The organism is Allobosea sp. NPDC055594 (assembly GCF_053618995.1).
Genome location: NZ_JBSHIO010000004.1, coordinates 280,241 through 390,987, shown reverse-complemented (window position 1 = coordinate 390,987; position 110,747 = coordinate 280,241). Strand labels below are relative to the sequence as shown.

The window sequence follows — 110,747 nt, the reverse complement described above, 5'->3', positions numbered from 1 at the left end:
GGCGGACGCTGTCGTCGGAGACGTTCATGACGTGGACATAGAGGGTCGAGCGATCCGCGCTGACATGCAGGCTGGTGGTTCCCGGGGTCAGCGTGATCATGTTGGCGAGCAGGGTGATGCCGGCATCGCCCTTCAGGCCGAGCGGAACGGCGACGATGGCCGAGCGGTTCGCGCGCTTCGGGTCGAGCACGGTCAGCGTCACCTCTCTCACCGACAAGGCGAGCTCCTTGAGGAACAGGCCGCCGAGCCGGCTCCAGGCGAGAGGCGCGTTCACGAGAAGCTTCATGGCTGCCACTCCGCGCTGCGCTGCGGGCCGGGGCCGAGCACGGCCTCGACATAGGCGCTCTTGTCGAGCAGCTGCTCGCCGGCGCGCAGCGAGAACGCGATGAACGGCTCCGCCATCACGCCGATCGTCATCGTGATCGCCGCCAGGATGATGATCGGGGTGAGCATGACGCACCGCGTGCCGGTGTCGGCAAGCCAGCGCTCGGTCGCGGCCGTGCTGGCGGCGGGGGCCGCCTTCCAGAACGCCTCGTTCCAGATCTTCAGCATCGAGTAGAGCGTCAGCACGCCGACAGCGAGCGCGGTTGCGGCCAGCAGGGCATGGCCGGCATCGAGGCTCGCCTTCACGACGACGAATTTCGACCAAAAGCCCGAGAGCGGCGGCAGGCCGGCAAGCGACAGGGCCGGCACCAGGAAGAGCACTCCGAGCCAGGGCAGCGTCTTGTAGAGGCCGCCGACCTCCTTGAGCTCGAACGAGCCGCCAGCCCGGTTGATCACGCCGGCCAGCAGGAACAGGTTCGCCTTCACGATGATGTGGTGGATCACATAGAGGATCGCCCCACCGATCGCGAGCGGCGTCGCGACGGCGATCCCGAGCAGCATGTAGCCGATCTGGCTGATGATGTGGAACGACAGGATCTTGCGGATGTCGAAATGCGCGGCGGCGCCGAGCACGCCGGTGACCATGGTCAGCGCCGCGACGATGCCGATGACCGGTGCCGTGAAGCCGAGCGAGAGATCGAAGATCAGGGTGAAGCTGCGCAGGATCGCGTAGACCCCGACCTTGGTCAGCAGCGCGGCAAAGATGGCGACGATCGGCGCCGAGGCGGTGTGGTAGGAGGCCGGCAGCCAGAAGAAGAGCGGGAACACCGCGGCCTTCGAGCCGAAGGCGACCAGGAAGAGCACGGCGATGGTCGTCACCAGCCCCTGATTTTCGACTGTCGGCAGGATCCGCGCGAGATCGGCCATGTTGAGGCTGCCGGTCAACCCGTAGAGGAAGGCCACGCAGATCAGGAAGAGCGTCGTCGCGACGAGGTTCAGCGTCACGTATTTCACGCCGGCGTCGAGCTGCTCGCGGGTGCCGCCGAGGGCCAGCAGTCCGAAGGACGAGATCAGCATGACCTCGAACCAGACATAGAGGTTGAAGATGTCGCCGGTCAGGAAGGCGCCGGTCACGCCGAGCAGCAGGCCCTGATAGAGCGGATGGTAGAAGGCCGCTTCGCGCGCCTCGGCATCGCCCGCGAGTCCGTAGATTCCGACGGCGACCGCCATCAGCCCGGTAATGACCACCATCGCCGCCGATAGCATGTCGCCGACGAAGCTGATGCCGAAGGGCGCAGCCCAGCCGCCGAACTGCGTAGCGAGCACGGTGCCGTCCCAGGTCGCGGCAAGGAGTGCGAGGGATGAAAGCAGGAGGCCGGCGCTGACGACGAGGCTCGTGATCCTCTGGGCGCGTGGCCTGCTCCACAGCATGCAGCAGAGCGCGACGCCCAGCAGCGGCCAGATGATCGGCAGCGACAAAAGCAGATGGGCGTTCATCGAACCGTCTCCGCGGCGGGAACATCGCCGGCGACCGGCGCGGCGGCGGCCGGGGCCGGCTTGCCGCCAGGCTTCGGCTCCGCGTCCCGCAGCGCCTCGGTGTCGAGGGTGCCGAAGCGGCGATGCGCGCTCTCGAACAGGATCACGGTAAAGGCGATCAGGGCGAAGGAGATCACGATCGCGGTCAGGATCAGCGCCTGGGGCAAGGGATTGGCGCCCCCGACGAGCGTCGTGGCTCCTTCGGGAACCAGTGGCGGCGTTCGCGTCCCCATCCGCCCCGCCAGGAAGATCGAAAGATTGGCCGCGTTGCCGAGCACCAGCAGCCCGAGCACGATCCGCAGGACATTGCGCGACATGATCAGATAGGTCGACGCAGCGACGAGGACGCCGAACGCCAGAGCGAAGACGGGTTCCATCGTCACTCCTCCAGATAATAGGCGAGGAAGGTCAGCACCGCGCCGACGACGGACAGATAGACTCCGATGTCGAAGATCAGAGTGGTGCTCAGCGGCAGGCCGCCCGGAAACGCCCATTGGTGCTTCAGATAGGGCTCGGCCAGCAGCAGTCCCGGCAGGCCCGACAGCAAGGCCAGCGCCAGCCCGGCGCCGATGAATGTCTTGGGCGAAACCCTGAGCAGGCGCAGCAGCGCGCTGCGCCCCCGCGGCAGGCTGTGCACCGCGATGCCGGCTGCGGCGATCAGCCCGCCGACGAAGCCCCCGCCCGGCTCATTGTGCCCGCGCAGCAGGACATAGACCGAAAACAGCATCGCGACAGGCAGGACGATCCGGCTGCTGGTCAACAGGATGAGGGAGTTCATCGGGCATCTCCAGCGGTCGCGCGCCTGAGGCCGGCGATCACCGCTGCCGCCGCGATCGCGGCCAGGCCGAGCACGGTGATCTCGCCGAGCGTGTCGAGCGCGCGGAAGTCGACGATGATGACGTTGACGAGGTTGCGCCCATGAGCCTGCGGCAGGCTTTCGGCACGGAAGAAATCCGAAAGCCGGGCGTCGAAGGGCTGGGCCAGCACGCTGAGCATCACCAGGGTCGCCATCGTACCGGCCGCGAGCGCGATCGCCCCGTCGCGCAGCCGCTCGCCGCGCCGGCGGTAGTCGCTGTCGCGGAACGGCAGCCGTCCGATAATGGCGAGCAGGATCACGATCGAGAGCGCCTCGACCGAGAATTGCGTGAAGGCGAGGTCGGGTGCGCCCTGGAACAGGAACAGCAGCGCGACCGCAAAACCGACCAGACCGGCCGCCGCGATGCCGGCGACGAAGTTGCGGGCGCGCAGCACGGCAAAGGTGGAGGCCGCGAGCAGGGCGGCGATGACGAGTTCCGGCTGTCGGCTCGCCGCGAAGTCCGGCCATGCCATGCCGCCCTGCGAGATCAGCGCCGAAAGCCCGGCCAGCGCTGCGACGGCGATGGTGTAGCCGGTATAGGTCCGCAGGCTGCCGGACTGGATCATGCGCGTCTGCCACGCGGCCAGCTGCTGCAGGCCCTGCATCAGGCGGTCATAGCCGCGATCGGGCCCCCAGCGGGGGATCGCCTCGACCATGGCGAGCCTGAGCCGGATCCCGGTCCCGTTCCGGAAGACGGCGATACCGAGTGCCAGGGTGACGACGCTGAGCAGCAGCATCGGCGTGAAGCCGTGCCAGAGCGACAAGGTGTAGTCGATCGGGCGCCCTGCGATGGCTGTGGCGGCCGGCAGGATCAGCGCGTCGCTGACCAGCCACGGCGCCAGCCCGAAGACGAGGCCGAGCGCGGCGAGAACGAGAGGCCCGGCGAGCATGGCGAGGCCGGGGTCGTGCGGCGTCTTTGGGGTCGCGACGCGCGGACCCGCGAAGCAGCGCAGCGACAGGATGCAGGCGACCACGACCATGGCGATATTGGCGAGGAGCGCGATGCCGACGAACAGCCCGGACGCCGACGCCGCCAGGCCGGTCTCATAGACCAGCTCCTTCGCGGCGAAGCCGATGAAGGGCGGCAATCCGGCCATGGAGAGGCTGCCGGCGAGCGCAGCGAGCGCCGTCAGCGGCATCGCTTGGCGCAAGCCGCCCAGCGCCGAGGAATCGCGCGTGCCGGTCTGCTGGTCGATGATGCCGGCGACGAGGAAGAGGCAGGCCTTGTAGAGCGCATGGACCACGAGGAAGGTCACGATCGCCATGGCCGAGAGCTCGCCCGGAATGCCGATCATCAGCACGAGCGTGCCGAGCGAGATGATCGTCGAATAGGCGAGGACGCGCTTGAGGTCGCTTTCGCGCAAGGCAAGCACGGCGCCGACCAGCATGGTCAGGCCGCCGAAGCCGGTCAGCAGCAGCACCCAGGTGGCGTGCCCTTCGAAGACCGGGCTCAACCGTGCCAGCAGGTACACGCCGAGCTTCACCATGGTGGCGGAATGCAGAAAGGCCGAGACGGGCGTCGGCGCGACCATGGCATTGGCGAGCCAGGGATGCAGCGGGGATTGGGCGGATTTCGCGAAGGCCCCGGCCGCGAGCAGGCAGATGATCGTCGGCGCCAGGGCATGGGCCGCGACCTCGTCCTTGCGGGCGATCAGTCCCGAGAGCGAATAGCTGCCGGTGATTTGGCCGAGCAGGATCACGCCCGCCAGCATGGCGAGGCCGCCGCCGACCGTGACCAGCAGGCCCTGCTGGGCGGCGCGGCGTGACATCGCCTGCTCCGGCGAGAAGCCGATCAGCAGGAAGGAGGTCAGGCTGGTCAGTTCCCAGAAGACGACGAGCAGCAACAGGTCATCGGCGAGCACGGCGCCGAGCATCGCCGCCATGAACAGCGTCAGCACGGCATAGAAGCGCGGCAGGCGCGGATATTTCTTCAGATAGAGCGAGGCGTACAGAAACACCGCCGTACCGATGCCGGTGATCAGCAGCGCGAAGAGGAGCGAGAGCCCGTCCGCCCGGAACGCCGCGGCGACGCCCAGCGACGGAATCCAGCTATAGGCCGTGCTGACCGCGGCGCCGGACGCCACCGGCGGCACGATTGCGAGGAAGCATAGCGCCAGCGCCAGGGGCGCGAGCGCGACCAGGGCCGATGAGCGGCCGCCGAGCCAGGCGGCGAGCGGGGCCAGCCCAAAGGCGATGACGATGAGAAATGCGAGATCCATTGCGACCCGGTCCAGTTCGGGCCGGGGAATAGAAAGAACCGTGCCAAGGTTCGCGCTGGGAAGAAAAGTCAACCACGACAGCGGGTTGGCGTCTCAGGCATGGGAATGTGAAGCGCCTGCGCGTTCAGTTTCCTGAACATTGGCGGCCGGAATGTTCCGATCATGCGACATCCAGCCCGGCCCGGCCGGGCCCCGGTGGCGCCTCGTCGGCTAGCCCGCGCGCTGGGGCTTCGCCTTGCCGCCGCGCAGCATCTCCCAGCTATTGGGCTGGCTGACCGAGCGACGCAGATAGGCGACGGTCGCCGTCGCCTCGGCCGGGCTCATATCCTGGCGGGCGAGCTGTTCGGCCTCGGCAAAGCGTCCCTGCAGGCCCAGCACCAGGACGAGGTTCTGGCGCACGCGGGCGTCGCTGCCGGGCGCGGCTACGGCCTCGCGCAGCACGCGCTCGGCCTCCGGCAGGCGCTTCGTGAGGGCGAGCGACAGGCCGAGATTGGACATGATCGTCGGCTCGTTCGGCGCCAGCCTGAGCGCGGTCTGGTAGATCTGCTGGGCGCGCTCGTGCTCGCCGAGCTGGTCGGCGACCGTGCCCTGGGCCGAGAGCACGCGCCAATCCGGCTTCTCCGGCGTGTGGGCGCGGCTGAGCACGTCGTCAGCCTCCTTCAGCCGGCCATTATCGGCGAGCGAGCGGCCATAGGCGCCGAGCAGCTCGAGATCCTTGGTGTGGACCAGCACCGCACCCTGCAGGATGGCGAGCGCCTGGGCGTTTTTGTCGAGCGCGCGCAGCGCCCTGGCGTAATAGAAGGCGGCGTTTCGGTCCTTGGCATTGGCCTCGTAACGCGCGGCCCATTGTGCCTCCTCGGCGCGCCACTGCTCCGGCCCGCGCGGCTGGCTGGCGGTGCTGCCGATCGAGCCGGTGACGTCGCCCGGTCCGCCGCGCATCTGGCAGGCGGAGAGAGCGAGGCAGGCCAAGGAAACCGCGGCGAAACGGCGAAGACGGGAACGGAACATGGGCTTGGACATCGGCCGGATCGCCTCGCCGGTTACGGAAAGCTGTTGCCAGCGGTGATAAAACGTTAACCCTAACGGACTGTTAACCCGCTGGATTCGCGCCGCCTGCAAGGGCCGCCGGGTCCCTAGCAAGAGGTTCTGCGCCCGTGCACGCTCTGCTCCTGCCCGCCGGCTCACCGGCCATTCCCGTCCATTGCGTCGCCGCCGGCGACTGGCCGGAGCTCGGGCAAGGCCTGGCGCCGCTGGCGCGTGCTTTCGCCCGGACGCAGGGGTTCGAGGCACGCCCCGGCCAGCATGTGCTCCTGCCGGCGGCCGATGGTTCGCTCGCCGCGGTCCTGCTCGGCGTCGAGCCGGCGACGATGCGCCGGCGCGATCCCTTCGCGCCGGGACGCCTCGCCGCCAGCCTGCCGGCCGGCGACTATGCGCTCACCGGGGATGTCGGCGAGCCCGGTCTCGCCGCGCTCGGCTGGCTGCTCTCGGCCTACCGTTTCGAGCGCTATCGCAAGCCGAAGCCCGTGCCGGGCCGCCTCGTTCTGCCGGTCGGCGTCGATGGCGAGGAACTGACCAATCTCGCGGAGTCGACTGCGCTCGCCCGCGACCTCGTCAACACGCCGGCGAACGATCTCGGTCCTGCCGAGATCGAAGCGGCGGTGCGGGCGCTCGGCGCGGCCTTCGGTGCCGAGGTGACCAGCATCGTCGGCGACGATCTGCTCGCCGGAAATTTCCCGATGATCCATGCGGTCGGGCGCGCTTCGCCGCGGGCGCCGCGCCTGATCGATCTGCGCTGGGGGCAGGAAGGCGATCCCCTTCTGACCCTGGTCGGTAAGGGTGTCGCCTTCGACACGGGCGGGCTCAATCTCAAGCCCGACGCCAGCATGCTCCTGATGAAGAAGGACATGGGGGGCGCCGCCGCCGCGATCGCCGCGGCGCAGATGATCATGCAGGCGAAGCTGCGGGTCAGGCTGCGCCTGCTCGTCCCGGCGGTCGAGAATGCGGTCTCCGGCTCGGCCTTCCGGCCCGGCGACGTGCTGGCGAGCCGCAAGGGGCTGCAGGTCGAGATCGGCAACACCGATGCCGAGGGACGCCTGATCCTCGCTGACGCGCTGGCGCTGGCCGATGAGGAGGCGCCCGAGCTGCTGATCGACTACGCCACGCTGACCGGCGCCGCCCGTGTCGCGCTCGGTCCGGACCTGCCACCCTTCTACACCCATGACGAGGGTCTCGCGGCCGAGATCGCCCGCCTCGGCATGGCGATGAACGACCCGGTCTGGCGCTTGCCGCTCTGGCCGGCCTATGACGCCCTGCTGGATTCCAAGGTGGCCGAGCTCAACCATATCTCCGGCGGCCCCTTCGCCGGCTCGGTCACCGCCGCGCTCTTCCTCAACCGCTTCGTCGAGAAGGCGACCTCCTACGCTCATTTCGACATTTATGGCTGGAATCCCGCGACCAAGCCCGGTCGGCCGGAGGGCGGCGAATGCCAGGGCGCCCGGCTGACCTATGCGCTCGCTCGGCAGCTCTACCCGGCGCGTTAAGCCTGTCTCGCGTCAGCTGTTGCGCCGCCCTGGCGCTGCGATAATGATACGGCCCCGTAACGATCGGGGGAACGGGCGCTCATGGCGCTGGAGATCAAACCGTCTCAGGCGCTCAAGCTCTGGCGCCAGGTCCATCTCGACCTGGTCCAGGACGCGCATTCCGATCTGTCGGTGCGCCAGACCGCGATCCTTTTGACGATCTATCTTGAGCTGCCGCCGCATACGGTACGTGGCCTCGCCAGCCGGCTCGGCGTCACCAAGCCGGTGATCACCCGTGCGCTCGATTCGATGGGCAAGCTCGGCCTGGTGTCGCGCCGCCGCGACGAGACGGACAAGCGCAATGTCGTGATCCAGCGGACGGTCGCCGGCGCGCTCGCTGTCGAGCATCTCGCTGATCTGGTGACGGCGCGGGCGCGCGAGCTCGGCCCGGCGTAAGAGGCATCTTCGCGCGTCGACCGCTCGGCGCTAGACTGGTGCCATGACAGAGATTCTCGACCGCCGCCTCACCCCTGCAAGGCCCGATCTCGCCGCTCGCCATCTCGACGGCCGGGTCGAGGCTCTGGCCTTCGCCGACCCCGTGCCGATGCGCGTGGTGGCGCCTTCCGCGCCGCTGCGGCGTGAGCCGCGCCCGGATGCCGCGCTCGATACCGAGGCCCTGGCGGGCGAGGCGGTGCGGGTCTACGAGAGCAATGAGGGCTGGGCCTGGGTTCAGCTCGCCGGCGATTCCTATGTCGGCTACCTCCCGGACGAGGCGCTCGCCGGCGATGCGGCGGTGCCGACGCATCGCGTCCGGGCGCTGCGGACCTTCGTCTATCCTGGCCCGTCGATCAAAATGCCGCCTCTGGCGGATCTCTCGCTCGGCGCCATGCTCGCCGTCACCGGCGAAAGCGGCGACTTCTTCGTCACTGAACGCGGCGGCCATGTCTTCAAGCCGCATCTCTGTACCCGCGACGTGCACGAGCCGGATTTCGTCGGCGTCGCCGAACGCTTCCTCGAAGTGCCCTATCTCTGGGGCGGCAAGACCAGCCTCGGCCTCGACTGCTCGGCGCTGGTCCAGCTCGCGCTGGCGGCCGCCGGCCGCGCCGTGCCGCGTGATTCCGACATGCAGGAGAAGGGGCTCGGTGAGCCCGTCGCCTTCGACGAGAGCCTCGCCGATCTGCAGCGCGGCGATCTCGTCTTCTGGAAGGGCCATGTCGGGATCATGACGGATCCTGAAACCCTGCTGCACGCCACCGCCTTTTCGATGAGCGTGATCCGCGAGCCGCTGCGCCCGGCGCGCGATCGCATCCTCGCTCGCAATGGCGGACCGATCACCGCGATCAAGCGGCTGGGCTGAGGCTAATCCGCTTGTCATTCCGGGGCAGGCCGAAGGCCCGGGCCCGGAACCCATGAACACGAGCTATCCCTGATCGGGGCCGAGCCAGCCTGTCCCTGGCTGGGGCGTGGCCATGGGTTCCGGGCGCTTCGCTTTGCGAAACCCCGGAAGACGACCCTTCAGTACCCCCGCGCGGGGTCGACGATGTGCTCGAGCGCTTCGCCCACCTCGAGCCGCCTGATCTGTGCCGCGATCTGGGCCGCGACCGTCTCCGGCGCCGACATCGCCGCATTATGCGGGGTCACCGTCACCGCAGGATGGGTCCAGAGCGGCGAATCCTGCGGCAACGGCTCGGTCTCGAACACGTCGAGCACCGCCGCCTTGAGCTCGCCGGCGGCGAGCGCGGCCAGGATGTCGGCCTCGACCTGGAGCCCGCCGCGCCCGGCATTGATCAGCACCGGCCCGCCGAGGCGCCCATTGCGCGCCAGTCCGGCGAACAGAGCGCGGTTCAGCATGCCGCGCGTATCGGGCGTCAGCGGCACGAGGCAGACCAGGATATCGGTGCGCGCCAGGAATTCGGCCATGCCGGCTTCGCCGGAATAGGTCGGCACGCCTTCGATCGCCTTGGGCGAGCGGCTCCAGCCGGCGACGTCGAAGCCGATGACGCGCAGCTTGGCGACCGCATCGAGCCCGAGCTCGCCCAGCCCCATCACGCCGACGCGGACGTCGCGTGCCGCCGGCTGGTTGCGGTCATCCTCCCAGATGCCGGCGCGCTGCTGGGCCATGTAGCGCGGCAGCTGGCGCAATTGCGACAGGCAGTGCAGCACGACATATTCGCTCATCCGCGTCGTCAGATCGGGGTCGACCACCCGTGCGATCGGCACCTGCGGCAGCCGGGAATCGGCGAAGAGATGGTCGACGCCGGCGCCGAGCGAGAAGATCGCCGCGAGATTGGGCAGGCCGGCGAGGCTGCCCTCCGGGTGCTTCCAGCTCGCGACATAGTGCACGGCGCGCCGGTCGAACGGCTCGCCGAGCGTCACCACCGGCAGCTCCGGCAGCAGGGCCGCGAAACGCGCGCGCCAGTCCTCGACATGCCAGACGGTCATTGCCACCAACAGGCTCATGGCTGGGATGCCTCCATAACGGGAATGATCAAGGGGCCGCGCGCGACCGGGCCGTCGCCGAGCTGGTAGGCGGCGCGCAGCCGCGCCTGCGCCGCCGAGAAGCCGGCCTCGTCGCGCGCATGGACGATGCCGAGCGGATGGTCGGGGCCGACCGTATCGCCGATGCCGGCGAGTTCGATGATGCCGACGGCATGGTCGATCGCATCCTGCGGCCGAGTCCGGCCGCCGCCGAGCGCGACCACGGCGAGCCCGACGGCGCGCGTGTCGATCTTCGTGACGATGCCGGCACGTTCCGGCAGCACCGGCCGGACCAGCGGCGCCGCGGCGAGATGCGCCTGTGGCCGCTCCAGAAGATCGGCCGGGCCGCCCAGCGCCACGACCATGCGCGCGAAGCGCTCGGCCGCCGCGCCGCTGGCGAAGGCGGCCTCGATCTTCGCCGTCGCGTCATCGAGCGAGCTTGCGAGCTTGCCGAGCAGCAGCATCTGCGCGCCGAGCGCCACCGTCACCTCATGGAAGCGTGGCTCGCGCCGGCGACCGGTGAGATGGTCGAGCGCATAGGCGACTTCGACCCCGTTGCCGGCGGCGGAGGCGAGCGGCTCGTCCATGTCGGTCAAAAGCGCCGCGGTCGGCAGGCCTGCGCCATTGGCGACGCTGACCAGTGCCGCGGCGAGCTCGCGCGCCTTCTCCAGCGGCGGCAGGAAGGCGCCGGAGCCGAACTTCACGTCCATTGCGAGCCCGTGCAGCCCGGCGGCGAGCTTCTTCGACAGGATCGAGGAGGTCAGCAACGGGATGGTCTCGACCGTGCCGGTGACGTCGCGGATGGCGTAGAGGCGGCGGTCGGCCGGGGCGAGATCGGCGGTCTGGCCGATGATGGCGCAGCCGACCTCGCGCACCACCTTGCGAAAGAGTGCGAGCCCGGGCTGGGTGACATAGCCCGGCACCGCGTCGAGCTTGTCGAGCGTGCCGCCGGTATGGCCGAGGCCGCGCCCGGAGATCATCGGCACATGGCCGCCGCAGGCCGCGACCGCCGCCGCCAGCGGCAGGCTGACCGTGTCGCCGACGCCGCCGGTCGAATGCTTGTCGAGCGCCGGGCCCGGCAGGTCGCTCCAGTCGAGCACCGTGCCGGAATCGCGCATCGCCAGCGTCATCGCGACGCGTTCCTCGGCATCCATGCCGCTGAAGAAGATCGCCATGGCGAAGGCCGCCGCCTGGCCCTCGCTGATGCCGCCATTGGTGAGACCGGCGACCATCTGGCGGATATCGGCGGCGGCGAGCTTTTGGCCGTCGCGCTTGGCGGTGATGATTTCCTGGGGCAGGCGCATCAATAGACTCCGTCGCTGCGTTCGCCCGCGACGGTGCCGGCGATGATGTCGGCGAGCACGCCATAGAGTCCGCTGGCGCCGAAGCGGAAGGTTCTCGGCGTCGCCCAGCCCGGCCCCATCACCTCGTCGGCGAGATCGAGATAGGTTCGCGCATCGGCGAGCGTCCGCAGGCCGCCGGATGGCTTCAGCCCGACCGGCCGGCCCGATACCTTGATCGCCTCCAGCATGGTCCGCGCCGCATCTGGCGTCGCCGAAATCGCTGTCTTGCCGGTCGAGGTCTTGATGAAGTCGGCGCCGGCGGCGATGGCGAGCTCGGAAGCGGCGCGCACGGCGTCCTGGTCGGGGTACTCGCCGGTTTCGAGGATCACCTTCAAGGTCTTGTCGCGGCAGCGCGCCCTGGCTTCGACGACCATGTCGCGGGCGCTGGCGAGATCGCCGGCGAGGAAGGCGCGCCAGGGCAGGACGAGGTCGATCTCGTCGGCGCCGTCGGCGAGTGCTTCGGAGAGATCGTTCTCGATCAGGCTGCAATTGCTGTCGCCGGCCGGAAAATTGATCACGGTCGCGATCCTGACCGGCTGATCGCGCAGCGCCCGGCGCGCCGTCTCGACGAATTGCGGCCACAGGCAGACCGCCGCCACCGGGCCGGGCGCCGCCACCGCGCGGGCGCAGAGCTGCAGCGCGCCGGTCTCCGTCGCCCGCTCCGAGAGATCGGTCAGGTCGAGCAGCCTGAGGGCGCGCAGCGCGAGTTCGGCGTCACCAGTCACGTCAGAGATCCGTCAGGAAGGACCGCAGCACGCGGCGCAGGCCGGTGGTCGCGGCGGCGGCGACGTCGCGGGTCTCGCCATGGCTCGGTGCGCCGCCGAGCATGCCGGCGGCCATGTTGGTGACGATCGAGATGCCGGCGACGCGTAAGCCGTGGCGCCGCGCCAGGATCACCTCCGGCACGGTCGACATGCCGACGAGATCGGCGCCGAGCAGCTTCGCCATCCTGATCTCGGCCGGCGTCTCGAAGCTCGGCCCGCTGAACCACATATAGACGCCCTCGCCCATATTGGCGCCGCTCGTCGCGGCGGCCTTCTTCAGCCGGGCGCGCAGATGCGGGTCATAGGCGTCGACCATCGGCACGAAACGGCCGTCGCCGGTATCGCCGACCAGCGGGTTCGGACCGTTGAGATTGATGTGGTCGGTGATCAACGCCAGGCTGCCCGGCCGCAGATCCGGCCGCAGCGAGCCGGCGGCATTGGTCAGCACCAAGGGCGGCGAGCCGAAGGCGGCGAGCATGCCGAGCGGTACGCGCATGATCGCCGGGTCGCCGGTCTCGTAGAAATGCGCCCGACCCTCGAAGACCAGCACCTTCTTGCCGTGGAGCAGACCATAGCTGACTTGCCTGGCATGGCCGGAGACCGCGCCCTGAGGAAAGCCGGGAATCTCCGCGAACGGAATCGAGACCGCATCGGTCAGGTCGTCGACGATGCGCCCGAGCCCGGTGCCGAGGACGATCGCGCAGTCGATGCCGCCATCGATGCCACGGTCGATCAGGACCGATGCCGCTTGGTCGAAAAGCGGATCCGCCGCCATGTTGTACGCTCCATCGGCGCGTCGCGCGCGCCGTCTCAGGCGGCTCTCGGGCGCCGCAAATCACGTCGGCAAATTGGCCGGTCCGAACGAGGCTGGCAACAGCTCGGCGAGCGAAAAGCGCGCGCGCACCCCGCCTGTCCCGGCGATCAGCACCGGCGTCTCCGGCGCCGCGAATTCGCGGATGCGCTGGCGGCAGGCGCCGCAGGGCGTCACCAGTTCCTCGCCCGGGCCGACGACCAGGATGGCCCGGATCGCGCGGGAGCCGCCTGCGACCATCGCCGAGATCGCCCCGGCCTCGGCGCAGGCGCCGACCGGATAGGCAGCGTTCTCGACATTGCAGCCGGGATAGACCGCCCCGTCATCGGCGAGGATCGCCGCGCCGACCCGAAAGCGCGAATAGGGCGCATAGGCGCGGGCCTGCGCGGCCGTCGCGGCGGCGAAGAGCGCGTCGATTTCGGTCGTGGCAGGGCCCATGGCGGCTTCAGCGTTCCTTGACATAGGGCAGGCCGGAGGCCTTGGGCGGCACCGCCTTGCCGATGAAGCCGGCAAGCAGAATCACCGTCATCACATAGGGCAAGGCCTGGATCGCCTGCACAGGTACCTGGCCGATGCCCGGCAGCGCAACGCCCTGCAGCCGGATCGCGATCGCGTCGAGCAGGCCGAAGAGCAGACAGGCGAAGAGTGCCGGCCAGGGCCGCCAATTGGCGAAGATCACCGCGGCGAGCGCGATGAAGCCCTTGCCGGCGGTCATCTGCGGCAGGAAGCCGGCCGATTGCGAGACGGCGAGATAGGTTCCGCCAAGGCCGCAGAGCGCGCCGCAGATGATCACGGCGACATAGCGCAGCCCGGCGACCGAGACGCCGGCCGTGTCGACTGCCGCCGGGTTCTCGCCGACGGCGCGCAGGCGCAGGCCGAAGCGGGTGTGCTTCAGCACCAGCGCCGTCAGCACGACGCAGAGCAGGGCGAGATAGACCGGGGCGGCATGGCCGGAGACGGCGATGTCATAGAGCGGCCCGAGGACGGGGACCGATTTCAGTGTCTCGACCAGCGGCAATTCGATCTCGCCGAAGCGGGCCGCGCCTTCGAGCGGCGGCGTTCGTCCGCCCTGGCCGAACCAGGCATTGCCGAGGATCACGGTCAACCCCGCCGCCAGCATGTTGATGGCGACGCCGGAGACGATCTGGTTGCCGCGCCAGGTGATCGCGGCGAAGCCATGGACCAGCGAGAGCGCGACCGAGGCGGCGATGCCGGCGCAAAGCCCGGCCCAGGCCGAGCCGGTCTTGTAGGCGATCACCGCCGAGGCGAAGGCGGCGATCAGCATCTTGCCTTCGAGGCCGATATCGACGACGCCCGCCCGCTCCGACCAGAGCCCAGCCATGGCGGCGCAGAGCAGCGGCACCGAGAGCCTGATCGTCGAATCGAGGATGACGGCCAGCGTCTGGACGAGCTCCATCGCCTAGCCCCTGCGCCCGAGCCGCAGCGTGCCCGCGACCAGTCGCCGGAACAGCCCTTCCAGCGCCCCGGCGAAGAGGATCACCACGCCGCCGATGACCACGACCATGTCGCGGGTGATGGTCGGCTTGTCGAAGGAGAGTTCGGCGCCGCCCTGGTAGAGCGCCCCGAAGAGCAATGCCGCGAGCCCGACGCCGACCGGGTGGCCGCGCCCCATCAGCGCCACCGCGATGCCGACGAAACCGTAGCCGGCGGTGAAATCGAGCACCAGCCGGTGCTGCACGCCCATCACCTCGTTGACCGCGAGCCCGCCGGCGAGCGCGCCCGAAAGCGCCATCGCCACCAGGGTGATTTTGGCCGGCGAGATGCCGGCATAGGCGGCGGCGCGCGGATTGGCGCCGGCGGTGCGGATCGCATAGCCGAGGCGGGAGCGGTAGATCAGCAGCCAGACCGCGACGAGGGCGGCGAGTGCCAGCAGGAAGGCGCTGTTCAAGGGCGTCTTCGGCAGCTTCAGGCCGAGCGGCGCCAGGAGCTGGTGCATCGGCGTCAGCGTCGCATGCTTGGCGAAGTCGGCGGTCTCGGGCTGCATCGAGCCCGGCTTCCCGATCACCTCGACCAGCAGGTAGACGATCAGCGTCGCGGCGATGAAGTTGAACATGATCGTGGTGATCACGACATGGCTGCCGCGCACCGCCTGAAGATAGCCTGGGATGAAGGCCCAGACCGCGCCGCCCGTGGCTGCGGCGAGGATGGCGAGCGGCACCAGCAGGATACCAGGCAAAGGCGCGAGCCAGAGGCAGGCCAGCGCCGCGAAGATGCCGGCGACCGTCGCCTGGCCCTCGCCGCCGATATTGAACAGCCCGGCATGGAAGGCGACGGCGACGGCAAGCCCGGTGAAGACGAAATTGGTGGCGTAATAGAGCGTGAAGCCGAGCCCTTCGAGGCTGCCGAGCGAGCCTTTCAGCAGGAGCGCCGTCGCCTCCAGCGGGCTCTCGCCGATGCCGAGCACGACGAGCCCGGCGACCAGCAGCGCGGCCGCGACCGAGACCAGCGGCACGAGCGCGGTGTCGGCCCAGCGCGGTAGCTCGATCGGCACCGCGCTCATGCCGCGCGCTCGCTGACGCCGGCCATCAGCAGGCCGAGATCGCGCTCGTCCGCCTCATCGGCGGCGCGCTCGCCGGTGATCCTCCCGCCACAGAGAGCGAGGATCCGGTCGGACAGCGCCATCACCTCCTCGAGCTCGACCGAGACCAGCAGGATCGCGACTCCGGCATCGCGGAGCGCGATCAGCCGGCGGTGGATGAATTCGATCGCGCCGATATCGACGCCGCGGGTCGGCTGGCCGACCAGCAGCACTTTCGGCGCCCGTTCGATCTCGCGGGCGAGCACGAGCTTCTGCTGGTTGCCGCCGGAGAATTTCGCCGTCTTCAGGGTGGGATCGGCGGGGCGGACGTCATAGGCCTGCATGCCGGCGAGCGCATGGCAGCGGATTGCCGAAGGTGCGAGCAGCGGCCCCGGGCCGAAGGCCGGATCGTCGTGATAGCCGAGGATCATGTTCTCGGCCGCGGCGAAGGCGGTGACGAGGCCGGTCTTCTGCCGATCCTCCGGGATGTGCATCAGCCCGAGCCGGCGCAGATTGGCCGGGCTGCGGTCGACGGTGGTGAGGATCCGGCCGTCGAGGCGGATCACCCCGCGCGTCGGCTGGACGAGCCCGGCGAGCACTTCGAGCAATTCGCTCTGGCCGTTGCCGGCGACGCCGGCGATGCCGACGATCTCGCCTTCGTGCAGGGTGAGGCTGGCCTCGCGCAGCGTCTCATGCCCGCGCGCATCGACCACGCTGAGCCCGGCCGCCTCCAGCACCGGCGCACCGCGCTGGCGCGGCGCCTTCTCGACCCGCAGCAGCACGCGCCGGCCGACCATCGCCTCGGCGAGCGCGGCCGGCGAGGTGCTGAGCGTCTCGACATGGGCGACCATCTCGCCGCGCCGCATCACCGAGACCCGGTCGGTCACCGCCATGATCTCGCGCAGCTTGTGGGTGATCAGGATCACCGTCTTGCCCTGCGCCTTGAGCGCCCTCAGCAGTTCGAAGAGCTGGTCGGCCTCGGCCGGGGTCAGCACCGCGGTCGGCTCGTCGAGGATCAGCACTTCGGCGCCGCGATAGAGCGCCTTCAGGATCTCGACGCGCTGCTGCAGCCCGACCGAGAGCGAGCCGACCGTCGCGTCCGGGTCGATGGCGAGACCGTATTGCGCCGAAAGCCTGGCCAGCTCGGCCCGCGCTTTGGCGATGCCGCGCTTCAGCCAGGGCCCGCCCTCGGCGCCGAGCACCACGTTCTCGACCACCGAAAGCGGCTCGACCAGCATGAAATGCTGGTGGACCATGCCGATGCCGGCGGCGATCGCCTCGGCCGGGGAGCTGATCGTGCGCTTCTCGCCGCCCACCCGGATCTCGCCGGAATCAGCCTCGTAGAAGCCGTAGAGGATCGACATCAGCGTGGATTTTCCGGCGCCGTTCTCGCCGACGATGCCGTGGATCGAGCCGGCGGCGACCTTGAGCGAGACGTTCCGGTTGGCGGTGACCGGGCCGAAGGATTTCGAGATGCTGGACAGTTCGATCGCGGCAGGCGCGGTGCCGGTCATAGGCAGAGCACCATGCCGTCATGCGCGCGCGTCTCGGGCAGGGCCTCGCCATGGGCCAGCATGTCCGGCCCCATATGGGTCAGGATGATGCGCGGCGTGTCGAGATCGTCACGATGTGCCGTGAGCGACCGGTAATCGAGATGGTTGGCCAGCACCCGGTCGTAGGTGTAGCACTCGACCAGAAGCGCGTCGGCGCCGGCGGCGAGCGGGATCAGCGCCTCTGTCCAGGCGGTGTCGCCGGAATAGGCGAAGCTCTTGCCGCCTTGCGTCAGCCGGTAGCCCTGGCAGGGGCCGGCGCGCTCGTCATGCACCATCGGGAAGGCCTCGACCGCGATGCCGGCAAGCTCCGCCGGCGCCTCCGGGGCGATCTCGACGAAGCTGATCGGAAAGCGCCAGCGATTGCTCGAGGCGCCGGGAAAATCGGCTTCGAGCGCATGCCGGGTACGGTGTTCGATGCCGATCGGGCCGGCGATGGTCAGGGGTTCGCGGCGGCGCGAGACGAACTGCGCATCGAGCAGGAAGGCGGGCAGCCCGCCGAAATGGTCGCCGTGGAAATGCGTGAACAGCAGGGTCGAGAGGCCGCTGCGCGCGACCCTGGCCTTGTTGAGTGCGACCATGCTGGACGAGCCGCAATCGAGCAGCAGCTTCTCGTCGCCGGCCTCGATCTGGAGGCAGGTGTTGAAGCGGCCGCCGGAGCCGAACGCGTCGCCCGAGCCGTGGATGGTGATCTTCATCGCGCCACTGCGGCGGTGTGAGGGGTCACATCGTGCACTTGGAGTCAGACATGTAGTCGTGGACCTTGACCGTGCCGGCGATGATGTCGGCCCTCGCCTTGTCGGCTGCTGCCTTCATCTCCGGGGTGATCAGCGCCTTGTTGTTGTCGTCTAGCGCCCAGCCGACACCGTCCTCCTTCAGCCCGAGTACCGAGACGCCCGGCTTCCAGCTGCCCTCGCGCGCCGCCTTGAAGGAGTTGTAGGCGGCGACGTCGACGCGCTTCAGCATCGAGGTCAGCACCTTGCCGGGATGCAGCATGTTCTGGTTCGAATCGACGCCGATGCCGAGCTTGCCGGCGTCCGCCGCGGCGCGCAGCACGCCGATACCGGTGCCGCCGGCGGCGTGGTAGACCACGTCGGCGCCGCGATCGATCTGCGATTTGGCGAGCTCGCCGCCCTTGACCGGGTCGTTCCAGGCGGCCGGGGTCGAGCCGGTCATGTTCTGGAAGATCTCGGCCTCCTTCTTCGCCGCCTTGACGCCCTGGACATAGCCGCAGGCGAATTTGCGGATCAGCGGGATGTCCATGCCGCCGACGAAGCCGACCTTGCCGGTCTTCGAGGCGAGGCCGGCGAGCAGGCCGACGAGATAGGAGCCCTCATGCTCCTTGAACACGACCGACTGCACGTTCGGCAATTCGACCACCATGTCGATGATGGTGAACTTCAGGTCCGGGAACTCCGACGCGACCTTCTGCAGCGCGGTCGCCTGCGAGAAGCCGACCGCGATGATCGGCGAATGGCCGTCGCGCGCGAAGCGGCGCAGCGCCTGCTCGATCTGGGCATCGTTGGTCGGCTCGAAATCGCGGAACTCGACGCCGGTGTCGGTCTTGAACTTCTCGGCGCCGATGAAGACGCCTTCATTGAAGGATTTGTCGAATTTCCCGCCCTTGTCATAGACGACGGCCGGTTTGATCGCGGTCTGGGCGTTGGCGGCGAGCGTCGAAAGGGCGGCGCCGACCAGCGCCAAAGCGAGGGATGTCAGGCGCATGCAACCGTTCCCCTGTCACGCATGGAGCAGTTCCGCTGCCCCTCTATGCGTCACGATGGCACGGCTTTTTAAAAGGGCCAAGCGGCTGCGCGAGAGGTAAGCCGCCCGGCGTTTCGCAAGCGCGTCCGGGCTCCGTCAGCCGCGCTGGATCGAGACCCCGCCATCGGCGAGGAAGGCCGTGCCGGTGACGAAACTCGATGCGTCCGAGGCCAGGAAAAGCGCGGCCCTTGCGATCTCCTCCGGCCGCGCCATGCGCTTCAGGGCGTGCAGCCCCTCGACGAAGGCCAGCACCTGCGGCCCGGCATCGGGCGCGTTGGTGAAGCTCGCCGGCGTGTCGGTGCCGCCCGGCAGCAGCGCGTTGACCCTGATGCGCTGGCTCCCGAGTTCGGCGGCGAGCGCCTTGACCAGCCCGATCTGCCCGGCCTTGCCCGCGGCATAGGCGGATGCGCCGGAGAGCCCGGCCGTGTAGCCGACGAAGCTCGAGGTGAAGATCAGTGAGCCACCGCCGCGCGCCTGCAGCGCCGGAACCTGGTATTTCGCGCCGAGGAAGGCGCTGGTCAGGTTGGTCTCGATCAGCTCGCGCCAGGCCGCCGCCGAGATCTCCGCCACCGGCGCCAGCTCGCCGACCGCCCCGGCATTGTTGAAGGCGATGTCGAGCCCGCCGAAGCGCTCGGTCGCCGCCTCGACCAGGCGCTGCGCCAGCGCTTCGTCGCGGATGTCGCCGGCAATGGCGAGCGCCTCGCCGCCCGATGCGGCGATCTCGGCTGTGAGCGTGTCGAGCTCGTCCTGGCGCCGCGCCGTCACCACCACCCTTGCGCCCTCGCTGGCGAACAGGCGGGCGGCGGCGCGCCCGATCCCGGAGCTCGCCCCGGTGACGAGCGCGACCTTGTTGCTGAGAACCGTCATGTCATTGCCTTTCGTGCCGCAGGAAACTGCGGCACGGTGGTCGCAGGCGGCGGGCGGGCGCAGACACCCGCTTCCTGCCACGGCATGGCACCCGATTCCCGGCTCCGCCGTCCAGGCACCCGATTGCTGCGCGGGCGCGATCGGCCTAATCCTGAGGGCATGATGCTGAGCGACGTCGAGATCGAGCGCTATGCCCGCCATCTGGTGCTGCCGGAGATCGGCGGCCCCGGTCAGGCCCGGCTGAAGCGTGCGCGGGTGCTGGTGATCGGCGCCGGCGGGCTCGGTGCGCCGCTGCTCGCCTATCTCGCCGCGGCCGGCGTCGGAACCATCGGCATCGTCGACGACGACCATGTCTCGCTGTCGAACCTGCAGCGACAGATCATCTTCGGGACCGAGGATATCGGCGCCCGCAAGGCGGTGGCGGCGGCTGGCTTCGTCAAGCGGCTGAACCCGCATGTCCAGATCGAGGAATATGTCACGCGGATCGATCCGCACAATGCCCGTGCGCTCGTCGCCTTTTATGATGTCGTTGCCGAAGGCTCGGATAATTTCGCCACGCGCTATGCGGTCTCCGATGCCTGCTTCCACGAGGGCAAGCCGCTGGTCATGGCGGCGCTCGGGCGCTTCGACGGCTCGCTGACCACGATCCGGGCGCATGAGAAGGCGCCGGACGGCACGCCCAACCCGACCTATCGCTGCCTCTTCCCGCAGGAGCCGCCGGCAGGCACCGTCGCGCCTTGCGCCGAGGCCGGCATTCTCGGTGCGCTGCCCGGCGTCATGGGTTCGCTGATGGCGCTCGAGGTGCTCCGGGCGGTCGCCGGCTTCGGCGAGCCGCTGGTCGGCAAGCTGCTGCTCGTCGATGCGATGGCGATGCGCTTCGAGACGATGCGCTATCGCTGGGATCCGGAGAACCCGCTGAGCGGGGCGGCTGTCGCCGCCACGGGATGAGCCGGGGCGCTCAGAGCGCCGCCCGCTTGGCCTCGATCACGTCGAAGAGCTGCGCCGCCAGATCCGGCCCGCCGAGCTTCTTGATGGCGCGCACACCGGTCGGGGCGGTGACGTTGATCTCCGTCAGCTTGCCGCCGATCACGTCGATGCCGACCAGCAGCAGGCCGCGTTCCCTGAGCGCCGGGCCGATGCGTTCGCAGATCTCGAGCTCGCGCTTGGACAGGTCGGTCGGCCGGGCGGCGCCGCCACGTACCATATTGGCGCGCAGATCGCCCTCGGCCGGCACGCGGTTGACCGCGCCGGCCGCCTTGCCGTCGATCAGGATGATGCGCTTGTCGCCCGCAGTGACCTCCTTCAGGAAGGCCTGGACCACCCAGGGCTCGCGGAAGAGATTGGCGAAGAGGTCGCAGAGCGAGCCGAAATTCGGGTCGCCCTTGCCGGTCTTGAACACGGTCGCGCCGCCATGGCCGTAGAGCGGCTTCATCACGATCTCGCCGAACTCCTCGCGGAAGGCCTCGATCTCGGCCTTGTCGCGGGTGATCAGGGTCGGCGGCATCAGCTCCGGGAAATGCGTGACGAACAGTTTTTCCGGCGCGTTGCGGACCTCGGCGGGGTCGTTGACCACCAGCGTCTTCGGATGGATGCGCTCGAGCATATGCGTCGAGGAGACATAGGCCATGTCGAAGGGCGGGTCCTGGCGCAGCAGCACCACGTCGAGCGTCGAGAGGTCGGTGCGCTCGGGCTCGCCCAGCGTGTAGTGGTCGCCCTCGACATCGCGGACCTCGACCGGGTTGATCACGGCCGTGACCTTGCCGTCGCGCAGGGTGAGTTTGTCCGGGGTGTAGGTGAAGAGCTTGTGGCCGCGCGCCTGCGCCTCCAGCATCAGCGAGAAGCCGGTGTCGCCGGCGATGCGGACCTTTTCGATCGGGTCCATCTGGATGGCGACATTCAACGGCATGGCGGCGCTCCGGTTGGGGAGCGCTTTATCGGTCCTGCCGGCGCGGCTGCGCAAGAGGGGAGCTCTGCGTCAGAGCGTGAGCTCGAAGACGGCGGGGACATGGCGCGGCAGGCGCCAGGGCGCGAGGAAGACCACATCGGCCCGCAAATGGCGCTGCATCGCCCAGGGATTGCGGGCCAGCCATTGCCGGATGCGCGCCTCGATCAGGCGCCTTTTGTCGGCGGTGATCGTGCCTGCGGCTTCGTCGAGCGTCGCGCGGCGCTTGACCTCGACGAAAGCGATGCTCCTGCCGCGCGCCATGATCAGGTCGATCTCGCCGCCCTTGCCGCCGAAGCGCCGTTCCAGCAGGCGATAGCCCTTGGCGCCGAGATAGAGCACTGCGAGCCATTCGCCGCGGCGCCCGGAAAGACCGGAGCGGCGGGCACGACGGCTGCGGGCCGCCTCGCTCACGGCGTCCGCGTCAGCTCGAGGGCACGGGCATAGACCAGGCGCCGCGGCTGGCCGCTGGCGGCGGTGACCTGCGCCACGGCTTCCTTCAGCGACAGCGTTTCGAGCGCCGCCCGTAGCGCCTCGTCGAGCGTGGCGCCGCTCGGAGCCAGGGCGGCGGCGTCCGGCGGGCCGATGATCACCACGATCTCGCCGCGTGCCTCCTCGGACTCGTCATAATGGGCGGCGAGCTCGGACAGCGCGCCGCGGCGGACATTCTCGTAATATTTGGTCAGCTCGCGCGCGACCGCGCCCGGCCTTTCGCCGAGCACCATCGCCGCGTCGCCCAGCATCTCGGCGAGCCGGCGCGGCGATTCGAAGAAGACCAGCGTGCCGGGGATGGTGGAAAGCTCGGTCAGCCGGGCTTTGCGCGCCGCGCTCTTCGGCGGCAGGAAGCCCTCGAAGAAGAAGCGGTCGGTCGGCAGGCCGGCGAGCACCAGCGCCGCCAATACGGCGGAGGGGCCGGGGATGCCGGTGACCGGCAGGCCCTCCGCCACCAGCTCGGCGACGAGCTTGTAGCCGGGGTCGGAGACCAAGGGCGTGCCGGCATCCGAGATCAGCGCGAGCTTGCCGCCCTGGCGCAGCTTCTCGAGGATTTTCGGGCGCATCTGCGCGGCATTGTGCTCATGATAGGGCAGGAGCGGCGTCGCGATGCCGTAATGCGCCAGCAGCGTCTTCGAGGTGCGGGTGTCCTCGGCCAGGACGGCGTCGGCGGCGGCGAGGGTCGAAAGCGCGCGGAACGAAATGTCCTTGAGGTTGCCGATCGGCGTCGCGACGATGTGCAGGCCGGGCGCCAGTGGCTCGGCCTCGGCCCGCAGTCCGAAGGCGGTGTAGCTCGGCGAGGCATCTTTGGCGCGGCCCGGGGGCGGCGCGGCGGGAGAAGGTGCTGACATGGCGGCGAAACTGCCACAGGCGCCGTCCGTATACCATCGCGCCGATGGCAACTCATAGTTAACAGCTTGAAAATACCATCCCTGGCTGGCAGGTATTCTCCCATTATCCGGGGGGATACGCACCGCCGGGCGCCGTCGTGACGATGCGCCCCGCCCAGCAGTGGAGACAAAACCCGTGTCGCGCCCAGTTGGAACTCCAGATCAGGCGCCCCTCGTCGGCGTCTCGCGGCGGCTGATTCTGGCCAGCGGCGCCACGCTCCTGCTCACCGCCTGCAGTGGCGGCACCTCCGGTTTGCCCGGCTTCGACGGCGCAGCCGGCGGGGCTCCTGCGGCTCCGACCGGCCCGACGCTCGGGACCGGCTCGGTCAAGGTCGGGCTGATCCTGCCGCTGACCGCGGAAGGCGCAGGCGCGACCGTCGGCAACTCCTTGAAGAACGCCGCCGAGATGGCGCTGGCCGAATTCCCCGGCGCCGACCTGACCTTGCTGCTCAAGGATGATCGCGGCACGCCCGACGGAGCCCAGGCCGCCGCCCAGGCGGCGCTGCGCGAAGGCGCCGAACTGATCATCGGCCCGCTCTTCGCCCCCTCGGTCCAGGCCGTGGCGCAGGTGGCCCGTGGCGCCGGCAAGCCGGTGATCGCCTTCTCCAGCGACAGCAATGTCGCCACGCGCGGCGTCTATCTGCTGTCCTTCCCGCCCGAGAACGACGTCAACCGGGTGATCGCCTATGCCTCCTCGCAGGGCCGCAAATCCTTCGCCGCGATGGTGCCGGACACCGCCTATGGCAAGGTCGTCGAGGCCGCCTTCCAGCAGGCGGTGGCCGATCGCGGCGCGCGCGCCGTCGTGATCGAGCGCTTCGGCGCCGACGCCAACAGCATGCGCGCCTCCGCCGGCCGGCTGGCGCCGGCCCTGCAGCAGGCCGATGCGCTGTTCGTGCCGGGCGATGCCAACGCCATGCCGCAGCTCGGCCTGATCCTGCAGCAGGCCGGCTACGATCCGGCCAAGATCAAGCCGCTCGGCACAGGCGTCTGGAACGATGCCGCCGTCGCCCGCATCCCCGCCATTCAGGGTGGCTGGTTCGCCTCGCCCGATATGGCTGGCTTCAACGCTTTCGCCGGTCGCTACCAGAAGCGCTTCAACAGCTCGCCGACCCGCACCGCGACGCTCGCCTATGACGCGGTCTCGCTCGCGGCGGCGCTCGCCCGCACGCAAGGAAGCCAGCGCTTTTCCGAATCCGTGCTGACCAATCCGTCCGGCTTCGCCGGTGCCGACGGCGTCTTCCGCTTCCGGGCCGATGGCCAGAACGAGCGCGGTCTCGCCGTGCTCGAGCTGCGCAACGGCCAGATCGTCACGGTCAACGCCGCCCCGCGCGATCTCGGTCCCAGGACGAACTGACGCTCGCCGTCTTTCCGGGGCGCGGCGAAGCCACGAGCCCGGAACCTGTATCCGCTGAAAATGCAGAAAAAGGGCGGCACGTTGGCCGCCCTTTTTTACATGGTCGTCGTGTTCATGGATTCCGGGCTCGGGCCTTCGGCCCGCCCCGGAACGACAGGCGAATTTTCTCACCCGCCGATGTTGAACGCCGCCAATGCCGCCATGTTGACGATGTCGGAATCCTTGGCGCCGAGCGGCACGATCTGCACCGGCTTGTCGAGGCCGACGATCAGCGGGCCGATTACGGTCGAGCCGCCGAGTTCCTGCAGCATCTTGGTCGAGATCGAGGCCGAGTGGAATGCCGGCATGACCAGGACGTTGGCCGGGCCGGTCAGGCGGCAGAACGGATACTGCGCCATCAGATCGCGGTTCAGCGCGACATCGGCGGCCATCTCGCCGTCATACTCGAAGTCGACGCGCTGATTGTCGAGGATCGCGACCGCCTCGCGCACCTTCGCCGAGCGCTCGCCCGGCGGGTGGCCGAAGGAGGAGAACGCGAGCATCGCGACCTTCGGCTCGTAGCCGAGGCGCCGCGCCACGCCGGCCGCCTCGATGGCGATCTCGGAGAGCTCGCGCGCCGTCGGCATTTCGTGGATCGCCGTATCGGCGACGAGCACGGTGCGCCCGCGCGCGACCACCACGGAGACGCCGATGACGCGATGGCCCGGCTTCTCGTCGATGACGCGGCGAACCTCCTCGAGCGCGATCGAATAATTGCGGGTGACGCCGGTCACCATCGCATCGGCATCGCCCAGCGCCACCATGGCGGCCGCGAAATGATTGCGGTCCTGGTTGATCAGGCGCTGGCAGTCGCGGAACAGATAGCCCTGCCGTTGCAGGCGCTCATAGAGATATTGCGCATAGGCGCTGTTGCGATGCGAAAGCCGGGCGTTCTGGACCTCGATGCCCTTGGCGGCGAGGTCGACGCCGAGGAAGGTCGCGGTCGCGGTGATCCGATCCTCGCGGCCGATCAGGATGGCGTGGCCGAGCCCCTGGTTGACGAAGGAGGCGGCGGCGCGGATCACCTGCTCCTCCTCGCCTTCGGCGAAGACGACCCGCTTCGGATAGCGGCGGACGCGCTCGGTGATGCGGTTGAGCGTGCCGGCGACCGGGTCGCGCCTCGCCGAGAGCTGCGCCTTGTAGTCGGCGGTGTCGATGATCGGCTTGCCGGCGACGCCGGATTCCATCGCCGCCTTGGCGACGGCCATCGGCACGACATGGATCAGGCGCGGGTCGAACGGGACCGGGATGATGTATTCCTTGCCATAGCGCGGGCGCGCGCCCTGATAGGCGGCGGCGACCTCGTCGGGCACGTCCTCGCGGGCCAGCATCGCCAGCGCCTCGGCGGCGGCGATCTTCATCTCCATGTTGATCGTCGTGGCGCGCACATCGAGCGCGCCACGGAAGATGAAGGGGAAGCCCAGCACGTTGTTGACCTGGTTCGGATAATCCGAGCGGCCGGTCGCCATGATCGCGTCGTCGCGCACCGCCGCGACCTCCTCCGGCGTGATCTCGGGATCCGGGTTGGCCATGGCGAAGATGATCGGGTTGTCCGCCATGGAGGCGACCATCTCGGGCGTCACCGACCCCTTCTGCGACAGGCCGAAGAAGGCGTCCGCTCCCTTCATCGCTTCCGTGAGGGTGCGCCGGTCGGTGACGGCGGCATGAGCCGATTTCCACTGGTTCATGCCCTCGGTGCGACCCTGATAGATCACGCCCTTGGTATCGCAGAGGATGACGTTCTCGGGCTTGAAGCCCATCGCCTTGAGCAGCTCGATGCAGGCGATGGCGGCGGCGCCGGCGCCGTTGATGACGAGCCTGGTCGTCTGGATGTCGCGCCCGGTCAGGTCGAGCGCATTGATCAGGCCGGCGGCGGCGATGATCGCGGTGCCGTGCTGGTCGTCATGGAAGACCGGAATGTCCATCAGCTCGCGCAGGCGCTGCTCGATGATGAAGCATTCCGGCGCCTTGATGTCCTCGAGATTGATGCCGCCGAAGGAGGGGCCGAGATAGCGCACCGAGTCGATGAACTTGTCGGCGTCCTCGGTATCGACCTCGAGATCGATTGAATCGACGTCGGCGAAGCGCTTGAACAGGACCGATTTGCCCTCCATCACCGGCTTGGAGGCGAGGGCGCCGAGATTGCCGAGGCCGAGGATCGCGGTGCCGTTGGTGATCACCGCCACCAGGTTGGAGCGTGTCGTGTAGTCATAGGCCCTGGACGGATCTTCCGCGATCGCCAGGACCGGCACGGCGACGCCCGGCGAATAGGCCAGCGACAGGTCGCGCTGGGTCGCCATCGGCTTGGTCGGAACGATTTCGAGCTTGCCCGGCCTGCCTTGCGAGTGGAACAGCAATGCTTCCTGGTCGGTGAAGGTCGGGCGGGTGCGTTTGATTGGCGGGCGATCGTTCATGCCGTCGTTCTTTATGAGCGTTTCCTCGGGGGGAAACGACCATAGGGCAGTGCGCCTGCGCTCCACAAGGCGCGATTGCGGCGCGTTACTCTTGCCGGCGTGGAGAAGATCGCACTGCGGCACGCGCTTCGCAGGTGCGGTGTCGGCGCGTCGCCTTCAGAGCCGGCCGCGGACGCGCGCGACGAAGTCGACGACATAGCGGTCGAGCTCGACCGCCTGCTCGCTGACGCGCCCGGCCGCCTCGACCACCCGCGAGGCGGTTTCGCCGGTCGAGCGCGCCTCGTCGCCGAGTGCCGCGACGTTGCCGGTCACCGTCGTCGTCGAGCCGGCGACGGCCAGAGCGTCGGCGGCGATGCCAGAGGCGATCGTCCCTTGCATGTTGACGACGCGGGCGATCGTGCCCGAGGTCGTCTCGATCGTGCCCATCGTCTCCTCGATCTGCCCGACGGCCTCGGCCGCGGTCGCGGCGGCGGCGCGGATCTCCTCCAGCGTCGCCGCGATGTCGCGGGTCGCCTTCTGGGTCTGCTCGGCGAGGTTCTTGACCTCGCCGGCAACCACCGCGAAGCCGCGCCCGGCGGCGCCGGCCCGCGCCGCCTCGATGGTCGCGTTCAGCGCCAGGAGATTGGTGCGCGCCGCGATGTCCTCGATGAAGGCGAGCACCGCGCCGACCTGATCGGTGGCCAAGGCGAGGCCGTTGACGTCCCGCCGGGTCGAGCGGACATGGCTCGCCGCCAGCTGCGCCTTCTCCGCCGCCAGCCCGGTCTGCCGGGTCAGCTCGCGGATCGAGGCGTCGATCTCCTCGGCCGCCAGCGCCACGCTGCCGACGCGGTGCGAGGCGAGCTGCGCCTGCTGGGTGACGTCGACCGCCCGCTGGGTCGTCTGGTCGGCATTCGCCGCCATCTGCTGTGCCGCCTCGTGCATGTCGCGGGCCGATTCACCGACCTGACGCAAGGCCTTGCCGACTGTGACCTCGAGATTGCCCGCGAGCTCCTCGAGCGCCGAGCGGCGCAAGCTCTCGATTTCGTCGCGCCGGGTCTCGAGCGACCTCTCGGGGGTGGTGTCGAGCAGGATGCCGTCCCAGATCACCGTGCCGTCGGCGAGACGGCGGCATGTCGCTTCGCTGCGCAGCCAGACGACGCCGCCGTCGACGCCGGCATAGCGCGCCTCGAAGCGCCAGAAATCGCCGTAGCTCCGCGGGTCGGCGCGGGCCGCCTCGAAGCGCGCCCGGTCCTCGGGCAACATCTTGCCGAGCCAGGCTTCCGGGTCGCGCTCGACCTCCTCCTTGGTGATCCCCAGCAGCCGGTCGATCGCGAAGGAGGCGAAATGATAGCTCAGCGAGCCGTCGGGATGGGCGATGCGCTGGTACAGCGTGCCCGGCGCCCGTTGCATCAGCGAGCGCAGCCGATAGGCGGTGTCGCGGCGTTCGCGGTCATTATGGACGACGAGCCCGACCAGCACCGTGCCGATCGCGTTGACCAGGATGATCGTCGGCACCGCATCGCGCAGGAAGCGTTCGGCCACCGCCCGGCTCGGCATGAACAGCACGGAGAGCAAGAGGCAGACCGCGCCGATCAGGCTGAGCACGACGAAGTCGCCCAGCCGGAAGGGTCGGCGCTGGCGCGCCAGCCAGGCGGCATAGGCGACGCCCGCCAGGGCATTGAGGACGATGCCGGCCAGGCCTGTCGCCATGCCGACCCCGCCCTGGCTGTAGCGCAGCGCCGCGAGCGGCAGCGCAGTCAGCACGGCCGCTATCGGCCCGCCGATCGGTCCGGCGAGGATGGCGAGCGTGTTGCGGGAGTCGACGACCAGGCCGGCTTCCATGACGAAGGGAAAGGTCATGCTGCACAGCGCCGCCGCTGCGAGCAGGACGCCGATGGCGACCTGGCGCAGGATCGGCCGCTGGTCGAGCCAAGGCGCGACGACGGTCACCACCAGCGCGGCGAGCAGCAGGAAGGAAAGGCTCTCGACGAGGTTGATCAGCAGCGACATGGGGGCCTTCGGCCGGAAAATGGCGTGCTGAGCCTGCTTTCAATTGTTGAAAGTCTCCCTAACGGATGGCCTTGCCGCCACGATTTGCTAGCGTGCCGGCGCGATGCACAGCACCTCTCCCCGCGACACCAAGACACCCCCTGCCGCCACTGCCGCGAGCGCCGATCCCGGCCGCGTCACGCCGATGATGGCGCAGTACATCGAGATCAAGACCGCCAATCCGGACAGCCTGCTGTTCTACCGGATGGGCGATTTCTACGAATTGTTCTTCGCGGACGCCGAGATCGCCTCGCGCACGCTCGGCATCGTGCTGACCAAGCGCGGCAAGCATCTCGGCGAGGATATCGCCATGTGCGGCGTCCCGGTCGACCGGGCCGACGACTATCTCCAGCGCCTGATCGCCGCCGGTCATCGCGTCGCGGTCTGCGAACAGACCGAGGACCCGGCCGAAGCCAAGAAACGCGGCGCCAAATCGGTGGTGAAGCGCGATGTCGTCCGCCTCGTCACGCCCGGCACCATCACCGAGGAGCGGCTGCTCGAACCTGGTCGCGCCAGCCTGCTCGTCGCCGTGGCGCGGCGTCGGCTCAGCGATGTCGGCTATGCCTATGGCATCGCCGCCGTCGACATCTCGACCGGCCGCTTCAGTGTGCTGGAGACCGATGCGCGTGGCCTGCCCGTCGAGCTGGCGCGTCTCGATCCGCGCGAGATCGTCTGCCCGGATGCGATCCATGAGGATCCCGAGCTGAAGGAGATCTGGCGCGACGTGCCGGCCGCCGTGACGCCGCTGGCGCGCGAAGGACTCGATCCGGCCTCCGGAGAAAGGCGGCTGAAGGAGTTCTTCGGCGTCGCCACGCTCGATGCCTTCGGCGCCTTCAGCCGCGCCGAGATCGCCGCCGCCGCCGCTGCGCTCGCCTATGTCGAGCGCACCCAGTTCGGCGCCCGCCCGCCGCTCTCGCCGCCGCGGCGCGAGGGCGAGAGCGCGACCATGCTGATCGACGCCGCCACCCGGGCCAATCTCGAACTGATGCGCACTCTGTCCGGCGAGCGCGCCGGCAGCTTGCTCGCCACCATCGACCGGACGCAGACGCCGGGCGGCAGCCGGCTCCTGGCCGAGCGTCTCGCCGGGCCGCTCACCGACCCCCTGGAAATCGCGGGCCGGCACGATGCCGTCGCCGCCCTCGTCGAGGCCCCCGGGCTGCGCGAGGATCTGCGCCGCGATCTCGCGCGGGTCCCCGACATCGCCCGCGCCCTGTCGCGCCTGGCGCTCGACCGCGGCGGACCGCGTGATCTCGCCGCGCTCGGCGCCGGGCTGGAAGCGGCCCGCGCCATCGCCGCCGCCTTGCTGCGCCATGGCGAGATCCCGCCGGAACTGCGCGAGGCGGCATTGGCGCTCGGCCGCACCGATCCCGATCTCGGCGCCCGTCTTTCGGCGACGCTCGCCGAGGAGCTGCCGCTGCTGAAGCGCGACGGTCGCTTCGTGCGCGAGGGCTTCGACGGGGCGCTCGACGAATTGCGGCTGCTGCAGGTCGATTCGCGCAAGGTGATCGCCCAGCTCCAGGCCCGCTACGCGGCCGAGACCGGCTGCCGGACGCTGCGCATCAAGCATAATTCCATGCTCGGCTACTTCGTCGAGGTGCCGCAGGCCGTCGGCGAGGACTTCCTGAGGGAGCCCTGGCGCGCCGTCTTCGTGCACCGCCAGACCATGTCGGACGCGATGCGCTTCTCCTCGGTCGAGCTCGGCGAGCTCGAGGCCAAGATCGCCTCGGCCGCCGACCGGGCGCTGAAGCTGGAATTGTCGATCTTCGCCGATCTGACCGCGGCGGTGCTGGCCCAGGCCGAGCCGATCAAGGCGGCGGCGCTGGCGCTGGCCGCGATCGACGTCGCCGCCGCGCTGGCGGAGCTCGCGGTCGATGGCGGCTGGACCCGGCCGCTCGTCGACGAGGGCGCGGCCTTCGCGATCAAGGCGGGCCGCCATCCCGTGGTCGAGGCGGCGCTGAAGCGCGAGGGCCAGCCCTTCGTCGCCAATGACAGCGAGCTTTCGGCGGCCGGCAAAAGCCGGGACGGCCGCATCTGCCTGATCACCGGCCCGAACATGGCCGGTAAGTCGACCTTCCTGCGTCAGAACGCACTGATCGCCGTGCTGGCGCAGATGGGCTCCTTCGTACCGGCGCAAAGCGCCCATATCGGCGTGGTCGACCGGCTGTTCTCGCGCGTCGGTGCCGCTGACGATCTCGCCCGGGGACGTTCGACCTTCATGGTCGAGATGGTCGAGACCGCCGCGATCCTGAACCAGGCCGGGCCACGGGCGCTGGTCATCCTCGACGAGATCGGCCGCGGCACCGCGACCTTCGACGGGCTCTCGATCGCCTGGGCGGCGATCGAGCATCTGCACGAGGCCAATCGCTGCCGGGCCCTGTTCGCGACGCATTATCACGAGCTGACCGCGCTGGCGGAACGGCTCGACCGGGTTGTCAACGCCACCGTGCGCGTCACCGAATGGAATGGCGAAGTGGTCTTCCTGCACGAGGTCGTACCCGGCGCCGCCGACCGTTCCTACGGCATCCAGGTCGCCAAGCTCGCCGGCCTGCCCCCGGCCGTGGTCGAGCGCGCCCGCGCCATTCTCGGCGAGCTCGAGAAGAGCGAGCGCGAGAAGCCGGTCGCGGCGCTAGTCGACGACCTCCCGCTTTTCGCCGCGCAATTGCGCAGCCCGCCGCCCGCGCCTGCGGTCGCTGCCGGTCCCGATCTGCTCAGGGAGGCGCTCGCCGGGCTCGATCTCGACGAGATGACGCCACGCGAGGCGCTGGAAGCGCTCTACCGGCTGAAGGGATTGAACTGAGAGCGACCTCATCCTGAGGAGGCCCGCAGGGCCGTCTCGAAGGATACTCCAGAAATCTCCCGAGCCTCCTGAAACATCCTTCGAGACGCGGGCTGAAGCCCGCTCCTCAGGATGAGGGCTTGTTTAGAAACCGCCCGATCCCCTCGGCCGCGGCGACGCCGGTGGCAAAGCAGGCCTGCAGCAGGTAGCCGCCGGTCGGGGCCTCCCAGTCGAGCATCTCGCCGGCGACGAAGACACCGGGCAGGCGCTTCAGCATGAAGCCTGCGTCGATCTCCTCTGCCCGGATGCCGCCAGCCGTCGAGATGGCGCGGGTGATCGGCGCCGTCCCGGTCAGCCGCAGTGATGCGGTCTTGATCAGCCTTGCGAGGTCGTTGGTCTCCGTCGGCAGCGGACCGCCTGCCGCGTCGCGCAGCACCGCGATCGCGACCGGCGACAGGCCGGCCGCCTTGCGCAGATGGTTGCTGAGCGTCTCGCCGGCGCGGCGGCGTGCGAGGCGGGCGGCGAGCGCGGCCTCGTCGAGATCGGGGCGCAGGTCGACGGCAAGATCGGCATGGCCGCTGCGTGCGATCGTCTCGCGCAAAGGCCCCGACAGCGCATAGATCGCACCGCCCTCGATGCCGTTGGCGTCGATCATCGCCTCGCCTGTAACGCGCCGCCCGGCGAAGGACAGCGCGATCCGCTTCAGTGGCACCCCGGCGAAGCGCTCGCGCATCAGCGCCGACCAGTCGACCGAGAAACCGGCATTGGCGGGCCTTAGCGGCGCGACCGCGACGCCCCTTGCCGCCAGGATCTCCTGCCAGCCGCCATCCGAGCCGAGCCTTGGCCAGCTCGCGCCGCCGAGCGCCAGCAGCGTCGCTGCCGGACGAAGCGTTTCGACCGTTCCGTCGCGATTCTCGAAGTGCAGCGCGCCGCTCTCGTCCCAGCCTGTCCAGAGCCGGCCGGAATGCAGTCTGACGCCGAGCCCGGCGAGCCGCGCCAGCCAGGCGCGCAGCAGCGGCGAGGCCTTCATCGCCTTCGGGAAGACCCTGCCGCTCGAGCCCACGAAGCTCTCGGCGCCGAGCCCGTCGGCCCAGTCGCGCAATGCCTCCGGCGGGAAGGCCCGGATCGCCGGCTCCAGCCAGTCGCGCGCTTCGCCATAGCGGTCGAGAAATCCGTCGAGCGGCTCGGAATGGGTCAGGTTGAGTCCGCCGCGCCCGGCGAGCAGGAATTTGCGCGCCGGCGAAGGCATGCGTTCGTAGAGCGCCACCCGGTGTCCGGCCTGTGCCAGCCGCTCGGCAGCGATCAGCCCAGCCGGGCCGGCGCCGATGATGGCGATATCGGCTTCGCTCAATTGCCGAACACGGTGTTGAGCTGGGCGCCGACCAGGATGAAGCTGGTACGCTTCGACATCTCCTTGAGGCGGACCGCGCCGATATAGGTCATCGCCGAGCGGACCCCGCCCATGATCTCCTGCATCGTGCCCTCGACCGGGCCGCGATAGGACACCTCGACGGTCTTGCCCTCGGAGGCCCGGTATTTGGCGACGCCGCCGGCGTATTTGTTCATCGCCGTGTCCGAGGACATGCCGTAGAACACCATCGCGACCGGCACCTTCTCGCCGTCGCGCTCCTCATAACGGATCTCGCCCTCGCATTCGTCATGGCCGGCGAGCATGCCGCCCATCATCACGAAATCGGCGCCGCCGCCATAGGCCTTGGCGACGTCGCCCGGAACGGTCAGCCCGCCATCGCCGCAGACCAGCCCTTTGAGGCCGTGTGCCGCATCGGCGCATTCGATGATCGCCGAGAGCTGCGGATAGCCGACGCCGGTCATCTTGCGGGTGGTGCAGACCGAGCCCGGACCGATGCCGACCTTGACGATGTCGGCACCGGCCAGGATCAGCGCCTCGGTCATGTCGCCGGTGACGACGTTGCCGGCCATGATCGCCGCGTTCGGGAAGGCCTCGCGCGTCGCCTTGACCGTGTCGACGAATTTCTCGGTGTAGCCATTGGCGACGTCGAGGCAGATCTTGTCGATCGGCGCCTTGGCATGGACGGCCTTGAGCTTGTCATGGTCGGAATCGGTCGTGCCCAGCGAATAGAAGGCGTTGACCGAACCCGGCTCCTTGAAGAAGGCGATCAGCTCTTCCGCGTCGTAATGCTTGTGCAGGGCGACCATGGCGCCGTGCTTCAAGAGCGCGCGCGCCATCGCCATCGTCCCGACCACGTCCATATTGGCGGCGATCAGCGGGAAGCCGCTCCATTCGCGGCCGGTATGGGCGAAATGGAAGCTGCGATTGACGTCGACCTCCGAACGGCTGGCGAGCGTCGAGCGCTTCGGCCGGATCAGCACGTCGCGGAAATCCAGCTTCGGGTCGTTCTCGATACGCATGGCAAAAGCTCCGGCGGCTGGCGCAGACGGTTGAATGGCGCACGCGGGATAAGGGAGCGTGCCGGGATTCATAGCCGCTCGGAGCCGCTGGAGGCAATGCGCCGGATGTCGCGCCGGGGTTCGGTCATAAACTTTAGTGAGTGCTAAAGTTTCTCTCGACAGGCTGCTTGGGCTGCGATACTTAAGCGCATGCTTCACCAACCAGACCAGCTCGATCTGATGTTCCAGGCCTTGGCGGACCCGAACCGCCGGCAGATGGTGCAGCGGCTCAGCGAGGGGCCGGCCAGCGTCAGCGAGCTCGCAGCTCCCTTGCAGATGACGCTGTCGGCCGTGGTCCAGCATCTCGCCGTGCTCGAAGGCGCCGGGCTGGTGCGCTCGCAGAAGATCGGGCGCGTCCGCAACTGCCAGCTCGAGACGCAGGCGCTACGCGCGGTCGAGCGCTGGATCAGCGAGCGCCGGACCTTGTGGGAGCGGCGCTTCAACCGGCTCGGCGCCTTCCTTGCCGAACAGGCTGCGGAAACCGAAGAGGAGAACGGCGCATGACGGAACGATCGGTCGTCCATGCCAGCTTCGCGATCGAGCGTCGCTATGATGCGAGCCCTGCCCGCGTCTTCGCCGCCTTCGCCGATCCCGTTGCGAAAAGGCGCTGGTCGGCCTGCCATGACGAAGGCGGCCTCGGCCAGCACAGCCTCGATTTCCGCGAGGGCGGCAGCGAGACCATGTGCGGCGCGCCGGGGCCGGGTGGCGTCTACGCGATGAACGCGACCTTCCAGGAGATCCTGACGGACGAGCGCATCGTCTACAGCTACGAACTGCTGCGCGACGATCTGCGCCTGTCGGTCTCGCTGGCGACGATCGAGTTCCGGCGCGAGAGGGCCGGTACCCGCCTCATCTTCACCGAGCAGACGGCCTTTCTCGACGGACACGACAAGCCCGACTGGCGCGAGCAGGGCTCGCGCATCGGCTTCGACCGGCTGGCCGACTATCTCGCACTGGAGCAGGCGCCCGCCTGAACAGCCGTCTTGTCGACCGAAGTCCTTCAACCCGCTCCTTCCAAGAAGCAGGAACGCGAAGCCATGTCCCTGACGCTCTATTTCCACCCGCTCTCCGGCTTCTGCCAGAAGGTGCTGGTCGCACTCTACGAAAACGAGACGCCGTTCACGCCGCATCTCGTCAATCTCGGCGATCGCACAGAGCGTGCCGCCTTTCTGAAGCTCTGGCCGCTCGGAAAATTCCCGCTGCTGCGCGACGACCGGCTCGGCAAGCTCGTGCCGGAGACCAGCCTGATCATCGAGCATCTCGTCCTGCATTATCCCGGCAAGCTGGCGTTGCTGCCGCAGGACCCGGTCGCGGCACTGGAAGCAAGGCGGCTCGACCGGCTCTTCGATCTCTATGTCGCCATTCCCATGCAGAAGGTGGTGCTCGATCGGCTGCGGCCGGAGGAGAGCCGCGACGCGCTCGGCGTCGCCGAGGCGAAGGCGACGCTCGCCTCTGCCTATGACCTGCTGGAAGCCGAGATCGGCGGGCGGCAATGGGCGCTGGGCGAGGAGTTCAGCATGGCCGACTGCGCGGCAGCCCCGGCGCTGTTCTATGGCGAGCGCGCTCTGTCCTTCCGCGACAGCCATCCGCTTCTCTGGGCCTATTTCGAGCGCCTGCGAACGCGCCCCTCCTATGCCCGCGCCCTCGCGGAGGCCGAGCCCTTCTTCCAGTTCTTCCCGCGTCGGGATGGCGATGCCGGGCTCAGCCGCTGACCCCTGACGACCAACCGCTCAGTGAAAGGAAAACGCTCATGAGCCGGACTCCCGTCACCCATGCGAGCTTCACCATCGAGCGCAGCTATGCCGCGCCGCCCGCCAAGGTCTTCGCCGCCTTTGCCGACCCCGCGATCAAGCGCCGCTGGTTCGCCGAGGGCGAGGGCTGGACGGTCGAGCAGTTCGACGTCGATTTCCGCGTCGGCGGCTTCGAGCGTAGCCGTTTCCGCTATCAGGGCGGCCCGCCGATCACCAATGAATCGGTCTATCAGGTGATCCAGCCGAACGAGCGCATCATCCTCGCCTATGCGATGGCGATCGACGGCGTGCCGCTCTCGGGCTCGTTGCTGACCATGGAATACCTTCCGGAGGGCAGCGGCACGAAGCTCGTCTTCACCGAGCAGGGCGCCTATCTCGGCGGCAATGACGACCCGGTCCATCGCGAGGAGGGCTCGCGCGAATTGCTCGAGAGCCTGGCCCGGATTTTGGGCGAGGAGGCGAAGGCGGCCTGAGCGCTCCCTCCCGGCGTCGCTGACGCTTTCATTCAGCCGCAGTTCATCCCGGGCTGACTAAGCGGCATCATGGGCGCGGTCTGAACCGGGAAAACCTGGCTGGCCGCCGCCCGCGACGTCGCGATCCGGGGGGATCAAAGGGTTGTGCTGAAGGCGCTCGACCAGCATGCCAGGGATGCCGGCCAGCCATCGGACTGGCAGGTCGCGAAGAGCTTTGCCCGGCTGACCGGCGGCTTCTGGCGCGGCGCCAGTGCCGGCAAGGCCTGGCTCTGGTCGGTCACCCTGGCGAGCGCGATCATCCTCGCCGTCTTCGCCAATGTCACCGTCAACCGCTGGAATGGCTGGTTCTTCGACGCGCTCGAAAAGAAGGACGGCGAAAGCGCCCTGATCGCGATGGCGGTCTTTCCGGTGCTGGTGCTGATCGCCGCCGGACTCGGCGTCGTCATCCTGGTTTCACGGGAAACATTCCAGGTCCATTGGCGCGCCTGGGTCACGGCGCGGCTCGCCGATGGCTGGATCGGCGAGCGCCGCTTCTACCGGCTCGGCCTTTCCGGCTACGAGCCGGCCAATCCCGAATACCGCATCGCCGACGATGTCCGCTGGGCGACCGAACCGGTGGTCGATTTCGCCATCGGCCTGCTCTCGGCGGTGATCACCGCCATCACCTTCATCGGCATCCTCTGGAGCATCGGCGGCGCGCTGACCGTCGCAGCCGGCGGCACGAGCTTTCGGATTCCCGCCTATATGGTGCTCGCGGCGATCGTCTACGCGGTGCTGGTCTCCGGCCTGATCACCTGGGTCGGCCGGCCGCTGCCGCGCCTGATCGCCGCCCGCAACGAGGGTGAGGCGCGCCTGCGCTTCTCGCTGATGCGCATCCGCGACCATGGCGAGACCATCGCGCTGTCGCGCTCCGAGACCGGCGAGCGCCGCGCCGTCGCCGCGACCTATGACAATCTCGTCGGGCGCTGGCTCGCCATGATCCGCCAGCGCGGCCGGCTGACCTGGATTACCAATGGCAGCGGTGCACTGGTCCCGGTGGTGCCGCTCCTGCTTGCCGCGCCAAAATATCTCTCCGGCGAGATGTCGCTCGGCGATGTCGTCCAGGTCGCCGCCGCCTTCGTCGCCGTCCAGAATGCCTTCAACTGGGTGCTCGACAATTTCATGCGCATTGCCGAATGGCTGGCCTCGGCACGGAGGGTCAACGAGCTCGCGGTCGCGCTCGGTACGCTCGATCATGGCCATTCCGGCGGCGAGATCGCGGTCGAGACCAGCGCCGATGGCTGCCTGCGGCTGGGGGACCTCACCCTGACCGATCGCGACGGGCGGACCCTGCTGGCCGATTTCGCCGTCGAACTGCCGCCGGGCGCGACGCTGCATGTCGCGGGCGAGCTCGGCCATGGCAAGGCGGCGCTGATCCAGGCGGTCGCCGGGCTCTGGCCCTGGGGCCGGGGCAGCGTCGCGCTGCCGGCCGAGGCGCGGCTGGCGGTGCTGCCGCAAAAACTGCATCTCTCGGAAGGCAGCCTGCGCGCCGCGCTCGATCCGGCCGGCGACCACAGCGTCGAGGCGGCGAAGGAAGCGCTGCGCAGCTATGGGCTCGCCGGGCTCGTGCCGCAGATCGACCAGCCGCGCGACTGGGACAAGGCGCTGACCACCGGCGACCGGCAGCGACTGGCCCTGGCGCGAGCCGAACTCGCCAATCCCGACATCCTCGTGCTCGACGAGGCGACTAGCGGGCTGGAGACCGAGGCGGCGCTGGAGCTGCTGGCGCATATCAGGGCGACGCGTCCGCAGGCGATCATGCTGCTGATCGGCCAGAGCCCGGGCTTCGCCGAGGTTGCCTGCCGCCATCTCACCATGCGCCGCGCCGGCGGTGTCGCCCGCATCGTCGCCGAGTCGGCGCGTCCCGTCGTTCTGGCCGAGGCCGGCGGCGGCTGAGGATCACCAACCAACCTTGCATTCAGCCGGCGTTCAGCCGCGCCCGGCGCTTCTTTCCCCTCGCTTCCACGGAGTTTTGCCATGCAGATGCACATCTGGGACGTTTATTGGGGCCTGCGGGTCGAGCAATGCCCCTGCGACGTGCATTTCGTCGAATGGCTTGAGGAAGCGGGCATCACCGGCAAGCGCATCTATCATTTCGGCACCGGCGGCCACCATTATATCGGCATCCGCTGCGCCGAGCCGGAGCTCGACTGCACCGTGCTCGGGATCACCGCCTCGCCGAAGGAATATGACGCCTTCGTCAAGCTGGCGATCGACAATCCGACCATCACCAAGAGCTATTCCGCCTATTTCGGTGACATCTACACCAGCAATGCCAAGCTGCTGCCGCGCTTCGACATCGTCACCCTGTTCCATTCCTGCGAGTTCCGCAGCGAGAAGAACGACGCCTATGGCGCGCTGACCGATCTCGAGGTGATGCAGCTCTTCACCGACCAGACCGATGCCGGCGGCCACATCCTGTTCTACACCGGCTCTTTCGCCTATGAGACGGCCAAGCCGATCATCGCGGAATGGGCGAAAACGCGCCCGGTCGAGGAAATCGGCGAGTTCAAGACGCTCCGGATCTTCCGTAAGACCGCCTGAGCCTTGTCGCTCGCGTCGAATGGCGCTAATTCCGTCACATCGACCCACACGAGACAGGAGGGCTGCGTGATCACGTTCTTTCGTCACCATCGTCAGCGCGGCCCCGTTCAGGCCCTGCAAGGCTAGCTTGCAGGGCTGACCTCAGAGGCGATCCCTTTCGGTTCTCTTTTCGGTCTGCCCTTCGTGGTGGCGCAGCATCTGGCCTCATCGCCCGGATGTCCTGCGCCCTGTTCCACTCAATCGAGCCGACGCCGACCCGGCGTTTCGCATTCGAGGCATGGGCGCCGGGGCGCGCTCTGCCAAATGACGGCTCGGGCAGTCCAGAGACCTGAACCATGACCATGATCAATCTGCGGAAGCTCGGCGTCACGCTGGGCGCGCCGCTGTTCTCCGATCTCACGCTTGCGATCACACCCGGCGACCGGCTCGGCCTCGTCGCCGCTAATGGCCGGGGCAAGTCGACCCTGCTGCGCTGCCTTGCCGGCACGGCCGAGCCCGGCAGCGGCGAGATCACCCGCTCGCGCGGCCTTCGCATCGGCCATGTCGAGCAGGATATCCCGCTACGGCTCGCGGAATTGCCGTTCCGGGAGCTGGTGCTCGGTGCGCTGCCGGCCGAGCAGGCGCAGAGCGAGCACTGGCGCGTCGAAGTCGCGCTCGATTCCCTCGACGTGCCCGAAGCGCTGCGCCAGCGGCGGCTCGGAGAGCTGAGCGGCGGCTGGCAGCGGCTCGCCATGCTCTCCCGCGTCTCCGTCACCGAGCCGGATCTCCTGCTGCTCGACGAGCCGACCAACCATCTCGATCTCGGACGCATCGGCCAGCTCGAAAACTGGCTCGCCGCGCTGCCGCGCGACATGGCCGTGGTCGTCGCCAGCCATGACCGCGCCTTCCTCGACGCCGTCACCGACCGGACGCTGTTCCTACGCCAGGAGCGGTCGCAAGTATTCCCGCTGCCCTATTCGCGGGCGCGGATCGCCCTCGACGAGATCGACGCCGCCGATGCGCGCCGCTACGAGCGCGACATCAAGACCGTCCAGCAATTGCGGCGCCAGGCGGCCAAGCTCAACAATATCGGCATCAATTCCGGCAGCGACCTCCTGCTCAGCAAGACGAGGCAGCTCCGGCAGCGGGCCGAGACGCTGGAGGAGGCGGCGCGGCCGGCGCATCGCGAGCGCTCGGCCGGCGCGATCAGGCTCGCCCATGCCGGCACGCATGCGCGCGCCCTGCTGACGCTCGAGGACCTTCCGGTCGCGACGCCGGACGGAACCCTGCTGTTCAGGACCGGCAAGCGCTGGATCAACCCGGGCGACCGCATCGTGCTGCTCGGCGGCAACGGCGCCGGCAAAACCTGCCTGATCGGCCTGATCCAGGCGGCGATCGCCGGGCGGGAGATTGCCGGTGTGAGGGCGACGCCCTCGCTGGTCCCCGGCTTCGCCAGCCAGCAACTGAGCGAGTATCCCGATGGCGAGACGCCGCACCGGCTGATCAGCCGCCGCTTCGATGTCGGCGACCAGCCGGCGCGGAGCCTGCTCGCCGGCGCCGGCATTGCGATCGAGCTGCAGGAAAATCCGATCCGGGCGCTGTCGGGCGGCCAGAAGGCGCGCCTTGCCATGCTGGCGCTGCGCCTCGCCCGGCCGAACTTCTATCTGCTCGACGAGCCGACCAATCATCTCGACATCGAGGGCCAGGAGGCGCTCGAGGCCGAGCTCACCGCGCAGGACGCCAGCTGTCTCCTGGTCTCGCATGATCGCAGCTTCGTCCGGGCGGTCGGTAACCGCTTCTGGCAGATCGAGAACCGGCGCCTGCACGAGGTCGACGGGCCGGAGGCTTTCTTCGCGCGCGCCGCGGCCGGGCAGGGCTAGCCCGGCAGGCTGCGTCATTGTCACTGGACCGTCGCAAAGGGCGGTCCGGTGACCCTGCGCCGGCCACATGGTGCGCATTCGCCGCGCGGCGCGCGCTTGTGGTTCGCCGCCGAGGCGCTATCTCTCGGGTCCGGGCGGTTCCGCCCCGCAATCCGCATCGCCCGCCGAGACCTGGGCATCAACACGACAAGAGCCTGCATGTCTTTCGGCCCGCACGAGCCAGGTATGCCGCTGCGCAAGCGCAGCCGCTGGTGGTGGCTCGGCCCGCTCGCCAGCACGATCATCTTCGCGGCCTCGCTGGTGGTGCTCTATTTCATCGCCCGCGAGATCGAGCCCGGCGAGCTGGCCAAGGCCTTCGCCAATGCCAGCCTGCGGCAGCTCTCTCTGGCGCTCGCCTTCACCGCGCTGAGCTATCTCCTGCTCACCGGCTATGACGCGCTCGCCTTGCGCCGGCTCGGCCTCTCGATCCCCTATCGCACGACGGCGCTCGGCTCCTTCACCAGCTATTCGGTCTCCTTCACCCTCGGCTTCCCGATCGTTACCGGCGGCACGGTGCGCTACTGGGTCTATGCCGCCAAGGGCGTGCGCGCCTCGGAGGTCGCGAGCCTCACGGTGATCGCCGGCCTGACCTTCTGGCTCGGCCTCGGCATGATCTTCTGCGTCAGCCTGTTCTATGCGACGGAATCGGTCGCACAGCTGGCGCGAACCTCGCCCCTGGTGATCCAGGCGGTCGGCGCCGCCACCGGCCTCGGCATCCTCGGCTATCTCTTCTGGGTCGCGACCGACGAACGGACCTTGCGGGTGCGCGGCTGGAACCTGCCGCTGCCCGGCCTCGGCGTGACGCTGGGCCAGATGCTGCTCGGCGCCTGCGAGGTCTCGGCCGCCGCGGCCGTGCTCTTCGTGCTGCTGCCGGGCGGCTACAACCTCTCCTATGAGAGTTTCCTCGCCGCCTATATCTTCGCCTGCCTGATCGGCATCGCCAGCCATGCGCCGGGCGGGCTCGGCGTCTTCGAGGCGACGATGCTGATCGCGCTCAGCCGCATGCCCTTCGAGCAGGTGCTCGGAGCGCTGCTGCTGTTCCGGATCATCTACTACATCCTGCCCTTCATCCTGGCGCTGGTGCTGCTGGCGCTGAACGAGATGGGACGGCGGATCAGGCGCCACGAAATCTAGGGAAGGGCGCAGCATGCCGCAGGATCAGACGGGATCGCGCCTTGCGCGAGCGACCTTCGCAGCCGGCGCCCCGGCCCGGCACCTTGTCGTCCCGGCTCGCTGCGCGCGCTAGTCATGCACGAGCTGGTCGACCCCCGAGCCCCCGTCACTGCGGCGCTGATCGAGGCGACCGGCGTCGCCGTGATCCTGCTCGACGAGCAGGGCGCCATCCAGGCCCTGAGCCCGGCCGCCCGCTCGCTGATCGCCGGGCTGGAAAAGGGCAAGCAGCTCGCGCTGGTGATGCGCGACCCCGACCTGATCGACGCGATCGACCAGGTCTCGCGCCAGGGCGGCCGGCGGGCCATCGAGCTGATCGAAAGGGTGCCGATCGAGCGCACCTTCCGCATCCATATCGTCGCGCTTGCCGGCCCCGGTGTCCGAAGCGCCGTGCTGCTGACCTTCGAGGATCTGAGCGAGCAGCGCCTGACCGAGCGCATGCGCGTCGACTTCGTCGCCAATGCCAGCCATGAATTGCGCACGCCGCTCGCCTCCGTGCTCGGCTTCATCGAGACCCTGCAGGGGCCCGCCCGCAATGACGAGGCGGCCCGCGAGCGCTTCCTGCAGATCATGCGCCAGCAGGCCCTGCGCATGGCGCGGCTGGTCGACGACCTGCTCTCGCTCTCGCGCATCGAGCTCAAGGCGCATCTGGCGCCGCAGACCCCGGTGGATCTCGGCGAGATCGCGCGCACCATCCTCGACGCGCTCGTCCTGATGGCGCGCGAGCGAGACGTCTCCCTGAGGCTCGATCTGCCGCCGCGGCCGGTCGTGGTGGCAGGAGACCGCGACGAATTGCTGCGGCTGATGGAGAACCTCGTCGAGAACGCGATCAAATATGGCAAGCCCGGCGGCGAGGTCGTGATCAGGATCGAAGGCGGTGCCGAGGCCAGCTTCAGCGTGCGCGACGACGGGCCGGGCATCGCTGCCGAACATCTGCCGCGCCTGACCGAGCGCTTCTACCGCGTCGACAATGCCGCCAGCCGCGAGGCGGGCGGCACCGGGCTCGGCCTCGCCATCGTCAAGCACATCGTGCTGCGCCATCGCGGCAGGCTGACGATCGAGAGCGTCGTCGGCGAGGGCGCGACCTTCAAGGCGATCCTGCCGCTGCTGGCCGAGGCAGGCCGTTAACGAAATGTGACGGCTGCCGCTGCGGCTTGATGACGATCTGTCATCTGGCTGTCATATCGCGGGTGTTTTTGCGCGCCGCTAGACCTTGCGACCCAGAGAGGACATCTCATGCGCAAACTTCTCATTCTCGCGGCTGCGGCTGTCGGGTTCTCGGGCGCCGTCCAGGCCGCCGACATCACCGGCGCCGGCGCGACCTTCCCCTTCCCGATCTACGCCAAATGGGCTGAGGCCTATAAGAAGGAGACCAATATCGGTCTCAACTACCAGTCGATCGGCTCGGGTGGCGGCATCCGCCAGATCAAGGCCAAGACGGTCGCCTTCGGCGCCACCGACGCCCCGCTCAAGGGCGAGGACCTGGCCAAGGACGGTCTCGTCCAGTTCCCGACCGTGATGGGCGGCGTCGTCCCGGCGATCAACGTTCCCGGCATCGAGGCCGGCAAGCTGAAGCTGACCGGTCCGCTGATCGCCGAGATCTATCTCGGCACGATCAAGAAGTGGAACGATCCGAAGATCGCCGCTCTGAACCCCGGCCTGACCCTTCCCGAGGCCAATATCAGCCCGGTCTACCGCTCGGACGGCTCGGGCACGACCTTCGTCTTCACCGACTATCTCTCGCGCGTCTCGCCGGAGTGGAAGTCGAAGATCGGCACCAACACCGCCGTGCAGTGGCCGGTCGGCATCGGCGGCAAGGGCAATGAGGGCGTCTCCGCCTCGGTCAAGCAGGTCGCCAACTCGATCGGCTATGTCGAATACGCCTATGCCAAGCAGAACAAGCTCGCCCATGCGCTCGTCCAGAACGCCGACGGCAACTTCCCGGCCCCGGACGACAAGTCCTTCCAGGCCGCAGCGGCCAATGCCAACTGGAACGAGGCTCCCGGCTTCGGCATCTCGCTGAACAACCAGAAGGGCGCCCAGGCCTGGCCGATCACCTCCGCCACCTTCCTGCTGGTCCATGCCAAGCCGGAGAAGCCGGAAGAGACCCAGGCTGCGCTGAAATTCGTCGACTGGGCCTATAAGAACGGTGACCAGCTGGCGCTCGGTCTCGACTATGTGCCGCTGCCGGCGGGCGTCAAGGACCAGGTCCGCAACGCCTGGAAGGGCGTCACCGACCCGGCCGGCAAGCCGATCTTCTGATCGCCCTGCGACCACGTTAAAGGAAGGGGCCGGCTCCGGCCCCTTCGACCCGCCTGAAACCGACCGGAGTTCTTCGGATGGCCGCCGTGACTGACCAGATGGCATCGGGAATGCCCGCCGTTCGCCGGACCCCGAAAGGTACCTTCGACCTCGTCTTCCGCAATGCCAGCTTCCTGGCGGCGCTTTTCGTCCTGGTGCTGCTTGCCGGCATCATCGCGGCAATGGTCGCCGGCGGCTGGCCGGCCTTCCGCGAATTCGGGTTCGGCTTCCTGACCTCGAGCGTCTGGGACACCCAGAACGAGCAATACGGAGCCTTTCCGGCGATCGTCGGCACCTTGTCGACCGCGCTGATCGCCCTCGTCGTCGGCGTGCCGCTCTCGCTCGGCATCGCCGTCTTCCTGACCCAGCTCGCCCCGCCCTGGTTCAAGCGGCCGGTCTCGACCGCGATCGAGCTGCTCGCCGCCGTGCCCTCGATCATCTACGGCATGTGGGGGCTCTTCGTCTTCGTGCCGCTCTTTGCGGCCTATGTGCAGATCCCGCTCTCGAACATCGTCGAGGGCATGCCGATCGTCGGCACCATCCTCTATTCGCGCTCGCCCTCGGGCCTCGGCATCCTGACCGCCGGCATCATCCTGGCGTTCATGATCATCCCGTTCATCGCCTCGATCACCCGCGACATGCTCGAGCAGATCCCCTCGGTGCTGCGCGAGAGCGCCTATGGCATCGGGGCGACGACCTGGGAGGTCGTGCGCTACGTGCTCGTGCCGCAGGCCGGCGTCTCGATCATCGGCGCGGTCATGCTCGGCCTTGGCCGCGCCCTCGGCGAGACCATGGCGGTGACCTTCGTGGTCGGCAATGCCAACCGCCTCTCGGCCTCGGTGATGGATCCGGGCTCGACCATCGCCTCGCGCATCGCCAACGAGTTCAACGAGGCGCTCGGCCTGCAGCTGCACGCGCTGATCGCGCTCGGCTGCATCCTGTTCTTCGTCACCTTCGTTGTCCTGGTCATCGCGCGTATCCTCGTCGCGCGCGTCAAGTCCTTCTGAGGGAAGCGCAACCGATGAACCAGACGCCTCCTGCCGCCCCCGCGATGACCCCGGAAGTGCCCTGGGGCCGCGTCCGCCCGGCGCGCCGCAATGCCGACCGGCTGATGAAGATCATCGCCACGGCGTTCACCCTCGTCGCCATCACCGTGCTGTTCTGGATCCTCGGCATGCTGGTGGTGAAGGGCATCGGCGGGCTTTCGGCCGGCACCTTCACGCAGGTGACGCCCGGCCCCGGTTCCGAGGGCGGCGGCCTTGCCAACGCCATCGTCGGCTCGGCCGTGCTGACCTTCCTCGGCATCGCGCTGGCGACGCCGATCGGCGTGCTCGCCGGGACCTATCTCGCCGAGTATGGCCGGGGCTCGAAGCTCGCCAACCTGATCCGCTTCATCAACGACATCCTGCTCTCGGCGCCTTCGATCCTGATCGGCCTGTTCGTCTACGTCATCCTGGTCGAGCCCTTCCGCGGCTATTCCGGCTGGGCCGGCGGCGTCGCGCTCGGCATCATCGCGATCCCGGTGATCGTGCGCACCACCGAGGACATGCTGCGCCTCGTCCCGGCGCCGCTGCGCGAGGCCGGCTCTGCGCTCGGCGCCCCGCCTTCGGTGGTCATCACCGCGATCACCTGGCGGGCCGCGAAGTCCGGCATGGTCACCGGCATCCTGCTGGCGCTGGCGCGCATCGCCGGCGAGACGGCGCCGCTGCTCTTCACCGCGCTGAACAATAATTTCTGGTTCTCGCCGACCCTCGTCGGCGGCGTCTCCAACCTGCCGGTGACGATCTATCAGTTCGCCTCGGCCCCTTACGAGAACTGGCAGCAGCTCGCCTGGGCCGGTTCGCTGATCATCACCGTCTCGATCCTTTTGCTCTCGCTTATCGCCCGGCGCATCGTGCGCGGCGGCAAGTGAGCACCACGTCCGATCGGAAGGAACATGTCGATGCTCTCGACCCTGGAACTCAGCCCGCAGGTCCTCGACGCCCAGGCGCCGATCCGGATCGCGGTGAAGAACCTCGATTTCTACTATGGCGAGCACAAGGCGCTGAAGAACGTCAATCTCAGCTTCCGTGACCGCCACGTCACCGCGCTGATCGGCCCCTCCGGCTGCGGCAAGTCGACCCTGCTGCGCATCTTCAACCGGATCTACTCGCTCTATCCGGAGCAGCGCGCCACCGGCGAGGTCCTGCTCGACGGCCGCAACGTCATCTCCAACGATGTCGACGTCAACGAGCTGCGCTCGCGCATCGGCATGGTCTTCCAGAAGCCGACGCCCTTCCCGATGTCGATCTACGACAACGTCGCCTTCGGCATCCGCCTCTACGAGAAGCCGCCGAAATCGGAGCTCGACGACCGCGTCGAGGGCGCGCTGCGCCGCTCCGCCCTGTGGGACGAGGTCAAGGACAAGCTGAAGAGCTCCGGCATGGGGCTCTCCGGCGGCCAGCAGCAGCGCCTGTGCATCGCCCGCACCATCGCCCAGAAGCCCGAGGTGATCCTGTTCGACGAGCCGACCTCGGCCCTCGACCCGATCTCGACCGGCAAGATCGAGGACCTGCTGGAGCAGCTGAAGAGCGACTTCACCATCGTCATCGTCACCCACAACATGCAGCAGGCGGCGCGCGTCTCGCAGTACACCGCCTTCATGTATCTCGGCGAGGTCGTCGAGTTCGACGCGACCAACACTATCTTCATGAACCCCAACAAGAAGCAGACGCAGGACTACGTCACCGGCCGCTTCGGCTGAGCCCTGCCGTTCCGCTCGCCCTCGAAGGATTCGCCCCGATGTCCGACCATATCGTCCGCTCCTATGATGCCGACCTCGAAGGACTGCGCCGCAGCCTGGCCGAGATGGGCGGCATGTCCGAGCGCATGCTCGGCGACTCCACCGTGGCGCTGGTGCGCCGCGACACGGCGCTGGCCCAGAAGGTCATCACCGCCGACCAGCGGCTCGACAACCTCCAGCGCGATGTCGAGGAGAAGGCGGTGCTGACCATCGCCCGGCGCCAGCCGCTCGCCAACGACCTGCGCGAGCTGATCTCGGCGATCCGCATCGCCGCCGACATCGAGCGCGTCGGCGACCTCGCCAAGAACATCGCCAAGCGCGCGGTCGCGATCTCCGGCCAGTTCTCGCCGCCGCACCGCGCCGTGGTCGGGCTCGAGCATATGAGCCGCCTGGTCCAGGCGCAGCTCAAGGACGTGCTCGACGCCTATGCCGCCAGCAACGAGCAAAAGGCGATGGAGGTCTGGCGCCGCGACGACGAGATCGACGCGCTCTACACCTCGCTCTTCCGCGAGCTCCTGACCTATATGATGGAAGATCCGCGCAACATCACCTTCTGCACGCATCTTCTGTTCTGCGCCAAGAACGTCGAGCGCATCGGCGATCACACCACCAACATCGCCGAGACGATCCATTACCTGATCACCGGCCAGTCGGTGGAGGAGAGCCGGCCCAAGCTCGACACCACCAACATCCTGGTCGACCTGCCCGCGGCCAATGGCTGAGCGGATGGGCGCCTGAGCGGAGGCTCGACATGCCTGCACGCATCCTGATCGTCGAGGATGAGGAGCCGCTGACCCTGCTGCTCCGCTATAATCTCGAGGCCGAGGGCTTCGAGGTCGACACCGTCGCGCGCGGCGACGATGCCGAGCTGCATTTGCGCGACCATACCCCTGACCTCGTCCTGCTCGACTGGATGCTGCCCGGCCTTTCCGGCATCGAGCTCTGCCGGCGCCTGCGCGCCCGGCGCGACACGGAGCGGGTGCCGATCATCATGCTGACGGCGCGCGGCGAGGAGACCGAGCGGGTGCGCGGCCTCGCCACCGGCGCCGACGACTATGTGGTCAAGCCGTTCTCACTGCCCGAGCTGATCGCCCGCATCCAGGCGCTGCTGCGTCGGGTCAAGCCCGGCCATGTCGTCGGCATGCTGACCGCCGGCGATCTCGAGCTCGACCGGACGACGCGGCGGGTGCGCCGGGCAGGCGCCGAATTGCATCTCGGTCCGACCGAGTTCCGCCTGCTCGAATTCCTGATGCAGGCCCCGGGCCGGGTCTATTCGCGGGCCCAGCTGCTCGACGCCGTCTGGGGCCGCGACGTCTATATCGACGAGCGCACCGTTGACGTCCATGTCGGGCGCCTGCGCAAGGCGATCACCCCCGACGACGCCAAGGACCCGCTACGCACCGTGCGCGGCGCCGGCTACGCCTTCGACGAGACGTTCGCGCGAAGCTGAGCGCCAAGTCTGCCCTCATCCTTCGAGACGCAATCTGCGATCGCTCCTCAGGATGAGGGCTGGAGGTTCGACGCTCCGCGTGGCGCGGCGACGATCACCGCTGCGCCGGCGAGGCAAAGGGCTGCGCCCGTGAGGTCGAAACGGTCCGGCGGCACCTTCTCGACCAGCCACATCCAGCCCAGCGACGCGACGATGTAGACCCCGCCATAGGCGGCGAAGGCCCGGCCGGCGGCGGCGCTGTCGATCAGCGTCAAGAGCCAGGCGAAGAGCGCCAGCGCCAGAAGCCCCGGCAGCAGCCACCAGGCCGATTTGCCGAGCTTGAGCCAGGCCCAGAACGAGAAGCAGCCGGCGATCTCGGCCAGCGCGGCCCCCAGATAGATCGCGAAACTGGTCATGGCGCTGCGGCGAAGCTGGCCGCGAGCCGGGCGAAGACCGGACGGTAGGCTTCCGAGGCGAGCGGCGACAGCTCGCGGGCCTCGGCGAGGTCGAACCAGCGGATCTCGCTGTGCTCGTCATTGCTGATCCGGGCTTCGCCCACCCAGCCGGTCACCGCGAACAGATGCCACAGAGCCGGGGTGACGCCGTCGCTCTCGGTCGTCTCGATGGTGGTCAAGCGCGTGAAGCTGGTCGGCTCGATACCGATCTCCTCCTGCAATTCGCGTCTCAGTGCCTGCTCGATCGTCTCGTCGGGCTCGACATGCCCGCCGATCGTGTCCCAGCAGGACGGTCTGTTGCGGCGATGCGGGGCTCTCAGTCCGAGCAGGATGTCTCCGCCCCGGATCGTCAGGGCGCAGGCATATTCGACGGGCGCGGGACGTTCTGCGGTGCGCATCGGCGTCTCTCCACCAATGGAAAAGCCGGCCCGAGGGCCGGCTTCAATTCTTCTACACAGGGGTGCCGGGTCAGGCGCGCACCTTGCTGCGGTCGCGGCGCCGGTCGGCCGCCGGCTGGTAGGCGATGCGGGCATGATAGCCGCAATAGGGCATGCCGGTCAGCGAGCGGCCGCCGCAGAAGCGGAATTCCGGCGAGGTCGGGTCGCCCATCGGCCAGCGGCACATATATTCGCGCAGGTCCATGATGGTGACGCGCTCGGAGAACGGGATCACCACCTCCTCGGCCGGGGCCGCCGGGACGTGCTCCGCTTCCGGTTCCGCCTCGATCTCCGGGACGAATTGCGGGGCGAGCGCCGTGTTGCCGCGGGTCATGCCGCCGCTCGCGGCGGCAGGGCTCGCCATCGGATGGGCCGGCGGACGCGTCGTCGGCTTGCGCGGGCGCGGCGCGGCCGAGCCGGGATTCTTGGCGCGGCCCGAAAGGCCGAGGCGGTGGACCTTGCCGATGACAGCATTGCGGGTGACGCTGCCGAGTTCGCCGGCGATCTGGCTGGCGCTCAGTCCGTCATTCCAGAGCTTCTTGAGCAGTTCGACGCGTTCGTCGGTCCAGGCTCCAGCTTCGCTCATCGATTTCACCTGTCTTCGTCATGCCTCGCCATAGCCCGGCGACGCATAGGAAAAGATCATGGCGGAATCCGATATCGGCAGCGCCCGTCGAAGAACGGAAACCGCTACGCTCGGAACTGACGATACTGGAGACGCCGCACGAGATGTCGTATCTGACGAGGCCGACCATACAAGATGGCTTGACTCGGCCACAAGAGTCGCCGAATCGGAAATCGTCTTTTCCCCAGACAAAGCTTCGATCCCGCAGTCAGGTGAGTCTATTTGGCAACGCTGCGGCGCCCGGCCGGAATTGACAGTGCCGGACCGCTTTTGCATAGTCTTCTCAATGCGGCCGCCCTTGGGGCGGCGCTTATGTTTTGAGCGATCCGGACTTTCGAGCGATGCGGCTGACGGCGCGACGAGAAAACGGGAAAGGCCTGCGACGATAACGTCGCCGCGGGGTCGCATCGTGCTGGCAGATCGCCGCCGCGCCCCGAACCACCGCTTCACACTCCGGCGCCCAGCGCTTTCCGTTACGTTCCGTCGCGAGGACCTCGCTCCATGAGCTCCGCTTCCGTTTCCGCCAATGCCTCCGTTCTGCTGCCGACCTATGCGCGCGCACCCGTCGCCTTCGAGCGCGGCGAAGGTGCCTGGGCGATCACCGCCGATGGCCAGCGCTATCTCGATTTCGGCGCCGGCATCGCCGTCAACGCGCTCGGCCACGCCCATCCGCATCTGGTCAAGGCGCTGACCGAGCAGGCCCAGCGCATCTGGCATACCTCCAATCTCTACGCGATGCCGGACGGCGAGAAGCTCGCCCGCCGGCTCTGCGAGGCGACCTTCGCCGAGCGCGTCTTCTTCACCAATTCGGGCGCCGAGGCGAACGAATGCGCGATCAAGATGGCGCGCAAGTACCATGCGGCGCAGGGCCATCCCGAGCGCTACCGCATCGTCACTTTCGAGGGCGCCTTCCACGGCCGCACGCTGGCGACCATCGCTGCCGGCGGCCAGCAGAAATACATCGACGGCTTCGGCCCGAAGGTCGACGGCTTCGATCAGGTGCCCTTCGACGACGAGGCGGCGCTGCGCGCGGCGATCACGCCGGAGACCGCGGCGCTGATGATCGAGCCGATCCAGGGCGAGGGCGGCCTGCGCTCGGTGCCGATGCGCTTCCTCAAGCTGCTGCGCCAGCTCTGCGACGAGCACGGCCTGCTCCTGATCTTCGACGAGATCCAGACCGGCGTCGGCCGTACCGGCAAGTTCTTCGCCTATGAGCACAACGGCGTCGCGCCCGACATCATGTCGATCGCCAAGGGCATCGGCGGTGGCTTTCCGATGGGCGCCTGCCTTGCCACCGAGGCGGCGGCGGCCGGCATGGTGCTCGGCACGCATGGCACCACCTTCGGCGGCAATCCGCTGGCCATGGCGGTCGGCAACGCCGTGCTCGACGTCATTCTCGAGCCCGGCTTCATCGAGCACGTCGCCCAGATCAGCCTGCGGCTGAAGCAGTCGCTCGCCGAGCTCAAGGACAAGCATCCCGACGTGATCGAGGAGATCCGCGGCCAGGGCCTGATGCTCGGCCTCAAGCTGCGCACCCCGAACACCGATTTTGTCGCCGAGGCGCGCGCCGCCGGCCTGCTCGTCGTCGCCGCCGGCGACAATGTCGTGCGCCTGTTGCCGCCGCTGATCATCGGCGATGCCGAGGTCGGCGAGGCGCTCGCGCGGCTCGACAAGGCGGCCGGCGCCGTCGAGGCGACGCTGGCCCGGCCGGCGGCGGAATGAGTATGGGGACTCCAGTGCGTCACTTCCTCGACCTGTCCGATTTCTCCAGCGAGCAGCTGCAGGCGATCCTGCGCGCCGGCAACGAGATCAAGGCGCGGCGCCGCACCCCGGCCGCTGCGGGCGATCGCCTGCTCGAGGGCAAGGTCATCGCCATGATCTTCGAGCAGCCCTCGCTGCGCACCCGCGTCTCCTTCGATGTCGGCATCCGCGAGCTCGGCGGCTCGCCGATGATGGTGACCGGCCAGGAGATCGAGCTCGGCGAGCGCGAGACCATCGCCGACACGGCGCGGGTGCTCTCGCGCTATGTCGACGCGATCATGATCCGCATGCTCGACCATGATTCCGTGGTCGAAATGGCGAAATACGCGACCGTCCCGGTGATCAACGGCCTGACCAAGCGCCAGCATCCCTGTCAGGTCATGGCCGACGTCATGACCTTCGAGGAGCGCAAGGGGCCGATCAAGGGCAAGCGCATCGCCTGGACCGGCGACACCAACAATGTCCTGACCTCCTGGGTGCACGCCGCCGGCCGGCTCGATTTCGAGCTCGCCATCGCGACGCCCGAGGAACTGGCGCCGCCGCCCGCGCTGATCGACTGGGCCCGCAAGCAGGGCGCCAAGCTCTCCCTGACCAACCGACCCGAGGCCGCCGTCGAAGGCGCTGATTGCGTCATCACCGATTGCTGGGTCTCGATGGGCGACGAGGAAGGCACGCGCCACAACCTGTTGCGTCCCTATCAGGTCGACGAGCGCCTGCTCGGCCGCGCCGGGAAGGATGCGATCTTCATGCATTGCCTGCCGGCATCGCGCGGCGAGGAAGTCACAGACGCGGTGATGGACGGTCCGCAATCGGCAGTGTTCGACGAGGCCGAGAATCGGCTGCATGCCCAGAAGGGCATTCTGGCCTGGTGCTTCGGCGCGGTGGCGACGTGATGGCCGAGAACGCTGCCGTCGGTGCTGCGGCGCCGGACGACCGGGTTCTGCCCTATGCGGTGCCGGCGCTCGACATCCGTGGCCGTGTCGTCAGGCTCGGGCTCTCGCTCGACCAGATCCTCGACCGCCATCGCTATCCCGAGCCCGTCGCGCGGGTGCTCGGCGAGGCTGCGGCGCTGACCGTGATGCTCGGCACGACCCTGAAATCGGAGGGGCGTTTCCAGCTCCAGACCAAGAGCGACGGGCCGATCTCGATGCTGGTCGTCGACTTCAACGCGCCGGACAGCTATCGCGCCATGGCGCATTACGATGCCGACCGGCTGGCGCAGGCGATCGATGCCGGAGCCGTTTCGACCGGCGAGCTGCTTGGCCGCGGCCATCTCGCCATGACCGTCGACCAGGGCTCGGAAGCGACGCGCTATCAGGGCGTCGTCGCGCTCGACGGCCAGAGCCTGGAAGAGGCGGGCCACCAGTATTTCCGCCAGTCCGAGCAGATTCCGACCCGGATCCGGCTCGGCGTCGGCTCGGTCCTGACCGGCGGCGGACTCGCCTGGCGTGCCGGCGGGCTGATCGTTCAGTTCATGCCGAACTCGCCGGACCGGATGCGCGCCGCCGAGCTCTCGCCCGGCGATGCGCCGGAGGGGCACGAGATCCTGGCGGGCGGCGATCATGACGGCATTGCCGACGATGCCTGGGCCGAGACGCGTTCGCTGGTCGGCACGATCGAGGACCATGAGCTGCTCGACCCGACGCTGGAGAGCGAGCGGCTGCTCTACCGGCTATTCCACGAGCGCGGCGCCCATGTCTTCGAGCCGATTCCGGTGCGTGACGCCTGCCGCTGCTCGCGCGAGCGCGTGCTCGGCATGCTCAGAGGCTTCCCGCTCGAGGACCGCAAGGCGATGATCGCCGATGACGGCTCGCTGGTCGTCACCTGCGAGTTCTGCTCGCGACGCTACGGCTTCGACCCGGCCGAGGTCGAGGCGGAGATCGCGGCGGGACAATAGAAAGCGTCATGCTCGCCCTCGTGGCGAGCAGCCACGCCTTGAACGCCGTATTCGATCAGTGAAGCAAAGACGAGGATGGTCGGGGCAAGCCCGACCATGACGGCATCGCTTACGCCCGGCACTGCTCCATCAGCCGGCGCATGAAGGCCTCGCCGGCCGAGAATTGCTCCAGCGTGATGTACTCGTCCGGCTGATGCGCCTGGTCGATCGAGCCGGGCCCGCAGACCACGGTCGGCAGGCCGGCGCGCTGGAAATGCCCGGCCTCGGTGGCATAGGCGACGGCGATCGTGCTGTTGCGGCCGGCGAGCCGCATCGCCAGCGTCTCGGCTTCCGAGCCGGGATCGGGCGCGAGGCCGGGGACGTCCGAGCTCATCACCGTCTCGATCGCAGCGCTCGGCGCGGTCTTCCGCATCCGGGCGAGCACCTCCTGCGACAGGGCGGCGAAGCGCGCCGGCACCGCCTCCGGATCGGAGCCGGGCAGGGTGCGGACTTCCCAGGACAGATCGCAGCGATCGGCCAGGATGTTGCGGGCGATGCCGCCCTGGAACTTGCCGACATGGATCGTGTCATAGGGCGGATCGAAGCGGCCGCTCTCGTCGATCTGCGTCTCGCGCTCATCGGCGAGGCGCACCAGTTCGGCCGCCAGCCGCGTGCCGGCATGCACGGCGCTGGCGCCGAGATGCGGCTTGGACGAATGCGCGGCGAAGCCGGTGATCCCGGTGAAGAAGGTGCGGATGCCCTTATGCGCATCGGCGATGTCGAGCGAGGTCGGCTCGCCGACGAGGACGGCGCGCGGCCGCGGCAGGCTCTTGCCCATCTCCGCGATGCCGTCGACGACGCCGAGGCAGGTGACCTCCTCGTCATAGGAGAAGAACAGGTGGATCGGCGTCTTGAGCCCGGCCGCCAGGAAGTCCGGTACCAGTGCGAGCGCCAGCGCGACAAAACCCTTCATGTCGACGGCGCCGCGGCCATACGCCCGGCCGTTCTCGACATGCAGGGTGAAGGGATCGCGCGACCAGGCCTGGCCCTCGACCGGCACCACGTCGGTATGGCCCGAGAGCAGCACGCCGCCGCGATCCTGCGGGCCGATCGTCGCGAACAGCGCGGCCTTGTCGCCGGTCGCGTTCGGGAACCGGGTCGAGGCGACACCCCAGCCGGACAGATAATCCTCGACGAAGTCGATCAGCGGCAGGTTGGATTTGTGGCTGACCGTATCGAAGGCGACTAGCCGGGCGAGCATGTCGAGCGGCTGGTAGCGCTGCCCGGTCGGACGTGCGGAGGCGTTCAATGCAGGACCTTCTTCACATAAGGTGAATCGAGCGGAAACAGCGGCACTGCGACCTCTAGGGTCGTGCCGTCATCGCCGAGCATGGCATAGGAGCCGCTCATGCTGCCGTCGGGCGTCATCAGCGGGCAGCCGGAGGTGTAGCTGAAGCTCTCGCCGGGCTGCAGGACCGGCTGCTTGCCGACGACGCCCTCGCCACGGACTTCATGGACCTCGCCGCGGCCATCGGTGATCACCCAGTGCCGCGTCATCAATTGCATGGCATGGTCGGAGAGGTTCACGATCTCGATCGTATAGGCCCAGAAATAGCGGCCCTGCGCCGGCGTCGACTCCGCCTCCATGAATCTCGGCGAGACGGTGACCCGCACGCCATGGGTTTCGGCCTGGTACATGATCTGAGGCTCCGTGCCCGCAGGCGCGGTCTTCTCCCGCCGGATATCGTTCAGTCGTTATGCCCCGGAGCCGGCTCCCGGCTCAAGCGCGAAGCGCGGGCTCGGCGCTGCGCCGGCGCGTTTCCGGCGTGGACAACTGGCGCGAAAATGGTCTCGCAGGCGCGAAGGCGGCGGGCTTGCTGTATGATCGCCGCCTGTTTAGAGGTTCGGTCCAATGGTGACATCCTCCGACATGCCGACCGAGCTCGTGGAGCCGGCCTCCGCCTCGCTCAGCGGCAAGTCCGGCGTCTTGCCGCGCCAGGACATCCGCACCCTCGTCGGCCGCGGCATGGTGCGCTCGATCTCGGGGGTGATCGCCGAGAGCCAGTACCAGCCGGCGAGCCTCGATCTGCGCCTCGGCGACAAGGCCTATCGCGTTCGCGCCAGCTTCCTGCCCGGGCTGAACAAGAGCGTCGAGCAGGTGCTCGAGGATCTCGCCCAGGACGAGGTCTCGCTCGAGAACGGCGCCATCCTCGAGAAGAACTGCGTCTATGTCGTCGAGTTGATGGAGTCACTTGTCGACCTGCCGGCGACGATCTCGGCCTTCGCCAATCCGAAGAGTTCGACCGGGCGGCTCGACGTCTTCACGCGGCTGATCGCCGACCGCAGCGAGGTCTTCGACAGCGTCGCCGGCGGGTATTCCGGCAAGCTCTACGCCGAGATCTCGCCGTCGAGCTTCTCCATCAAGGTTCGCAAGGGCAGCCGGCTCAACCAGCTCCGCTTCCGCCGCCGTGGCGGGGGCCAGGAGGAGGCCTCGGGCTTTCGGGTTTCGGACCGGGATCTGCGTCTCGTCCATGAGCGCACGCCGCTGGTCGACGGACCAGCGACGATCCGCAACGGCCTCGTCTTTCGCATCCATCTCGCCGGCGCCAGCGATGACGAGATCATCGGCTACCAGGCCCAGCGCTTCACCGATGTGATCGATGTCGATCGCGTCGGCCAGTACGCCGTCGAGGATTTCTGGACGCCGCTCTACACCAAGGGCCGCAAGCGCCTGATCCTCGATCCCCACCAGTTCTACATCCTCGCCTCGAAGGAGCGCCTGCACATCCCGGCGGGCTTTGCTGCCGAGATGGCGCCGATCGATCCGAGCATGGGCGAGTTCCGGGTCCACTATGCCGGCTTCTTCGATCCCGGCTTCGGCGTCGGCGCCGATGGCGCGCCCGGAAGCCGCGGCGTGCTCGAAGTGCGCAGCCATGAGGTGCCCTTCGTGCTGGAGGACGGCCAGGTCGTCGGCCGGCTCGCCTTCGAGAAGATGGCGGCCGAGCCCGATGCGCTCTATGGCGAGATCGGCACCTCGAATTACCAGGGCCAGGCCCTGAAGCTCTCCAAGCATTTCCGCAGCTAGAGCGGCGGACCGAAAAGTGGGCTCCGCTTTTCGGAGGGGTGTGATGCCTCGATAAGGAGAGGGATCGCGGGTTCGCGTCCGTTGGGACGTGCCGCGGTTCTGACGAAAATGGCCGCTCCCCTGCACGGCCGGCCCAATCGTGTGTTAGCTGCGAATCCCGATCTCCTGTCCGATCCGCGGGCGCGCTGGCGACAAAATGGCGATTTCGTGTCAAATGGCGCCAAGTACCGCCTGCGACGTCGGTCTGCGATCGGCGGCGCGTTCATGTCCGTGTCACCGGCGGGGGCGTTTCTAAGGCCCACCCGCTCCATGGCTTTCGTGGCCATCTATTTACAGAGGAAGGATTTTCTCATGCGCGCGCTCATCATCGCCGGCGTTCTCGCGGCCGGGCTCGCCGGTTGCCAGACTGTCGAGCAATCGGCGGCCGAGGCCGACACCGTCTGCCTCGATGCCGGCCATCGTCCCGGCACGCGCGCTTTCGAGCGCTGCCGCAGCGACGTCTTCCAGAGCTTCCGCCGCTCCAACGCCCAGGCCAGCAACGCGGTCGCGGCCGGCGTCGTCGCCGGCGCCGTCGGCGGCGCGGTCATCGCCGCCTCGTCGCGCCGCCATTACGGCTATTACGGCTGCGGCTATTACGGCTGCTGGTAAGCCCGTCATGCAGGCGTGTCGGATCGTCCGGCGCGCCTGCCTCTCGCAAATGTCGAGAATGTTGTGCCTGCCCGCTTGCGGCCGGCACATAGGCCCGGCTATATCGACGGGCGCGCGGGCGTAGTTCAGTGGTAGAACGTCAGCTTCCCAAGCTGAATGTCGTCGGTTCGATCCCGATCGCCCGCTCCATCTTCCCTTTCTCAGACCGATCTATCCCGAGCCTCGTCATGGCGGGCGCGGACCGCCGTGGCGCTCTGGATGTCGCCGGGGGCGGTCCGGCGATCCCCGGAACAGCGCGGCGGCGCGGTCGGACCTGCGGCCTGTTCCGCCCTCAAGCGCAGTGTCGAGCCAGGAGCGGTGCCGGCTCGCGTCAAGCTCATGCGACAGCACGGATGATGGCGGCCTTTCCGCGCTTCGAGGCAACGCGGAAAGGCTCTGGCTGGCAAATCAGCCCGCCCTATTGCGCTTGCAGGGTCACGCCGGCCTTGCCGGCCACGTCCTTCCAGCGCGCGATGTCGGCGGCCAGGAAGGCCTTGAACTCTGCCGGCGAGTTGCAGACCGTCTCGCCGCCGAGCACGGCGAGCTTTTCCTGGATCTGCGTGTCGGCGCAGGCCTTGACGATCTCGGCATGCAGGCGCTCGACGATCGCCGGAGGCACGCCCTGCGGGCCGAGCAGGCCGAACCAGGCGACAGTCTCATAGCCGGCAAAGCCCGACTCGGCGACGGTCGGCACGTTCGGCAAGGCCGGCGCGCGCTTGGCCGTGGTAACGGCCAGCGGCGTGACCTGGCCGCTGGTGACGAGGCCGATCGCCGGCGGCAGATTCACCGCCATGAACTCGACCTGGCCGGAGACGATGTCGTTCAGCGCCGGGCCGGCGCCGCGATAGGGCACATGCGTCGCCTCGATCCCGGTCAGGACCTTGAGATATTCCGAGTTCATATGGGCGGAGGAGCCGCTGCCGCCCGAAGCGTAGCTGAGCTTGCCCGGATTGGCCTTCGCATAGCTGATCAGCTCGGCCATCGACTTCACCGGCAGCTTGGTGCTGGCGATGAAGATGTTCGGCGCCTTGTAGACCAGCGAGACCGGCGTGAAGTCGCGCATCACGTCATAGGGGATGTTGGCATAGGTCGCGGCGTTGATGCCGTGCGAGCCGGCATTGCCCATGATGAAGGTGTAGCCGTCGGCAGCCGCGCGGGCCGCAGCAGCCGAGCCGACGACGCCGCCGGCGCCGAGCCGGTTCTCGACCACGAAGGGCTGGCCGAGTGCGTTGCGCAGTTTTTCGGCGATCAGGCGGGCGGCGATGTCCGAGCCGTCACCGGGCGCGCTCGGCACGATGATCGTCACCTGGCGTTCCGGCCATTGCTGGGCCGAGGCGGAGCCTGCCATGGCGGCGCAGCCGAGGGCGGCAACCAGCCCGAACGCCATCCCGATGCCGATCATTCTCATCGCGCGTCTCCAAAGATGATCAAAAGCTGTGCTTCACATTGGGTTGACAGGATGCGTAACTCACTCTTTTGATCAAATCAATGCAGACCGCCCAAAGCCGCGCCGACTCGGTCAAGGACTGGATCCGGGACGACATCGTCGCCGGCGGCCTCGCCTTTGGTGCCCGCCTGCGGATCGACGAGCTCGCCAGCCGCTACGGGGCGAGCCATATGCCGGTGCGCGAGGCGCTGCGCAGCCTGGCCGGCGAGGGCCTCGTCGTCTCCGAGACGAACAAGGGCGCGCGCGTCGTCACGGTCGACCGGCGCCATGTCGAGCATCTCTTCACCGTGCGCATCGCGGTCGAGGTCGCGCTCGCGCGCCAGGCGGCTCCGGCGATGACCCGGGACCGGCTCGCCGAGGTCACGGCGCTGGAGGCGGAACGCCTCGCCGCCGTGGAGCGCGGCGACTATGCGCAGGGCGTCGTCATCAACCAGCGTTTTCATCGCCGCATCTACGAGGCGGCGGGCAATGGCGAGGGCCTGGCGGTGCTCGATCGCCATTGGCTGCTGCTGGCCGCGCTCTGGTCGCGGCTCGGCTATCGCCCGGAGCGGCTCGGCGGCGTCGCCAGCGACCACGACCACATTCTGCGGGCCCTGTGCGACGGCGATGCCGAAGCCTGCGGGATCATGACCGCGGCCCATGTCACCAAGACGCGGCAGGACCTGATGGACCTGATGGCGCAGCGCGGAGAAAGCCTGGCGTGATGCGAGTTTTCGACGATCCGATCAGTCAGGTGCGGCTCAGCATCGCCCGGATCACCGACAAGACGCTCTGGTCCTTCCTGGAGATCCGCTGCGCCTCCGGAGCGGAGGGCGTCGGCGAGGCGAGCCTTGCCGGACGCGAGCGGGCGCTGCTCGACGCCGCCGTCGAAAACCTGCCGCGCTGGCTCGCCGGCGAGCCGCTGCCCGGCCTCGATACGCCGCCGCCGCTCCCTGTCGCGGCCCTGCGCACCGCGCTCGACGTCGCGCGCTGCGATGCCGCCGCGCGGGCCGAAGGTGTCGGCCTCGCAAGCCGGCTCGGCGGCGATGCGGCGGCTCGCATCCCGCTCTATGCCAACATCAACCGCCGCACCCGCGACCGCTCGCCTGCCGGCTTCGGGGCGAGCGCCGCGCATGCCATCGCCCGCGGCTTTCAGGCGGTGAAGATCGCGCCCTTCGACGAGGTCGGCCCCGCTTTGCGTGACGATGCCGAAGGTCGGAAGGCACTGGATGCGGGCATCGCCCGGATTGCCGCCGTCAGGGAGGCGCTCGGCCCGGACCGGCGTCTGATGGTCGATTGCCATTGGCGCTTCGGCGAGGCTATGTCGGCGCGGCTCGTCGAGGCCATCCGCCCCTTCGGGCTCTACTGGCTCGAATGCCCGGTGGTCGAGGAACCCCGGCAGATTCCGGCCCTCGCGGCGATGCGCAAGACCCTCAATGCCCGCGGCACGCTGCTCGCCGGGCTCGAGGAGTTCACCGGCGCCCCGGCCTTCCTCGCCTATGCCGACGCCTATGACGTGATGATGCCGGATATGAAATATGTCGGTGGCGTCGACGAGATGCTGCGCACGGCCGAACGGCTCGCCGAACGCGGCATCGCCGTCTCCCCGCACAATCCGACCGGGCCGATCTGCCACGCGGCAAGCCTCCAGCTCTGCGCCGCCCTGCCGGGCTTCAGCATGCTGGAAATGCAGCTCGACGAGACGCCGCTGTTCTGGTCGCTGGCAGAGCCCGGCCTGCCGCCGGTCGATGGCGGGTCATCCGCTTTGCCGGCCGGCGCCGGGCTCGGCGTCACCCTCGACCAGCAGGCGATCGGCGAGCTCTCGACGGTCGATCTGCGCTTCTCCGCCTGAGGCGAGGTCGCGGAGCCAGTGGAGCGTTCCGGTCGGAGCTCTACGATGGATCTCTGTGTGTTTGAGATGTGCGTAGGTTTCGCGGCGGGCATGCGTGCTCATGCGTGCGCCTGGCGCGTTCACCACCTATCTTGCCTGCTCGCGCCGGATGCGCCTGCTTGATGGAGACCGAACCATGGATCTTGGACTCAAGGGAAAACGCGCGCTCGTCCTTGGTGCCAGCCGCGGGCTCGGTGCCACGATCGCGGCGACGCTGGCGGCCGAGGGGGCGAGCGTCGTCGCGGCGGCCCGCAATCTCGACGCGATCACCGGCTGGGTCGCCGAATTGCCGGCCGAGAGGCGCGGACGGGTCGTCGCCGCCAGGCTCGATCTCGCCGATCTCGCTTCGGTCGAGGCACTGGCGGAGCAGCTTATCGCCGAGGGCGGCGTCGATATCCTGATCGGCAATTCCGGTGGCCCGCCGCCCGGCGAGGCGCGCGACGCCAGGCGCGCCGACTGGCTGCTGCATTTCGAGGCCATGGCCGCCAATCTCTTCCACCTCGCCCAACGCCTGCTGCCGGGCATGATCGAGCGTCGCTGGGGCCGCATCGTCACCATCGTCTCCTCCGGGGTCGAGCAGCCGATCCCGCGCCTCGCGCTCTCCAATGGCATCAGGGCTGCCGTCGTCGGCTGGTCGAAGACCCTGTCGACCGAAGTCGCCGGGCAGGGCGTGACCGTGAATGTCGTGCTGCCCGGCCGCATCCATACCGAGCGCATCGACCAGCTCGACGATGCCGCGGCGGCGCGGGCCGGGGCGACGCGCGATGCCATCGCCAAGGCCTCGATGGCCTCGATCCCGGCCGGACGCTATGGGCTGCCGCAGGAATTCGCCGACGTCGTCGCCTTTCTCGCCAGCGAGCGCGCCTCCTATGTCACCGGTGCCAAGATCCGCATCGATGGCGGGCTGATCCGCGGAATCTGAGCGGCGGGCACTGCGGCGCGATGGCCGCTTCCGGCTGAGGCTGCGAGACGCTAGATTGCGAGCCATGGAGATGTCGCCACAGACCGAGATCCATGACGAGGCGCCCGCCTCGAAGGTTATCCTCTGGCTGTTGGCCGGTGGCGTCGGCCTGCTGCTGCTCGCCGGGCTCCTGCTCTGGTGGCGCGAGGGCGATCGCCTGTTCACCGACGGGCTGATCGCCGCCATCCTTGCCTGCTTCTGACCGGCCTCGCCGGTCGACCGAGGGATTTGCCTTGAACCGCCGCCTGATCCTGCCTCTCGTCGTGTTCCTGCTCGGCGCCGCCGCGCTTGCGGCAGCCGCCTTCATCACCTTCGCCCCGGGTGGACGCCAGGCCGGGCAAAGCCTGGCATCGAGCGTCGGCGGGCCCTTCGCGCTGACCACGACCGAGGGCAAGACCCTGACCGACAAGGATCTGCGCGGCGCGCCCTTCCTGGTCTTCTTCGGCTTCACCCATTGCCCCGATATCTGCCCGACCAAGCTGTTCGAGATCTCGGAGGTGCTGCGCGCCGCCGGGACGAAGGGCGAGAAGCTGCGGGCGCTGTTCATCAGCGTCGATCCCGAGCGTGACACGGTCGAGACGCTGAAGAGCTATCTCGACTCCTTCGACCCGCGCATCATCGGTCTCACCGGCGACCGCGCCGCGATCGACGCCGCCATCAAGGCCTATCGCGGCTATTCCAAGAAGGTGCCGCTCAAGGATGGCGACTACACCATGGACCACACCGCGCTGGTCTATCTGATGGACAAGAATGGCGGCTTCGTCGGCGCCTTCAACATCGAGCGCCCGCCGGCGGAAGCGGCACAGGAATGGCTGCGGCATCTCTGATGCCGGCTCTCGCGGTGCGCTGCCGATTCTGATCTAGGCTGGCGGCTTGCGGTAGCGCGAGGAGCGGGCGAGGCCATGCTCCGTCTTGTTCCAGGCGAAGGGGCGGTTGCTGTACTCGATGAGCGCGAGCCAGGCGGCCAGCGAGACCAGCATGTAATAGAGCGGCAGGCCCGGTAGCCAGCGCAGGAGGTCGATGGCGCCGCGTCGCCAGGCACCGAGCGCCGGCACCAGGAAAACGACGCAGACTCCGGCACCGGTCAGCGTCAGCGCGGAGGCCGAGAACAGCAGTTCGAGAGCGCTGTCCGGGTTCAGCAGCGAGCCGTTCAGAATCGCGAAGATGAAACCGAGCGCGAAGAACGGGTAGCCGAGCGTGCCGAGTAGCGTGCCGAACGCCAGCACCAGAAAGGTCAGCGTCGCGACCGGCCCGGCTTCGCGCAGCAGCCGATGCGGCGCCAGCAAATGGCTGATCAGCGTCTGCAGATAGCCCTTCAGCCATCGCGTGCGCTGCTTCATCCAGGCGTTCAGAAAGCGTGGCGCTTCCTCCAAGGTCGCCGAGGGCAGGTCGGCGATGCGGCCGCCGTTCCGCACCAGGCGAAAGCCGATGTCGGCATCTTCGGTGACGTTCCAGGCGTCCCAGCCGCCGACCTCGCGCAGCGCCTCCGTGCGGAAATGGTTCGAGGTCCCGCCGAGCATGATCGGCAGGCCGCAGCGCAGCAGGCCCGGATTGAAGACGTCGAAGAGCCCGGCATATTCCAGTGCGAAGAAGCCGGCGAGCCAGCCATCCCCGGTGTTGTCGATCACGAGTCGCGCCTGCAGGCAGACCAGATCCGCGTCGTCGCGCAGGAAGCGCGCGGCGGCGAGGCGCAGTTGCTGCGGGTCGGGCACGTCCTCGGCGTCGAAGATCGTGAACAGCTCGCCCTGGGCTTCCGCCAGCGCGACGTTGAGCGCGCGCGGCTTGGTCCGCGGCATGCCGCGCGGCACGATCACGACCTGCATGAAAGGCGGCAGCCGCCGCGCTGCCAGCAAACGCTGCATGCCCAGGTCGGTTTCCTCGACGAGGATGCGGATGTCGAGCTTGGCGGGCGGGTAGTCGAGCGCCGAGAGGGCGCCGATGAGCTGGTTCAGGACCTTCTCTTCGCCGAGGAGCGGCACGGCGACGGTATAGACCGGCAGGCGACTGTCATCGACGCGCCAGCGCTGCTCGCGCCAGAGGTTGGCCGGAGGTTTCTCCATCAGGCTCGCGAGGCGCAGCACGACCGCGCCGAAGAAGACCGGCCCCAGGGCCAGCGCCACACCGATCAGCGTGCCGACCGGCGCGAGCGTCGTCAGCGCGGCGAGCAGGCCGACCATCAGAAGCGCGAGCCCCTTCTGCGAGATGCTGCTGCCGGTGCGGGCGCTGAAGCGGGCAAGGCCGGGCTCGTCGAGGCCGGCGGCCCGGCGGGCGAGCATGTGGGCGTTGCTCGCGCGCAAGCCCGCAGCCAGTGCCGAGGGCGTCACGATCACGAGGTCGTCGCGGCGCTGCGGCTTGCCTGCCATGAAGCGCCGCAACGGTGCGCCGGCCGGCGGTGCGCAGGCGAAGCGGGTGGGGCTGCCGGGCTCGTTCGCGATCCGTGCCACGCCCTCGCGCATGATCGCCGCGAGGTCGCCCCCCGGCAGGAGCGGCGGAACCTTGGCCGAGAAGCGCAGGTCGAACTCCGTGGCGAGGTTCCGGTAGAACGCCTCTTCGCCGACGAGGCCGGAAGCGATGACCTGTTTTGCCGGCGACACGCCCAGACGAGCGGCAGCGACCGCGGCCTGTCGCAGCTCAGCGGGAGGAACGCCATGGCTCGCGAGGAAGGCGATCTCGACCGGCAGGCTCGCTTCGGCCACGCCGCTCACGCAACGACACGGCCACAAGACCGCGCTTCCATTGCCGCCCCCCAGTGCCGGCGGGCCATTTTACCGTCGCCGGCAACCTATGGTTGCCGGTTCGGGGCTGGGAGTCGAGCAGAATTCTAGATCTCGCGGCGTTCTCGGCCATTCCGGCCGGAACCGGCCGGGTCTAGCGCCAGGCTTCGGCGACACCGCCCTGGTGATGAGCGCATTGCGAGTGGTCGGCGAGCGCCTCGATGATCGCGCAATCGCAGGCGCTGACCCCACCGGAACAGGTCGCGGCGATCCGTTCCAGTTCCTTCTCGAGCGAACGCAGCCGCGCGATCTTGTGGCGGACCTCGTCGAGATGGGCGACCGAGATCGCATGCGCCTGGTCGCAAGGCAGGTCGGGATTGTCCGAGAGCTTCAGCAGGGTGCGGATGCTGTCGACCGAGAAGCCGAGATCGCGCGCATGCTTGATGAAGGCGAGCCGCTCGACATGGCGCCTGCCATAGCGGCGCTGGTTGCCTTCGGTCCGCTCCGGCGGCGGCAGCAATTCGACCTGCTCGTAATAGCGGATGGTCTCGACCTTGACGCCGGTCTGCTCCGCCAGCACGCCGATCGGAACGACGCGTTCCAGATTCTTCCGGTCGGACATCGATTTTCCTCTTGAACCTCTAGTCGCTTCAGCTTGTATCTAGGGTGTCTCTGGACGCCGTCAAGCGGAGACAAACATGCGCGAATCTGATTCCGGCCCCGCAAACCCGCTGTCCTGGCAGGTCACGGGCATGGATTGCGCGAGCTGCGCCGCCAAGATCCGCAGTGCCGTCGAGCGCCTGCCTGGTGTCAGCGATGTCCGCCTCTCGGTGATGTCGGAGACGTTGTCCATCTCGCTCGCCGCAGGGGGAACGACGGCGGCGGAGGTCGAGCGCCGCGTCGCCGGCCTCGGCTATGCCCTGGCGCCGGCCAAGCCCGCGGCTGCGCCGAAGGCGGCCGATTCCTGCGGCTGCGGCCATGATCACGGGCCGGCAGCAGCCGACCCGAAGATCGGCCATCGGCATGCGCCGGGTGCCGATCATTCCCATGAGGACCACGGCCACGCACATTCGCATGGCGGCACGGGCAAGAAGGCCGATGCCGGGCACGGCCTGCCTGGCCATGTCCATGAGGCGACGCCGGACGGCATGAGCTGGTACCAGACCGGGAAGGGCCGGCTGGTGCTGCTCACCGGCGCGCTGCTCGCCGGCGCCTGGCTGGCGAGCCTCGCCTGGCCCGCTGGTTCCTATTGGCTCTTCGTCGCCGCCTGTCTGATCGGCGTCGTGCCGGTGGCGCGGCGCGCCTTCGCTGCTGCTGCGGCCGGCGTGCCCTTCACCATCGAGATGCTGATGACCATCGCCGCCGCCGGCGCGCTGGTCATCGGCGCGGCCGAGGAGGCGGCGCTCGTCGTCTTCCTGTTCGCGGTCGGCGAGGTGCTGGAGGGCGTCGCCGCCGACCGGGCGCGCGCCTCGATCCGGGCGCTCGGCGACCTCGTGCCCAAGACCGCGCTGGTCGAGGAGGACGGTGCGACGCGGCAGTTCGACGCCGCCGCGCTGGCGATCGGCCAGATCGTGCTGATCCGCCCGGGCGACCGGGTCCCGGCCGATGGCGAGATCGTCTCCGGTATCTCCGGCATCGACGAGAGCCCGGTGACCGGCGAATCGGTGCCGAAGACCAAGGGCGTCGGCGATCCCGTCTTCGCCGGCTCGGTCAACCGCGAGGCGGCCTTGCGCGCCCGCGTCACCAGGGCGGCGCAGGACAACACCATCGCCCGCATCATCCGCCTGGTCGAGGAGGCGCAGGAGGCCCGTGCCCCGACCGAGCGCTTCATCGATCGCTTCTCGCGCTTCTACATGCCGGCGATCGTGGCGCTCGCCATCGCCGTCGCGCTGGTGCCACCGCTGTTCTTCGGCGGCGAATGGGCGGTCTGGATCTACCGTGCGCTGGCGCTGCTGCTGATCGGCTGCCCTTGCGCGCTGGTGATCTCGGTTCCCGCCGCGATCGCCGCTTCGCTCTCGGCCGGCGCCCGGCAGGGCCTGCTGCTGAAGGGCGGCGTCGTCATCGAGACGGCGGCGCGGATCGGCACCGTCGCCTTCGACAAGACGGGGACGCTGACCGAGGGCACCCCGCGCGTCACCGAAGTGGTGGCGCTGGGCCGGAGCGAGCGCGAGGTCGTGGAACTCGCGGCTGCGGTCGAGACCGGCTCGAGCCATCCGCTGGCCGAGGCGATTCTCGCCCGGGCCGAGACGGACAGCATCCCGGTGCGCCCGGCTTCGGAAGCTGCGGCCATCGCTGGCCAGGGTGTCACCGGCAAGCTCGACGGCGTCGCGATCTTCGTCGGTGCGCCGCGCCATGCCATGAGCCGCGCCGCCTTCGACGCCACGGCCAAGGCAGCGGTCGAGCGGCTGGAAACCGACGGCAAGACGGTTGCCGCCGTCATCGCCGACGGCGTGCTCGCCGGGCTGATCGCGCTGCGCGACGAGCCGCGCGCCGACGCTGCAGCCGCGGTCGCCGAGCTCAGGGCGCTCGGCGTGCGCTCGGTGATGCTGACCGGAGACAATGCCCGCACCGGTGCGGCGATCGCCGGCTCGCTCGGCATGGACCACAAGGCCGAGCTGATGCCGGACGACAAGGTCGCGGCGATCCGCGAGCTCTCGGCGCAGGCGCCGGTGATGATGGTCGGCGACGGCATCAACGATGCGCCGGCGCTGGCCGCGGCCGGGATCGGCGTCGCCATGGGCTCGGGCACCGATGTCGCGCTCGAGACGGCCGACGGCGCCGTGTTGAAGAGCCGCGTCCGCGACATCGCGGCGATGATCCGGCTGGCGCGCGCCACCATGGCGAACATCCGCGTCAACATCGCGCTCGCACTCGGGCTGAAGGCGGTCTTCCTGGTGACAAGCGTGCTCGGTTACACCGGGCTCTGGGTCGCGATCATGGCCGATACCGGCGCGACCGTGCTGGTCACCGCGAATGCGCTGCGGCTGCTGCGCTTCGACGCCGGCAAGACGAGCTGAGGGGGCTGCGATGAGCGGCATGGAGATCGCCAGCTATCTGATGGTCGTGGTCTATGTGATCAGCTTTCTCGCCATGAGCGCGATCCTGGCGAAGGAAGCCGGCCGCCCGGTCTGGCTGTTCGGCAAGGGCGGCGAGAAGCAGGCCCTGCCGGCGCTTCTGTTCAAGCTCGCCTTCGCCGGGGCGGTGATCTGGCCGCTGCTGCTCGCCGCCTTCGGCAATCCGGTCGCGGATGACCCGCTGCATGCCGCGCTCGACGGCCCCTGGTACGATGTGTTCGGCCATCTCCTCGTCGTCCTCGGCGCCTGCGTCGCGCTTTTGTCGCAGCGCTATATGGGCACCTCCTGGCGCATCGGCGCCGCCGAGGGCGAGCAGGGCGCGATCGTCGACAGCGGTCCCTTCGCGATTTCGCGCAATCCGGTGTTCGTCGGCCAAGCAGTCCTCTTCATCGGCCTGTTCATCGTCCTGCCGAGCCTGATCCAGGCCGGCCTGACCTTCGCGCTTCTGGCCGCGATCCGCCTGCAGGTTGCGATCGAGGAGCGCGTTCTCGCCGCCTCGCTCGGCCAGCCCTATCTCGCCTACCGCGCCCGCGTCCGGCGCTGGCTCGGCGTCGTCAAGCAGCTCCCGGCATGACGATCGCCAGGAACGTCGCCGGCGTCCTCGCCGTGAGCGCGTTTGCCGCCGGCCTCGATCAGGCCAGCAAATGGCTGATGCTGGCCGTCGTCCTGGACCCTCCCCGGGTGATCGAGCTCGCGCCCTTCCTGAATCTCCGACTCGGCTTCAACACCGGTATCAGCTTCGGCATGTTCCGCGGCACGCTGGAGCGCTGGCCCGAAGCGCTGGGGCTGTTCAAGTTCCTGGTCGGCCTCGGCCTCATCATCTGGGCGGCGCTGTCGCGGCATCGTCTCGAGCGCATCGGTCTTGCCCTGATCGCCGGTGGCGCCTTCGGCAATGCGATCGATCGCTGGCGCCAGGGTGCGGTCACCGATTTCATCGACCTGCATTGGGGCGGCTGGCATTGGCCGACCTTCAACGGCGCTGACATCGCGATCACGCTCGGCGTCGTGCTGATACTGCTCGCCAGCCTGCCGCTCGCCGAGCGTTTCGCCGGCCCCGGGGCCGGCGCGCGAAGGATCGGGCCGGGGGCGCCGCGGTGACCTATTTCCCGGCCTTGGCCAGGAGCGGCGCCAGGATCGCGTCGAACTGCGCGAGCGTCAGCGCTCCGACATGCTTCTCGCCATTGACGAAGAAGGTCGGTGTCGAGTCGACGCCAGAACTCTTGCCGCGCTCGGAAACCTGCCGGATGCCCAGGTAGAGGTCCTCGCGCTTCAGGCAGGCCTCGACGCCGTCCTTGCCCATGCCGGCCTGGCGCATTGCCTGGGTCAGCCCGTCCAGCGGCTTGTCGGAATGGGCCCAGCCTTCCTGCGTCTGGTAGAACATGTCGACCACCGCATACCATTTCTCCTCGCCGGCACAGCGCGCGAGCATGAAGCCGGCCATGGCGAGCGGATCGAGCGGGAATTCGCGGATGATGAAGCGGACCTTGCCGGTGTCGACATATTTCGCCTTGAAGTCCGGCCAGGTCTTTGTGTGGAAGTTCATGCAGTGATGGCAGGTGAGCGAGGCGTATTCGATCACCGTCACCGGCGCATCGGCGGCTCCGAAGCTCTTCTCCGGCAGCGGGCCGGCTTCGAGCAGGCCGGAAGGGCCTTGTGCGAAGGCTGTCGCTGACAGCGAGCCGGCAAGGCCGAGGGCGATGGTCCGGACGATGAGACGGCGGTCGAGCATGGCGTGTTTCCCCTTCAACCCCGCGCTTGTGCAACCTCAAGCGACCTCAGGTTCAAGGGGGCAGACGCATGGCGCCGCCTGCTATTCTTCACGAAACTGTCAAGTCCGATCTCGATCGGCATGAGCCTGCGTGGTTGCCGGCGCCCCGTTCACCAGCCGTTAGCGATACGCTCCGACAATCCCGCAATGTCCATCCGCTCCGTCGCCCGCAACCTCCGCCGCCATGCGCTGCTTCTCGCCGGAGCCGTGCTTCTGTCCTCCTGCGTGGCGATGGAGGGCGATGATCGCCATCTGCAGCCGCTTCCGGTTGCGCTGGTCTCGCAGATGTCGGCGAAGGGCATGTCTCCCGGCGATCCGATCCTGGTCCGCATCTTCAAGAAGGAGAGCGAGCTGGAGGTCTGGAAGCGCGACCGCTCGGGCCGCTATGCGCTGCTCAAGACCTATCCGATGTGCCGCTGGTCGGGCCAGCTCGGCCCGAAGAAGCGCGAGGGCGACCGGCAGGCGCCGGAAGGGTTCTATACGGTCACGGCCGAGCTGATGAACCCGAAGTCGCAGTTCTATCTGTCGTTCAATCTCGGCTATCCGAATGCGCTGGAGCAGGCGCAGGGCTTCACCGGCTCGGCGCTGATGGTCCATGGCGCCTGCACCTCGGCCGGCTGCTATGCGATGACCGACGAGGGCGTCACCGAGATCTACGGCCTCGCCCGCGAGGCCTTTATCGGCGGCCAGCGCAGCTTCCAGGTCCAGGCCCTGCCGTTCCGCATGACGCCGGAGAACATGGCGGCGCATCGCAACAATCCGAACATCGTCTTCTGGCGCAATCTCAAGGAAGGCTACGATCACTTCGAGGCGACCCGCCGCCCGCCCCGTCTTGCCTATTGCGAGCGCCGTTACGTCTTCGATCCGGCCGAGGGCGCCGGCCCCTTCGTGCCGGGCGCGGCCTGTCCAATCTACGAGGTCGAGCAGGACAGCCGCGATCTCGTCGCCCAGAAGCGCGCCCGCGACGAGGAACGCACCGCCGGGCTGGTCGCCTCCGGCACGCCGGCGCTGAGCTACGCGCTGCGCGATGGCGGCATGCATGAGAGTTTCCGCAGCCTGCTCAGGAAGATGGGGCCTGAGCGGATGCAGACCATGGTCGCCGGCAAGGTCGCGATCAGCAATCCCGACGCCGCTCTCGCCGACCCCTTCGTCGCCGATCCCGGCGAGCGCGCCCAGTTCACCGGTTCATTGCCGGCCCAGTAAGGGCACGCTTCGATCCCGTTCGCGGAGTGGCGATTGCGCCGGGTGCGACGCTAGGCCGGTTTGATTCCGTCCCGGCTTTTGCCGAGAAGCGGCGGCGCGCCCGAGCGCCTCAGTTTCAGGATAGTCCGATGCCGTTCCTCCGCTGGATACGCTACACCGCCTGGACGGTGCTGGCTGTGCTCGTCTTCGTCGTCGCGGCGATCCTGCTCGGCTGGTGGCAGGTCGACGGGCCGGGCGCGCCCGCGCGAACGGTTCAGACGGCCGCGGCGCCGATCGATGTCGGCGGTCCGTTCAGCCTGATCGATCATACCGGACGCAGGGTCACCGAGGCGGAGTTCCGTGGCCGGCCGATGCTGGTCTTCTTCGGCTTCACCCATTGCCCCGAGGTCTGTCCGACGACCCTGCTGGACATCACCGAGCAGCTCAAGGCGCTCGGTCCCGAAGCCGAGCGGCTGCAGGTGCTCTTCATCACCGTCGATCCCGAGCGTGATACGCCGGCGCAGCTCGCACTCTACCTGCAGTCCTTCGATCCGCGTATCGTCGGCCTCTCCGGCACGGCCCCGGAGGTCGAGTCGGTGGTAAAGGCCTACAAGGCCTATGCGAAGAAGATCCCGACCGAGGGTGGCTACACCATGGACCATACCGCTTCGGTTTATGTGATGGACGCCGAAGGCCGCTACCGCACCCTGATCGATTATCACGAGGACAGGCAGGCGGCGCTGGCCAAGATCAGGCTGGTGCTGAAATAGCGGCGTCGCCGGCTTTGTGCGCCCGCTTCTGACGGAGTAGACTTGCCGGCATGCCTTCGCTCAGCCTGCGCATCGATCTCGATCGCGAAACCCGCATCGGTCCCGGTAAGATCGAACTGCTCGAAACCATCGCGGCTTGCGGTTCGATCTCGGCCGCGGGGCGCGAAATGGGCATGTCCTATCGTCGCGCCTGGGATCTCGTCGAGGCGCTCAACCAGGTCTTCGGCAAGCCGGTCGTCGTGCGCCAGGTCGGCGGCAAGAGCGGCGGCGGAGCCCATCTCACCGCGCTCGGCCTGTCCCTGGTCGCGCATTATCGCGCCATCGAGCAGGCGGCCTCGGCCGCGGCGCAGCCCCATCTCGCCGCGATCCAGGCCGAGCTCGACCGATCGGGCGCGGACGAGCCGGACAACGCAACGGCAGGGGTGACGACCTCCGGCCCCTGAAGCAGGGCTGGCCGGAGGTTTTGGCGCCGGCCTGCGCATGAACGCCAGCGCTTGACCGGACGGTTTCCTGACCGCCGGGTAGCCGCGCCGGATGATCCCCGACGGATCAGTAGCCGGCGCTCTTGCCCGGCACGGCGCGGAAGGGCTCGATCGCGGCGCGCAATTGCCGGATCATCAAGCCGACATCCGAACCCAGCCCGATCATGCCGAACCCCTGTTCTCGGCGCCTGGCGATGTCGTCGGCGCTGGTGCCGATGACGCCGGAGGCGATGCCGCGCGCGGCCGCCAGCTGCTGCATGCGCAGGATGTCCTCGGCGATGCCCGGTCCTTCCCAGACGGCGAGATGGCCGAAGCTCTGCGACAGATCGGAAGGCCCGAAGAAGATCGCCTCCAGCCCCGGGACTGCGAGGATATCGGCGATGTTGCTGGAGGCGTCTGCGGTCTCGATGACCGGGATCACCATCGTCTCCTCGTTCGACGCTGCGACATAGCTCTCCATCGCCATGCCCCAGCGCAGCGCCCGCTCATGGCCGAGCCCGCGCTTGCCGGAGGGGGGATAGCGGGCATGGACGAACGCTTCGGCGAGTTCATCCGCCGTGCGGATCAGCGGCAGCAAGACGCCATGGGCGCCGAGATCGAGCGCGCGCTTGATCGTGTCGACCGAGGCCGTTGGCACGCGCACGATCATGGCGAGATCGCTGCCTTTCGCGGCGCGGAGATGATCGACCACGTCGCGATAGCCGAGGCTGCCATGCTCCATGTCGACGCAGACCCAGTCGAGGCCGAGCTCGGCGGCGACCTCGGTGACGGTCGCGCTTTCGAGCGTGGCCCAGAGCCCGATCGTCGGCCCGCCGGATTTCAGCTTCCGGCGCAGCGGATTCGAGAAAGCCTGTGACGGCATGGTGGCCTCCGACGGTCCGGCTCTGCCTAATTCAGCAGAAGCCGCGGCAGGATCAGGGATATTTCCGGGAAGTAGGTGATCAGCAGCAAGGCGACCACCAGCGGCACATAGTACGGTGCGACCGCCACCAGTGCCTTGTTGATCGGTACGTCCGCGACCTTCGCGACGGCGAAGAGCACCATGCCGACCGGAGGGGTCAGCAACCCGATCATCAGGTTCAGCACCATCATGATGCCGAAATGCACGGGATCGACGCCGACCGCGACCGCCAGGGGCAGCAGCATCGGCGTGAAGATGGTGATCGCGGCATTGGTCTCCATGAACAGGCCGATGACCAGGAGGAAGATGTTGATCGCCAGCAGCAGCGTGACCGGAGAGAGATCGAGCCCGCCGACGAGTGCGACCAGTTGCTGCGGGATCTGGGTGAAGACCAGCAGCCAGCCATAGAGCGCGGCGGCCGCGAGGATCATCATGATGACGGCCGTCTCGCGCATGGTCTCGCGCAGAACCTGGAACAGTTGCGCCAGGGTAATCTCGCGATAGACCAGCATGGCGATGACGATCGCGTAGACGGCCGCGATGGCAGCGGCCTCTGTCGGGGTGAAGACGCCGCTCATCATGCCGCCGATGATGATGGCGGGCGTGAACAGCGGCGGGAGCGCCCTGAAGAAGCTGCGGACCAGCGCCGCGAAGCCAAGCCATTTCTGCGTCGGCAGCTGGCGGCGATGCGCCTGCCACCAGACCAGCATCATCAGCAGGACGCCCATCAGCAGGCCGGGCAGGATACCGGCGATCAGCAGCGCGGTCGCCGAGACATTGGCGACGACGGCATAGATGATCAGCGGGATGCTGGGCGGAATGATCGGGCCGATCGTCGCCGAGGCCGCCGTGACGCCGACCGAGAAATCGTCGGGGTAGCCGGCCTGCCGCATCGCCCGGATCTCGACCTGGCCGACGCCGACCGCGTCAGCGACCGCCGAGCCGGACATGCCGGAAAAGATGATCGAGGCGGCGATGTTGACCTGGCCGAGGCCGCCGCGCATGTGGCCGGCGATGCGATCGGCGAACTCGTAGATGCGGTCGGTGATGCCGCCGGTATTCATGATCTTGCCGGCCAGGATGAAGAACGGGATCGCCAGCAGCGGGAAGCTGTTGACGCCATAGACCATGCGCTGGGCCAGGATGGTGTAGGGGATGCCGTTGATGCCGCGCTCCACGAGCGTGACGATCAGCGAGGACAGGCCGAGCGCGAAGGCTGCGGGAATGCCGATCACGAAGAGAGCGAGCAGGCCGCCGATGAAAAGCGCCAGGATCATGATGTGGTTCCTTTGGCGCGGCCGGCCATGTGCATCGCCCGCTCGAACATGTCGAGCAGCAGCAGGAAGGTCATGACGAGCATCGAAATGCCGACGGCTGCGTAGATGTAGCCCGTGCGAAACCAGTCCATGGTCGCCGTGTAGGTCTCCCAGGTCGCGTTGGTCAGCAGCCAGCAGCCATAGGCGACCGAGAGCAGGAACCAGGAGATCAGGAGGTCGACGAGCATGGCCACGGCATCGGCCGAGCGTCCGGAGACATAGCCGTCGATGATGTCGACCCGGATATGCTCGCGATTCATCAGGATGACGACGCCGCCGAAATAGGTGGTGAGCACGCAGGTGAGGCGTGCCAGCTCCTCCGTCCATTGCAGCGGCGCATTCAGGACATAGCGGAAGAACACCTGCAGTACCGAAGACGTGATCATGATCAGGAATGCAGAAATCGCGAGTGTTTCAAAGACGAGATAGATCGTCCTTCGGATACCTTTTTCCGGGGCCATCACATTCTCCAGGCTGCCTCAGATTCCGGGCCGCGACGAGAAGCAGGCGCCCCTCGCCGCGGCGCGCGCTCATTTCAGGTATTTGGAGACGGCCTGAACGACGCTCGGCGCCCAATTCTTCGAGAGTTCATCGATGGCGGGGCGAGCCTTGGCGATGAAGGGCGCGCGGTCGACCTTGATCGCGGTCATCTTGTTCTTTTCCACCAGCGCATTGCAGACGCCGTCGATCTGCTGCTTGGTGATTTCGTCGCCATATTTGGCGGCATCGACGGCCGAGCTGACGACGGCCTCGCGCAGTGCCGGGCTCAGGCTGTCGAGAAAGCGCGAGCTGATCGTCCAGTGCCAGACGGCCGGGACATGCGCCGTATAGATCAGGTGCGATTGGACCTCGTAGAGCTTGGCCTGGTTGATGTTGAAGCAAGGATTTTCCTGTGCCTCGATCACGCCCATCTGCAGGCCGCTGAACACTTCCGGCCAGGCGACGGGCGTCGGCCGGGCGCCGAGCTCGGACCAGACCCGGACCCAGGAGGGAATTTCCGGCACGCGCAGCTTCAGGCCCTTCAGGTCGTCGGGCGTCTTGATCGGCTTCTTGGCGGACAGGTGGCGGTCGCCGCGGCGGAAGAAGGCGACGAGGTCGAGCTTGGCCTTGTCCTTGATGAGCTTCTTGCCTTCGGCACCGGCCGAACTCGCCCAGAACTCGAAGATCTCTTCCGGTCCGGGGAACACGAAGGGCACGACGGTCGCGGCATAGGGCGGCGCGACGACATTCGGCAGCGTGTCGCCGAACAGCGTCATCTGGACTTCGTTCACCGTCAGCTGTTCGAGATTGTCGCGCTCGCCGCCGAGCACGGCCGAATGGAAGATCTTGACGTTGATCTCGCCCTTGCTGCGCTCCTTGACCAGTTCGACGAACTTGTCGACCGCCTGGAACTCGGGTCCCGGCGGCGAGGTGTGCATGGCGAAGCTGAGATCGAGGGCCTTCGCCGCCGGGGCGGCAAGCAGCATTCCGAGCACCAGGACAGATGCCGTCAGCTTGTTCTTGAGCATTGGTAGTCCTCCCTGTGTTGATTTTTCCTGCCTGTTTCGGCTTTTGCTCGCGTTTTCTTGTTTTTATCGGCCACGACGCTGCGATGGCCGGGTCATGTGCTGCCGGCGACCTCCGCGGCTTCCTTGACGCTCTGGCCGACCGCGAGGCCCTTCTGCCGCGCAGTATTGCTGACGGCGCTGAGCACGCCGCTCAGCCAGGCATCCTGCGCGTCTCCGATCCGGGCCGTGTCATGCGAGGTGGTGGCGCAAGCGATGCCCTTGGCGTCGAGCATTGCGAGCGCGGCACGTCCGGCGCCGGCCTTGCCTCCGCCGGCGTCGCTGAAGACGACCAGATGCGGCGGATGCAGCGCCGCGAAGGCGCCCGAGATCAGCCCGCCATGCGAACCGCAAATGATGATCGCCCCCTTGTCCTGCGGCGCGATCAGCGAGATCGAATCCATCAGCACGACGCGATGGCCGGCGATCTCGGCGACGGTCTCGTTCCTCATGGCCGGCCTCCGAAAATGCGGCGCACGGCCTGGCCGACCGGCTCGCCGAGTGCGAACCCGGCCTTTTCCGCCGAGGGATTGAGGGCGGACACCAGGCCCGATTGCCAGGTCTCGAGCGCGTTGCCGATCAGCGCGCTGTCGTGCGAGACGGTGCCGGCGATGATGCCGCGCGCCTCGAGATAGGGCAGCGAGGCGATGCCGGCATTCTCTTTGCCGATGCCGGCATCGTTGAAGAACACGGCGGCGATCGGTACTTTGCCGGCATATTCGCCGGAGCTGATGCCGCCATGCGAGCCGGTCATCACCACCTGACCGGCGTCCTCGGGCTTGAGATGCGCGATCGTATCGACGGCGACGACGCGGCGGGTGCCGATCGTCGCGACGATCTCGCGCAGCATGACGAAATCGGGCTGTGCGGCGCTCATGAGCCGTGCTCCCCGCCAAGGCCCGACATTTCCTGCATCAGGAGGGCGAGCGCGGAATTGTCGAGATCGGCGCGGCCGGTATTCGAAAGCACGCCGTAGAGCTGCTGGATCAGCGCCGTAGCCGGCAGGGCGGTGCCGGTCGCACTGCCGTTCTCCAGTGCCAGCTTCAGGTCCTTGCGCTGGAGCGTGACGCGGAAGCCGGCGGCGAAATTGCCGTCGAGCACACGCTGACCGTGCAGGTCGAGCGCCTTGCTCTGGGCGAAGCCGCCGAGCAGCGCCGAGCGGATCTTGCCCGGGTCGACGCCGTTCTTGCGAGCCAGCGTCATCGCCTCGGCGACCGCCTGAATGTTGATGGCGACCGCGACCTGGTTGCAGACCTTGCAGACCTGGCCGGCACCGGGCCCGCCGATATGGCTGATGGTCTTGCCCATCGCCTCCAGGACCTTACGGCAGCGTTCGAGCACCGCGGCGTCGCCGCCGATCATGATCGACAGCGTCGCGTTCTCGGCGCCCTGATAGCCGCCGCTGACCGGGGCATCGAGCATGGCGACACCCTTCGCCGCCAGCGTCTCGGCCATGGCCCGGGTTGCCATTGGCGAGATCGAGCTCATATCGATCAGCACGCTGCCCGGCCGCATGGCAGAGGCGAGCCCGCCCTCGCCCAGCACGACGGCTTCGACGTCCGGCGTGTCGGGCAGCATGGTGATGACGATGTCGGCGGCGCCGGTCGCCGCGGTGGAGCCGGCATCGCTCGCGCCTGCCGCGACCAGTTCGGCCACGGCGGCGCGGTCGAAGTCGTGCACGGCGAGGGGAAAGCCGGCCTTGCGTAGATTGAGCGCCATGCGGCGCCCCATGACGCCGAGGCCGATGAAGCCGATCTTCTGCGCTTGGGAGCTGGTCGTCACGGCCCGCCCCTCAATGCGTCTTGCAGTGCAGGCCGCCATCGACGCAAAGGTCGATGCCGGTGATGTATTTGGATTCGTCCGAGGCCAGGAAGAGCGCGGCATAGGCGATGTCCCAGCCCTCGCCCATGCGCTTCATCGGCGTCACCTCGGCACGCTTGCGCTGCATCTCAGTGAAGTCGGTGTAATGCGCCTTCATCGCCTCGTAGATGTGCGGCGTGTCCATCAGACCAGGCAGCACGGTATTCGCCCGGATGCCCTTCTCGGCATATTGCATCGCAATTGCCCGGGTGAAGTGGTTCACCGCTGCCTTCGAAGCGTAATACGAAATATAGTTGAAGTGCATCCAGCGGATCGAGGCCAATGACGATATGTTGACGATCGAACCGGAACCCTGCGCTTCCATGATCGGCAAGACGCATTTGCAGGTGAAGAACATGCTCTTCAGGTTCACGTCCATGACGCGATCCCATTGTTCCTCAGTCATATCGACCGGGCCGCCTTCGATATTCATGCCGACATTGTTGTGCAGCACATCGATGCGGCCCCAGGTCGACTTCACGGTGTCGACGACTTCGCGCACGCGATCGAGATTGACGACATCGGCCTGGAGCGCCAGCGCGGTGCCGCCCTCGCTCTCGATGATCTCCTTGGTGCGCTCGGCGGCGGCGAGGTTGAGGTCGACGCAGGCGACCTTGGCGCCTTCGCGGGCGTAGAGCACGGCAGAGGCCTTGCCGTTGCCCCAGCCCTCGCCCACCGAGCCTGCGCCGAATACGAGCGCGATCTTGTTCTCCAGGCGCCTAGACATCTGCTTTTCGTCTCCGATGAGTTCCAGAACCAGCGGTCATTTGGCGTGCCGCTCGAAGGTCTCGACCGCGCGTTTCAGAGCGGGCATCTCCTTGGCGGCCGTCGCGAGCGGAATGCCGGCGCGTGCCGCTTCCCAGGCGGCACGCAGCGCACGTGTGCCGGCGGCGATGCCGTCGGGATGGCCGACGATGCCGCCGCCGCAGGCGTAGATCAGGTCGGTGGTGCGCAGCGCGGCGTAGGTGTCGTGGACCTGGAGCACGGTCTGCGCGCTCGAAAGCACCGGCATGATGCGCGGATCGGCTTCGTTCAGCGGCGTCAGACAGGCGCGGGCCGAGGCCAGAACCGATTCGTCGCTCTCGGCGAACTTGTTGCGCAGGCCGTTGACATGGATGTGGTCGACGCCGGCGAGACGGTGGATGAGCTGGTAGACGCGATAGTCGAAGCCGAGCATCGGCGCGCGCGAGAACAGTGCCCAGCCATTGCGATGGCCATGGATGAAGAGCGGGAACTCGCGGCGCAGCGCCAGCACGGCCGGCGTTCCGACCCAGTTGAGGCTGAGCATGGCGCAGTCGCCGCCGGCCTTCAGGATCGCCTCGGCACCGCGGCGCATCTGGTCGAGGTCGCCGGTGATGTTGAAGGCGAACATGATGCGCTTGCCGGTGCGGTCGGCATGGCGCTCGATTGCGCCCATCACTGCCGCGATGCGCTGCTCCAGCGGGGCGAAGAGCGGGTTCGCGCTGAGCTCGTCATCCTTGATGAAGTCGATGCCGCCCTCGGCGAACTCCGCGACGACCTGAGCCGTGTCCTCCGGCAGCAGGCCGATGCTCGGCTTGACGATGGTGCCGATGGCTGGAAGCCCGTCGAGGCGCAGGCGTTCGCGCGTGCCGGCGATGCCGAAGCGCGGGCCGGGAAAGGCGCGGACGAAATCGTCGGGCAACTCCAGATCGAGGAGGCGGATGCCGGAGAGCTCGCTCAGCTCGCCGAGATTGCCGCAGATCGTCGCCATCAGGGTCTGCAGATCCGGCCCGACATTGGCATAGGGCCAGGCGATCTCGACGCGCGCCTGTGTATAGCGCGCCCGGCCGGAGGCCCGCACGCCCGGCAGGCTCGGTACGGGGACCTCGGCCAGGCGTTCGATCCTTGCGACGCGGGCGCCGGCCCGCGCCGTCACCGCATCGGTCTCGGAGGCGAGCTTCATGAAGGTGCCGGTCGATTGCTCGCCGGCGATGGCGGCGGCCGTCTGTTCGACGGGCAGCGGCGTCTCGATCAGATAATGGGCGCGAATCTCGGTCATGATATTGATATGAGGTATGATGTCTCTGGTACGATGAAGGCTCACGGTTCCATGACGTCGCCGCCGCTCACCACCAGCGTGTGGCCGGTGATGAAGGTGGCGCGCTCGGAGAGAAGGAAGGCGACGCCCTCGGCGATCTCGGCCGGCTGGCCGAAGCGTCCCAGCGGCATCGCCGCGAGCCGCGTCGGCAGCAGGGTCTGGTCGAGGCGACCGAGCATGTCGGTGTCGGTGAGCCCTGGCGCGACGGCGTTCACCCGCACATGCGGCGCCAGCGCCTCGGCGAAGCAGCGCATCATCGCGACGACCCCGGCCTTGGCGGCGGAATAGTCGATCTGGCGCGAGCGCGGTCGCAGTGCCGCGATCGAGCTCAGGCAGACAATGCTGCCGAAGCCCTGCGCCAGCATCTGGTCCTTGACCTGCTGGATGGCGATGAAGACCCCGTCGAGATTGACGCGAACCGTTTCGCGGAACTGGTCGAGCGTCAGTTCGGAGTGGTCGCGCGGGCCGGTGGTGCCGGCATTGGCGACGAGATAGGAGATCGGCCCCAGCCGTTCATTTGCGGCGTTCACGGCTGCGGCAAAGGCGGCCTCGTCGCCGACATCGGCCTGGAACAGCTCGCAGATGCCGCCCGCCGCCTCCACCATCGCTTTGGTCTCGGCTGCGGCCGCATGATTGGCGGCGTAGTTGAGCGCGATCTTCGCGCCACCCGCTGCAAGCCGCAGGCAGCAGGCACGGCCGATGCCTCGCGCTCCACCGGTGACCAAGGCAAGCCGGCCGGCAAATTCCGGCGCGATCTCCGTCATTGCGTCTCCAACCCTGTCCGCTTGCCGCTCATTGACGGCTCGTCTTTTGGTTAAAGGTATGATGTCTTGCCTTTTGAAAGGCTGTCAAGCTAAGTCTTGGCGAAAGAGCGGGCCGGTCAGCCCGCAGGCAGGTGAGACCATGGACGCCGGAACAGGCCGCCAGGACATGATGAACGGCAGGGGCAAGAAGCAGCTCAGCCGCCTCGAGCTCGTCCTCGAACACATCAAGCAGCGCATCGCCGACGGCTCGCTCAGGCCGGGCGACCAGCTGCCGCCGGAGCTGGAGCTGGCGCGGGAGCTGGGCTTGAGCCGCACGCCGGTGCGCGAGGCGGTCAAGGTGCTCGCGGCGGCCGGCGTCCTGATCGTGAAGCACGGCCACGGCACCTTCGTCAGCGCCGGCGCCCAGGCTTCCCTCGGCCAGCTTCTGCTGTTCGAGATCTACATGAAGGATACGACGCCGCAGAAGCTGATGGAGGTGCGGCTGCTCTTCGAGCGCGCCTGCGCCGAACTCGCCGCTCAGCGACGGACCGAGGCGGATCTCGCGGAGATGCGTGCCTGTATCGAGCGGCTGCGCCCGCTCGCTGGCGCCGATCCGATCGATTTCGACGCGACGGTCGAGGCCGATCTCGCCTTCCACCGCGCGATCTACCGCGCCGCCAAGAACGAGCTGGTCGAGACGCTGGCGAACTTCGTGCTGACCATGGTCTCGGGCTGGCTGCGCCGCTCGCACGCCCATGGCGGGCTCGCCGACACGGTGCGGCTGCACGAGATCATGTACACGATGATCGAGACGCGCAATTCCGGCGGCGCGCGCGAGGCCTATGGCGCCGAGGTCAATATGGAGCATTTCCGCAGGATTCTCGAGCAGATGGGAGCCCGAGAGGACGAGGCCGATCGCAGATGAGCGGGCCGGCCATCTGCTTCTACGGCGACGATTTCACCGGCGCCTCCGAGAACCTTGCGCAGTTCCACAAGCACGGCCTGCGCTGCCGGCTCTACTTCGAGCCTGCCGATCCGCAGCGTGTCCGCGCCGAGGCGGCGGAACTCGACGTCATCGGCATCGCCGGCGTCGCCCGTTCGCGCGCACCCGACCAGATGCGCGTGTTGCTCGGCGATGCGTTCCGGCTGTTCGGGTCGCTCGGCACCCGGCTCAACCAGTACAAAATCTGCTCGACCTTCGATTCCGCGCCGCAAACCGGCAATTTTTCCGTCGCGATCGCCGAAGCGCTCAAGGTCTGGCCAGGGGCTTTGCTGCCGGTGCTGCCCGCCACGCCGGATTTCGGCCGCTACACCGCCTTCGCCAATCATTTTTCGCGACATCGCGGCGAGATTCTGCGGCTCGATCGCAATCCGGCGCTGGTCGAGCATCCCTCGACACCGATGAACGAGGCTGATCTGCGCCGCCATCTCGCCAATCTCGGCGTCGAGGCGACGGCCGCGATCATGCTGCCGGAACTCGGCCAGGATCGCGAGGCGCTCGCCCGGCTGATCGAGCAGCGCGGGGCCGGCGCCGTCCCGGTCGTGCTCGATACCGTCGACAATGCCCAGCTCGGCCATGTCAGCTGCGCGATCTGGCAGCTCGCGGCAAGGCGCGATGTGTTCTGTCTGGCGGCGCAGGGGCTCCCGCAAGGCCTCGGCGGTGCGGTCGCCGCCCAGCTTGGCCGCAGCGCGGAACTGTCGCCCGGCCGGGTGCAGGGCGGCCCGGGGCTCGTGCTCTCGGGTAGTTGCTCCGCCCAGACCGCCGTCCAGCTCGCGGTGGCGGAAGCGGCGGGCTGGACCCTGCTGCATCTGCCGATCGAGCGGCTGGCTTCCAGCGACGACGCGCAGCGCGCCGTCGCGGCCGTGGCTCCTGCGATGGTCGCGGCCCTGCGCGCCGGCCGCTCGACCGCAGTCTTTACCGCGCGCGGCGAGGTCACGCAGGCCTTCGACCTCGCCCGCCCGCCCAGCGTTGGCCTCGCGCTCGCCGAGCTGTTCCGGCAGGCCGTGCGCGAAGCGGGGCTGCGGCGCGTCATCTTTGCCGGCGGTGACAGTTCAAGCTTTGCGATGCGCAGTTGCGGGGCCTATGCGCTCGAGATCGCGGCCTCCAGCGGCCAGCAGGCCAGCCATGTCTGCGCTCTGCTGGCCGATGACGAACTCAATGGCGTCGAGGTCGTCCTCAAGGGGGGGCAGGCGGGCAGCGACCGCTTCTTCCTCGATCCGATGTCGGGCTGAGGCTCACCGGCGCATAGGCGGTCTGCTCCGGCCCGCATCGATGCGGGCCCGGATGCCGCGTGTCACATCGTCCGCCGGTCAGGTCGAGCCCGGTTGAGGTCGGCCAAGGCGCTCAGCTCCGCGACCAGGCGCTCTGGCGAGATGCAGGGAATGGCTCCGATCCTGGCGAGATCATCGGTGACGTCGACCGGCAGGCCGGAGTTCGAATCCTCGGGGATCTGGTTGAGGCGCCCGCCGATGCAGACCGGCAGGCTGGCCCCGGCGCGTTCGAGCGCCGCCAGAACCTCGGTCGCGAAGCGCAGGGCGATACCGTTATAGGTGCTGATCGCGATTACGTCGCAGCCATTCGCCAGGGCGATGGCGACGAGGTCGTCGGGATCGGCCGAGGTGCCGCCATCGACCGGCTCGGCTTTGAGCTGGGTCAGCAGATGCTCGATCAGGCTTTTGCCGTGCTCATGTACGTCGCTGCTGGCGACGCAGACCTTCAGCCGCGCCTGGCCGATGCCGTTGCGGACCGGCGCTGCGACCTTGTCGAGCCAGGCTTCGGTCTCGTGGCGGAGTTCCTCGACCCATTCGGCCTCGACAAGCGCGCGGCGTCCACCCCAGGCGGCAAGGTCCTGCGTCCCGACGCCATAGAGCGCTTCCAGCCGCCGCGGGCCGATACGGCGCAGAGCCAGCATGATGGCGGCGGGGTCGCGGATGTCGACGCCGATCTGCGCAAGCCCGGCAAGGACACGGTCGCGGAACTGGCGCGCACCGGCGACGAGCTTTGCCGCCATCGCATCGACCGGCGCGAGATCGATCAGGCCTAGGCTGGCGGAGGCATGCTCGACCAGCTTTCCGGCGAAGGTCTGGGCGTCGATGATCTCGTCGGTGTCGGGAATGCGCTCGTTCTCGGTGACCGGCACCGGGTTGATGGCATGGCCGCTGTGCTGCCGGCACAGCGACCAGATATCGGCCTGGAGATAGCTGGCGAGGCTGGCGAAATTGCCGGCCGGGGTCGACTTGTAGCTGACCGTGTTGCCGAAGATCATGCTGCCGGGCGTGTCGGTCACCTGCATCAGTGCGTGGTGGAAGGCGAGTCGCACCAGCGGCGCCGTGAAGTGGTGGCCGTAGCAATGCGAGGCGCGGGCGCCGATCAGCTCCTCGACGATGTATTTCTCGACCAGAACCATGCCGAGCGCCGAGCTCATGTCGGAGAACAGGCCGGCGAAGCCGTCGTCGAGATTGGAATGGACGAGCACCTCGACCGGCTGGGCCGCGATCAGGCCGAGCGCGGTCACGGTCGCCTCGGTCGTCGCGACGTCGTCGTCCCAGTCGGGCAGGCGGAAGGTGAAGTACTGGCCGAGATTGCCGACCGTGGTGACGCCCGCCGCCAGGGCCGCACGGGTATTCTCGACGGCGCCGGGCAGCCCAAGCATGAAATCGCCGAAATGTGCCGCGGCCGGGACGACGCCGGTGATGCGGGCGAAATCCTCCGGTCCGGTCAGCACGATGCCGGTGCCGCGCGGGCGCTTGTCGCGCTCGGCGATAGGATAGCCCATCGACCAGTCGAGGGTGATGCCGAAGCGGTCGACGGTGACGCCGCGCCCGGCACAGCTCTCATGCACGCTGCGGATCGCCTCGAGCGTGCGTTCGACGCTGCGAAAGCCGATATGGGCGTGCTGCATGATCCGGCCTTCAGCGGCCGTGCGGCGTTTGTAGTCGGCCTCGCAGGCGACCTGCGCCGTATCGAGGAAGAGATTGCGACCGACCTGCCAGTCGCGCGCCATCACGGCGCCTTCGGTGAGCAGTTCATGGCCCGGTCGCAGCCGCGGCGGGACGAGGTCGGCGAGCGGTGGCAAGACAGGCACGGTCATCTGGCGTTCTCCACCTGCCTGCCGGCTAGATCGCGATGCGATCGAACTGGCGGCGGATCGCGGCGGTGAGGCTCGCTGCCGTCAGGGCCGAGGTCTTCGGGTTGGTCGGGGACGGCAGGTTGACGAAGCTCATCCGCGCGGTGCCGAGCGCGCTCGTCGCCTCGATCTCGTGCGTGTTGCCCGCTGCGGCCGGGTCGGAAACGATCCTGACCGAGAGCCGGTCATGGCCGACGGCGAGCGCGATCGTCAGCCCGACATTGAGGTTCTTCGGATAGAGCTTGGCGGCTTCGCGCGCCGTGCCTTCGTAGAGCACGATCTCGGCCTGCGCGGCCTTCTCGGCGAGGTCGGCCGCCGCGAGCTCCGGTCCCCAGGCAGCTGGCGGCTTCCGCGAGGTGTAGCGGACTTCAGCGTCCTGCGTCTCGCGTAGCGCCGCGAGATAGTCGAGGCCACCGACCGCGCCGGAGGGAACGATCAGCCGGGCATTTCCGGTTTGCGCAGCCTCGGCGAGGCGCAAGAGCAGGGCATCGTCGGCGAGCGCACCGGTCGAGGCCGGCAGCGCCGGGATGCCGGCGGCGAGCACCTGCGGAAGGTTCTCGGCGACGGCGGCATGGCCCGCCGCCTCGACCACGAGGTCGGGGCGCCAGGCCAGCAGCTCGGCAAGGCCATCGAGCGCAGCGACGCCGGCGGGCAGGCTCGCCCGGCTCGGCGAGCCCGGTCGCAGCAGGCAGGCGAAGGCGAAGCCCTCGCCGCCGAGGCGGGCGTGAATGTCGCGCGCGATCGTGCCGAAGCCGATCAGCGCGAGGCGCCGCTCGCTCGCCATGCCGGTCTCCGTCAGGGCTTGCGCTGGTCGGTGGGCTGCGCCGCGAAGACCGTCTGGCGCTCGATCTCGAGCACGTTCTCGGGGCGCGGGAAATTCTCCGGCGCGGGCTCACCGGCAGTGCGCGGGCGGCCGATCAGGCTGAAGAAGTCCTCGAGACCGTTCGGCACGATCAGCCAGACCCAGTGCAAATCCTCGGTGCCGTCGTTGATGAACATGTGGCGGCGGCTCTTGCCGACGAAGATCGCCGTGCCGGGCACGGCCGGGACGTCCTTGCCGTCGAGTACGGCACGGCCCTTGCCCTTGATGAAGTAGATGACCTCCTCATGGCGATCATGGCTGTGTTCGCGCACATAGCCGCCGGGCGGCACGGTCTGGGTGCCGAAGGCCAGCGGGTTGTCCATCTTGACCTTGGACGGGTCGAGCGCGACCTCGATATGGCCGTTGGCCGGCACGGGCTGCCAGAAGCTGGTGGCGGTGCCGGGCTGGACGACGAAGGTCTCGCCGGGTTCGTGGACTTCGCTCATGGCGCAAGGCTCCGTCAGTTGGCTCGTCCCGGCACGGCCGAGAGCAGCCTTTGGGTGTAGGGGTGCTGGGGCGCGGCGAAGATCTCGGCCGTCACGCCGTGCTCGACGACCTCGCCGCGCTGCATGATCGCGATCCGGTCGCAGATCTGCGCCGCGACGCGCAGGTCATGGGTGATGAAGATCATCGAGAGCGAGAGCTTGTCGCGCAGTTCGACCAGCAGCTTGAGCACCTGCGCCTGCACGGAGACGTCGAGCGCCGACACGGCTTCGTCCGCGACCAGCACCTTGGGTTCGAGGGCCAGGGCCCGGGCGAGGCCGATGCGTTGGCGCTGCCCGCCGGAGAATTCGTGCGGCAGCCGGTCGGTGGCGCTGGGGTCGAGGCCGACGAGCGCGAAGAGCTCCTTGGCCCGCGCCATTGCCACGCCATGCTTCGTGCCGCGCGCGATCAGGCCCTGGGTGACCAGGTCGCCGACCGTGCGGCGCGGATTGAGCGAGGCGTAGGGGTCCTGGAAGACCATCTGGACGAGATGGCGGTGGCGCCGCAGGCTCTCGCCTTGGAGCTTGCCGAAATCGACGCCGTCGAGTTCGATTGCGCCCTGGTCCGGGTCGAGCAGGCGCACGATGCAGCGGGCCAGCGTCGACTTGCCCGAGCCGGATTCGCCGACGATGCCGAGGGTCGCCTGGCTCGGCAATGCGATGCTCGCCGACTTGACCGCATAGGTCACGCGCTGCTTGCGGCCGAACCAGCCTCCGCCGCTGCGATAGGTCTTGGAGAGATCGCTCACCGTCGCGATGCTGCGGTCGGGCAGCGTGCGCGGCGGCGGCGGCGTCAGGCTCGGCACGGCCGCGATCAGCGCCTTGGTATAGGGGTGCTGCGGGTTCTCCAGCACGGCCGCGGCGCTGCCGCTTTCGACCACCTTGCCGTGCTGCATCACCATCACCCGATCGGCGATCTCGGCGACCACGCCGAAATCATGGGTGATGAACAGCACCGACATGCCGGTGCGCCGCTGGATGTCGCGGATCAGCTTGAGGATCTGCGCCTGGATGGTGACGTCGAGCGCCGTCGTCGGCTCGTCGGCGATCAGGATCTTCGGCTCGAGCGCGAGCGCCATCGCGATCATCACGCGCTGGCGCTGGCCACCGGAGAGCTCGTGCGGATAGGCGCGATAGGCGGAGGCCGGTTCGGGAATGCCGACCTCGTCGAGCAGCTTGAGGGCGCGCGCCTCGATCTCGGCCTTCGGCAGATCGGTATGGGCGCGGAACATCTCGGCGATCTGGTCGCCGGCGGTCCGCAGCGGGTTCAGAGCCGTCATCGGCTCCTGGAAGATCATGCCGATCTCGGGGCCGCGGATCGCCCGCATCTCGTCCTCGGACAGGCGGACGATGTCGCGCTCGCCGAGCATGATCCTGCCGCCGCGGATCGGCAGCATCGGCGGCAGCAGCCCCATCAGGGCCGAGGCGGTCATCGACTTGCCCGAGCCGCTTTCGCCGACGACGCAGACGATCTCGCCGGCGTTCAGGGTCAGCGACAGGTTCTCGACCGCATGGGGCCGGTCGGCGCCCTTGGGCAGGGCGATGGTGAGGTCCTCGATCCGGACGAGCGGAGCCGGGGCGGAGGCGTTCATCTCAGCGGCGCTCATCGGTTGCGAAGCCTCGGATTGAGCGCGTCGTTCAGCCCCTGGCCGACCAGCGAGACCGAGAGGATGGTCAGGAGGATGGCGACGCCGGGGATCGCCGAGACATACCATTCGCTGCGCAGCACCTTGCGGCCCTGGCCGATCAGATTGCCCCAGGAGGCGATGTTCGGATCGGAGAGATCGAGAAAGGCGAGGGCGCTTTCCAGCAGGATCGCGGTCGCCATCACGACGCTGCCATAGACGATGATCGGGGCGAGCGCGTTCGGCAGCACCTCGCGGAAGATGATCCAGCGATTGGTCAGGCCGAGCGTGCGGCAGGCCTGGACGAATTCGCGGTTGCGCAGCGTCAGGAACTCGGCGCGGGTCAGCCGCGCCACCGCCGGCCAGGAGACGACGCCGATCGCAATCGTCACCGCCGTGATGTTGGAGCCGACCACGACGACGAGGACGAGCAGCAGGATGAAGTTCGGCAGCGTCTGGAAGGCCTCGGTCAGGCGCATCAGCACATCGTCCGTCAGCCCGCCATAGAAGCCGGCGACGGCGCCGACCACGATGCCGATCGCGATCGCGATCAGGGTCGAGACGACGCCCATCAGCAGGGTGGTGCGGGCGCCATGGGCGATCTGGGCGGCGATGTCGCGGCCCGAGGCGTCGGTGCCGAGCAGGAAGCGGCCGGCGGGATTTGGCCATTGCAGCGGCCGGCCGGCGAGACCGAGCGGATCACGCGGATAGAGCAGGTCGGCGAAGAGGGCGAGGCCGACGATACCGACGAGGAGCAGGAGGCCGAACATCGCGGCCGGGCTCATCAGGAAATGCTTGAGGGCCTTCATGGCTCAGGCTCCCGCCGCGATGCGTGGGTCGAGCCGCGCATAGATCAGGTCGACGATGAAGTTCACGAGGATGACCATGATGGCGGAGACGAAGACGATGCCGAGCAGCGTGTTGAGATCGCGCTGCACCACGGATTCATAGGCGAGGCGGCCGATGCCGGGCAGCGAGAACACGCTTTCGATCACCACCGAGCCGCCGAGCATGGTGCCGGCCTGCAGGCCGATCAGCGTCACCATCGGCAGGAGCGCGTTGCGCAGCACATGCTTGCGGACGATCTCGCCGCGGGTCAGGCCCTTGGCCCGCGCCGTGCGCACGAAGTCGAGGGTCGAGACCTCGAGCATCGAGGCGCGCATGATGCGCAGATAGATGGCGAGGAAGATTAGCGCGAGCGTGATCGTCGGCTGGACGAGATGGCGGGCGATGTCGAGCACCAGCCAGATGCCGGTCGCGCCGGAGCCGATCTCGTAGAGCCCGCCCGGCGGCAACCAGGCCAGCCAGATCGAGAACACGACGATGCTCATCAGGCCGAGCCAGAAGGAGGGCGTCGCGTAGAACAGCAGCCCGAGCAGCGAGATCAGCGTGTCGGCCCAGCCGTTGACGCGCTGTGCCGAGACGATGCCGAGCACCATGCCGGCGAAGAAGGCGAAGCTGAGCGCCGAGAACATCAGCATCAGCGTCGCCGGCAGCCGTTCCAGGATCACGGTGGCGACGGGCTTGTTGTAGATGGCGGAAAAGCCGAGATCGAGGCGGACCAGCCGCCAGAGATAGTCGAGCAGGCGCACTGCGGCGCTGCCTTCCAGCCCGTAGAAGCGCCGCAGTTCCGCCGCCTGCGCCGGGTCGCCGCCGCCCATCTGCGCCATCAGCGCGTCGACCGTGTCGCCGGGCGCGAACTGCAGGAGGATGAACAAACCGGCGAGCAGGATGAGCAGCGTCGGCACGCTGCTCATCAGCCGTCGTCCGGCCAGCTTCAGAATTTGCATGGCGTGCTCTTCCAGCGCCGAGCAAGCTGGGATGGCCGCACGGGGCGGGCCATCCGAGATCGCCAAGCGGTGCTTGTCAAAAGGCGTTCGTCAGGCCCGGAGCGGCCTGTCGCCAGGGACAGGCCGCTCCGGTGCGTCCGCTCAGGACTCGATCCACAGATCCGCCCAGTGGCTCGACGGCCAGCGCGGATTGTTGTGGTGGTTCTTCAGCTTCTTGCTGGTGACCGAGATGAACTGGCGTTCCGTCGCCATCCACAGCGGCACTTCGGTGTTGAGCAGCTTGACGATCTCCGGATACGCCGCCTTGCGCTTGGCGGGATCGATCTCGAAGGCCGCATCGTCCATCATCTTGTCGGCCTTGGGGTCGACCCAGCCCCACTGGTTGGTGAAGGCGGTGCCCTTCGGGCTGCCCGAGCGGTACCAGACCATGGTGCTGATCGCCGGGTCGGCGCGATAGATGTGCCAGCCGGTCGAGAGGTCGTAATCCCAGTCGCGGTAGACGGCGGTGAGATAGGTCGCGGCGTCCGGACGCTGGAGCTCGACCTTGATCCCGACCTGCTGCAGCGACTGCTGGATGAAGGTCGACCAGAGCGGGATGTCCTCGCCGAAGGGCGGGCTCAGCATCTTCAGCGAGAAGCGCACCCCGCCGGCGCCGCGCTTGAAGCCGGCCTCGTCGAGCAGCGCATTCGCCTTCTTGACGTCGAAGGCATAGTCCGGCGCGCCCGGCTTGTAGAAATTGGTCGAGACGGACGGGATCGGCCCATGGGCGCGCTTGCCGTTGCCGTACAGGAAGTTCTCGATGAAGAAGTCGGTGTCGACCGCGTGGATGATGGCGCGGCGCACGCGCACATCCGCGAGCTCCTTGCGGCGCAGGTTGAACTCGATCGTGTTCTGGAAGGGCTGGCGCTCATTGCCGCGCGAGGAGACCTCGAAGCGCGGATCCTTGCCGAGCCGGTCGATATCGGCCAGCGGCAGCGAGGAGTAGTTGCTCATATGGACCTGGCCGGCCTCGATCGCGGCGGTCGCGGCGGCCTTGTCGGTGATGAAGCGCCAGACGATCTTGTCGAGATAGGGATAGCCCTTGCGCCAGTAATCCGGGTTGCGCTCGGCGATGACGTATTGGCCGCGCTCATACTGCGCGAACTTGAACGGCCCGGTCCCGATCGGGGCGACGTTTGCCGGGTTGTCGAGGATGTTGGTGCCCTCGTAGATGTGCTTGGGCGCGATGTAGCCGAGGTCCGGCGCCGCGCCCATGAACAGGTCCATCGGCATCGGGCGGCTGTAGCGGAAGATCGCGGTATGCGCGTCCGGCGTGTCGACCGCCTCGAGGGCCGAATGCAGCGCCGTGCCGTAGTTCAGGTGCTTCTTCCACAGCTCCATCGCGGTGTACTGGACGTCGGCCGAGGTGAAGGGCTTGCCGTCATGCCACTTCACGCCTTCGCGCAGCTTGATGGTTATGGTCTTGCCGTCCGGCGAGCCTTCCCAGCTCGTCGCCAGCATCGGCTCGAGCTCGCCCTTCTCGTTGAGGTCGACCAGCGGCTCCATGATCTTGGAGGCGATGACATAGACGCCCGTCGAGGCGCGCAGGGCGGGGTTCAGGATGCGCTGCTCCTGCGGCATGTGCACCGTAATCGTGCCGCCGCGCTTCGGCTCCTGGGCGAAGGCGCCGGCGGGCAAGGCGGCCGCCAGCGCAAGGGCGCCGGCGCTGGCGAGCAGATGGCGCCGGGTCGGATGTCCTGCAGTCATAGTCCCCTCCATTATTGCGGTTGCTTGTGAAATTCTGTCTGGCCGCCGGTCAGTCGGGCCGGCGTGGTGCCGTTTCCCAGCCGATCAGAGCCCCGTCGACGGCGGCGCAGGGCAGGCCCCCCGGGCCGGTCCATTCCGCGAAGGGCTGCGCGCGGGCGAAGTCGTCGCAGGCGAGTACGACGCCGCAGGGCGCAAGCGCGTCGCCGGGATTGCGGCCCCAGCGCTGCGCGAAGCGCGTGGCATCGACGAAGACGAGATCCGCTCCGCGTGGCCGCATCGCGACCGTGAAGGCGCCGCCACGCTCTCCGACCGAAAGCGACAGCAGCCGGGCGCAGAGCTCGGCCTCGGCACGCGGATCGGTGGCGACGATCTCGATACGCTTCAGGGCGCGGGCGCCGTTGCGATGTTCGACCAGGCTCGGCAGCCAGACCGTCTCGCGGGTGAGATGCTGGCAGGCGAACAGGCGTGCCCCACCCGGCGCCGGTTCAAGCGGCCATTGGAAGATGCGGAAGCCGGCCTCGCCGGTGCGGCCGCCCTCAAGATCGACGGGGCGGCGGAACTCGAAGGGCCCGGTGCTGCCCTCGAAGCCGTCGCGCTTCAGCGCGGCGAGCCCGGCCTCGGCGTCGTCGGTACGCATGGCAAGGCGTTCCAGCCCTGCGCCGTCAGCCAGGAAGGCCCGCGTCGGTGCGTTGAATTCGGTCGCGGCGAGCACGCCGAGGAGTTCGACATAGTCGTCCTCGAACATGATCGTGTGGTTGGCGGTGCCGAGATAGTCGCTGTGCAGGCCGCGCGGCGAAACCGTGAAGCCGAGGGCCTGCCAACGCTCGGCCGACACCGTGAGATTGCTCACGGCGATGACGATGTGGTCGAGCCCAAGGACATGGTCGCGCATTCGGCAAAGGTTCCATGCGAGGCGGGATTTCCCCGATGGCTAGACCGTGTCATAAGTGCATGCAGTTGTACAGGCACTTTTGGCGATCTCTTGCTCAGCTTCTGCGCAAGGCTTGGTCCCGGTTGGTGAAATGCGGAGCAAAGCCATGTCAGCCCTGTCTCGGCCAGCCATGATGGAATGAAGAAAAGCGCTTTGAATTCAATGCCTGGACAGAGTGCGGCAACGAAAGGGACGTGGCGGGCGCCAGCCTTGGCCGGGGCCTGCCGTCACCGTCCAGAATATGGCGAGGCCGAGGGCGTCGGACTATTTCCGGGCGCGGGAACGTCCGCGGCGTGGCGTGGACTGCTCGGGCAGGAAGATCTTGAGCAGGGCTTCCTTGAGCACGGCGCGGGCCTCGGCGAAGGTCAGCGAGATGTGGCTGCGCAGGATCTCGATGCCGCGGTCGCGGTCGCGGTCGACGATCGCCTGGACGATGCGGCTGTGATCCTCGACCAGGCTCCAGTGCTGCGGCCCGTTCTCGATCTGGACGCGGCGGACGAAGCGGATGCGCGCATTGACGCCGATCAGCTGGCGGACGATCTCGGGATTATTGGCGAGCTCGGCGAGATGGACGTGAAAGCCTTCGTCGAGTTCGAGAATCTCGTCGGGATCCTTGTTCTCGTAGCGCACGCGGGCATCGGCCCAGAAGGCCTGGAGCCGGGCGATCCCAGCCTCGTCGGCGCGCTCGCAGGCGAGGGCGAAGGCTCCGGTCTCGATGATCGAGCGCATCTCGAACAGGTCGAGCAAATCGTCGATGTCGACGCCGCGGAAGCAGAAGCCGCGATTGGGCGTGAACACCACGAAGCCTTCGGAGGCGAGCCGGTTCAGCGCCTCGCGGACCGGCGTGCGCGACAGATCGAGCATCTGCGCGAGATGGACCTCGTTGATTCGCTCCGCGGGTCGCATCTTGAATTCGACCAGCTGCTGCCGGATCGCCTTGTAGGCGCGTTCAGCGCTGTCGGCCGCGCGGCGCGGCGCGATGGATTTCACGCCCGTCTTGTCGGGGTCGACGCTGGGAGCCTTTGCGGTGTCCGGCATTCCGCCTCTCTTTACGGCCGATCTGCTGCCGCGACGTTCGCGGCCTCACGACGCTCGACGTTTCAAATGGTGTCGCGGCCAAAAATCAACCACCGATCGCAAACCCGCCCGGTGGTGTGTGCACTCATGGATGCATTATGACCAGAATAGGCTTTCTCGGCGTCGGCCATCTCGCACAGGAGATCATCGCAGGTCTCCTGTGTAGCGGATTGCCGGCGTCGGAACTCATCCTGTCGTCGCGCGGCTATGGCCCGGAACTGGCGGAGCGGCACGGGATCGATCTCGCAACGGACAATCTGGGGCTCGTGGCGGTGGCCGATATCGTCCTGCTGGCGACGCGCCCCTGCGACGCCATCGCAGCGGTCACCGGCCTCGGCTGGCGTTCCGGGCAGATTCTGGTCTCGGCCTGTGCCGGCGTGCAGTTGAACGCGCTTCGGGCGGCCGCGGCGCCGGCGCAGGTCGCGCGGATCATGCCGCTGACCGCCTCCTCGCTTGGGGCGAGCCCGACGACCGTCTATCCTGATCTGCCGGCGCTCCGGCCGTTGCTGGAGCGGCTCGGCTCGGTGATTCCGCTCTCGCACGAGGCCGAGTTCGAGACCGCGACCGTCAGCGCCGCGATCTATGGCTGGGCGCAGATGCTGATCGGCCTCGGCCGCGACTGGTCGGTGGCCCATGGCATGGCGCCGGATGCCGCACGGCGTCTGGCGGCCGAGACCTTCGTCGCCGCGGGGCGGATGATCGCCGAACGGCCCGAAACCGGCGAGGCTCTGCTGCAGAGCCTGGTGACGCCGGGCGGCATCACCGAATGCGGATTGCAGGTCCTCACGGCCGAGGGCGTCGAGGCGAGCTGGCAACTGGCCTGCGACGCCGTGCTGGCGAAGCTGACCGATGGCGCCCCGGTCGACCGGGACGCCTGAACGCTTCTGCGGCTCAGCCCTGCACGGACTTGAAGACATGGCCGCCCACGGCCTGGTCGGTCGGCGAGATCTCGATCTCGGTGACGTCGACATGCTGCGGCAGGCTGAGCACGGCGGCGATGGTCTCGGCGATGTCCTGCGGCTGCAGGGCCCGGACATTGCCGTACATCGTGTCGTGCAGCTTGCTGCGGTCGCCGCCGAAGGCGCGCAGATAGATTTCGGTCTCGACGCGTCCCGGCGCGAGATCGGTGATCCGGACATTGCTGCCGGCCAGATCGTAGCGCAGCGAGCGGCAGGCATGGGACAGGCCGGCCTTGGCGCCGCCATAGGCCGAGGTTCCGGCGAGCACGCCGCGCGCCGCGGTCGTGGTGATGTTGACGACATGGCCGCGCCGGCGCGCGACCATGCCGCCGAGCAGGGCGCGCATCAGCAGCATCGGCGCGGTCAGGTTGACCGCGATCGTCTCGGCGATCTCCTCGGCGCTCTGCTCGTAGAGCGGCTTCACCGTCGCGACCATGCCGGCATTGTTGACGAGGACGTCGATCTCGGCGCCGGCGAGGCCGGCGACGATCGCGTCGGGGTCGCGCACATCGGCAATGACGGGCAGGACGCCGAGCTCGGCGACGCCGCCGTCGAGCGCCTCGCGGCTGCGGGCGACGCCGTAGACGCTCATGCCGAGCCCGGTCAGGCGGCGGCAGATCGCGGCTCCGATGCCGCGCGAGGCGCCGGTGACGAGAGCTGTACGGTAGGGAAAGTCCGTGGCCATGCGGGGGCTCCCGTTGCTGTCCTCAGAGGGCGGCGCGCTGCGTCATCACGCGCAGCAGATCGACGAGACCAGCATCGCGCTGGTCGCGCAGTTCGGCATCGCTGCGCTCGCCGATCGCCTCGCGGACCTCGCGCGAGACGCGCGTGATCGTCTCCGGCTGCAGCTTCGCATCACCGAGATCGTCCCAGATGTCCTGATAGGTCTTGCCGTATTTGGTCAGGAAGGACTCGATGCCGTCGGCGTTGAGGTGGTTCGAGATGAACGAGCCCTGTAGCGTCCATTTCGGGCCCGGCCCGTAGCAGAAGGCGCGGTCGACATCCTCGGCGCTGGCGACGCCGCTCTCGACCAGCGCGATCGCCTCGCGCCACATCGCGCCCATCAGGCGCAGCGCCAGATGCCCGGTGACCTCCTTGCGCAGCACGGCCGGCTTCTTGCCGAGCGCCTCGTAGAAGGCGCGTGTCTGCTCGACGACCTCAGGAGAGGTCTCGCGCCCGCCGACGATCTCCACCAGCGGCATCAGATGGACCGGGTTGAACGGGTGGGCGAGGACGACGCGCTGTGGCCGCGTGCATTTCGCCTGCATCTCCGAGACCAGCAGCGCCGAGGAGGAGGAGGCGATCACCACGTTCTCGCCGACATGCCGCTCGATCCCTGCCAGCAGATCCTGCTTGAGGTCGAGGCGTTCGGGGCCGGATTCCTGAACGAAGGCGGTTCCGGCGAGCGCCTTGCCGAGATCGGTCGAGAAGCGGATAGGGCCGCGCGCGGCCCGCGCCGGCGCCAGGCGCTCGAGATCGTCGATCAGGGCCGGGTGCAGCGTCTGGAACGCCTCCCAGCGCGCCGGGTCGGGATCGTAGCAGGAGACCTCGTAGCCGTGATGGGCGAAGGTCGCCGCCCAGCGCTGGCCGATCGTGCCGAGCCCGACGACGCCGATCGGCCCGCGCTCAGGGGTGATGTCCATGATCATGTCCTCGTCTCGGCGGCGGGGAGCCCGTCGCGCAGAAAATCCAGCACCGCGTCGCGGTAGAGCGCAGGCTCCGCCCGCATGGCGTAATGGCCGCCGCGCGGCAGCAGCCGTAGCTCCGCCTGTGGGATCGCGTCCGCGAGGCGCTGCGACAGATAGGCGGGCGTCACGATGTCGTCGGCCGCGACCACGACGCGCACCGGGGCGGCGATCTGCGCCAGCCGGTCATGGGCGTCGTGGCCGAGCACGGCGAGCATGCGCTCGCGCACCACCGCTGCATCCGTTGGCTTCGAACGCGCTGCGGCCGCTTGCAGCTCGGCTTCGACGACGGCGTCGTTCGCATCGAGCCAATAAGGGGCGTTGAGCAGCGTCGCGGCATGGCGGCGATAGGCGTCGATGCCGAGCTGGTCGAGCAATTCGATCCGCCCGGCGAAGAGGCGGCGCATATAGGCACAAGGGCGGCCGAAGGTCGCCGACAGCACCAGCCGCGAGACGCGAGCGGGATGGGCGAGCGCCAGGCTCTGCGCGATCGCGCCGCCGGTGGAATGGCCGAGGATGGCGGCGCTGGCGATGCCGAGATGGTCGAGCAGGCCGACGAGGTCCTCGCGCATCGCGGCGATACTGGTTGGGCCTTCCAGAGTCGAGGAGCCGCCGACGCCGCGATGGTCATAGGTGACGACCCGGAAATGCGGGGCGCAGATCTCGGCGAAGGCGTTCCAGAACGAGGCCAGCCCGCCGAGGCCCGAGATCAGCACGAGCGCCGGGCCTTCGCCGCGGACCGTGTAGGCGAGGGCCCCGCCATCGGGGAGGGAGGCGAGTCCGGTGTTCATGGCGCGGTCGCCTCGGTGCCGGCCTCGTCGAGCGCCGATCTCGCCGCCTCGTTCACCGCCGACCAGGGAATGCGCAGGTCGAGCCAGGCTGCCAGCCGACCGGCGCAGAGGATCGCCTCGTCGGTCAGTTCGGCGAGCGGAATTTCCTCGCGGCCGAACGCCGCCTCCAGGGCGAAGATCGCCGCTGCGCTCTCGCCGAGATGGCAGAAATCGCGCAGCCTCGTTGCGGCCTTGTTGCAGGCCACGGCGGCGATGCGGCGCGAGATGCGCGGCTCTTCCGTCGCAAGGCCACCGCGCACCCACCAGAGCAATTCGTGCAGGATGCGGGCCTCGGACTCGGCGAGGAAGAGCGGTCCGGCGGGGTGCATGGTGGCGCGCGAGGCCAGCAGGGTCTCGATATCGGCTGGCGAGGCGCTCCAGAGCCTTTGCCTGATGGCGACGAGGTCTGCCGGCAGCGGCGAGGCAGCGGCGCTCACCGGCGGGGCGGTTTCGGCATGCGTCAGGCCGCCGGAGAACAGCCTGCGCCCGTGCTGCTCGCGCAGGCCCAGGCCGAGCGCCTGCAGTTCGGGCAGCCCGCCCTCGATCTGGCCGAGCAATGTGACCTCAGCCGTCTCGGCCTGGAGCGGTGCGAAGATCAGCTCGAGGAACTGCCGGGCGGGCCAGTACAGGAAGGCGCCCGGTTGCGCCTCCATCACGTCGACGCCGCCCTCGGCGTCCTCGACGAAGGGGGCGTGCCAGTAGATGTGCTGGCCGGCGATCTTCGGCGTGTGCAGCTGCAGCGCCGCCGGCAGCGTCGCGCTCAGCGCCGCGAGGGTTCGCGGCGCCCGGGCCGCGTCACAGGCGATCCGCCAGCGCGTATCGCCGATGTGGAAATCGAGTTTCATGAATGGCGTCCGGGGCGGCGCGTGGGCTCAGCCCTTCGGGTTGAAGAACGAGACCGGCTTGAGGATCTGGTTGCGCATGTCGAGCAGCGGGTCGGCCTCCACGACCTGCCGGCGATAGGCCTGCCAGGCGGGATCGGCCTCCATGGCGTCGCGGCGCGCCTCGCGATCGGCCAGGCTGTCGTATTTCCAGAGGTGAACGACCCGGCTGAGCTCGCCGATATGGGTCTGGAAGAAGCCGAAGGGCTCGCCGAGATACTGGCGCTGCATCGGCAGGCCGACATCCTCGTAGAGTTTCAGGAAGTCGTTCAGGCGGTTCGGGCGGGCCGTATAGACGCGGTGGTCGAAGATCATCGTGCTTCTCCATGCTCCGGCGGAAGGCCGCCCGTTCTGTCCGATGGTGCCGCCGCCCGCTGCTCGCGATCGGAGGGCGTCCGTGCCGCCCTGCGGTTGGTTCCGCCGTGCGTTTCAAGACTGCATTATCTTGTGTAGACACTTATAGCGCTGTGCCGCCGACTGCGCTAGGGTCCCCGTCGGCAAAAGGCACGGCGCGCCGGAGCCGCGCTTGCCCCCGAGGGCGGGCGATGCTGCGCGGCGCGGGGAGAAGGGTGGCGATGAAGAACTCACCGACGGTCGAGGAGCAGCTGGAGATGCTGCGGCGCATGGTGGCGGTTCGCCATCTCGAGGAGCGCCTGGGCGAATTGCACAAGGCCGGCAAGACGCGCGGGCCGATCCATCGCTGCGACGGCCAGGAGGCGGTCGGCATCGGTGCGACCGCGATGCTCGACGACGAGGACCTGCTGACCAGCACGCATCGCGGCCATGCGCATTATGTCGGCAAGGGCGTCGGCATGCATCCGATCGTCGCCGAGATCCTCGGCCGCGCCACCGGCGCCTGCGCCGGCCGCGCCGGGCATATGCTGATCGCCGACATGCAGAAGGGCCTGCTCGGCGGCAACGCCATTGTCGGCGGCGGCATTCCGGCGGCGACGGGCTTCGCCGTCTCGCTGCAGATGAAGAACCGGGCCGATGGCGGCCAGCGCGTCGCCATGTGCATCTTCGGCGACGGCGCCGCGCAGACCGGCATCTGCCACGAATCGATGAATATCGCGGCGCTGTGGAAGCTGCCGGTCGTCTTCGTACTCGAGCACAATCAGTACGGGCTGACCGCGCATCACTCGACGCAGTCCTCCGTGCCCGACCTTTCGGTCCGTGCGGCGGGCTACGCCATGCCGAGCGAGATCGTCGACGGCAATGACGTGATCGCCGTCCATCGCGCCGTCGGCACCGCGGTCGAGCGGGCAAGGCGCGGCGAGGGGCCGTCCCTCGTCGAGGCCAAGACCTATCGCATGGTCGGCTTCTCGACGAGCGATGTCGGCGGCTACCAGAAGGACGAGGACCTCGCCATCTGGCGCGAGCGCGACCCGATCATGCTGGCGCGCACCATGCTGGCCGACAGCGTCCCGGCCGAGCGTCTCGACGCCCTTGCGAACGAGGCGCGCGCCGAGGTCGATGCCGCGGTCGAGCGGGCGCTGAACGACCCGCTGCCCACCTTCACCGACCATGCGCCGAGCGCGCCCTACACCGTCGCGGGAGCCTGACCATGGCGATGATGCGTTATGCCGAGGCACTGCGTGCGGCGCTGCGCGAGGAGATGCAGCGCGATCCATCCGTCTGGCTGATGGGCGAGGACATCGCCGTCTATGGCGGCGTCTTCAAGGTCTCCAGGGACCTGATGGAGGAGTTCGGGCCGGAGCGCGTGCGCGATACGCCGATCTCCGAGCAGACGCTGACCGCGATGGCGGTGACCGCGGCCATGGCCGGCACCCGGCCGGTGCTCGAGATCATGTATGCCGACTTCCTGCCGCTCAGCGTCGACGCGCTGATGAACCAGGCCTCGATCTACAACTACATCTGGAACGGGCAGGTCACGATGCCCTTCGTGCTGCGCACGCAAGGCGGTGGCGGCGCCGGCGCCGGCGCGCAGCATTCCAAGAGTCTCGACGCGCTCGTCGCGCACATCCCCGGCATCAAGGTCGTCGCGCCGGCGACGGCGGCCGACGCCAAGGGGCTGCTCAAGGCGGCGATCCGCGACGATCACCCGGTGGTCTTCCTCGAGCACAAGCTGCTCTACAACAGCCGCGACGAGGTGCCCGATGGCGAGCATCTCGTCGAGATCGGCAAGGCGCGCATTGCCCGCGCCGGCACGGATGTCTCGATCATCGCCTCCTCGAAGATGGTGGTCGACGCGTTGAAGGCCGCCGAGGAGCTGGCGAAGGAGGGCGTCTCGGCCGAGGTCGTCGACCTGCGCACCCTGCGGCCGCTCGATCGCGAGACGATCCGGGCCTCGATCGCCAGGACGCACCATGCGGTGGTGGTCAATGAGGGCTGGCGCTTCTGCGGCTATGCCGCCGAGCTCAGCGCGACGATCATGGAGTGCTGCTTCGACGAGCTCGATGCGCCGGTCGAGCGTGTCGCGACCCACGACATCCCGATTCCCTACAGCGAGCCGCTGGAAAGCACCGTGCTGCCCGATGCCGCCAAGATCGCGGCGGCGGCTCGCCGGGCGCTGGCCTGAGGAGTGGACATGTCTGGTGACATCACGCTCGCCGGGGGTGCCGGCGAATATATGGAAAGCGCGACCGTCGTCTCCTGGTCGGCCGGGGTCGGCGATCCCGTCAAGGCGGGCGAGGTCGTCGTCGTCGTCGAGACCGCCAAGGCCGCGACGGAGATCGAGGCGGAGCACGACGGCATCCTCGTCGAAATCCTGATGCCCGAGGGTGCGGAGGTCGGCATCGGCGCCGTGCTCGGCCGCATCGCCGACAGTCTTCCGGCGCCTGCGCCGCAGGCTGCGGCCCAGCTGCCGGTGTCGGCTCCGGACATGCCGGTCGCACCGGCCGGCCCGGCCTCTGCGGCCATCGCCGGCGAGGCCGGCCGGCGCATCAGCATCTCGCCGCTGGCACGCCGCCTGGCGCGCCAGGCCGGTCTCGATCCGGCGGGCCTCACCGGCAGTGGGCCGGGCGGGCGGATCAAGAGCCGCGACGTGGAGCGGGCCTTGCGTGAGCGGGGGCCGGTACCGGCCCCCGTGACTGCGGCACCGACCAGGCCGGTTTCCGCGATACCGGCGACGACCGCCGCCCCGCTGGTCCTGATCCACGGCTTCGGCGCCAATGCGGCAGCCTGGAACATGCTCCGGCCGCATCTCGATGGCGGGCGCCAGGTCCTGACCCCGGAACTGCCGGGCCATGGCCGCGCCGCGGCCCTGTCGAGGCCCTCGCTGGACGATCTCGCCGAGGCGGTGCTCGCGCAGATCGAAGCGAGCGGCGCGCGCGAATGCGATCTCGTCGGCCATTCGCTCGGCGGCGCCGTCGCGGCGGTCCTGTCGGGCAATCTTTCTGTGCGAGTCCGCTCGCTCACCCTGATCGCCCCGGCCGGCCTCGGACCGGAGATCGACGGAGCGTTCCTTGCCGGCTTCCTCGCGGCCGGTACCCCGGAAAGCCTGCAGCCCTGGCTCGAGCGCCTGGTCGGCGATGCCGCAACGCTGCCGCGCGGCTATGCGCAGGCGGTGCTGCGGGAGCGCGAGCGTTTCGGCGTCGGTGCGGCCCAGGCCCAGCTGGCGCAGTCGCTCTTTCCGGACGGCACGCAGACGATCCGAATCGCCGCCGATCTCGAACGCTTCACAGGGCCGCTCAAGGTCATCTGGGGCCGAGGCGACCGCATCGTTCCGCAGGGCCATCAGAGCGATCTGCCTGGTCATGCCGCCTGCCACCGGCTCGCCGGCGCCGGGCACATGCCCCATATCGAAGCGTCCGCCCTGGTCGCGCGGCTGGTCATGCAGAACCTGCGTGGCGCCGAGCCGAACTGACCCGAGAGGCCGAGAACATCGGGCCGAGAAGCAGAAGCCGCTCTTCGGACGAAGCCGATGCATAGACAATGGCCTGGATCGCCGGCCCGCGACCGGTAGGGCGCTCGGCGATCCAGCTGCGACGTCATGCGATGACGTGTTGCGAATGCCCGCGGCATGGTCGTCGCCGCGTCGGGCGTCCGGTCGATTTCAAACCCGCCGATGATTCGGCCGCCGATCGTTCGGAATGCGAATCGGCTGCCGGCAACGCTGCCGAAAGGCTGTGGATGTCGAGGAGGGCCGCCATTCAGCAAAGCGCGGACTGTACGGGGAAGCCGGACCGCCAGCGCGTCAAGGCGCCGAAATCAGACAATGTCTGGGGGGGGGCGTGTCGCCAATGTCTGGGAGATTTGGTGGAGCCAGGCGGAATCGAACCGCCGACCTCTTGAATGCCATTCAAGCGCTCTCCCAACTGAGCTATGGCCCCACTATCGCAGCCACCTTGGGGAGCGGCTGGAATTCTCTTATCGCCGGCTCCGGTGGAGCCCTGCGCCTCGTCGCGGCAGCGACGAAGCGCTCTATAGGCAGGCTTTCGCCTGGACACAAGCCCGAATGTGAAGCGTGTCCCGCTTTTTCATTCGGGCCTGGAAAAAGGGCGCCTCAGGCGTCCTCGTCGCCCTCGATGTCGCCATCGATCAGGTCGGAGACGTCGTCGTCGCCTTCCTCGTCCTCTTCCAGGAAGGTGTCGTCATCGTCGGCGCTGCTGCCGTCGTCTTCGATCTCGATATCGTCGTCGCTGGTGACGACAGCCTCCTTCTCGGAGGCTTCCGCATCGGCCTCGTCGAGCGAGACGAGTTCGACCGCGCCGTCGCCGGCCTCCGTCTCGTCCTCGTCATCGCTCGGCTTGGCTGCGGCAACGGCCGCCGCCTTGGCCTGCGGTTCGAACACCGAACGCGGATAGGATTGCCCGGTATAGGGGGAGACGATCGGATCCTTGTCGAGATCGTAGAATTTGCGGCCTGTCACGGGACAAACGCGCTTGGTGCCAAGTTCCGGTTTCGCCACGGCGTCGGACCTTCGAGTTACGTGCGGAAAGGGTTCTGAAAAGCAGGGGCGTCCGTTAGTCGGGCAGGGCGCGCCTGTCAAATACTGATTTCTCCCGTGCCGGCGGGCGGCCCGCATGCCGCAAAACAACCCGGCCCCGACGTGCGGGCTCGGGCAAGAAAAACGGCTCCCCCTTGCCCGCACCATGCTCTAGAGCAGGAGATGAAAAGCGAAGGCCGGCGCTGCTGAAGCCGGCGCTCCGCGCCGCCGGCCTGCCGAGAACCCAGAGACGCCCGTGACCCTGCCGCGACAGCCCTTTCAGACGAGCGTGACCGCCGGTCTCGCCGCGCCTCTGGTGATCGCGGTCGACGGCCCGGCAGCCTCGGGCAAGGGGACGCTGGCGCGTCGGCTCGCCGCGCATTTCGGCCTGCCCTATCTCGATACCGGGCTGCTCTACCGAATGGTGGCGCGGGCCATGCTCGATGCCGGGCAGGACCTGAACGATCCGCAGGCCGCGGCGACGACCGCGGCCGGCTTCGACGAGAGCGGCTTCGACGAGGACCGGCTGCGCGGTCGCGAGATCGGCGAGGCCGCGTCGGTGGTCGCCGCGATTCCGGCCGTCCGCCGGGCTCTCATCGATCGACAGCGCCGCTTCGCCGCCGCTCCCGGCGGAGCGGTGCTGGACGGGCGCGACATCGGCACGGTGATCTGCCCGCAGGCGACGGCGAAGCTCTTCGTCACGGCGACGCCGGAGGTCCGCGCGGCGCGCCGGCACAGGGAACTGGCGGGCCGTGGCGACACGGCGTCCTTCGAGGGCATTCTCGCCGATATCCGCCGGCGCGATGCCAGGGACAGCGGCCGCGGCGATGCGCCGCTGAAGGCGGCCGAGGACGCGATCCTGCTCGACACCTCGGCGCTGGGCGTCGACGAAGCCTTCGCCGCGGCACTCGCGATCGTGGAGAAGCGCCGCGCCGCCTGACGGCGATCATCTGCGCCGGAGCAGTATCGGGAGCACCGGCCGGTTCGCGAAGCTGGATCACATTTGCGGGAACCAGCCCCTGATTGCCCAGCTTTCATGCTTGGCGGCGCTGGAAACTCGGAGCAGACTTCCATCACATTCGTTTGAAGCCGGCCTTCGCCCGAATCATCTTCGCGTTCCGGCGTTACGCTTCGACGGCAGATGATGGAGGTGACGATGCGGCCCTGGCTGTTCGGTCTCTTGAGTCTCTCGGCCGCGGCGTTCTGGCCGGCCACCGCGCCCGAGGCCCAGCCGGCGGCGTCCCCGCCCGAGGAGGTCGATGTCGCGCTGGTCCTGGCCGTCGACGTCTCCTATTCGATGGATCTCGACGAGCTCGCCTTGCAGCGCAACGGCTATATCGAGGCCTTCCGCTCGCGCCAGTTGCACGAGGCCATCGCCAAGGGCTCGATCGGCAAGATCGCGGTGACCTATTTCGAATGGGCCGGCGGCGACTTCCAGCACATCGTCAAGCCCTGGACGGTGATCGAATCGCCGCAATCGGCGATCGCCTTCGCCGAAGAGCTGGGCGAGGCGCCGACACGGCGTGGCCGGCGGACCTCGATCTCGGGCGCGATCGATCTCAGCATGGCCCTGCTCGAGCAGAGCAATGTCGTCGCCATGCGCCGGGTCATCGACATCTCCGGCGACGGCGCCAACAATGACGGCAGGCCGGTGACCCAGGCCCGTGACGCTGCCCGCGACAAGGGCATCAGCATCAACGGCTTGCCGGTGATGCTGAAGGCGGCGAGCTATTTCGACATCGACAATCTCGACGTCTATTACGAGGACTGCGTCATCACCGGCGTCGGCGCCTTCGTCATCCCGATTCGCGAGCGCCACCAGTTCGTCGACGCGACCCGGACCAAGCTGGTCCGCGAGATCGCCGAGGTCCCCGCTGGCGAGGCTCTGCTCCAGAAGGCGCAGTCCCGCCCGCCCAGAGTCGGCTGCATGGCCGGCGAGCGGCAATGGCGCGACCGCATGGGTAATTGAGCGGCTGCGGCTTTGCCGGGCGCGGCAGCGCCTTCAGCCCTTCTGGGCGCGGGCCGCTGCGCTGGCGCGGAACAGCGCCAATGCCGCCACGCCGATCGCCGACATCACCAGCGGCAGCGGCAGGGCCGACGCCTTGAGGAGGTGGCCGACCAGCAGGCCGACACAGCCCGAGAGCAGCATCTGGCAGAGGCCGGTGAAGGAGGAGGCGGCACCGGCCCGGTCCGGGAAAGGCATCATCGCCGCCGCCTGCGATTGCGGCATGGTCAGCCCGACACCGCAGGCATAGACCGCCATCGGCGCGATCACGCCGAGCGGTCCGCCGAAGCCGCTGGCGACGCAGACCAGCATTGCAATGCCGCCGCCGGCGAGGCAGGCGACGCCGAGCGCGATCACCCCGTCGAGACCGCGGGGCCCGACCAGGCGCTGGGCCAGGATCGTCCCGAGAATGTAGCCGAGCACCACGCAGCCGAAGGACAGGCCGTAGACCGGCGGGGTCAGGCCGTAGATTCCGATCAGGACGAAGGAGGAGCCGGAGATGAAGGAGAAGAGCCCGGCATAGGCGAGCGAGGTCAGGCTGACATAGACGCGATAGGCCGGGTTCTGCAGCAGCACGCCAAAGCCGCGGAAGATCGCGAGCAGGGACAGCTTCTCCGGCGAGCGCCGGCGGATCGTCTCGGGCATGATCGTCGCGACCACGGCGAGCACGGCGAGCCCGACGAGCAGCGTCGCGATGAAGGTCGAGCGCCAGCCGAAGGCGTTCTGCAGCAGGCCGCCGACGACCGGCGCGACGGCCGGAACCAGCCCCATGATCATCCCCATCCGCGCTAGCTCGCGCCCGGCGCGCGGTCCGTCATAGAGATCGCGGACCATGGCGCGGCCGAGCACGATCGGCCCGGAGGCGCCGAGCGCCTGGGCGAAGCGCGCGCCGATCAGCGCCTCGATCGAGGGCGCGAAGGCGCAGGCGAGCGTCATGACCAGGAAGAGGCCGAGGCCGATCAGCAGGACGGGCCGGCGCCCGAGCCGGTCGGAGAGCGGGCCCCAGACGATCTGGCCGGCGGCGAAGCCGAACAGGAAGGCCGAGAGCGTCGCCTGGGCGCCGGCGATGTCAGTGCCCAGCGCCCGGGCGATCTCCGGCAGCGAAGGCAGGTAGAAATCGGTCGAGAGCGGGCCCAGCGCGGTCAGCATGGCGAGGACGGCGGTCATCGCCAGCGTGTCTGGGCGCAAGGTCATGGAACGGCTCTCTGATCGGTCAGCGACGGTTTAGACGATGTCGCTGCAGGGAGGAACCACGACCTCGTTCCGGCGCGGCCCGAGGCCGGGCCGGAACCCATGGCCAAAGCCCGGCCCGATAGGCGCTGATCGGCTCGGGCCGTTCGACAGCCTTGGCGGATATGGGTTCCGGGCCCATGGCTTCGCCATGTCTCGGAATGACGGCCGCGCCTCAGCGGAAGAAGATCAGCGTCTGCAGCAGGAAGATCGGGATCAGGATGCCGCCCGACCAGGCCATGTAGCCGAAGAAGCTCGGCATCGCGACCTTCCGGTCCTTGGCGATGGCGTAGACCATGAAGTTCGGGGCGTTACCGATATAGGTGTTGGCGCCCATGAACACGGCTCCGGCCGAGATCGCGGTCAGCGTCAGCGCGCCCGTGGTCATCAGCGCCTTCGCATCGCCCCCGGCCAGCTCGAAGAAGACGAGATAGGTCGGCGCATTGTCGAGGAAGGAGGAGAGGATGCCGGTCAGCCAGAAATAGGCGACGTTGTTGGCGCTGCCATCGGCATTGCTGACCATGGCGACCAGCGAGGAGAAGGCGCCGTCCTTGCCGGCCTGCAGCATCGCCAGCACCGGGATGATGCAGGTGAAGATGCCGGCGAACAGCTTGGCGACCTCCAGGATCGGGCCCCAGCTGAATTCGTTGCCGGCGCGCACCGGCTTTGGCGTCAGCTTCAGCGAAAGCAGAGCGAGGCCGAGCAGGATCGCGTCGCGCACGATGTTCTGCAGTTCGAGATGGACGCCCTGGATGGTGAAGACGACGCCCGGCTTCCAGTTCGCCGACATCAGAATGGCGAGGATGACGCCGAAAAGCAGCAGGATGTTGATCTTGCCATAGAGCTTGATGGCGCGGTCCGGCGTCGGATCCTTCAGCGCCGGCAGGCCCTCCTCCTTGCGGAACAGGAAGTTGTCGAGCGCGTAGAACAGCGCGAGCAGGATGACGACAGCGAAGCTCGTCTCCGGCAAAAGATGCGTCGTCGTCCAGAAGAAGCTGACGCCGCGCAGGAAGCCGAGGAACAGCGGCGGGTCGCCGAGCGGGGTCAGCGAGCCTCCGATATTCGAGACCAGGAAGATGAAGAACACCACGACATGGACGTTGTGGCGGCGGTTGTCGTTGGCGCGCAGCAGCGGCCGGATCATGATGATCGAGGCGCCGGTCGTGCCGACGAAGCTCGCCATCACCGTGCCGATCGCGAGCAGCGCCGTGTTGGTCGCCGGCGTGCCGTGCAGGTTGCCCATCACCAGGATGCCGCCAGCGATGGTGAACAGGGCGAAGAGCAGGATGATGAAGGGGGTGTATTCGAGCAGGGCCGTGTGCAGCAGCGCACCCAACGCCGGCTCGAAGCCGCGCAGCAGCACCAGCGGCACCAGCAGCAGGAGCGCCCAGAAGGCGGCGAATTTGCCGTAGTTATGCTCCCAGAAATGCGGGAACAGGATCGGCCCGAGCGCGATCGAGAGCAGCATGCCGGCGAAGGGCAGGGCCCAGGCGACGCTCATGGTCGCGCCGCCGATGTCGCCGGCGGCGAGCGCGCTTTGCGGGAACAGGCCGAACGCGAGCGCTGCGCCCGCTGCTGTCAGCATCGATTTCAAGATCGTCTCCCCCGCCCGCTTGGCGCGGAACTGCCTGCCCCACTGCGGTTGTTGGTTAAACGATGCCCGAAGGGGTCGCAACCGCCACCGCCGCGCTGGGCGGGTCGTGGACATGCCGGTAGCGCCTGCTCCAAAAAAGCCGTTATGGCGGCATTCATGCTTGTCGCGCAGATTGACCTTGCGGCGTCCTGCCGCGCCTGATTCGGGGCCGCCCATGTGCCGTTTCCTCGCTTATGCCGGCGCGCCGGTGTTCCTGGAGGATCTCGTCGCCTCGCCCTGCCATTCGCTGATCCACCAGTCGCTGCATGCCGAGGAGGCCAAGACCGGCACCAATGGCGATGGTTTCGGCGTCGGCTGGTATGGCGAGCGGCCCGAGCCCGGCCAGTACCGCGAGATCCGCCCGGCCTGGTCGGACGAGAACCTGCTCTCGATCGCCCGCCTCGTCCGCTCGCATCTGTTCTTCGCCCATGTCCGCGCCGCGACCGGCACGGCGAGCACGCGGGCCAATTGCCACCCCTTCGTCCATGGCCGGCATCTGTTCATGCATAACGGCCAGATCGGCGGCTACGGCCTGATCCGGCGCCGGCTCGAGAGCCTGATTCCCGACCCGCTCTATGGCGCGCGCGTCGGCACCACCGATTCGGAGGTGCTGTTCCTGCTGGCGCTGGCGCGGATCAGCGAGGGCGCGCAGCCGGGCGAGGCGCTGGCCGGCGCGCTCGGCGATGCGCTCGCCCTGATGCAGGAGGCGGGCATCCGGGAGCCCTTGCGCTGCGCTGCCGCGCTCGCCGATGGCGAGACCATCCATGCCGTCCGCTGGTCCTCGGACGAGAAGCCGCCGACGCTCTATCTCTGCGACCGCGGCGATGCGGTGGTGATCGCCTCCGAGCCGGTCGATGCGGCGCGTGAATGCTGGCAGGCGTTGCCGCGCAACACGCTGGTCTCGGCCCGCATCGGCGCGGTCAGCCTGCACCCCTTCGAGGTCGGGCTGCGCCGCGCCGCCTGAGGCGAGGCGCCTATACGCGGCCGAAACCCTTGCGCAGGCGCTTGCCTCCGGGGCACATGCCGGCATGCGCAGCTTCGACACAGCCCTGCCGATCGACGCCGTTCTCGACGATCTGTCCGCCGCCTTGCGCGCGCGGCCGAACGCGGTGCTCGTCGCCCCGCCCGGCGCCGGCAAGACCACGCGCGTGCCGCTCGCCTTGCTGGACGAGCCTTGGGCCCAAGATGGCAGCAAGGGCGGCAAGCTGATCGTGCTGGAGCCGCGCCGGCTTGCCGCCCGCGGCGCCGCCGCCCGGATGGCGCAGACGCTTTGCGAGCGTGTCGGTGAGACGGTCGGTCTGCGTGTCCGCCTCGGCTCGAAGATCGGGCCGAAGACGCGCATCGAGGTCGTCACCGAAGGCGTCTTCGCCCGGATGATCCTCGACGACCCCGCGCTGGAGGGTGTCGCGGCGGTACTCTTCGACGAATTTCACGAGCGCTCGCTCGATGCCGATTTCGGCCTCGCTTTGGCGCTCGACGCCCAGGCCGGTCTGCGCGAGGACCTGCGCATCCTCGTGATGTCGGCGACGCTCGACGGCGCGCGGGTCGCGCGCCTGCTCGGCGATGCCGCGGTGATCGAGAGCCAGGGCCGCGCCTATCCCGTCGAGACACGCTATCTCGGCCGCGACCCGCTGAAGCGCATCGAGGACCAGGTTACGGATGCCGTGCTGCTGGCGCTGAACGAGCAGCGCGGCTCGCTCCTCGTCTTCTTGCCCGGGCAGGGCGAGATCCGCCGGGTCGAGGAGCGGCTGCGCGAAAAGATCCGCGACGCAAGCGTCGAGATCGCGCCGCTCTATGGCGCGCTCGACCAGGCCGAGCAGGACCGCGCCGTGCTGCCGGCCCCCCCGGGCCGGCGCAAGATCGTCCTGGCGACCGCGATCGCCGAGACCTCGCTGACCATCGAGGGCGTGCGCGTCGTCATCGATTCCGGCCTGGCGCGGGTGCCGCTCTACGAGCCCGATATCGGCATCACCCGGCTCGTCACCCAGCGCGCCAGCCGTGCGGCCTCTGGCCAGCGTCGCGGCCGCGCCGGCCGCACCGAGCCCGGCATCTGCTACCGGCTCTGGGAGGAGGCCGGCAATGGCGCGCTCGAGGCCTTCGCCCGGCCGGAGATCCTCTCCGCCGACCTTGCTCCGCTGCTGCTCGACTGCGCCGCCTGGGGCGTCGCCGACCCCGCGACGCTCGCCTTCCTCGATCCGCCGCCCGCCCCGGCGCTGAAGGAAGCGCGGCTGCTGCTGAACGATCTGGAAGCGCTCGATCCTGACGGCCGCATCACTGCCTCCGGCAAGGCGCTGCAGGCGCTGCCGCTGCCGCCGCGCCTCGCTCATATGGTCACCGGCGCCGCCGGCTTCGGCGAGGCCGGGCAGGCGGCGTCGCTGGCCGCCCTCCTGGTCGAGCGCGGGCTCGGCGGCGATGCGATCGACCTCGCCGAGCGCCTGGAGCGTTTCGGGCGCGAGCGCGGCGGCCGCGCCGCCGACATGCGCCGCCTCGCCGAGGGTTGGGCGAGGCAGGCGCAGGCGAAGTCGTCGAAGAGCGAGGCAGGTACGCATTCACCCGGTTTCCTGCTGGCGCTCGCCTTCCCGGACCGGGTCGCCAAGGCGCGCCAGCCCGGCTCCGGTCAGTATCTGCTGGCGAATGGCCGCGGCGCCGCGCTGGAGCCCGGCCAGCGCCTCGCACGCGAGCCCTATCTGGTCGTCGGCGAGATGACCGGCAGCGCCGCCCAAGCCCGTATCCTCAGTGCCGCCGCCATCGACGAGGCGGAGATCACCGAACTCGCCGCCTCAGGCCTGATCCGTACCCGCCTGTCGGAACAGGCCGAGACCTCGTTCGACCGCGCCGCGAGGGCGCTACGCGCCCGCGCCAGCCGGCGCTTCGGCGCGCTGGTCCTGGCCGAGCGTCCTTTGCCGGTCGAGGCGAGCGAGGAGAACGCCGTCGTCCTGGCAAAGGGCCTTGCCGGCCTCGGCATTGCGTTGCTGCCCTGGAGCAAGGCGCAGGCGCAATTGCGCGAGCGCGTCGCTTTCCTGCGTGCGGCTGAGGGGCCGGGTAGCGGCTGGCCGGATCTTTCCGATTCCGGGCTCGCCGAGGGCGCGGCGGACTGGCTCGCGCCGCATATCGTCGGTCGTACATCGCTCGCCGCGATCACGCCGGGCGATCTCGACGGCGCGCTGGCTGAGCTATTGCCCTGGGATCTGAAGCGCCGGCTCGATGCCGAGGCGCCGACGCATTTTGCCGCGCCGACCGGCTCGCAGCTCGCCGTCGACTATGGCGCCGAAGCCGGGCCGACGATCTCGGTCAGGGTCCAGGAGCTGTTCGGCCTCGCCAGACACCCGGCGCTGGCCGGCGGGCGCGTGCCTTTGGTGCTGGAGCTGCTTTCGCCGGCGCATCGGCCGATCCAGGTGACGCGCGACCTGCCGGGCTTCTGGCGCGGCTCCTGGGCCGCGGTGAAGGCCGAGATGAAGGGCCGCTATCCGCGCCATCCCTGGCCGGACGATCCGGCCGCCGCGCCGCCGACGACGCGGGCCAAGCCGCGCGGGACGTGAGGCATCTGCGACCTCGTCGTCTTTCCGGGGCAGGCCGACAGGTCTGAGCCCGGAATGACGATGTTCTACCCGCCGAACAGGCGCTCCAGGAAGTTCTTCTCCTGCGGCGGGGGCGGGGTCCAGGCCCGGTCGCCCTCGATCGCAGCTTGCGGCCGCGGCGCCACGCCGGCGACGGGCTCGCCCGGCTCGAAGATCGATTTCGGTCCGCTATGCCAGAGCCCGCCGGGCAGCGGCGCCGGTTGCAGGCCGGCATGGGCGGCCTTCATGAACTTGCTCCAGATATCGGCTGGCAGGCCGCTGCCATAGACGCGCTTCATCGTGCTGTTGTCGTCGTTGCCGATCCAGACCGCCGTCACCAGCCGGGAGCTGAAGCCGACGAACCAGGCATCGCGGAAATCCTGCGTCGTGCCCGATTTGCCGCCGAGCTCCCAGCCGGGGAAATTCGCCTTGCTGCCGGTGCCACGCACCATGGTCTCGTTGAACATGGTGTTCATCATCGAGAGGATCTGCGGCTTCAC

Annotated in this window: 108 protein-coding genes and 2 tRNA genes (2 of these 110 running past the window's edge); 48 read left to right on the top strand and 62 right to left on the bottom strand. The window is 68.5% G+C overall.

Features of this window, described 5'->3' with window-relative positions; translation table 11 throughout:
• The 6 genes from ACWGRX_RS11375 to ACWGRX_RS11350 form a co-directional block, all read right to left on the bottom strand.
• Positions 1-286, bottom strand: the 5' portion of a protein-coding gene (locus ACWGRX_RS11375) for a Na+/H+ antiporter subunit E (RefSeq protein ID WP_452117624.1). The gene continues 47 nt to the left of window position 1, outside the view; only the first 286 of its 333 coding nucleotides appear in the window; it begins with the start codon at positions 284-286; the stop codon falls past the left edge of the window.
• Complete coding sequence (locus tag ACWGRX_RS11370; protein WP_452117623.1) at positions 283-1,821, bottom strand: Na+/H+ antiporter subunit D; 1,539 nt, start codon at positions 1,819-1,821, stop codon at positions 283-285. Before ACWGRX_RS11370 ends, ACWGRX_RS11375 begins: the two co-directional genes overlap by 4 nt.
• Positions 1,818-2,237, bottom strand: coding sequence for an NADH-quinone oxidoreductase subunit K (locus ACWGRX_RS11365; RefSeq protein ID WP_452117622.1), 420 nt, complete (start codon positions 2,235-2,237; stop codon positions 1,818-1,820). The genes ACWGRX_RS11370 and ACWGRX_RS11365 overlap by 4 nt, the downstream gene beginning before the upstream one ends.
• Positions 2,238-2,239: 2 nt before the next feature.
• On the bottom strand, positions 2,240-2,638 hold the full coding sequence (locus ACWGRX_RS11360) for an MnhB domain-containing protein (RefSeq protein WP_452117621.1): 399 nt from the start codon (positions 2,636-2,638) through the stop codon (positions 2,240-2,242).
• Positions 2,635-4,935, bottom strand: coding sequence for a hydrogen gas-evolving membrane-bound hydrogenase subunit E (mbhE, locus tag ACWGRX_RS11355; RefSeq protein WP_452117620.1), 2,301 nt, complete (start codon positions 4,933-4,935; stop codon positions 2,635-2,637). Before mbhE ends, ACWGRX_RS11360 begins: the two co-directional genes overlap by 4 nt.
• A 210-nt stretch (positions 4,936-5,145) precedes the next feature.
• On the bottom strand, positions 5,146-5,955 hold the full coding sequence (locus tag ACWGRX_RS11350; protein WP_452117619.1) for a tetratricopeptide repeat protein: 810 nt from the start codon (positions 5,953-5,955) through the stop codon (positions 5,146-5,148).
• 134 nt (positions 5,956-6,089) lie between these two features.
• Here ACWGRX_RS11350 and ACWGRX_RS11345 point away from each other — a divergent pair, with 134 nt between their 5' ends.
• From ACWGRX_RS11345 to ACWGRX_RS11335, 3 genes are all read left to right on the top strand, one after another.
• Entirely contained in the window at positions 6,090-7,475 is a 1,386-nt protein-coding gene (locus tag ACWGRX_RS11345) for a leucyl aminopeptidase family protein (protein WP_452117618.1), read from the top strand.
• 81 nt (positions 7,476-7,556) lie between these two features.
• Positions 7,557-7,910, top strand: a complete 354-nt coding sequence (locus ACWGRX_RS11340) for a MarR family transcriptional regulator (protein ID WP_291640285.1) — start codon at positions 7,557-7,559, stop codon at positions 7,908-7,910.
• Between the two features lie 43 nt (positions 7,911-7,953).
• Complete coding sequence (locus ACWGRX_RS11335) at positions 7,954-8,811, top strand: C40 family peptidase (protein WP_452117617.1); 858 nt, start codon at positions 7,954-7,956, stop codon at positions 8,809-8,811.
• A 158-nt stretch (positions 8,812-8,969) separates the two neighbouring features.
• Here ACWGRX_RS11335 and ACWGRX_RS11330 read toward each other — a convergent pair whose 3' ends face one another.
• The 11 genes from ACWGRX_RS11330 to ACWGRX_RS11280 form a co-directional block, all read right to left on the bottom strand.
• A complete protein-coding gene (locus ACWGRX_RS11330) occupies positions 8,970-9,914 on the bottom strand; it encodes a 2-hydroxyacid dehydrogenase (protein WP_452117616.1) in 945 nt (314 codons plus the stop codon).
• A complete protein-coding gene (gene deoA / locus ACWGRX_RS11325; protein ID WP_452117615.1) occupies positions 9,911-11,236 on the bottom strand; it encodes a thymidine phosphorylase in 1,326 nt (441 codons plus the stop codon). Before deoA ends, ACWGRX_RS11330 begins: the two co-directional genes overlap by 4 nt.
• Complete coding sequence (gene deoC, locus ACWGRX_RS11320) at positions 11,236-12,000, bottom strand: deoxyribose-phosphate aldolase (RefSeq protein WP_452117614.1); 765 nt, start codon at positions 11,998-12,000, stop codon at positions 11,236-11,238. Before deoC ends, deoA begins: the two co-directional genes overlap by 1 nt.
• A 1-nt stretch (position 12,001) precedes the next feature.
• Positions 12,002-12,814 carry a purine-nucleoside phosphorylase gene (locus ACWGRX_RS11315; protein WP_452117613.1) on the bottom strand — a complete coding sequence of 271 codons (813 nt, stop codon included), beginning with the start codon at positions 12,812-12,814 and terminating at the stop codon, positions 12,002-12,004.
• Between the two features lie 60 nt (positions 12,815-12,874).
• Positions 12,875-13,288 (bottom strand): cytidine deaminase, encoded by a 414-nt coding sequence (locus ACWGRX_RS11310; RefSeq protein ID WP_452117612.1) that lies wholly within the window; start codon positions 13,286-13,288, stop codon positions 12,875-12,877.
• A 7-nt stretch (positions 13,289-13,295) separates the two neighbouring features.
• Positions 13,296-14,267 (bottom strand): ABC transporter permease, encoded by a 972-nt coding sequence (locus ACWGRX_RS11305; RefSeq protein ID WP_452117611.1) that lies wholly within the window; start codon positions 14,265-14,267, stop codon positions 13,296-13,298.
• Positions 14,268-14,270: 3 nt separating this feature from the next.
• Positions 14,271-15,371: an ABC transporter permease gene (locus tag ACWGRX_RS11300; protein WP_452117610.1), complete on the bottom strand. Its 1,101-nt coding sequence runs from the start codon at positions 15,369-15,371 to the stop codon at positions 14,271-14,273.
• Positions 15,368-16,903, bottom strand: a complete 1,536-nt coding sequence (locus ACWGRX_RS11295; protein ID WP_452117609.1) for an ABC transporter ATP-binding protein — start codon at positions 16,901-16,903, stop codon at positions 15,368-15,370. Before ACWGRX_RS11295 ends, ACWGRX_RS11300 begins: the two co-directional genes overlap by 4 nt.
• Entirely contained in the window at positions 16,900-17,637 is a 738-nt protein-coding gene (locus ACWGRX_RS11290; RefSeq protein WP_452117608.1) for an MBL fold metallo-hydrolase, read from the bottom strand. Before ACWGRX_RS11290 ends, ACWGRX_RS11295 begins: the two co-directional genes overlap by 4 nt.
• A 25-nt stretch (positions 17,638-17,662) precedes the next feature.
• Positions 17,663-18,664, bottom strand: coding sequence for a BMP family lipoprotein (locus tag ACWGRX_RS11285; RefSeq protein ID WP_452117607.1), 1,002 nt, complete (start codon positions 18,662-18,664; stop codon positions 17,663-17,665).
• A gap of 135 nt (positions 18,665-18,799) precedes the next feature.
• Complete coding sequence (locus ACWGRX_RS11280) at positions 18,800-19,570, bottom strand: SDR family oxidoreductase (protein WP_452117606.1); 771 nt, start codon at positions 19,568-19,570, stop codon at positions 18,800-18,802.
• Between the two features lie 159 nt (positions 19,571-19,729).
• On the opposite strand from ACWGRX_RS11280, the gene ACWGRX_RS11275 reads away from it, so the two are divergent.
• Positions 19,730-20,518 (top strand): HesA/MoeB/ThiF family protein, encoded by a 789-nt coding sequence (locus ACWGRX_RS11275; protein ID WP_291639377.1) that lies wholly within the window; start codon positions 19,730-19,732, stop codon positions 20,516-20,518.
• Positions 20,519-20,528: 10 nt separating this feature from the next.
• On the opposite strand, the gene gshB is transcribed toward ACWGRX_RS11275, so the two are convergent.
• The 3 genes from gshB to rsmI form a co-directional block, all read right to left on the bottom strand.
• Positions 20,529-21,476: a glutathione synthase gene (gene gshB, locus ACWGRX_RS11270; RefSeq protein ID WP_291648067.1), complete on the bottom strand. Its 948-nt coding sequence runs from the start codon at positions 21,474-21,476 to the stop codon at positions 20,529-20,531.
• A gap of 69 nt (positions 21,477-21,545) precedes the next feature.
• Positions 21,546-21,926, bottom strand: a complete 381-nt coding sequence (locus ACWGRX_RS11265; RefSeq protein WP_452117605.1) for a YraN family protein — start codon at positions 21,924-21,926, stop codon at positions 21,546-21,548.
• Entirely contained in the window at positions 21,923-22,855 is a 933-nt protein-coding gene (gene rsmI / locus ACWGRX_RS11260) for a 16S rRNA (cytidine(1402)-2'-O)-methyltransferase (RefSeq protein ID WP_452117604.1), read from the bottom strand. The genes ACWGRX_RS11265 and rsmI overlap by 4 nt, the downstream gene beginning before the upstream one ends.
• 175 nt (positions 22,856-23,030) lie before the next feature.
• On the opposite strand from rsmI, the gene ACWGRX_RS11255 reads away from it, so the two are divergent.
• Positions 23,031-24,248: a penicillin-binding protein activator gene (locus ACWGRX_RS11255; RefSeq protein ID WP_452117603.1), complete on the top strand. Its 1,218-nt coding sequence runs from the start codon at positions 23,031-23,033 to the stop codon at positions 24,246-24,248.
• 167 nt (positions 24,249-24,415) lie between these two features.
• Here the strand turns inward: ACWGRX_RS11255 and ACWGRX_RS11250 are convergent, their stop codons facing one another.
• Both ACWGRX_RS11250 and ACWGRX_RS11245 read right to left on the bottom strand, forming a co-directional pair.
• Entirely contained in the window at positions 24,416-26,701 is a 2,286-nt protein-coding gene (locus ACWGRX_RS11250) for an NADP-dependent malic enzyme (protein ID WP_452117602.1), read from the bottom strand.
• A 156-nt stretch (positions 26,702-26,857) separates the two neighbouring features.
• A complete protein-coding gene (locus ACWGRX_RS11245) occupies positions 26,858-28,690 on the bottom strand; it encodes a methyl-accepting chemotaxis protein (protein ID WP_452117601.1) in 1,833 nt (610 codons plus the stop codon).
• A 103-nt stretch (positions 28,691-28,793) separates the two neighbouring features.
• Between ACWGRX_RS11245 and mutS the strand changes: the two genes are divergently transcribed.
• Positions 28,794-31,526 (top strand): DNA mismatch repair protein MutS, encoded by a 2,733-nt coding sequence (gene mutS, locus ACWGRX_RS11240; RefSeq protein ID WP_452117600.1) that lies wholly within the window; start codon positions 28,794-28,796, stop codon positions 31,524-31,526.
• A gap of 106 nt (positions 31,527-31,632) precedes the next feature.
• Here mutS and ACWGRX_RS11235 read toward each other — a convergent pair whose 3' ends face one another.
• Together ACWGRX_RS11235 and ACWGRX_RS11230 are read right to left on the bottom strand one after the other, a co-directional pair.
• Positions 31,633-32,856 (bottom strand): TIGR03862 family flavoprotein, encoded by a 1,224-nt coding sequence (locus tag ACWGRX_RS11235; protein ID WP_452117599.1) that lies wholly within the window; start codon positions 32,854-32,856, stop codon positions 31,633-31,635.
• Positions 32,853-33,896: a GMP reductase gene (locus ACWGRX_RS11230; protein WP_291639395.1), complete on the bottom strand. Its 1,044-nt coding sequence runs from the start codon at positions 33,894-33,896 to the stop codon at positions 32,853-32,855. Before ACWGRX_RS11230 ends, ACWGRX_RS11235 begins: the two co-directional genes overlap by 4 nt.
• Before the next feature lie 189 nt (positions 33,897-34,085).
• On the opposite strand from ACWGRX_RS11230, the gene ACWGRX_RS11225 reads away from it, so the two are divergent.
• The 15 genes from ACWGRX_RS11225 to phoB all read left to right on the top strand — a co-directional run bounded on the left by ACWGRX_RS11225 (position 34,086) and on the right by phoB (position 48,343).
• Positions 34,086-34,439: an ArsR/SmtB family transcription factor gene (locus tag ACWGRX_RS11225; protein ID WP_452117598.1), complete on the top strand. Its 354-nt coding sequence runs from the start codon at positions 34,086-34,088 to the stop codon at positions 34,437-34,439.
• On the top strand, positions 34,436-34,909 hold the full coding sequence (locus ACWGRX_RS11220) for an SRPBCC family protein (protein WP_452117597.1): 474 nt from the start codon (positions 34,436-34,438) through the stop codon (positions 34,907-34,909). Before ACWGRX_RS11225 ends, ACWGRX_RS11220 begins: the two co-directional genes overlap by 4 nt.
• Before the next feature lie 63 nt (positions 34,910-34,972).
• On the top strand, positions 34,973-35,647 hold the full coding sequence (locus ACWGRX_RS11215) for a glutathione S-transferase family protein (RefSeq protein WP_452117596.1): 675 nt from the start codon (positions 34,973-34,975) through the stop codon (positions 35,645-35,647).
• A 38-nt stretch (positions 35,648-35,685) separates the two neighbouring features.
• Entirely contained in the window at positions 35,686-36,159 is a 474-nt protein-coding gene (locus tag ACWGRX_RS11210) for an SRPBCC family protein (RefSeq protein ID WP_452117595.1), read from the top strand.
• Between the two features lie 144 nt (positions 36,160-36,303).
• Positions 36,304-38,094 carry an ABC transporter ATP-binding protein/permease gene (locus tag ACWGRX_RS11205; protein ID WP_452117594.1) on the top strand — a complete coding sequence of 597 codons (1,791 nt, stop codon included), beginning with the start codon at positions 36,304-36,306 and terminating at the stop codon, positions 38,092-38,094.
• Between the two features lie 81 nt (positions 38,095-38,175).
• Complete coding sequence (locus ACWGRX_RS11200) at positions 38,176-38,742, top strand: hypothetical protein (RefSeq protein ID WP_452117593.1); 567 nt, start codon at positions 38,176-38,178, stop codon at positions 38,740-38,742.
• 335 nt (positions 38,743-39,077) lie between these two features.
• A complete protein-coding gene (locus ACWGRX_RS11195) occupies positions 39,078-40,601 on the top strand; it encodes an ABC-F family ATP-binding cassette domain-containing protein (protein ID WP_452117592.1) in 1,524 nt (507 codons plus the stop codon).
• A 225-nt stretch (positions 40,602-40,826) separates the two neighbouring features.
• Complete coding sequence (locus ACWGRX_RS11190; RefSeq protein WP_452117591.1) at positions 40,827-41,774, top strand: lysylphosphatidylglycerol synthase domain-containing protein; 948 nt, start codon at positions 40,827-40,829, stop codon at positions 41,772-41,774.
• A gap of 114 nt (positions 41,775-41,888) precedes the next feature.
• Entirely contained in the window at positions 41,889-42,938 is a 1,050-nt protein-coding gene (locus ACWGRX_RS11185) for an ATP-binding protein (protein ID WP_452117590.1), read from the top strand.
• A gap of 108 nt (positions 42,939-43,046) precedes the next feature.
• Positions 43,047-44,072 (top strand): phosphate ABC transporter substrate-binding protein PstS, encoded by a 1,026-nt coding sequence (gene pstS / locus ACWGRX_RS11180; RefSeq protein WP_291639436.1) that lies wholly within the window; start codon positions 43,047-43,049, stop codon positions 44,070-44,072.
• Between the two features lie 77 nt (positions 44,073-44,149).
• Positions 44,150-45,118 (top strand): phosphate ABC transporter permease subunit PstC, encoded by a 969-nt coding sequence (gene pstC, locus ACWGRX_RS11175; protein WP_291648102.1) that lies wholly within the window; start codon positions 44,150-44,152, stop codon positions 45,116-45,118.
• A gap of 14 nt (positions 45,119-45,132) precedes the next feature.
• Positions 45,133-46,023, top strand: a complete 891-nt coding sequence (gene pstA, locus ACWGRX_RS11170; RefSeq protein WP_291639440.1) for a phosphate ABC transporter permease PstA — start codon at positions 45,133-45,135, stop codon at positions 46,021-46,023.
• Positions 46,024-46,047: 24 nt separating this feature from the next.
• Positions 46,048-46,854 (top strand): phosphate ABC transporter ATP-binding protein PstB, encoded by an 807-nt coding sequence (pstB, locus tag ACWGRX_RS11165; RefSeq protein ID WP_291639442.1) that lies wholly within the window; start codon positions 46,048-46,050, stop codon positions 46,852-46,854.
• Positions 46,855-46,892: 38 nt separating this feature from the next.
• On the top strand, positions 46,893-47,615 hold the full coding sequence (phoU, locus tag ACWGRX_RS11160; RefSeq protein WP_066473331.1) for a phosphate signaling complex protein PhoU: 723 nt from the start codon (positions 46,893-46,895) through the stop codon (positions 47,613-47,615).
• A gap of 29 nt (positions 47,616-47,644) precedes the next feature.
• Positions 47,645-48,343, top strand: a complete 699-nt coding sequence (phoB, locus tag ACWGRX_RS11155; protein WP_291639445.1) for a phosphate regulon transcriptional regulator PhoB — start codon at positions 47,645-47,647, stop codon at positions 48,341-48,343.
• A gap of 47 nt (positions 48,344-48,390) precedes the next feature.
• Here the strand turns inward: phoB and ACWGRX_RS11150 are convergent, their stop codons facing one another.
• The 3 genes from ACWGRX_RS11150 to ACWGRX_RS11140 all read right to left on the bottom strand — a co-directional run bounded on the left by ACWGRX_RS11150 (position 48,391) and on the right by ACWGRX_RS11140 (position 49,800).
• Entirely contained in the window at positions 48,391-48,738 is a 348-nt protein-coding gene (locus ACWGRX_RS11150; protein WP_452117589.1) for a YnfA family protein, read from the bottom strand.
• Positions 48,735-49,175, bottom strand: a complete 441-nt coding sequence (locus ACWGRX_RS11145; protein WP_452117588.1) for an NUDIX hydrolase — start codon at positions 49,173-49,175, stop codon at positions 48,735-48,737. Before ACWGRX_RS11145 ends, ACWGRX_RS11150 begins: the two co-directional genes overlap by 4 nt.
• 70 nt (positions 49,176-49,245) lie before the next feature.
• A complete protein-coding gene (locus ACWGRX_RS11140) occupies positions 49,246-49,800 on the bottom strand; it encodes a GcrA family cell cycle regulator (RefSeq protein WP_291639451.1) in 555 nt (184 codons plus the stop codon).
• A gap of 540 nt (positions 49,801-50,340) precedes the next feature.
• On the opposite strand from ACWGRX_RS11140, the gene ACWGRX_RS11135 reads away from it, so the two are divergent.
• Genes ACWGRX_RS11135 through ACWGRX_RS11125 form a run of 3 tightly spaced genes read left to right on the top strand, consistent with a single transcriptional unit; the run spans position 50,341 to position 53,497 of the window.
• The gene (locus ACWGRX_RS11135; RefSeq protein ID WP_452117587.1) at positions 50,341-51,561 is read left to right on the top strand and encodes an aspartate aminotransferase family protein; all 1,221 of its coding nucleotides are present in this window, start codon (positions 50,341-50,343) and stop codon (positions 51,559-51,561) included.
• 2 nt (positions 51,562-51,563) lie between these two features.
• Positions 51,564-52,493, top strand: a complete 930-nt coding sequence (gene argF, locus ACWGRX_RS11130) for an ornithine carbamoyltransferase (RefSeq protein WP_452117662.1) — start codon at positions 51,564-51,566, stop codon at positions 52,491-52,493.
• A complete protein-coding gene (locus tag ACWGRX_RS11125; protein WP_452117586.1) occupies positions 52,493-53,497 on the top strand; it encodes an Hsp33 family molecular chaperone in 1,005 nt (334 codons plus the stop codon). Before argF ends, ACWGRX_RS11125 begins: the two co-directional genes overlap by 1 nt.
• A 109-nt stretch (positions 53,498-53,606) precedes the next feature.
• Here the strand turns inward: ACWGRX_RS11125 and argE are convergent, their stop codons facing one another.
• Positions 53,607-54,785 (bottom strand): acetylornithine deacetylase, encoded by a 1,179-nt coding sequence (gene argE / locus ACWGRX_RS11120; RefSeq protein WP_452117585.1) that lies wholly within the window; start codon positions 54,783-54,785, stop codon positions 53,607-53,609.
• A complete protein-coding gene (gene apaG, locus ACWGRX_RS11115; protein ID WP_291639462.1) occupies positions 54,782-55,174 on the bottom strand; it encodes a Co2+/Mg2+ efflux protein ApaG in 393 nt (130 codons plus the stop codon). The genes argE and apaG overlap by 4 nt, the downstream gene beginning before the upstream one ends.
• A gap of 214 nt (positions 55,175-55,388) precedes the next feature.
• Here apaG and ACWGRX_RS11110 point away from each other — a divergent pair, with 214 nt between their 5' ends.
• From ACWGRX_RS11110 to ACWGRX_RS11100, 3 genes are all read left to right on the top strand, one after another.
• The gene (locus ACWGRX_RS11110; protein ID WP_452117584.1) at positions 55,389-56,561 is read left to right on the top strand and encodes a 2'-deoxycytidine 5'-triphosphate deaminase; all 1,173 of its coding nucleotides are present in this window, start codon (positions 55,389-55,391) and stop codon (positions 56,559-56,561) included.
• A 351-nt stretch (positions 56,562-56,912) separates the two neighbouring features.
• Positions 56,913-57,209: a hypothetical protein gene (locus ACWGRX_RS11105; protein WP_291639466.1), complete on the top strand. Its 297-nt coding sequence runs from the start codon at positions 56,913-56,915 to the stop codon at positions 57,207-57,209.
• Positions 57,210-57,323: 114 nt separating this feature from the next.
• Positions 57,324-57,398, top strand: a tRNA-Gly gene (locus ACWGRX_RS11100).
• Positions 57,399-57,666: 268 nt separating this feature from the next.
• Here the strand turns inward: ACWGRX_RS11100 and ACWGRX_RS11095 are convergent.
• Positions 57,667-58,656 (bottom strand): Bug family tripartite tricarboxylate transporter substrate binding protein, encoded by a 990-nt coding sequence (locus ACWGRX_RS11095; RefSeq protein ID WP_452117583.1) that lies wholly within the window; start codon positions 58,654-58,656, stop codon positions 57,667-57,669.
• Positions 58,657-58,736: 80 nt separating this feature from the next.
• Between ACWGRX_RS11095 and ACWGRX_RS11090 the strand changes: the two genes are divergently transcribed.
• The 5 genes from ACWGRX_RS11090 to ACWGRX_RS11070 all read left to right on the top strand — a co-directional run bounded on the left by ACWGRX_RS11090 (position 58,737) and on the right by ACWGRX_RS11070 (position 62,353).
• Positions 58,737-59,399, top strand: coding sequence for a GntR family transcriptional regulator (locus tag ACWGRX_RS11090; RefSeq protein WP_452117582.1), 663 nt, complete (start codon positions 58,737-58,739; stop codon positions 59,397-59,399).
• Entirely contained in the window at positions 59,399-60,526 is a 1,128-nt protein-coding gene (locus ACWGRX_RS11085) for an enolase C-terminal domain-like protein (protein ID WP_452117661.1), read from the top strand. Before ACWGRX_RS11090 ends, ACWGRX_RS11085 begins: the two co-directional genes overlap by 1 nt.
• 175 nt (positions 60,527-60,701) lie before the next feature.
• Complete coding sequence (locus ACWGRX_RS11080) at positions 60,702-61,487, top strand: SDR family oxidoreductase (protein WP_291638647.1); 786 nt, start codon at positions 60,702-60,704, stop codon at positions 61,485-61,487.
• A gap of 70 nt (positions 61,488-61,557) precedes the next feature.
• Positions 61,558-61,728 (top strand): hypothetical protein, encoded by a 171-nt coding sequence (locus tag ACWGRX_RS11075; RefSeq protein WP_291638648.1) that lies wholly within the window; start codon positions 61,558-61,560, stop codon positions 61,726-61,728.
• A 31-nt stretch (positions 61,729-61,759) separates the two neighbouring features.
• Positions 61,760-62,353 (top strand): SCO family protein, encoded by a 594-nt coding sequence (locus ACWGRX_RS11070; protein WP_452117581.1) that lies wholly within the window; start codon positions 61,760-61,762, stop codon positions 62,351-62,353.
• Between the two features lie 33 nt (positions 62,354-62,386).
• Here the strand turns inward: ACWGRX_RS11070 and ACWGRX_RS11065 are convergent, their stop codons facing one another.
• On the bottom strand, positions 62,387-64,222 hold the full coding sequence (locus ACWGRX_RS11065; protein ID WP_452117580.1) for a glycosyltransferase family 2 protein: 1,836 nt from the start codon (positions 64,220-64,222) through the stop codon (positions 62,387-62,389).
• Positions 64,223-64,394: 172 nt separating this feature from the next.
• A complete protein-coding gene (locus tag ACWGRX_RS11060) occupies positions 64,395-64,862 on the bottom strand; it encodes a MerR family transcriptional regulator (protein ID WP_291638650.1) in 468 nt (155 codons plus the stop codon).
• A gap of 76 nt (positions 64,863-64,938) precedes the next feature.
• On the opposite strand from ACWGRX_RS11060, the gene ACWGRX_RS11055 reads away from it, so the two are divergent.
• Genes ACWGRX_RS11055 through lspA form a run of 3 tightly spaced genes read left to right on the top strand, consistent with a single transcriptional unit; the run spans position 64,939 to position 68,412 of the window.
• Positions 64,939-67,257 (top strand): heavy metal translocating P-type ATPase, encoded by a 2,319-nt coding sequence (locus ACWGRX_RS11055; protein WP_452117579.1) that lies wholly within the window; start codon positions 64,939-64,941, stop codon positions 67,255-67,257.
• 10 nt (positions 67,258-67,267) lie between these two features.
• Positions 67,268-67,888, top strand: coding sequence for a methyltransferase family protein (locus ACWGRX_RS11050; RefSeq protein ID WP_452117578.1), 621 nt, complete (start codon positions 67,268-67,270; stop codon positions 67,886-67,888).
• Positions 67,885-68,412, top strand: coding sequence for a signal peptidase II (lspA, locus tag ACWGRX_RS11045; protein ID WP_452117577.1), 528 nt, complete (start codon positions 67,885-67,887; stop codon positions 68,410-68,412). The genes ACWGRX_RS11050 and lspA overlap by 4 nt, the downstream gene beginning before the upstream one ends.
• A gap of 1 nt (position 68,413) precedes the next feature.
• Here lspA and ACWGRX_RS11040 read toward each other — a convergent pair whose 3' ends face one another.
• Positions 68,414-69,043: a DsbA family protein gene (locus ACWGRX_RS11040; protein WP_452117576.1), complete on the bottom strand. Its 630-nt coding sequence runs from the start codon at positions 69,041-69,043 to the stop codon at positions 68,414-68,416.
• Positions 69,044-69,229: 186 nt separating this feature from the next.
• On the opposite strand from ACWGRX_RS11040, the gene ACWGRX_RS11035 reads away from it, so the two are divergent.
• From ACWGRX_RS11035 to ACWGRX_RS11025, 3 genes are all read left to right on the top strand, one after another.
• The gene (locus ACWGRX_RS11035) at positions 69,230-70,285 is read left to right on the top strand and encodes a L,D-transpeptidase family protein (RefSeq protein ID WP_452117575.1); all 1,056 of its coding nucleotides are present in this window, start codon (positions 69,230-69,232) and stop codon (positions 70,283-70,285) included.
• Positions 70,286-70,413: 128 nt separating this feature from the next.
• Positions 70,414-71,034 carry an SCO family protein gene (locus ACWGRX_RS11030; RefSeq protein ID WP_452117574.1) on the top strand — a complete coding sequence of 207 codons (621 nt, stop codon included), beginning with the start codon at positions 70,414-70,416 and terminating at the stop codon, positions 71,032-71,034.
• A 50-nt stretch (positions 71,035-71,084) separates the two neighbouring features.
• On the top strand, positions 71,085-71,477 hold the full coding sequence (locus ACWGRX_RS11025; RefSeq protein WP_452117573.1) for a winged helix-turn-helix domain-containing protein: 393 nt from the start codon (positions 71,085-71,087) through the stop codon (positions 71,475-71,477).
• A gap of 106 nt (positions 71,478-71,583) precedes the next feature.
• On the opposite strand, the gene ACWGRX_RS11020 is transcribed toward ACWGRX_RS11025, so the two are convergent.
• From ACWGRX_RS11020 to ACWGRX_RS10975, 10 genes are all read right to left on the bottom strand, one after another.
• A complete protein-coding gene (locus ACWGRX_RS11020) occupies positions 71,584-72,378 on the bottom strand; it encodes an HpcH/HpaI aldolase family protein (RefSeq protein WP_452117572.1) in 795 nt (264 codons plus the stop codon).
• Positions 72,379-72,404: 26 nt separating this feature from the next.
• Positions 72,405-73,694: a TRAP transporter large permease gene (locus tag ACWGRX_RS11015; protein WP_291648139.1), complete on the bottom strand. Its 1,290-nt coding sequence runs from the start codon at positions 73,692-73,694 to the stop codon at positions 72,405-72,407.
• Complete coding sequence (locus ACWGRX_RS11010) at positions 73,691-74,194, bottom strand: TRAP transporter small permease (protein WP_291638660.1); 504 nt, start codon at positions 74,192-74,194, stop codon at positions 73,691-73,693. Before ACWGRX_RS11010 ends, ACWGRX_RS11015 begins: the two co-directional genes overlap by 4 nt.
• A 69-nt stretch (positions 74,195-74,263) precedes the next feature.
• Positions 74,264-75,241: a TRAP transporter substrate-binding protein gene (locus ACWGRX_RS11005; RefSeq protein ID WP_291638661.1), complete on the bottom strand. Its 978-nt coding sequence runs from the start codon at positions 75,239-75,241 to the stop codon at positions 74,264-74,266.
• A gap of 92 nt (positions 75,242-75,333) precedes the next feature.
• Positions 75,334-75,729: a hypothetical protein gene (locus tag ACWGRX_RS11000; RefSeq protein WP_291638662.1), complete on the bottom strand. Its 396-nt coding sequence runs from the start codon at positions 75,727-75,729 to the stop codon at positions 75,334-75,336.
• Positions 75,726-76,154, bottom strand: a complete 429-nt coding sequence (locus ACWGRX_RS10995) for a hypothetical protein (protein WP_452117571.1) — start codon at positions 76,152-76,154, stop codon at positions 75,726-75,728. Before ACWGRX_RS10995 ends, ACWGRX_RS11000 begins: the two co-directional genes overlap by 4 nt.
• Positions 76,151-77,059 carry an NAD(P)-dependent oxidoreductase gene (locus tag ACWGRX_RS10990; RefSeq protein ID WP_452117570.1) on the bottom strand — a complete coding sequence of 303 codons (909 nt, stop codon included), beginning with the start codon at positions 77,057-77,059 and terminating at the stop codon, positions 76,151-76,153. Before ACWGRX_RS10990 ends, ACWGRX_RS10995 begins: the two co-directional genes overlap by 4 nt.
• Before the next feature lie 10 nt (positions 77,060-77,069).
• A complete protein-coding gene (locus tag ACWGRX_RS10985; protein ID WP_291638665.1) occupies positions 77,070-77,864 on the bottom strand; it encodes an SDR family NAD(P)-dependent oxidoreductase in 795 nt (264 codons plus the stop codon).
• A 36-nt stretch (positions 77,865-77,900) separates the two neighbouring features.
• Positions 77,901-79,157 (bottom strand): ribulose-bisphosphate carboxylase large subunit family protein, encoded by a 1,257-nt coding sequence (locus tag ACWGRX_RS10980; RefSeq protein ID WP_452117569.1) that lies wholly within the window; start codon positions 79,155-79,157, stop codon positions 77,901-77,903.
• Between the two features lie 41 nt (positions 79,158-79,198).
• Positions 79,199-79,960, bottom strand: a complete 762-nt coding sequence (locus ACWGRX_RS10975; RefSeq protein ID WP_452117568.1) for an SDR family NAD(P)-dependent oxidoreductase — start codon at positions 79,958-79,960, stop codon at positions 79,199-79,201.
• A gap of 139 nt (positions 79,961-80,099) precedes the next feature.
• On the opposite strand from ACWGRX_RS10975, the gene ACWGRX_RS10970 reads away from it, so the two are divergent.
• Positions 80,100-80,864: a FadR/GntR family transcriptional regulator gene (locus ACWGRX_RS10970; protein WP_452117567.1), complete on the top strand. Its 765-nt coding sequence runs from the start codon at positions 80,100-80,102 to the stop codon at positions 80,862-80,864.
• A complete protein-coding gene (locus ACWGRX_RS10965; protein ID WP_452117566.1) occupies positions 80,861-82,171 on the top strand; it encodes a four-carbon acid sugar kinase family protein in 1,311 nt (436 codons plus the stop codon). The genes ACWGRX_RS10970 and ACWGRX_RS10965 overlap by 4 nt, the downstream gene beginning before the upstream one ends.
• A gap of 62 nt (positions 82,172-82,233) precedes the next feature.
• On the opposite strand, the gene ACWGRX_RS10960 is transcribed toward ACWGRX_RS10965, so the two are convergent.
• The 9 genes from ACWGRX_RS10960 to ACWGRX_RS10920 all read right to left on the bottom strand — a co-directional run bounded on the left by ACWGRX_RS10960 (position 82,234) and on the right by ACWGRX_RS10920 (position 92,540).
• The gene (locus tag ACWGRX_RS10960) at positions 82,234-84,030 is read right to left on the bottom strand and encodes a cobalamin-dependent protein (protein WP_452117565.1); all 1,797 of its coding nucleotides are present in this window, start codon (positions 84,028-84,030) and stop codon (positions 82,234-82,236) included.
• Positions 84,031-84,055: 25 nt separating this feature from the next.
• Positions 84,056-84,850, bottom strand: coding sequence for an aspartate dehydrogenase (locus ACWGRX_RS10955; RefSeq protein ID WP_452117564.1), 795 nt, complete (start codon positions 84,848-84,850; stop codon positions 84,056-84,058).
• 11 nt (positions 84,851-84,861) lie between these two features.
• Positions 84,862-85,374 carry a cupin domain-containing protein gene (locus ACWGRX_RS10950; RefSeq protein WP_452117563.1) on the bottom strand — a complete coding sequence of 171 codons (513 nt, stop codon included), beginning with the start codon at positions 85,372-85,374 and terminating at the stop codon, positions 84,862-84,864.
• A gap of 14 nt (positions 85,375-85,388) precedes the next feature.
• Complete coding sequence (locus tag ACWGRX_RS10945) at positions 85,389-87,002, bottom strand: ABC transporter ATP-binding protein (RefSeq protein WP_452117562.1); 1,614 nt, start codon at positions 87,000-87,002, stop codon at positions 85,389-85,391.
• Between the two features lie 11 nt (positions 87,003-87,013).
• Positions 87,014-87,844, bottom strand: a complete 831-nt coding sequence (locus tag ACWGRX_RS10940) for an ABC transporter permease (protein WP_291638674.1) — start codon at positions 87,842-87,844, stop codon at positions 87,014-87,016.
• A 3-nt stretch (positions 87,845-87,847) separates the two neighbouring features.
• On the bottom strand, positions 87,848-88,825 hold the full coding sequence (locus ACWGRX_RS10935) for an ABC transporter permease (RefSeq protein ID WP_316020696.1): 978 nt from the start codon (positions 88,823-88,825) through the stop codon (positions 87,848-87,850).
• A gap of 141 nt (positions 88,826-88,966) precedes the next feature.
• Positions 88,967-90,571 (bottom strand): ABC transporter substrate-binding protein, encoded by a 1,605-nt coding sequence (locus ACWGRX_RS10930; protein WP_291638676.1) that lies wholly within the window; start codon positions 90,569-90,571, stop codon positions 88,967-88,969.
• 49 nt (positions 90,572-90,620) lie between these two features.
• Positions 90,621-91,463 (bottom strand): VOC family protein, encoded by an 843-nt coding sequence (locus ACWGRX_RS10925; protein WP_452117561.1) that lies wholly within the window; start codon positions 91,461-91,463, stop codon positions 90,621-90,623.
• 303 nt (positions 91,464-91,766) lie between these two features.
• Positions 91,767-92,540, bottom strand: a complete 774-nt coding sequence (locus ACWGRX_RS10920; RefSeq protein ID WP_291638678.1) for a GntR family transcriptional regulator — start codon at positions 92,538-92,540, stop codon at positions 91,767-91,769.
• A 137-nt stretch (positions 92,541-92,677) separates the two neighbouring features.
• Between ACWGRX_RS10920 and ACWGRX_RS10915 the strand changes: the two genes are divergently transcribed.
• Positions 92,678-93,457: a pyrroline-5-carboxylate reductase family protein gene (locus ACWGRX_RS10915; protein ID WP_452117560.1), complete on the top strand. Its 780-nt coding sequence runs from the start codon at positions 92,678-92,680 to the stop codon at positions 93,455-93,457.
• Between the two features lie 13 nt (positions 93,458-93,470).
• Here the strand turns inward: ACWGRX_RS10915 and ACWGRX_RS10910 are convergent, their stop codons facing one another.
• The 5 genes from ACWGRX_RS10910 to ACWGRX_RS10890 are packed head-to-tail and all read right to left on the bottom strand — an operon-like array spanning position 93,471 to position 97,249.
• Complete coding sequence (locus ACWGRX_RS10910; protein WP_452117559.1) at positions 93,471-94,223, bottom strand: SDR family oxidoreductase; 753 nt, start codon at positions 94,221-94,223, stop codon at positions 93,471-93,473.
• Between the two features lie 22 nt (positions 94,224-94,245).
• Positions 94,246-95,181, bottom strand: a complete 936-nt coding sequence (locus ACWGRX_RS10905; RefSeq protein ID WP_452117558.1) for a 3-hydroxyacyl-CoA dehydrogenase NAD-binding domain-containing protein — start codon at positions 95,179-95,181, stop codon at positions 94,246-94,248.
• Between the two features lie 2 nt (positions 95,182-95,183).
• Positions 95,184-96,014, bottom strand: a complete 831-nt coding sequence (locus tag ACWGRX_RS10900; protein WP_452117557.1) for an alpha/beta fold hydrolase — start codon at positions 96,012-96,014, stop codon at positions 95,184-95,186.
• The gene (locus tag ACWGRX_RS10895) at positions 96,011-96,898 is read right to left on the bottom strand and encodes a hypothetical protein (RefSeq protein ID WP_452117556.1); all 888 of its coding nucleotides are present in this window, start codon (positions 96,896-96,898) and stop codon (positions 96,011-96,013) included. Before ACWGRX_RS10895 ends, ACWGRX_RS10900 begins: the two co-directional genes overlap by 4 nt.
• Before the next feature lie 27 nt (positions 96,899-96,925).
• Positions 96,926-97,249 (bottom strand): NIPSNAP family protein, encoded by a 324-nt coding sequence (locus ACWGRX_RS10890; protein ID WP_291648168.1) that lies wholly within the window; start codon positions 97,247-97,249, stop codon positions 96,926-96,928.
• A 260-nt stretch (positions 97,250-97,509) separates the two neighbouring features.
• On the opposite strand from ACWGRX_RS10890, the gene ACWGRX_RS10885 reads away from it, so the two are divergent.
• Genes ACWGRX_RS10885 through ACWGRX_RS10875 form a run of 3 tightly spaced genes read left to right on the top strand, consistent with a single transcriptional unit; the run spans position 97,510 to position 100,760 of the window.
• Positions 97,510-98,496: a thiamine pyrophosphate-dependent dehydrogenase E1 component subunit alpha gene (locus ACWGRX_RS10885; protein WP_452117555.1), complete on the top strand. Its 987-nt coding sequence runs from the start codon at positions 97,510-97,512 to the stop codon at positions 98,494-98,496.
• A gap of 2 nt (positions 98,497-98,498) precedes the next feature.
• The gene (locus tag ACWGRX_RS10880) at positions 98,499-99,473 is read left to right on the top strand and encodes an alpha-ketoacid dehydrogenase subunit beta (RefSeq protein WP_452117554.1); all 975 of its coding nucleotides are present in this window, start codon (positions 98,499-98,501) and stop codon (positions 99,471-99,473) included.
• Positions 99,474-99,482: 9 nt separating this feature from the next.
• Positions 99,483-100,760, top strand: a complete 1,278-nt coding sequence (locus tag ACWGRX_RS10875) for an acetoin dehydrogenase dihydrolipoyllysine-residue acetyltransferase subunit (protein WP_452117553.1) — start codon at positions 99,483-99,485, stop codon at positions 100,758-100,760.
• Positions 100,761-101,150: 390 nt separating this feature from the next.
• On the opposite strand, the gene ACWGRX_RS10870 is transcribed toward ACWGRX_RS10875, so the two are convergent.
• Both ACWGRX_RS10870 and ACWGRX_RS10865 read right to left on the bottom strand, forming a co-directional pair.
• Positions 101,151-101,226: transfer RNA gene (locus ACWGRX_RS10870), tRNA-Ala, on the bottom strand.
• Positions 101,227-101,399: 173 nt separating this feature from the next.
• Complete coding sequence (locus ACWGRX_RS10865; RefSeq protein ID WP_291638474.1) at positions 101,400-101,804, bottom strand: TIGR02300 family protein; 405 nt, start codon at positions 101,802-101,804, stop codon at positions 101,400-101,402.
• A 331-nt stretch (positions 101,805-102,135) separates the two neighbouring features.
• Here ACWGRX_RS10865 and cmk point away from each other — a divergent pair, with 331 nt between their 5' ends.
• Together cmk and ACWGRX_RS10855 are read left to right on the top strand one after the other, a co-directional pair.
• Positions 102,136-102,762 carry a (d)CMP kinase gene (gene cmk, locus ACWGRX_RS10860; RefSeq protein ID WP_452117660.1) on the top strand — a complete coding sequence of 209 codons (627 nt, stop codon included), beginning with the start codon at positions 102,136-102,138 and terminating at the stop codon, positions 102,760-102,762.
• 216 nt (positions 102,763-102,978) lie between these two features.
• On the top strand, positions 102,979-103,791 hold the full coding sequence (locus ACWGRX_RS10855) for a DUF1194 domain-containing protein (protein WP_452117552.1): 813 nt from the start codon (positions 102,979-102,981) through the stop codon (positions 103,789-103,791).
• A gap of 33 nt (positions 103,792-103,824) precedes the next feature.
• Here the strand turns inward: ACWGRX_RS10855 and ACWGRX_RS10850 are convergent, their stop codons facing one another.
• Both ACWGRX_RS10850 and ACWGRX_RS10845 read right to left on the bottom strand, forming a co-directional pair.
• Complete coding sequence (locus tag ACWGRX_RS10850; protein WP_452117551.1) at positions 103,825-105,021, bottom strand: multidrug effflux MFS transporter; 1,197 nt, start codon at positions 105,019-105,021, stop codon at positions 103,825-103,827.
• Between the two features lie 211 nt (positions 105,022-105,232).
• Positions 105,233-106,642, bottom strand: a complete 1,410-nt coding sequence (locus ACWGRX_RS10845; RefSeq protein WP_452117550.1) for a sodium:proton antiporter — start codon at positions 106,640-106,642, stop codon at positions 105,233-105,235.
• A gap of 223 nt (positions 106,643-106,865) precedes the next feature.
• On the opposite strand from ACWGRX_RS10845, the gene ACWGRX_RS10840 reads away from it, so the two are divergent.
• On the top strand, positions 106,866-107,654 hold the full coding sequence (locus tag ACWGRX_RS10840) for a class II glutamine amidotransferase (RefSeq protein ID WP_452117549.1): 789 nt from the start codon (positions 106,866-106,868) through the stop codon (positions 107,652-107,654).
• Positions 107,655-107,718: 64 nt separating this feature from the next.
• The gene (gene hrpB, locus ACWGRX_RS10835; RefSeq protein ID WP_452117548.1) at positions 107,719-110,229 is read left to right on the top strand and encodes an ATP-dependent helicase HrpB; all 2,511 of its coding nucleotides are present in this window, start codon (positions 107,719-107,721) and stop codon (positions 110,227-110,229) included.
• A gap of 65 nt (positions 110,230-110,294) precedes the next feature.
• Here the strand turns inward: hrpB and ACWGRX_RS10830 are convergent, their stop codons facing one another.
• Positions 110,295-110,747: the 3' portion of a transglycosylase domain-containing protein gene (locus tag ACWGRX_RS10830; RefSeq protein WP_452117547.1), read on the bottom strand. It continues 1,689 nt past the right edge of the window; only the last 453 of its 2,142 coding nucleotides appear in the window; its start codon lies off the right edge, out of view; the stop codon is at positions 110,295-110,297.

Bases quoted from the DNA above. Each gene is read 5' to 3' on its own strand.
- ACWGRX_RS11210 (WP_452117595.1), top strand. From the start codon at position 35,686: ATGAGCCGGACTCCCGTCACCCATGCGAGCTTCACCATCGAGCGCAGC.
- ACWGRX_RS10980 (WP_452117569.1), bottom strand. From the start codon at position 79,157: ATGACCGAGATTCGCGCCCATTATCTGATCGAGACGCCGCTGCCCGTC.
- ACWGRX_RS11090 (WP_452117582.1), top strand. From the start codon at position 58,737: ATGCAGACCGCCCAAAGCCGCGCCGACTCGGTCAAGGACTGGATCCGG.
- ACWGRX_RS10985 (WP_291638665.1), bottom strand. From the start codon at position 77,864: ATGTCTAGGCGCCTGGAGAACAAGATCGCGCTCGTATTCGGCGCAGGC.
- ACWGRX_RS10910 (WP_452117559.1), bottom strand. From the start codon at position 94,223: ATGGCCACGGACTTTCCCTACCGTACAGCTCTCGTCACCGGCGCCTCG.
- ACWGRX_RS11150 (WP_452117589.1), bottom strand. From the start codon at position 48,738: ATGACCAGTTTCGCGATCTATCTGGGGGCCGCGCTGGCCGAGATCGCC.
- ACWGRX_RS10850 (WP_452117551.1), bottom strand. From the start codon at position 105,021: ATGACCTTGCGCCCAGACACGCTGGCGATGACCGCCGTCCTCGCCATG.
- ACWGRX_RS11185 (WP_452117590.1), top strand. From the start codon at position 41,889: ATGCACGAGCTGGTCGACCCCCGAGCCCCCGTCACTGCGGCGCTGATC.
- ACWGRX_RS11220 (WP_452117597.1), top strand. From the start codon at position 34,436: ATGACGGAACGATCGGTCGTCCATGCCAGCTTCGCGATCGAGCGTCGC.
- ACWGRX_RS11140 (WP_291639451.1), bottom strand. From the start codon at position 49,800: ATGAGCGAAGCTGGAGCCTGGACCGACGAACGCGTCGAACTGCTCAAG.
- ACWGRX_RS10920 (WP_291638678.1), bottom strand. From the start codon at position 92,540: ATGCCGGACACCGCAAAGGCTCCCAGCGTCGACCCCGACAAGACGGGC.
- ACWGRX_RS10915 (WP_452117560.1), top strand. From the start codon at position 92,678: ATGACCAGAATAGGCTTTCTCGGCGTCGGCCATCTCGCACAGGAGATC.
- pstS (WP_291639436.1), top strand. From the start codon at position 43,047: ATGCGCAAACTTCTCATTCTCGCGGCTGCGGCTGTCGGGTTCTCGGGC.
- argF (WP_452117662.1), top strand. From the start codon at position 51,564: ATGGGGACTCCAGTGCGTCACTTCCTCGACCTGTCCGATTTCTCCAGC.
- mbhE (WP_452117620.1), bottom strand. From the start codon at position 4,935: ATGGATCTCGCATTTCTCATCGTCATCGCCTTTGGGCTGGCCCCGCTC.
- ACWGRX_RS11050 (WP_452117578.1), top strand. From the start codon at position 67,268: ATGAGCGGCATGGAGATCGCCAGCTATCTGATGGTCGTGGTCTATGTG.
- ACWGRX_RS11350 (WP_452117619.1), bottom strand. From the start codon at position 5,955: ATGTCCAAGCCCATGTTCCGTTCCCGTCTTCGCCGTTTCGCCGCGGTT.
- ACWGRX_RS10840 (WP_452117549.1), top strand. From the start codon at position 106,866: ATGTGCCGTTTCCTCGCTTATGCCGGCGCGCCGGTGTTCCTGGAGGAT.
- ACWGRX_RS10945 (WP_452117562.1), bottom strand. From the start codon at position 87,002: ATGAACGCCTCCGCCCCGGCTCCGCTCGTCCGGATCGAGGACCTCACC.
- ACWGRX_RS11025 (WP_452117573.1), top strand. From the start codon at position 71,085: ATGCCTTCGCTCAGCCTGCGCATCGATCTCGATCGCGAAACCCGCATC.
- ACWGRX_RS11010 (WP_291638660.1), bottom strand. From the start codon at position 74,194: ATGGCCCCGGAAAAAGGTATCCGAAGGACGATCTATCTCGTCTTTGAA.
- pstA (WP_291639440.1), top strand. From the start codon at position 45,133: ATGAACCAGACGCCTCCTGCCGCCCCCGCGATGACCCCGGAAGTGCCC.
- ACWGRX_RS10970 (WP_452117567.1), top strand. From the start codon at position 80,100: ATGGACGCCGGAACAGGCCGCCAGGACATGATGAACGGCAGGGGCAAG.
- apaG (WP_291639462.1), bottom strand. From the start codon at position 55,174: ATGTACCAGGCCGAAACCCATGGCGTGCGGGTCACCGTCTCGCCGAGA.
- ACWGRX_RS10925 (WP_452117561.1), bottom strand. From the start codon at position 91,463: ATGCGCGACCATGTCCTTGGGCTCGACCACATCGTCATCGCCGTGAGC.
- ACWGRX_RS10975 (WP_452117568.1), bottom strand. From the start codon at position 79,960: ATGACGGAGATCGCGCCGGAATTTGCCGGCCGGCTTGCCTTGGTCACC.
- hrpB (WP_452117548.1), top strand. From the start codon at position 107,719: ATGCGCAGCTTCGACACAGCCCTGCCGATCGACGCCGTTCTCGACGAT.
- ACWGRX_RS11365 (WP_452117622.1), bottom strand. From the start codon at position 2,237: ATGGAACCCGTCTTCGCTCTGGCGTTCGGCGTCCTCGTCGCTGCGTCG.
- ACWGRX_RS11005 (WP_291638661.1), bottom strand. From the start codon at position 75,241: ATGCTCAAGAACAAGCTGACGGCATCTGTCCTGGTGCTCGGAATGCTG.
- ACWGRX_RS11135 (WP_452117587.1), top strand. From the start codon at position 50,341: ATGAGCTCCGCTTCCGTTTCCGCCAATGCCTCCGTTCTGCTGCCGACC.
- ACWGRX_RS11285 (WP_452117607.1), bottom strand. From the start codon at position 18,664: ATGCGCCTGACATCCCTCGCTTTGGCGCTGGTCGGCGCCGCCCTTTCG.
- ACWGRX_RS10950 (WP_452117563.1), bottom strand. From the start codon at position 85,374: ATGAGCGAAGTCCACGAACCCGGCGAGACCTTCGTCGTCCAGCCCGGC.
- ACWGRX_RS11295 (WP_452117609.1), bottom strand. From the start codon at position 16,903: ATGACCGGCACCGCGCCTGCCGCGATCGAACTGTCCAGCATCTCGAAA.
- ACWGRX_RS11275 (WP_291639377.1), top strand. From the start codon at position 19,730: ATGATGCTGAGCGACGTCGAGATCGAGCGCTATGCCCGCCATCTGGTG.
- ACWGRX_RS10960 (WP_452117565.1), bottom strand. From the start codon at position 84,030: ATGACCGTGCCTGTCTTGCCACCGCTCGCCGACCTCGTCCCGCCGCGG.
- ACWGRX_RS10885 (WP_452117555.1), top strand. From the start codon at position 97,510: ATGAAGAACTCACCGACGGTCGAGGAGCAGCTGGAGATGCTGCGGCGC.
- ACWGRX_RS10965 (WP_452117566.1), top strand. From the start codon at position 80,861: ATGAGCGGGCCGGCCATCTGCTTCTACGGCGACGATTTCACCGGCGCC.
- deoA (WP_452117615.1), bottom strand. From the start codon at position 11,236: ATGCGCCTGCCCCAGGAAATCATCACCGCCAAGCGCGACGGCCAAAAG.
- ACWGRX_RS10930 (WP_291638676.1), bottom strand. From the start codon at position 90,571: ATGACTGCAGGACATCCGACCCGGCGCCATCTGCTCGCCAGCGCCGGC.
- ACWGRX_RS11075 (WP_291638648.1), top strand. From the start codon at position 61,558: ATGTCGCCACAGACCGAGATCCATGACGAGGCGCCCGCCTCGAAGGTT.
- ACWGRX_RS10940 (WP_291638674.1), bottom strand. From the start codon at position 87,844: ATGAAGGCCCTCAAGCATTTCCTGATGAGCCCGGCCGCGATGTTCGGC.
- ACWGRX_RS11080 (WP_291638647.1), top strand. From the start codon at position 60,702: ATGGATCTTGGACTCAAGGGAAAACGCGCGCTCGTCCTTGGTGCCAGC.
- ACWGRX_RS11085 (WP_452117661.1), top strand. From the start codon at position 59,399: ATGCGAGTTTTCGACGATCCGATCAGTCAGGTGCGGCTCAGCATCGCC.
- ACWGRX_RS11290 (WP_452117608.1), bottom strand. From the start codon at position 17,637: ATGAAGATCACCATCCACGGCTCGGGCGACGCGTTCGGCTCCGGCGGC.
- pstB (WP_291639442.1), top strand. From the start codon at position 46,048: ATGTCGATGCTCTCGACCCTGGAACTCAGCCCGCAGGTCCTCGACGCC.
- ACWGRX_RS11195 (WP_452117592.1), top strand. From the start codon at position 39,078: ATGACCATGATCAATCTGCGGAAGCTCGGCGTCACGCTGGGCGCGCCG.
- ACWGRX_RS10890 (WP_291648168.1), bottom strand. From the start codon at position 97,249: ATGATCTTCGACCACCGCGTCTATACGGCCCGCCCGAACCGCCTGAAC.
- ACWGRX_RS11280 (WP_452117606.1), bottom strand. From the start codon at position 19,570: ATGACGGTTCTCAGCAACAAGGTCGCGCTCGTCACCGGGGCGAGCTCC.
- ACWGRX_RS11110 (WP_452117584.1), top strand. From the start codon at position 55,389: ATGGTGACATCCTCCGACATGCCGACCGAGCTCGTGGAGCCGGCCTCC.
- ACWGRX_RS10935 (WP_316020696.1), bottom strand. From the start codon at position 88,825: ATGCAAATTCTGAAGCTGGCCGGACGACGGCTGATGAGCAGCGTGCCG.
- ACWGRX_RS11095 (WP_452117583.1), bottom strand. From the start codon at position 58,656: ATGAGAATGATCGGCATCGGGATGGCGTTCGGGCTGGTTGCCGCCCTC.
- ACWGRX_RS11145 (WP_452117588.1), bottom strand. From the start codon at position 49,175: ATGCGCACCGCAGAACGTCCCGCGCCCGTCGAATATGCCTGCGCCCTG.
- ACWGRX_RS11030 (WP_452117574.1), top strand. From the start codon at position 70,414: ATGCCGTTCCTCCGCTGGATACGCTACACCGCCTGGACGGTGCTGGCT.
- ACWGRX_RS11250 (WP_452117602.1), bottom strand. From the start codon at position 26,701: ATGAACGATCGCCCGCCAATCAAACGCACCCGCCCGACCTTCACCGAC.
- ACWGRX_RS11040 (WP_452117576.1), bottom strand. From the start codon at position 69,043: ATGCTCGACCGCCGTCTCATCGTCCGGACCATCGCCCTCGGCCTTGCC.
- ACWGRX_RS11060 (WP_291638650.1), bottom strand. From the start codon at position 64,862: ATGTCCGACCGGAAGAATCTGGAACGCGTCGTTCCGATCGGCGTGCTG.
- ACWGRX_RS11200 (WP_452117593.1), top strand. From the start codon at position 38,176: ATGCAGATGCACATCTGGGACGTTTATTGGGGCCTGCGGGTCGAGCAA.
- ACWGRX_RS11360 (WP_452117621.1), bottom strand. From the start codon at position 2,638: ATGAACTCCCTCATCCTGTTGACCAGCAGCCGGATCGTCCTGCCTGTC.
- ACWGRX_RS11225 (WP_452117598.1), top strand. From the start codon at position 34,086: ATGCTTCACCAACCAGACCAGCTCGATCTGATGTTCCAGGCCTTGGCG.
- ACWGRX_RS10845 (WP_452117550.1), bottom strand. From the start codon at position 106,642: ATGCTGACAGCAGCGGGCGCAGCGCTCGCGTTCGGCCTGTTCCCGCAA.
- lspA (WP_452117577.1), top strand. From the start codon at position 67,885: ATGACGATCGCCAGGAACGTCGCCGGCGTCCTCGCCGTGAGCGCGTTT.
- mutS (WP_452117600.1), top strand. From the start codon at position 28,794: ATGCACAGCACCTCTCCCCGCGACACCAAGACACCCCCTGCCGCCACT.
- ACWGRX_RS11330 (WP_452117616.1), bottom strand. From the start codon at position 9,914: ATGAGCCTGTTGGTGGCAATGACCGTCTGGCATGTCGAGGACTGGCGC.
- ACWGRX_RS10900 (WP_452117557.1), bottom strand. From the start codon at position 96,014: ATGAACACCGGACTCGCCTCCCTCCCCGATGGCGGGGCCCTCGCCTAC.
- ACWGRX_RS10895 (WP_452117556.1), bottom strand. From the start codon at position 96,898: ATGAAACTCGATTTCCACATCGGCGATACGCGCTGGCGGATCGCCTGT.
- ACWGRX_RS11215 (WP_452117596.1), top strand. From the start codon at position 34,973: ATGTCCCTGACGCTCTATTTCCACCCGCTCTCCGGCTTCTGCCAGAAG.
- ACWGRX_RS11315 (WP_452117613.1), bottom strand. From the start codon at position 12,814: ATGGCGGCGGATCCGCTTTTCGACCAAGCGGCATCGGTCCTGATCGAC.
- ACWGRX_RS11125 (WP_452117586.1), top strand. From the start codon at position 52,493: ATGGCCGAGAACGCTGCCGTCGGTGCTGCGGCGCCGGACGACCGGGTT.
- ACWGRX_RS11305 (WP_452117611.1), bottom strand. From the start codon at position 14,267: ATGGAGCTCGTCCAGACGCTGGCCGTCATCCTCGATTCGACGATCAGG.
- ACWGRX_RS10875 (WP_452117553.1), top strand. From the start codon at position 99,483: ATGTCTGGTGACATCACGCTCGCCGGGGGTGCCGGCGAATATATGGAA.
- rsmI (WP_452117604.1), bottom strand. From the start codon at position 22,855: ATGTCAGCACCTTCTCCCGCCGCGCCGCCCCCGGGCCGCGCCAAAGAT.
- pstC (WP_291648102.1), top strand. From the start codon at position 44,150: ATGGCCGCCGTGACTGACCAGATGGCATCGGGAATGCCCGCCGTTCGC.
- gshB (WP_291648067.1), bottom strand. From the start codon at position 21,476: ATGCCGTTGAATGTCGCCATCCAGATGGACCCGATCGAAAAGGTCCGC.
- ACWGRX_RS10905 (WP_452117558.1), bottom strand. From the start codon at position 95,181: ATGGACATCACCCCTGAGCGCGGGCCGATCGGCGTCGTCGGGCTCGGC.
- ACWGRX_RS11190 (WP_452117591.1), top strand. From the start codon at position 40,827: ATGCCGCTGCGCAAGCGCAGCCGCTGGTGGTGGCTCGGCCCGCTCGCC.
- ACWGRX_RS11230 (WP_291639395.1), bottom strand. From the start codon at position 33,896: ATGCGTATCGAGAACGACCCGAAGCTGGATTTCCGCGACGTGCTGATC.
- ACWGRX_RS11340 (WP_291640285.1), top strand. From the start codon at position 7,557: ATGGCGCTGGAGATCAAACCGTCTCAGGCGCTCAAGCTCTGGCGCCAG.
- ACWGRX_RS11035 (WP_452117575.1), top strand. From the start codon at position 69,230: ATGTCCATCCGCTCCGTCGCCCGCAACCTCCGCCGCCATGCGCTGCTT.
- ACWGRX_RS11300 (WP_452117610.1), bottom strand. From the start codon at position 15,371: ATGAGCGCGGTGCCGATCGAGCTACCGCGCTGGGCCGACACCGCGCTC.
- ACWGRX_RS11105 (WP_291639466.1), top strand. From the start codon at position 56,913: ATGCGCGCGCTCATCATCGCCGGCGTTCTCGCGGCCGGGCTCGCCGGT.
- ACWGRX_RS10955 (WP_452117564.1), bottom strand. From the start codon at position 84,850: ATGGCGAGCGAGCGGCGCCTCGCGCTGATCGGCTTCGGCACGATCGCG.
- ACWGRX_RS11055 (WP_452117579.1), top strand. From the start codon at position 64,939: ATGCGCGAATCTGATTCCGGCCCCGCAAACCCGCTGTCCTGGCAGGTC.
- ACWGRX_RS10995 (WP_452117571.1), bottom strand. From the start codon at position 76,154: ATGAGCGCCGCACAGCCCGATTTCGTCATGCTGCGCGAGATCGTCGCG.
- ACWGRX_RS10855 (WP_452117552.1), top strand. From the start codon at position 102,979: ATGCGGCCCTGGCTGTTCGGTCTCTTGAGTCTCTCGGCCGCGGCGTTC.
- ACWGRX_RS11000 (WP_291638662.1), bottom strand. From the start codon at position 75,729: ATGAGGAACGAGACCGTCGCCGAGATCGCCGGCCATCGCGTCGTGCTG.
- ACWGRX_RS11335 (WP_452117617.1), top strand. From the start codon at position 7,954: ATGACAGAGATTCTCGACCGCCGCCTCACCCCTGCAAGGCCCGATCTC.
- ACWGRX_RS11370 (WP_452117623.1), bottom strand. From the start codon at position 1,821: ATGAACGCCCATCTGCTTTTGTCGCTGCCGATCATCTGGCCGCTGCTG.
- phoB (WP_291639445.1), top strand. From the start codon at position 47,645: ATGCCTGCACGCATCCTGATCGTCGAGGATGAGGAGCCGCTGACCCTG.
- ACWGRX_RS11245 (WP_452117601.1), bottom strand. From the start codon at position 28,690: ATGTCGCTGCTGATCAACCTCGTCGAGAGCCTTTCCTTCCTGCTGCTC.
- ACWGRX_RS11015 (WP_291648139.1), bottom strand. From the start codon at position 73,694: ATGATCCTGGCGCTTTTCATCGGCGGCCTGCTCGCTCTCTTCGTGATC.
- ACWGRX_RS10880 (WP_452117554.1), top strand. From the start codon at position 98,499: ATGGCGATGATGCGTTATGCCGAGGCACTGCGTGCGGCGCTGCGCGAG.
- ACWGRX_RS11310 (WP_452117612.1), bottom strand. From the start codon at position 13,288: ATGGGCCCTGCCACGACCGAAATCGACGCGCTCTTCGCCGCCGCGACG.
- phoU (WP_066473331.1), top strand. From the start codon at position 46,893: ATGTCCGACCATATCGTCCGCTCCTATGATGCCGACCTCGAAGGACTG.
- ACWGRX_RS11020 (WP_452117572.1), bottom strand. From the start codon at position 72,378: ATGCCGTCACAGGCTTTCTCGAATCCGCTGCGCCGGAAGCTGAAATCC.